131 protein-coding genes (2 of these 131 only partly in view) are annotated in these 111,584 nt (G+C 60.3%); 100 read left to right on the forward strand and 31 right to left on the reverse strand.

All coding sequences use genetic code 11. The features are described from left to right. The 6 genes from JJB74_RS14985 to JJB74_RS15010 form a co-directional block, all read right to left on the reverse strand. Positions 1–676 carry the 5' portion of a hypothetical protein gene (locus JJB74_RS14985; protein WP_200592829.1) on the reverse strand. 563 nt of this gene lie to the left of the window's left edge, so only the first 676 of its 1,239 coding nucleotides appear in the window; it begins with the start codon at positions 674–676; its stop codon lies off the left edge, out of view. Positions 677–716: 40 nt separating this feature from the next. Continuing rightward, entirely contained in the window at positions 717–977 is a 261-nt protein-coding gene (locus tag JJB74_RS14990) for a hypothetical protein (protein ID WP_200592831.1), read from the reverse strand. Positions 978–1,064: 87 nt separating this feature from the next. Beyond that, a complete protein-coding gene (locus JJB74_RS14995; RefSeq protein WP_200592833.1) occupies positions 1,065–1,352 on the reverse strand; it encodes an SWIB/MDM2 domain-containing protein in 288 nt (95 codons plus the stop codon). 93 nt (positions 1,353–1,445) lie between these two features. Next, a complete protein-coding gene (locus JJB74_RS15000; RefSeq protein ID WP_200592834.1) occupies positions 1,446–2,018 on the reverse strand; it encodes a hypothetical protein in 573 nt (190 codons plus the stop codon). A gap of 3 nt (positions 2,019–2,021) precedes the next feature. Beyond that, positions 2,022–3,314 carry a DUF6384 family protein gene (locus tag JJB74_RS33935; RefSeq protein WP_200592835.1) on the reverse strand — a complete coding sequence of 431 codons (1,293 nt, stop codon included), beginning with the start codon at positions 3,312–3,314 and terminating at the stop codon, positions 2,022–2,024. 188 nt (positions 3,315–3,502) lie between these two features. Beyond that, positions 3,503–4,369 carry an HDOD domain-containing protein gene (locus JJB74_RS15010; RefSeq protein ID WP_200592837.1) on the reverse strand — a complete coding sequence of 289 codons (867 nt, stop codon included), beginning with the start codon at positions 4,367–4,369 and terminating at the stop codon, positions 3,503–3,505. 232 nt (positions 4,370–4,601) lie between these two features. Between JJB74_RS15010 and JJB74_RS15015 the strand changes: the two genes are divergently transcribed. The 6 genes from JJB74_RS15015 (at position 4,602) to JJB74_RS15040 (ending at position 7,449) form a co-directional block, all read left to right on the forward strand. After that, positions 4,602–4,883: a helix-turn-helix domain-containing protein gene (locus JJB74_RS15015; RefSeq protein WP_200592839.1), complete on the forward strand. Its 282-nt coding sequence runs from the start codon at positions 4,602–4,604 to the stop codon at positions 4,881–4,883. Positions 4,884–4,922: 39 nt separating this feature from the next. Next, positions 4,923–5,195, forward strand: a complete 273-nt coding sequence (locus JJB74_RS15020) for a hypothetical protein (protein ID WP_200592841.1) — start codon at positions 4,923–4,925, stop codon at positions 5,193–5,195. Next, on the forward strand, positions 5,192–5,794 hold the full coding sequence (locus JJB74_RS15025; RefSeq protein WP_200592843.1) for a type II secretion system protein: 603 nt from the start codon (positions 5,192–5,194) through the stop codon (positions 5,792–5,794). Before JJB74_RS15020 ends, JJB74_RS15025 begins: the two co-directional genes overlap by 4 nt. 2 nt (positions 5,795–5,796) lie before the next feature. Beyond that, positions 5,797–6,402, forward strand: a complete 606-nt coding sequence (locus JJB74_RS15030) for a type II secretion system protein (RefSeq protein WP_200592845.1) — start codon at positions 5,797–5,799, stop codon at positions 6,400–6,402. A 14-nt stretch (positions 6,403–6,416) separates the two neighbouring features. Then, a complete protein-coding gene (locus tag JJB74_RS15035) occupies positions 6,417–7,031 on the forward strand; it encodes a type II secretion system protein (RefSeq protein WP_200592847.1) in 615 nt (204 codons plus the stop codon). A 202-nt stretch (positions 7,032–7,233) separates the two neighbouring features. After that, complete coding sequence (locus tag JJB74_RS15040) at positions 7,234–7,449, forward strand: hypothetical protein (RefSeq protein ID WP_200592849.1); 216 nt, start codon at positions 7,234–7,236, stop codon at positions 7,447–7,449. A gap of 17 nt (positions 7,450–7,466) precedes the next feature. Here the strand turns inward: JJB74_RS15040 and JJB74_RS15045 are convergent, their stop codons facing one another. The 3 genes from JJB74_RS15045 to JJB74_RS15055 form a co-directional block, all read right to left on the reverse strand. Continuing rightward, positions 7,467–7,943, reverse strand: coding sequence for a hypothetical protein (locus JJB74_RS15045; RefSeq protein WP_200592850.1), 477 nt, complete (start codon positions 7,941–7,943; stop codon positions 7,467–7,469). A 100-nt stretch (positions 7,944–8,043) separates the two neighbouring features. Next, complete coding sequence (locus JJB74_RS15050) at positions 8,044–9,093, reverse strand: tyrosine-type recombinase/integrase (RefSeq protein WP_200592852.1); 1,050 nt, start codon at positions 9,091–9,093, stop codon at positions 8,044–8,046. Between the two features lie 40 nt (positions 9,094–9,133). After that, positions 9,134–9,421: a hypothetical protein gene (locus JJB74_RS15055; protein ID WP_200592854.1), complete on the reverse strand. Its 288-nt coding sequence runs from the start codon at positions 9,419–9,421 to the stop codon at positions 9,134–9,136. Positions 9,422–9,890: 469 nt separating this feature from the next. Here JJB74_RS15055 and JJB74_RS15060 point away from each other — a divergent pair, with 469 nt between their 5' ends. The 6 genes from JJB74_RS15060 (at position 9,891) to JJB74_RS15085 (ending at position 13,861) form a co-directional block, all read left to right on the forward strand. Further along, on the forward strand, positions 9,891–10,454 hold the full coding sequence (locus JJB74_RS15060) for a GNAT family N-acetyltransferase (protein WP_200592855.1): 564 nt from the start codon (positions 9,891–9,893) through the stop codon (positions 10,452–10,454). A gap of 103 nt (positions 10,455–10,557) precedes the next feature. After that, positions 10,558–10,980, forward strand: coding sequence for a response regulator (locus tag JJB74_RS15065; RefSeq protein ID WP_200592857.1), 423 nt, complete (start codon positions 10,558–10,560; stop codon positions 10,978–10,980). Beyond that, positions 10,977–11,474, forward strand: a complete 498-nt coding sequence (locus JJB74_RS15070) for a GGDEF domain-containing protein (protein ID WP_200592859.1) — start codon at positions 10,977–10,979, stop codon at positions 11,472–11,474. Before JJB74_RS15065 ends, JJB74_RS15070 begins: the two co-directional genes overlap by 4 nt. A 276-nt stretch (positions 11,475–11,750) precedes the next feature. Then, positions 11,751–11,930, forward strand: coding sequence for a hypothetical protein (locus JJB74_RS15075; RefSeq protein WP_200592861.1), 180 nt, complete (start codon positions 11,751–11,753; stop codon positions 11,928–11,930). A 197-nt stretch (positions 11,931–12,127) separates the two neighbouring features. Further along, on the forward strand, positions 12,128–13,060 hold the full coding sequence (locus JJB74_RS15080) for a response regulator (RefSeq protein WP_200592863.1): 933 nt from the start codon (positions 12,128–12,130) through the stop codon (positions 13,058–13,060). Between the two features lie 156 nt (positions 13,061–13,216). Next, positions 13,217–13,861, forward strand: a complete 645-nt coding sequence (locus JJB74_RS15085; RefSeq protein WP_200592864.1) for a PEP-CTERM sorting domain-containing protein — start codon at positions 13,217–13,219, stop codon at positions 13,859–13,861. A 100-nt stretch (positions 13,862–13,961) separates the two neighbouring features. Here JJB74_RS15085 and JJB74_RS15090 read toward each other — a convergent pair whose 3' ends face one another. The 3 genes from JJB74_RS15090 to JJB74_RS15100 are packed head-to-tail and all read right to left on the reverse strand — an operon-like array spanning position 13,962 to position 18,200. Continuing rightward, the gene (locus tag JJB74_RS15090) at positions 13,962–14,351 is read right to left on the reverse strand and encodes a hypothetical protein (protein ID WP_200592866.1); all 390 of its coding nucleotides are present in this window, start codon (positions 14,349–14,351) and stop codon (positions 13,962–13,964) included. Between the two features lie 38 nt (positions 14,352–14,389). Next, entirely contained in the window at positions 14,390–17,461 is a 3,072-nt protein-coding gene (locus tag JJB74_RS15095) for a diguanylate cyclase domain-containing protein (protein WP_200592868.1), read from the reverse strand. A 40-nt stretch (positions 17,462–17,501) separates the two neighbouring features. Continuing rightward, entirely contained in the window at positions 17,502–18,200 is a 699-nt protein-coding gene (locus tag JJB74_RS15100; protein WP_200592870.1) for an EAL domain-containing protein, read from the reverse strand. 265 nt (positions 18,201–18,465) lie between these two features. Between JJB74_RS15100 and rnc the strand changes: the two genes are divergently transcribed. Genes rnc through JJB74_RS15115 form a run of 3 tightly spaced genes read left to right on the forward strand, consistent with a single transcriptional unit; the run spans position 18,466 to position 20,416 of the window. Continuing rightward, on the forward strand, positions 18,466–19,149 hold the full coding sequence (gene rnc, locus JJB74_RS15105) for a ribonuclease III (protein ID WP_200592871.1): 684 nt from the start codon (positions 18,466–18,468) through the stop codon (positions 19,147–19,149). An 11-nt stretch (positions 19,150–19,160) separates the two neighbouring features. Continuing rightward, entirely contained in the window at positions 19,161–19,703 is a 543-nt protein-coding gene (locus JJB74_RS15110; protein WP_200592873.1) for a D-Ala-D-Ala carboxypeptidase family metallohydrolase, read from the forward strand. Between the two features lie 17 nt (positions 19,704–19,720). Next, the gene (locus JJB74_RS15115; RefSeq protein WP_200592875.1) at positions 19,721–20,416 is read left to right on the forward strand and encodes a hypothetical protein; all 696 of its coding nucleotides are present in this window, start codon (positions 19,721–19,723) and stop codon (positions 20,414–20,416) included. A 48-nt stretch (positions 20,417–20,464) separates the two neighbouring features. Here the strand turns inward: JJB74_RS15115 and JJB74_RS15120 are convergent, their stop codons facing one another. From JJB74_RS15120 to JJB74_RS15150, 7 genes are all read right to left on the reverse strand, one after another. Next, on the reverse strand, positions 20,465–20,737 hold the full coding sequence (locus JJB74_RS15120) for a hypothetical protein (RefSeq protein ID WP_200592877.1): 273 nt from the start codon (positions 20,735–20,737) through the stop codon (positions 20,465–20,467). A gap of 198 nt (positions 20,738–20,935) precedes the next feature. After that, positions 20,936–22,156: a D-alanyl-D-alanine carboxypeptidase family protein gene (locus tag JJB74_RS15125; RefSeq protein ID WP_200593465.1), complete on the reverse strand. Its 1,221-nt coding sequence runs from the start codon at positions 22,154–22,156 to the stop codon at positions 20,936–20,938. A gap of 79 nt (positions 22,157–22,235) precedes the next feature. Beyond that, on the reverse strand, positions 22,236–23,147 hold the full coding sequence (locus JJB74_RS15130) for a recombination-associated protein RdgC (protein ID WP_200592879.1): 912 nt from the start codon (positions 23,145–23,147) through the stop codon (positions 22,236–22,238). A gap of 12 nt (positions 23,148–23,159) precedes the next feature. After that, positions 23,160–24,431: a DUF1173 family protein gene (locus tag JJB74_RS15135; RefSeq protein ID WP_200592881.1), complete on the reverse strand. Its 1,272-nt coding sequence runs from the start codon at positions 24,429–24,431 to the stop codon at positions 23,160–23,162. Between the two features lie 162 nt (positions 24,432–24,593). Then, a complete protein-coding gene (locus tag JJB74_RS15140) occupies positions 24,594–26,489 on the reverse strand; it encodes a helicase C-terminal domain-containing protein (RefSeq protein WP_200592883.1) in 1,896 nt (631 codons plus the stop codon). A gap of 270 nt (positions 26,490–26,759) precedes the next feature. Beyond that, positions 26,760–27,293 (reverse strand): hypothetical protein, encoded by a 534-nt coding sequence (locus tag JJB74_RS15145; protein WP_200592884.1) that lies wholly within the window; start codon positions 27,291–27,293, stop codon positions 26,760–26,762. Positions 27,294–27,295: 2 nt separating this feature from the next. Next, a complete protein-coding gene (locus JJB74_RS15150; protein ID WP_200592885.1) occupies positions 27,296–27,832 on the reverse strand; it encodes a hypothetical protein in 537 nt (178 codons plus the stop codon). A gap of 531 nt (positions 27,833–28,363) precedes the next feature. Between JJB74_RS15150 and JJB74_RS15155 the strand changes: the two genes are divergently transcribed. The 15 genes from JJB74_RS15155 to JJB74_RS15225 all read left to right on the forward strand — a co-directional run bounded on the left by JJB74_RS15155 (position 28,364) and on the right by JJB74_RS15225 (position 36,286). After that, positions 28,364–28,612: a hypothetical protein gene (locus tag JJB74_RS15155; protein ID WP_200592887.1), complete on the forward strand. Its 249-nt coding sequence runs from the start codon at positions 28,364–28,366 to the stop codon at positions 28,610–28,612. 317 nt (positions 28,613–28,929) lie between these two features. Continuing rightward, complete coding sequence (locus tag JJB74_RS15160; RefSeq protein ID WP_200592889.1) at positions 28,930–29,310, forward strand: hypothetical protein; 381 nt, start codon at positions 28,930–28,932, stop codon at positions 29,308–29,310. After that, positions 29,264–29,698 (forward strand): hypothetical protein, encoded by a 435-nt coding sequence (locus JJB74_RS15165; protein ID WP_200592891.1) that lies wholly within the window; start codon positions 29,264–29,266, stop codon positions 29,696–29,698. The genes JJB74_RS15160 and JJB74_RS15165 overlap by 47 nt, the downstream gene beginning before the upstream one ends. 293 nt (positions 29,699–29,991) lie before the next feature. Beyond that, positions 29,992–30,345, forward strand: coding sequence for a hypothetical protein (locus tag JJB74_RS15170; protein ID WP_200592893.1), 354 nt, complete (start codon positions 29,992–29,994; stop codon positions 30,343–30,345). 48 nt (positions 30,346–30,393) lie between these two features. Next, positions 30,394–30,648, forward strand: coding sequence for a hypothetical protein (locus JJB74_RS15175; RefSeq protein ID WP_200592895.1), 255 nt, complete (start codon positions 30,394–30,396; stop codon positions 30,646–30,648). 22 nt (positions 30,649–30,670) lie between these two features. Next, positions 30,671–30,910, forward strand: a complete 240-nt coding sequence (locus JJB74_RS15180; protein WP_200592896.1) for a hypothetical protein — start codon at positions 30,671–30,673, stop codon at positions 30,908–30,910. 118 nt (positions 30,911–31,028) lie between these two features. Next, positions 31,029–31,778: a methyltransferase gene (locus JJB74_RS15185; RefSeq protein ID WP_200592898.1), complete on the forward strand. Its 750-nt coding sequence runs from the start codon at positions 31,029–31,031 to the stop codon at positions 31,776–31,778. A 116-nt stretch (positions 31,779–31,894) separates the two neighbouring features. Next, complete coding sequence (locus tag JJB74_RS15190; RefSeq protein ID WP_200592900.1) at positions 31,895–32,212, forward strand: hypothetical protein; 318 nt, start codon at positions 31,895–31,897, stop codon at positions 32,210–32,212. Positions 32,213–32,222: 10 nt separating this feature from the next. After that, positions 32,223–32,840, forward strand: coding sequence for a hypothetical protein (locus JJB74_RS15195; protein ID WP_200592901.1), 618 nt, complete (start codon positions 32,223–32,225; stop codon positions 32,838–32,840). Between the two features lie 98 nt (positions 32,841–32,938). Then, entirely contained in the window at positions 32,939–33,199 is a 261-nt protein-coding gene (locus tag JJB74_RS15200) for a hypothetical protein (protein ID WP_200592903.1), read from the forward strand. Positions 33,200–33,201: 2 nt separating this feature from the next. After that, positions 33,202–33,708: a hypothetical protein gene (locus tag JJB74_RS33265; RefSeq protein WP_234484205.1), complete on the forward strand. Its 507-nt coding sequence runs from the start codon at positions 33,202–33,204 to the stop codon at positions 33,706–33,708. 174 nt (positions 33,709–33,882) lie between these two features. Further along, a complete protein-coding gene (locus JJB74_RS15210; protein ID WP_200592905.1) occupies positions 33,883–34,272 on the forward strand; it encodes a hypothetical protein in 390 nt (129 codons plus the stop codon). A 253-nt stretch (positions 34,273–34,525) separates the two neighbouring features. Continuing rightward, positions 34,526–34,876 carry a hypothetical protein gene (locus JJB74_RS15215; RefSeq protein WP_200592907.1) on the forward strand — a complete coding sequence of 117 codons (351 nt, stop codon included), beginning with the start codon at positions 34,526–34,528 and terminating at the stop codon, positions 34,874–34,876. Between the two features lie 68 nt (positions 34,877–34,944). Next, positions 34,945–35,655 carry a hypothetical protein gene (locus tag JJB74_RS15220; RefSeq protein ID WP_200592909.1) on the forward strand — a complete coding sequence of 237 codons (711 nt, stop codon included), beginning with the start codon at positions 34,945–34,947 and terminating at the stop codon, positions 35,653–35,655. Positions 35,656–36,013: 358 nt separating this feature from the next. Next, positions 36,014–36,286, forward strand: coding sequence for a hypothetical protein (locus JJB74_RS15225; RefSeq protein WP_200592910.1), 273 nt, complete (start codon positions 36,014–36,016; stop codon positions 36,284–36,286). 4 nt (positions 36,287–36,290) lie between these two features. Here JJB74_RS15225 and JJB74_RS15230 read toward each other — a convergent pair whose 3' ends face one another. Further along, positions 36,291–36,536, reverse strand: a complete 246-nt coding sequence (locus JJB74_RS15230) for a hypothetical protein (protein WP_200592912.1) — start codon at positions 36,534–36,536, stop codon at positions 36,291–36,293. 183 nt (positions 36,537–36,719) lie between these two features. Here JJB74_RS15230 and JJB74_RS15235 point away from each other — a divergent pair, with 183 nt between their 5' ends. The 3 genes from JJB74_RS15235 to JJB74_RS15245 all read left to right on the forward strand — a co-directional run bounded on the left by JJB74_RS15235 (position 36,720) and on the right by JJB74_RS15245 (position 39,052). Continuing rightward, positions 36,720–37,379 carry a hypothetical protein gene (locus JJB74_RS15235; RefSeq protein WP_200592914.1) on the forward strand — a complete coding sequence of 220 codons (660 nt, stop codon included), beginning with the start codon at positions 36,720–36,722 and terminating at the stop codon, positions 37,377–37,379. Positions 37,380–37,485: 106 nt separating this feature from the next. Continuing rightward, entirely contained in the window at positions 37,486–37,650 is a 165-nt protein-coding gene (locus tag JJB74_RS15240) for a hypothetical protein (RefSeq protein WP_200592916.1), read from the forward strand. A gap of 13 nt (positions 37,651–37,663) precedes the next feature. Continuing rightward, positions 37,664–39,052 carry a metallophosphoesterase family protein gene (locus JJB74_RS15245; protein WP_200592918.1) on the forward strand — a complete coding sequence of 463 codons (1,389 nt, stop codon included), beginning with the start codon at positions 37,664–37,666 and terminating at the stop codon, positions 39,050–39,052. 88 nt (positions 39,053–39,140) lie between these two features. Here the strand turns inward: JJB74_RS15245 and JJB74_RS33270 are convergent, their stop codons facing one another. Beyond that, the gene (locus JJB74_RS33270; protein ID WP_325170131.1) at positions 39,141–39,590 is read right to left on the reverse strand and encodes a pilin; all 450 of its coding nucleotides are present in this window, start codon (positions 39,588–39,590) and stop codon (positions 39,141–39,143) included. A gap of 117 nt (positions 39,591–39,707) precedes the next feature. Next, a complete protein-coding gene (locus JJB74_RS15255) occupies positions 39,708–40,145 on the reverse strand; it encodes a pilin (protein ID WP_200592920.1) in 438 nt (145 codons plus the stop codon). Between the two features lie 217 nt (positions 40,146–40,362). On the opposite strand from JJB74_RS15255, the gene JJB74_RS15260 reads away from it, so the two are divergent. The 26 genes from JJB74_RS15260 (at position 40,363) to motA (ending at position 61,666) form a co-directional block, all read left to right on the forward strand. Continuing rightward, positions 40,363–41,010, forward strand: coding sequence for a phospholipase D family nuclease (locus tag JJB74_RS15260; protein ID WP_200592922.1), 648 nt, complete (start codon positions 40,363–40,365; stop codon positions 41,008–41,010). Positions 41,011–41,200: 190 nt separating this feature from the next. After that, a complete protein-coding gene (locus tag JJB74_RS15265; protein ID WP_200592924.1) occupies positions 41,201–41,596 on the forward strand; it encodes a hypothetical protein in 396 nt (131 codons plus the stop codon). A gap of 181 nt (positions 41,597–41,777) precedes the next feature. After that, complete coding sequence (locus JJB74_RS15270) at positions 41,778–42,824, forward strand: extracellular catalytic domain type 2 short-chain-length polyhydroxyalkanoate depolymerase (RefSeq protein WP_200592926.1); 1,047 nt, start codon at positions 41,778–41,780, stop codon at positions 42,822–42,824. 300 nt (positions 42,825–43,124) lie between these two features. Next, positions 43,125–45,557, forward strand: coding sequence for an AAA family ATPase (locus JJB74_RS15275; protein ID WP_200592927.1), 2,433 nt, complete (start codon positions 43,125–43,127; stop codon positions 45,555–45,557). Between the two features lie 116 nt (positions 45,558–45,673). Next, positions 45,674–45,826 (forward strand): hypothetical protein, encoded by a 153-nt coding sequence (locus tag JJB74_RS15280; protein WP_200592929.1) that lies wholly within the window; start codon positions 45,674–45,676, stop codon positions 45,824–45,826. A 113-nt stretch (positions 45,827–45,939) separates the two neighbouring features. After that, a complete protein-coding gene (locus JJB74_RS15285; RefSeq protein ID WP_200592931.1) occupies positions 45,940–46,143 on the forward strand; it encodes a hypothetical protein in 204 nt (67 codons plus the stop codon). Between the two features lie 105 nt (positions 46,144–46,248). After that, complete coding sequence (locus tag JJB74_RS15290; protein WP_200592933.1) at positions 46,249–46,584, forward strand: hypothetical protein; 336 nt, start codon at positions 46,249–46,251, stop codon at positions 46,582–46,584. Between the two features lie 20 nt (positions 46,585–46,604). Next, positions 46,605–46,799, forward strand: coding sequence for a hypothetical protein (locus JJB74_RS15295; protein ID WP_200592935.1), 195 nt, complete (start codon positions 46,605–46,607; stop codon positions 46,797–46,799). 65 nt (positions 46,800–46,864) lie between these two features. Continuing rightward, positions 46,865–47,086 (forward strand): hypothetical protein, encoded by a 222-nt coding sequence (locus tag JJB74_RS15300; protein WP_200592937.1) that lies wholly within the window; start codon positions 46,865–46,867, stop codon positions 47,084–47,086. Between the two features lie 31 nt (positions 47,087–47,117). Continuing rightward, positions 47,118–47,567: a zinc-finger-containing protein gene (locus JJB74_RS15305; protein ID WP_200592939.1), complete on the forward strand. Its 450-nt coding sequence runs from the start codon at positions 47,118–47,120 to the stop codon at positions 47,565–47,567. Between the two features lie 117 nt (positions 47,568–47,684). Then, positions 47,685–48,215 (forward strand): hypothetical protein, encoded by a 531-nt coding sequence (locus JJB74_RS15310; RefSeq protein ID WP_200592941.1) that lies wholly within the window; start codon positions 47,685–47,687, stop codon positions 48,213–48,215. Positions 48,216–48,248: 33 nt separating this feature from the next. Further along, a complete protein-coding gene (locus JJB74_RS15315) occupies positions 48,249–48,431 on the forward strand; it encodes a hypothetical protein (protein ID WP_200592943.1) in 183 nt (60 codons plus the stop codon). Between the two features lie 137 nt (positions 48,432–48,568). Continuing rightward, a complete protein-coding gene (locus JJB74_RS15320; protein WP_200592944.1) occupies positions 48,569–48,952 on the forward strand; it encodes a hypothetical protein in 384 nt (127 codons plus the stop codon). 23 nt (positions 48,953–48,975) lie between these two features. Then, entirely contained in the window at positions 48,976–49,200 is a 225-nt protein-coding gene (locus JJB74_RS15325; protein WP_200592946.1) for a hypothetical protein, read from the forward strand. 113 nt (positions 49,201–49,313) lie between these two features. Next, complete coding sequence (locus JJB74_RS15330) at positions 49,314–49,799, forward strand: hypothetical protein (RefSeq protein ID WP_200592948.1); 486 nt, start codon at positions 49,314–49,316, stop codon at positions 49,797–49,799. Positions 49,800–49,901: 102 nt separating this feature from the next. Then, complete coding sequence (locus tag JJB74_RS15335) at positions 49,902–50,150, forward strand: hypothetical protein (RefSeq protein ID WP_234484206.1); 249 nt, start codon at positions 49,902–49,904, stop codon at positions 50,148–50,150. 93 nt (positions 50,151–50,243) lie between these two features. After that, positions 50,244–50,630, forward strand: coding sequence for a hypothetical protein (locus JJB74_RS15340; protein ID WP_200592952.1), 387 nt, complete (start codon positions 50,244–50,246; stop codon positions 50,628–50,630). Between the two features lie 131 nt (positions 50,631–50,761). Continuing rightward, positions 50,762–51,049, forward strand: a complete 288-nt coding sequence (locus tag JJB74_RS15345; protein ID WP_200592954.1) for a hypothetical protein — start codon at positions 50,762–50,764, stop codon at positions 51,047–51,049. Positions 51,050–51,130: 81 nt separating this feature from the next. Further along, positions 51,131–51,685 carry a hypothetical protein gene (locus JJB74_RS15350; RefSeq protein ID WP_200592956.1) on the forward strand — a complete coding sequence of 185 codons (555 nt, stop codon included), beginning with the start codon at positions 51,131–51,133 and terminating at the stop codon, positions 51,683–51,685. Between the two features lie 102 nt (positions 51,686–51,787). Next, positions 51,788–52,345, forward strand: a complete 558-nt coding sequence (locus tag JJB74_RS15355; RefSeq protein WP_200592958.1) for a hypothetical protein — start codon at positions 51,788–51,790, stop codon at positions 52,343–52,345. 128 nt (positions 52,346–52,473) lie between these two features. Next, entirely contained in the window at positions 52,474–54,429 is a 1,956-nt protein-coding gene (locus JJB74_RS15360) for an adenine nucleotide alpha hydrolase family protein (protein WP_200592960.1), read from the forward strand. A 74-nt stretch (positions 54,430–54,503) separates the two neighbouring features. Next, on the forward strand, positions 54,504–54,773 hold the full coding sequence (locus tag JJB74_RS15365; RefSeq protein WP_200592962.1) for a hypothetical protein: 270 nt from the start codon (positions 54,504–54,506) through the stop codon (positions 54,771–54,773). A 361-nt stretch (positions 54,774–55,134) separates the two neighbouring features. Further along, the gene (locus tag JJB74_RS15370) at positions 55,135–57,066 is read left to right on the forward strand and encodes a PcfJ domain-containing protein (protein WP_200592964.1); all 1,932 of its coding nucleotides are present in this window, start codon (positions 55,135–55,137) and stop codon (positions 57,064–57,066) included. Positions 57,067–57,935: 869 nt separating this feature from the next. Beyond that, the gene (locus tag JJB74_RS15375; RefSeq protein WP_200592966.1) at positions 57,936–58,616 is read left to right on the forward strand and encodes a hypothetical protein; all 681 of its coding nucleotides are present in this window, start codon (positions 57,936–57,938) and stop codon (positions 58,614–58,616) included. Positions 58,617–58,766: 150 nt separating this feature from the next. Beyond that, positions 58,767–60,803, forward strand: coding sequence for a type IV pilus assembly protein FimV (locus JJB74_RS15380; protein WP_200592968.1), 2,037 nt, complete (start codon positions 58,767–58,769; stop codon positions 60,801–60,803). A 2-nt stretch (positions 60,804–60,805) separates the two neighbouring features. Next, entirely contained in the window at positions 60,806–61,666 is an 861-nt protein-coding gene (motA, locus tag JJB74_RS15385) for a flagellar motor stator protein MotA (RefSeq protein ID WP_200592970.1), read from the forward strand. Between the two features lie 28 nt (positions 61,667–61,694). On the opposite strand, the gene JJB74_RS15390 is transcribed toward motA, so the two are convergent. After that, positions 61,695–62,012, reverse strand: a complete 318-nt coding sequence (locus JJB74_RS15390; RefSeq protein WP_200592972.1) for a hypothetical protein — start codon at positions 62,010–62,012, stop codon at positions 61,695–61,697. 262 nt (positions 62,013–62,274) lie between these two features. On the opposite strand from JJB74_RS15390, the gene pilV reads away from it, so the two are divergent. The 15 genes from pilV to JJB74_RS15465 all read left to right on the forward strand — a co-directional run bounded on the left by pilV (position 62,275) and on the right by JJB74_RS15465 (position 79,859). After that, positions 62,275–62,871, forward strand: coding sequence for a type IV pilus modification protein PilV (pilV, locus tag JJB74_RS15395; RefSeq protein WP_200592974.1), 597 nt, complete (start codon positions 62,275–62,277; stop codon positions 62,869–62,871). Continuing rightward, the gene (locus JJB74_RS15400; RefSeq protein ID WP_200592976.1) at positions 62,868–63,872 is read left to right on the forward strand and encodes a PilW family protein; all 1,005 of its coding nucleotides are present in this window, start codon (positions 62,868–62,870) and stop codon (positions 63,870–63,872) included. The genes pilV and JJB74_RS15400 overlap by 4 nt, the downstream gene beginning before the upstream one ends. Continuing rightward, a complete protein-coding gene (locus tag JJB74_RS15405; RefSeq protein ID WP_200592978.1) occupies positions 63,873–64,493 on the forward strand; it encodes a pilus assembly PilX family protein in 621 nt (206 codons plus the stop codon). Positions 64,494–64,496: 3 nt separating this feature from the next. Then, a complete protein-coding gene (locus tag JJB74_RS15410; protein WP_200592980.1) occupies positions 64,497–69,062 on the forward strand; it encodes a pilus assembly protein in 4,566 nt (1,521 codons plus the stop codon). Continuing rightward, positions 69,062–69,490, forward strand: coding sequence for a type IV pilin protein (locus JJB74_RS15415; RefSeq protein ID WP_325170132.1), 429 nt, complete (start codon positions 69,062–69,064; stop codon positions 69,488–69,490). Before JJB74_RS15410 ends, JJB74_RS15415 begins: the two co-directional genes overlap by 1 nt. 3 nt (positions 69,491–69,493) lie before the next feature. After that, entirely contained in the window at positions 69,494–70,060 is a 567-nt protein-coding gene (locus tag JJB74_RS15420; RefSeq protein WP_200592982.1) for a GspH/FimT family pseudopilin, read from the forward strand. 231 nt (positions 70,061–70,291) lie between these two features. Further along, positions 70,292–71,200 carry a hypothetical protein gene (locus JJB74_RS15425; protein ID WP_200592983.1) on the forward strand — a complete coding sequence of 303 codons (909 nt, stop codon included), beginning with the start codon at positions 70,292–70,294 and terminating at the stop codon, positions 71,198–71,200. A 27-nt stretch (positions 71,201–71,227) separates the two neighbouring features. Then, positions 71,228–71,818: a single-stranded DNA-binding protein gene (gene ssb, locus JJB74_RS15430; RefSeq protein ID WP_200592985.1), complete on the forward strand. Its 591-nt coding sequence runs from the start codon at positions 71,228–71,230 to the stop codon at positions 71,816–71,818. A gap of 233 nt (positions 71,819–72,051) precedes the next feature. Continuing rightward, a complete protein-coding gene (locus JJB74_RS15435; protein ID WP_200592987.1) occupies positions 72,052–73,338 on the forward strand; it encodes a DUF7146 domain-containing protein in 1,287 nt (428 codons plus the stop codon). A 304-nt stretch (positions 73,339–73,642) separates the two neighbouring features. Then, the gene (locus tag JJB74_RS15440; RefSeq protein WP_325170133.1) at positions 73,643–76,516 is read left to right on the forward strand and encodes a ribonucleoside-diphosphate reductase subunit alpha; all 2,874 of its coding nucleotides are present in this window, start codon (positions 73,643–73,645) and stop codon (positions 76,514–76,516) included. Positions 76,517–76,600: 84 nt separating this feature from the next. Continuing rightward, the gene (locus tag JJB74_RS15445; RefSeq protein ID WP_200592990.1) at positions 76,601–77,743 is read left to right on the forward strand and encodes a ribonucleotide-diphosphate reductase subunit beta; all 1,143 of its coding nucleotides are present in this window, start codon (positions 76,601–76,603) and stop codon (positions 77,741–77,743) included. Positions 77,744–78,146: 403 nt separating this feature from the next. Then, positions 78,147–78,374: a hypothetical protein gene (locus JJB74_RS15450; RefSeq protein WP_200592993.1), complete on the forward strand. Its 228-nt coding sequence runs from the start codon at positions 78,147–78,149 to the stop codon at positions 78,372–78,374. Positions 78,375–78,511: 137 nt separating this feature from the next. Continuing rightward, positions 78,512–78,931, forward strand: coding sequence for a hypothetical protein (locus JJB74_RS15455; protein ID WP_200592995.1), 420 nt, complete (start codon positions 78,512–78,514; stop codon positions 78,929–78,931). A gap of 150 nt (positions 78,932–79,081) precedes the next feature. Beyond that, complete coding sequence (locus JJB74_RS15460; protein ID WP_200592997.1) at positions 79,082–79,555, forward strand: outer membrane lipoprotein; 474 nt, start codon at positions 79,082–79,084, stop codon at positions 79,553–79,555. 61 nt (positions 79,556–79,616) lie between these two features. Continuing rightward, positions 79,617–79,859: a hypothetical protein gene (locus JJB74_RS15465; RefSeq protein ID WP_200592999.1), complete on the forward strand. Its 243-nt coding sequence runs from the start codon at positions 79,617–79,619 to the stop codon at positions 79,857–79,859. A 92-nt stretch (positions 79,860–79,951) separates the two neighbouring features. Here JJB74_RS15465 and JJB74_RS15470 read toward each other — a convergent pair whose 3' ends face one another. From JJB74_RS15470 to JJB74_RS15480, 3 genes are read right to left on the reverse strand one after another with little or no spacing between them, the layout of a single operon-like run. Then, positions 79,952–80,494, reverse strand: coding sequence for a FlhC family transcriptional regulator (locus tag JJB74_RS15470; protein WP_200593001.1), 543 nt, complete (start codon positions 80,492–80,494; stop codon positions 79,952–79,954). A 14-nt stretch (positions 80,495–80,508) separates the two neighbouring features. Then, positions 80,509–80,874, reverse strand: a complete 366-nt coding sequence (locus tag JJB74_RS15475; RefSeq protein WP_200593003.1) for a hypothetical protein — start codon at positions 80,872–80,874, stop codon at positions 80,509–80,511. Between the two features lies 1 nt (position 80,875). Next, entirely contained in the window at positions 80,876–81,952 is a 1,077-nt protein-coding gene (locus JJB74_RS15480; protein ID WP_234484207.1) for a coiled-coil domain-containing protein, read from the reverse strand. A gap of 514 nt (positions 81,953–82,466) precedes the next feature. Between JJB74_RS15480 and JJB74_RS15485 the strand changes: the two genes are divergently transcribed. The 5 genes from JJB74_RS15485 (at position 82,467) to JJB74_RS15505 (ending at position 87,899) form a co-directional block, all read left to right on the forward strand. Continuing rightward, positions 82,467–83,312, forward strand: a complete 846-nt coding sequence (locus JJB74_RS15485; RefSeq protein WP_200593006.1) for a helix-turn-helix domain-containing protein — start codon at positions 82,467–82,469, stop codon at positions 83,310–83,312. Positions 83,313–83,556: 244 nt separating this feature from the next. Continuing rightward, entirely contained in the window at positions 83,557–84,825 is a 1,269-nt protein-coding gene (locus JJB74_RS15490) for a TraI domain-containing protein (protein ID WP_200593008.1), read from the forward strand. Positions 84,826–84,838: 13 nt separating this feature from the next. Continuing rightward, a complete protein-coding gene (gene traD / locus JJB74_RS15495) occupies positions 84,839–86,734 on the forward strand; it encodes a conjugative transfer system coupling protein TraD (RefSeq protein WP_200593020.1) in 1,896 nt (631 codons plus the stop codon). Next, the gene (locus JJB74_RS15500; RefSeq protein WP_200593022.1) at positions 86,731–87,258 is read left to right on the forward strand and encodes a hypothetical protein; all 528 of its coding nucleotides are present in this window, start codon (positions 86,731–86,733) and stop codon (positions 87,256–87,258) included. The genes traD and JJB74_RS15500 overlap by 4 nt, the downstream gene beginning before the upstream one ends. Continuing rightward, positions 87,258–87,899 (forward strand): DUF4400 domain-containing protein, encoded by a 642-nt coding sequence (locus tag JJB74_RS15505; RefSeq protein WP_200593024.1) that lies wholly within the window; start codon positions 87,258–87,260, stop codon positions 87,897–87,899. The genes JJB74_RS15500 and JJB74_RS15505 overlap by 1 nt, the downstream gene beginning before the upstream one ends. On the opposite strand, the gene JJB74_RS15510 is transcribed toward JJB74_RS15505, so the two are convergent. Next, positions 87,877–88,401, reverse strand: a complete 525-nt coding sequence (locus JJB74_RS15510) for a hypothetical protein (protein WP_200593026.1) — start codon at positions 88,399–88,401, stop codon at positions 87,877–87,879. The genes JJB74_RS15505 and JJB74_RS15510 overlap by 23 nt on opposite strands. A gap of 91 nt (positions 88,402–88,492) precedes the next feature. Further along, the gene (locus tag JJB74_RS15515) at positions 88,493–89,308 is read right to left on the reverse strand and encodes a hypothetical protein (RefSeq protein WP_200593028.1); all 816 of its coding nucleotides are present in this window, start codon (positions 89,306–89,308) and stop codon (positions 88,493–88,495) included. A 117-nt stretch (positions 89,309–89,425) separates the two neighbouring features. On the opposite strand from JJB74_RS15515, the gene JJB74_RS15520 reads away from it, so the two are divergent. Continuing rightward, positions 89,426–89,692 carry a hypothetical protein gene (locus JJB74_RS15520; RefSeq protein WP_200593030.1) on the forward strand — a complete coding sequence of 89 codons (267 nt, stop codon included), beginning with the start codon at positions 89,426–89,428 and terminating at the stop codon, positions 89,690–89,692. Here JJB74_RS15520 and JJB74_RS15525 read toward each other — a convergent pair. Both JJB74_RS15525 and JJB74_RS15530 read right to left on the reverse strand, forming a co-directional pair. Continuing rightward, positions 89,646–91,634: a helicase-related protein gene (locus JJB74_RS15525; protein WP_200593032.1), complete on the reverse strand. Its 1,989-nt coding sequence runs from the start codon at positions 91,632–91,634 to the stop codon at positions 89,646–89,648. The two genes, JJB74_RS15520 and JJB74_RS15525, sit on opposite strands and share 47 nt — an antisense overlap. Before the next feature lie 4 nt (positions 91,635–91,638). Beyond that, positions 91,639–93,147 (reverse strand): AAA family ATPase, encoded by a 1,509-nt coding sequence (locus JJB74_RS15530; RefSeq protein ID WP_200593034.1) that lies wholly within the window; start codon positions 93,145–93,147, stop codon positions 91,639–91,641. Positions 93,148–93,276: 129 nt separating this feature from the next. Here JJB74_RS15530 and JJB74_RS15535 point away from each other — a divergent pair, with 129 nt between their 5' ends. The 19 genes from JJB74_RS15535 to JJB74_RS15625 all read left to right on the forward strand — a co-directional run bounded on the left by JJB74_RS15535 (position 93,277) and on the right by JJB74_RS15625 (position 109,091). Beyond that, complete coding sequence (locus JJB74_RS15535; RefSeq protein WP_200593036.1) at positions 93,277–93,825, forward strand: hypothetical protein; 549 nt, start codon at positions 93,277–93,279, stop codon at positions 93,823–93,825. 9 nt (positions 93,826–93,834) lie between these two features. After that, on the forward strand, positions 93,835–94,422 hold the full coding sequence (locus tag JJB74_RS15540; RefSeq protein ID WP_200593038.1) for a hypothetical protein: 588 nt from the start codon (positions 93,835–93,837) through the stop codon (positions 94,420–94,422). 42 nt (positions 94,423–94,464) lie between these two features. Beyond that, positions 94,465–95,442, forward strand: coding sequence for a DUF932 domain-containing protein (locus tag JJB74_RS15545; protein WP_234484208.1), 978 nt, complete (start codon positions 94,465–94,467; stop codon positions 95,440–95,442). 134 nt (positions 95,443–95,576) lie between these two features. Further along, on the forward strand, positions 95,577–95,828 hold the full coding sequence (locus JJB74_RS15550; RefSeq protein WP_200593040.1) for a hypothetical protein: 252 nt from the start codon (positions 95,577–95,579) through the stop codon (positions 95,826–95,828). A 201-nt stretch (positions 95,829–96,029) separates the two neighbouring features. Beyond that, positions 96,030–97,529, forward strand: coding sequence for a recombination directionality factor (locus tag JJB74_RS15555; protein WP_200593042.1), 1,500 nt, complete (start codon positions 96,030–96,032; stop codon positions 97,527–97,529). A 124-nt stretch (positions 97,530–97,653) separates the two neighbouring features. Then, positions 97,654–98,544, forward strand: coding sequence for a TRM11 family methyltransferase (locus JJB74_RS15560; protein WP_200593044.1), 891 nt, complete (start codon positions 97,654–97,656; stop codon positions 98,542–98,544). Between the two features lie 101 nt (positions 98,545–98,645). Next, positions 98,646–99,443 (forward strand): hypothetical protein, encoded by a 798-nt coding sequence (locus JJB74_RS15565; RefSeq protein ID WP_200593046.1) that lies wholly within the window; start codon positions 98,646–98,648, stop codon positions 99,441–99,443. Between the two features lie 208 nt (positions 99,444–99,651). Then, complete coding sequence (locus JJB74_RS15570; protein ID WP_200593048.1) at positions 99,652–99,927, forward strand: hypothetical protein; 276 nt, start codon at positions 99,652–99,654, stop codon at positions 99,925–99,927. An 88-nt stretch (positions 99,928–100,015) separates the two neighbouring features. Further along, entirely contained in the window at positions 100,016–100,657 is a 642-nt protein-coding gene (locus JJB74_RS15575; protein ID WP_200593051.1) for a hypothetical protein, read from the forward strand. 11 nt (positions 100,658–100,668) lie between these two features. After that, a complete protein-coding gene (locus JJB74_RS15580; protein ID WP_200593054.1) occupies positions 100,669–101,217 on the forward strand; it encodes a hypothetical protein in 549 nt (182 codons plus the stop codon). 291 nt (positions 101,218–101,508) lie between these two features. After that, complete coding sequence (locus JJB74_RS15585; protein WP_200593056.1) at positions 101,509–103,263, forward strand: PRTRC system ParB family protein; 1,755 nt, start codon at positions 101,509–101,511, stop codon at positions 103,261–103,263. 2 nt (positions 103,264–103,265) lie between these two features. Continuing rightward, positions 103,266–103,931, forward strand: coding sequence for a PRTRC system protein E (locus JJB74_RS15590; protein WP_200593059.1), 666 nt, complete (start codon positions 103,266–103,268; stop codon positions 103,929–103,931). A gap of 11 nt (positions 103,932–103,942) precedes the next feature. Next, the gene (locus JJB74_RS15595; RefSeq protein WP_200593062.1) at positions 103,943–104,152 is read left to right on the forward strand and encodes a PRTRC system protein C; all 210 of its coding nucleotides are present in this window, start codon (positions 103,943–103,945) and stop codon (positions 104,150–104,152) included. Positions 104,153–104,173: 21 nt separating this feature from the next. After that, positions 104,174–104,356: a hypothetical protein gene (locus tag JJB74_RS15600; protein ID WP_200593065.1), complete on the forward strand. Its 183-nt coding sequence runs from the start codon at positions 104,174–104,176 to the stop codon at positions 104,354–104,356. Between the two features lie 120 nt (positions 104,357–104,476). Beyond that, the gene (locus JJB74_RS15605) at positions 104,477–105,568 is read left to right on the forward strand and encodes a PRTRC system protein F (RefSeq protein WP_200593068.1); all 1,092 of its coding nucleotides are present in this window, start codon (positions 104,477–104,479) and stop codon (positions 105,566–105,568) included. Between the two features lie 11 nt (positions 105,569–105,579). Next, positions 105,580–106,335, forward strand: coding sequence for a PRTRC system protein B (locus JJB74_RS15610; RefSeq protein WP_200593071.1), 756 nt, complete (start codon positions 105,580–105,582; stop codon positions 106,333–106,335). Next, positions 106,328–106,930 (forward strand): PRTRC system protein A, encoded by a 603-nt coding sequence (locus tag JJB74_RS15615; RefSeq protein WP_200593074.1) that lies wholly within the window; start codon positions 106,328–106,330, stop codon positions 106,928–106,930. Before JJB74_RS15610 ends, JJB74_RS15615 begins: the two co-directional genes overlap by 8 nt. Next, positions 106,927–107,835, forward strand: coding sequence for a PRTRC system ThiF family protein (locus tag JJB74_RS15620; protein ID WP_200593077.1), 909 nt, complete (start codon positions 106,927–106,929; stop codon positions 107,833–107,835). Before JJB74_RS15615 ends, JJB74_RS15620 begins: the two co-directional genes overlap by 4 nt. A 215-nt stretch (positions 107,836–108,050) precedes the next feature. Next, positions 108,051–109,091 (forward strand): hypothetical protein, encoded by a 1,041-nt coding sequence (locus JJB74_RS15625; RefSeq protein WP_200593079.1) that lies wholly within the window; start codon positions 108,051–108,053, stop codon positions 109,089–109,091. A 64-nt stretch (positions 109,092–109,155) separates the two neighbouring features. Here the strand turns inward: JJB74_RS15625 and JJB74_RS15630 are convergent, their stop codons facing one another. Next, positions 109,156–109,425 carry a hypothetical protein gene (locus tag JJB74_RS15630; RefSeq protein ID WP_200593082.1) on the reverse strand — a complete coding sequence of 90 codons (270 nt, stop codon included), beginning with the start codon at positions 109,423–109,425 and terminating at the stop codon, positions 109,156–109,158. A gap of 471 nt (positions 109,426–109,896) precedes the next feature. Between JJB74_RS15630 and JJB74_RS15635 the strand changes: the two genes are divergently transcribed. Next, positions 109,897–111,584, forward strand: partial view of a DEAD/DEAH box helicase gene (locus JJB74_RS15635; protein WP_200593085.1) — the beginning only. 3,235 nt of this gene lie beyond the right edge of the window; 1,688 of the gene's 4,923 nt are visible here — the first part of the coding sequence; the start codon lies at positions 109,897–109,899; its stop codon lies beyond the right edge, outside the window.

The raw sequence follows: 111,584 nt of genomic DNA on the forward strand, positions 1-111,584 counted from the left end.
GTACGTGGCGCTGGTCGGCAGGCCGCTGCGCCTGCTCGAGTTCCTCTTCGAGTTCGCGCAACCGCTTGCGATTACGCCGCACGCGGGGATATCGGCACAGCAGCGCGAAAAGGTGGTCACCGAGTTTGCTGACGCCGCGCACGGCGTAGCCCGGCTCGCCGTACTGGACCGAGGCAAGGTAGCCGACGATGCGGTTCTGCTGGTCGCGCAAATCGGCATCCTGGCAGCGGGAACGTTCGGCCTCGGCCTGCGCGACGGTTTCATGGTGCGCGCGCGCTTCCTGCGACTGCCTCGCCTTCATGTCCTGGTAGTTCGCATCCAGCAGCAGGGCCCGTCGCATTTCGAGCGTGGCGCGATGCACCGCTTCGTAGATCGTGACGATTTTCCCGCGCAGCGCCGCCTCTTCTTCAGCAACGGCCGACTGCTGCGACTGGATGAATTCTTCCTCTTCGGTGCGAATCAGCAGGTGCTCGGCCGCTGCCAGCGGCAATTCGACGCCATGCTCAACCTTCAGCGTGGCGACTTTCGACAGCAGCGCGTAGAGGCTGCGTTCGATTTCATACTGGCGCTCGACGGGTGCTTGCAGCGCGGCGTCGAGCTGCTGCAACGCGGCCTCGTAATGTGCCGTATTGGCAGCGACGCTGGCGTAGACTTGCGAGGATGGCAGCACCGACATACGCGAGGATCCGGCTTGAGATTGTCAGCCTCTGGTGCCGTCAGCGCGATGCTTCTCGCACAAGCTCCCATCCAGCGGAGCCGCGGCGCATTCGCCGGATTGCCACCTTGGTAGCGGGTTTGGTGGGCGAATGAACGCTGCGCATGGTCGCCTTGCCGTTGATCTCATCCACAGCTTCAACCCGGCATTGCCGATTGCCCATGCGCTCGTCCAGATCGCGCCATACCTGTCCTACGCATACCTGAACGCCTTCTGGTGTGACGGTGGAAACGGCGAACGACAGCTTTGCGGTCTTAACCATGGAATCTCTTTCGAAGAGGGTCTGCGCCCGGTTGGCGCAGCAAAAACGGGCACCATTGCGGCGCCCGTTCTTTAGCCTGCAGCCCGATCAGCCTTTCAGGTGGCCGGACATCAGCTTGGTCATTTCGAACATCGATACTTGGTCCTTGCCGAAAATCGGGCGGAGCTTGTCGTCGGCGTTGATGTTGCGCTTGTTGGTCGGGTCTTGCAGGTTGTTCTTCTTGATGTACTCCCAGACCTTCTTGGTGACTTCAGTGCGCGGCAACGGGCTGCTGCCAATGACAGCGGCCAGTTCTTTCGACGGCGTCAGCGGCTTGTTGAATGCGGAAACGGCGCCGGCTTGCTTCGCGGCTGGTGCTTTTGCGGCTTTGGTCATACTGTACTCCCTCAGATGTTGCGTTATGAAACCGGGTTCGTCCCGGCATGATGGCGGCGCAATGCCGCCCGGTTGCTTGCCTGGTCTTGCTTCTCACGCCGGCGCGGCAGCGGCGAACTCGCCGACAGGCGCTGCGCCTTGCAAAAAGCCACCGCCACCCGAATGAGCTGCGGCCGGCATGCCTTGCTCGAGCGACGCCGCATGGCGCAGACACAAGGCTTCGATTTCCTGCATGACGCACGCGTAGTTTTCCGCGAAACGCTCGCTTTCGGGCGGCAAGCGCGTGATCATAGCAAGCAGGTCAGCAGGCGCACGGGCGGACAGGCAGTCAACCACGATGCGATGGGCGGCAAGGTAGCGATCATCACTCTCTTCGGCCAGTGGCGCGATCTGCTCGCGCACCGCTGCCAGCTGCGAGCGCACCTGCAGGCTATCGATGCCATTCGCGGCGAAGCGCGTTTTCAGGCCAGCTTCGATGTCGCGCAGCGCCGCGATCTCGTGGCGCCGCTCGTCCATGAGCATGGTTGCCTGCTGCGGCAGGTCGACCGCGTATTGCAGCAGCAGCGTGGCAAGGGTACGCACATGGCCGGCAAGACGCCGCTCGGCATGGGCGATTGCGGCCGCCAGTTCGTTCGGCGCGCGCAGCGTGGCATGAAGATGGAGCATGGGCTATTTGAACAAGAGATCAGGTTGATTGGAGGCGGCGGCGGTGTACCGGACCGTGATTGAATTGGCTGGCTTCTCGCCCAGGTTCGACAACGCGGCGATCCTGATCTGGTCCATCAACTCGAAATACTGCTGGCGCGAAATCTGAACCGCGAATTCGTGATCCAGGGCTTCGTCGCCGGTATCGGCACTGATTCCCGGCATAGGAACGGCGGCACCTGATGCATCGACGGCTTCGGCCAGCACGAAATAGTTGGTGCGCGTCGAAGCGCCATTGCCCATCGGCGTATAGGCGCGGGCAAACTCGCTGGGCTGACCGTTTTCCAGCACCATGCGCACCGTTACCGGCGTTGTGGCGAACGCGAGCAAGCCAGCAAGACGCATGACACGCCGCTGCGCCGCGACCGCATCCATGTTATCGATCGCTTCAGTCACTGCGGCGGCTTGCGCATCCACTGTTGCGCGCTCAGCATCAGGCAGCGCAAGCAATGTGAAGCCGGCCAGCGTTTCGGTGGCGCGTTCGCGCGCTGCATCAAGCGCGGCAATTTGAGCCGCATCTGTCGCAGCGTCCAGGCGTTCGACGCAATTTACCGCCGCGGCGACGCCCTTCCCGTCGGCCTCATCGATGGCGCGAGCCGCGTCACGTTCCATCGTCGCGGCATAAGCGAAGCGCGAGCGGGCCAGTTGATACGCCGGAGAGGCCTGCATGTTTTGCAGGCGCAGGTTGGCGTCGAGAAGCTTTTCGACGCCGGACAGGGTCGTGGCGAGGTGATCCAGGACCGGCGCGGCGGCGTCGAGGTGCGTTTTCGCCCGCTCCAAGTAGGGGCGGATATCGACATAGGATTCGCGGGTCAGCGACACCGGGACACCGACGATCGCATCGTGACGCACGCGCTCGATGTCCTGCGAAATGCCGATCATCATGCGGGTGGCCGAGCCAAGGGGAGAATGCTTCAGCCGGGTGTCGATTGCGGTAGCGCGCATCTCCGATTGCTGTAGCCGGGCGGCGGCATCCGACTGGCGTTGCACTGTCTGCGCGGCTTCCTTGAGCGCATTCTCGTAAGCCACCGTGTCGAAGTGGTACCACACGCCGTACGCCGACAGCGCCAGCGAGATCCCCGCTGCGCTGAAGACGACGATCCGGCGCATGCGTGCGTTCGCGTGTGGCGCTTCCCGCGAAAGCAGGCGCGCACGCTTGATATCGGATTCGTCCGGATCGGCCAGTCGCCGCGCGATGCGCGAGCGTGCAGTATTGACAGCGCCAACAGCGCGTTCGAGGCAGGCAGTGTACTTCACGCGGTCCTTCGAAAAAGCGGTGTAGATGCAGGCCCGAATTGACAGGCATGCGCTTGCCGGTACTCTCTCACGTCAGCATCGCCGCGCAAGCGGAAGAAACGATAATCACCCGATGCGCTCTGCGGAAGCGGAAACACTCACCAAATGCGACACGATTTATCGCGCAAGGCGCGTTGCACGCCCCTTTTTCAGTCCACGGCAGACAGGATTGCCCGCACTGCCTGCCGCCCTTGACTGAGAATCGCGTCGCAATCGTCTTCGTTGACACCGGCAAGCTGCCAGATTTGCGGATGCAGGCGCTTTGCGAGCGCTTCTTCCTTGACCGATCCCTGCAGCACATGCGCCAGCGCGTCGGCCAGGTGAACCAACGGAGCGAGGGAAAATGCCGCGGCGTGCTCAGGATGATGGTGAAACGCGATGGCTTCCTGCACCAGAATCGGAAAGTGCCACTGGCAAGCGATCGCGCTGCCGGCGCACGCATGGTCCACGCCGAGGGTGCGCCGTTCGACTTCAATGCCCGGCACGTTTTCCCGGCGCGCGAAGGCGCGCGCGGCGGCGTAATGTCTCGGATAGGCGCTGGCCAGCACCAGGCAGCCGATATCGTGCAGCATGCCAGCGGCGAAAGCGTGCGTGCCATCGTAGCCGGCGCGTTCGGCCAGAATCCGGCACAGCGCCGAGGTCGCAATCGCATGCCGCCAGAATGCGTCCGCGTCGATGTCGCCACCTTCGATGTGTGCGAACCGCTCGCGCACAGCGCCGCCCAATGCCAGCGTGCGCAGCATGTAAAAGCCCAGGACCTGCACCGCTTCCTCGACATTGGCCACGGCGTTGGTCTGGCTGTGGGATGCCATGTTTGCCAGCAGTAGTGTTTTCGCCAGCAATGTTGGCTCCAGCGCCATTTTTCCGGCGAGCGTCGCCATGTCGAGCTGGGCTTCGCTGCGCAGCTGGTACAGGTACAAGACGGCGGCTGGAAGCGGCGGTAGCTGCCGGATGTGCTGCGCCACCATCTCGGGAAGCGGTGCGCCGATGTCATCGGGCTCGTCGAAAAGGCTCACGGATTGTCCTCATCACAGCAGCGCGGCGCCGGGGACGCCTGAAACGCCAGCCGACCTTAGCGCCCATCCCTTTCCGCGACACAACAAAACCTGCGCGAAATCGCCGCGCATTGAGCAAAAGAAAGTTTTGCGGCGTCCCTAGAATTGGCCTTGCGGTGAAATGCGGCAGTCGTTGCCCATGCCGCGCAAGCGCCACAGCCGCACAAGGCGCAGATTCTCGGAAGACCCAGATATGGCGACGAAATCCCCTCTGCTGGCTATGCCTTCGTACGATCCGGATGCCCTGCTGAACCACGTAATGGTGCTGCTGAAGCTGCGCACCGATGCGGAGCTTGCGAAGGCACTCGGCGTGTCGCCGCCGGCGTTGAGCAAGGTCCGGCATCGCCGCATGGAAGTTGGCGCGTCGATGCTGATTCGCCTGCACGAGGCGACGGACCTGTCGATTCGGGAACTGCGCAATCGCATGGGCGACACCGCAAAACGCTATCGCATGCCGGCAGGCGGCCAGGACTGAGCGCCTTCGGGCATCGCTTAGGAAAAAGGAGACAGCACGATGAAATCGATGTACGGCTACACCAAAGAGCCGGTACCGCGCTGCGTGGACGCGCCGCACTATCTGCCCAAGCCGCTGGTGCTTTTCGGCATGGCCGTCTACTTCGCCGTGGTGAGCATTATCGCCGCGCACATATCGCCCGCCGCATCCGATGGCCGGCTTGTTCCGCGCTATGCGTCGGTGCCGGTGGTGTCGCAGCAGGCCGGTGTGTTGAATTTCACCATCGACCTGCTGAAAAAGCGGCTGTCTCGCCATTTCTGGACCCTGGCATGAAGTCAGCTCGTCGCATCCACCCACAAGGCTTCACGATGATCGAGCTGGCCGTCGTCACGGCGGTCATCGGCATCCTGCTGTGCGTGGTGGCGCCGAGCATCCGCAACAATGAAAATGCCGGCCGCGCCGCGCAGATCGAGCGCATCGCCCAATCCGCGGTCGGCAATTGGGCCACGCTCACGCAGCAGACCGGCCTGCCAACCACAGTCAACAACAGCCCGATTGCGGCCACGCCCAGCGCTACGGGTGTGACCGAAGTGCTGTTCATCGGCGCGTCCAAAGTCGCCTCGTCGTTCCAGCCGGCCTACAGCGCCTCGAGCGTACAGGCGATGACGCAGATCGTCGATAACCCGTCAGGCAGCACCTTCCGCACGGCTGGCAGCGTCAATACGACCATCACGATGGATGGCGGCGGCGGCTCGCCGGTGACCGTCACGTTCCAGAACGTCAGCAACCTGATCGCGCAGGCGATCATCAACCACACCAGTGCAGACGCGAGCCTGACCGTGGATGGGAATTCCTACACGGTTGGACCGTGGACCTATACCTGCGCCAGCGCGACGCTCACCTGTACCCTCACCTATTCCAGGCAGCTCTGACCATGAACCGCGTTCGCTCCGCGCGTGGCCGCGGCTTCACGATTTTCGAGATGGCGGTCGTGATCACAGTGCTGGGCATCATCGGCGTGGTGGTCGCGCCGATGATCGTGGGCAGCAGCACCAATGCCAAGGCAACGCAGCTGCAAAAGCTGGCCGATGACACCGCCGATCAATGGTTTTACCTTACGACTCAGGCGGGCACCGGCAGCGCGATCTCGTCGCTCCAGCCGTTCTTTACAACTGCTTCGCCCGACCTGTACGCCGAAGGCGTCGTCTACCTGGGGCGCGATTATGTCTCGCCCTCCTACGTGGGCGCGTATGACCGCAGCGGCGTGGTGCCGTTGAACCGGGCTGTCGGCTACAACGGCACCGATTTTTATGTGCTCGACGTGCCGGGGTCTACCGTGAAGATCTCTGGCGGCGGCAACAGCGCGCTGCAGGTGGCATTCACAAATATCCCGGCCGAGATCGTACTGAACCTGCTGCGCCGGCTCGATCCGCAGGCCTCGTTGACGACTGGCGCCGCAACCACAGTGGGCGACATGACCTATAACTGCGCGAGTGCGGCCGGATCCTGCGCCAGCTTGTCGTTCGCGCGGCGCCATTGAGAAGGACGCGGACTATGGCTCATTGGCGCAAAAAGGCTGCGGAAGGTTTCACGCTGATCGAACTGGCAGTCGTGACCGTCATCCTCGGCGTGCTGCTAGCCGTGCTGCGCCCGTCGATCGGCCTGACTCAATCGGCCGCGATTGCGGACCAGATGGAGCGCATTGCCGACGCCGGTACGGAAAACTGGCTCATCCTGGCCGCGGCGGCGCAGATCAATCCGGCGCAGCCGGGCGCGCTGATCGCGTCGAATTACTACATGACGGACGCGATTTTTCAGGGACTGCCAGCGATCGCGCCGGCGTATCAGGCGATCTACAAAAGCACCGACATCAAGCCGCTGAACTACCTGGCCGTGCCGATGCCGGGCGCTTCGGGTAACGGCACCTATGTGCTCAAGGCGCTGCCCAATATCCAGCTTGGAATGGGCTGGCAAGTCACCACCGGGACCATCGATTTCACGTTTTCATACACGCCGGTCGAAGTCACGCAGCTGCTGGTGGACCGGATACAGACCGGCACGACCCTGAACATGGGAAACAACATGTACTACGTCGGCCCGACGCTGTTCTACAACTGCAATTTCGTGAATTACTGCACCGTGCACATGATCCGCAAGGTGATTCAGTAGCTATTGCCTTTGCTTGAGCAAAAGCAATGCAGGGAGTGCCTGCCGTCATTGCGGTGTCAGCCTCTGGCGGTAGCGTGTATCCATTCAGCCGGGCGATTTTTGCGTTTGTCGGCTTCCTGTCACGCAGGACAATTCCTGTAGTAAAAAGGGCGATCAGCCAAAGATTTCGCGTTCGACGGGTCACTTCCCGAGGAGAAAGACAATGGCGGAATTCGTGCTTGGAAATTACGTCATCACCGCACGCAATATCCATGCTGCTCGCATGGGCTACGAAGAACTGTGCCGACGGCCGATTGATCAATGCGACCACGGCCACCTTACACTTCACGATGGATTGCACGGGATTCGTTGGAACAAGTTAAGAGGCAGCGGCGAAGCGCACGGCGTTATTGCTGCTACGAGTGCGATCGCCAGCTGATGCGTTGCTGAGGTCTGCTAAGGCTTGCGTCGAATCTCGAGCAGATCAAGAAGTGGATAGCGCTGCGAGATTCCTGCCGAGTCGTACCGCGCCCAGAGTTCGGTTTTGAAATCCACCGTGCCTTCGGGCATTCGAGATCTGTGATGCGCGTTGAGCCGGCCGTCTTCTTCGGTGGTGACGATGCACACGGTACGGCCCTGGTCCAGAATTTGTTTCAAGCCGCCTTCGTCTACAGGCCCGGCCCTGAGCAATGCGTCTACCATCAGACTGATGGGTACGACATGCTCCTTGATGGTCTTGTCACCACGCGGATTTCCATGCTCGTCCAGGAACGGGATCGCATCCTCGGTAATCCATGTATTCGACAGATTACTCAAGTAGCCGCGCCGGCCTGAATAGATTTCGACCAGCTTGTACAGGATTTCGCGCCGGGTATCTTCATGCAGCGTAGTGTCCGGCGTGTTAAGCAGCGCGACGACCTTCACATAATCCATCAGGATTTCGTCTTCGGTGCGGTGGATGCGTCGTGTAGCCACGTGGCGCCTCTTTGGAAGGGTGATTCGAACTCAATCGGTAGTCAGAGCCGGCAGATATTCACGCGGCGCTCTGGTAGTTGAGCACGATGCGCCGATAGCGTTCCATGCTGCTCACATCGAGAAAACCAAGCCAGCGTGCCACATCCGCTTCCGATTTGCCCTTTCTGAGCTGGCGCAGCGCGAACGTGTGCCGCAACTTGTACAAGCCGCCGTCATCCTTGCCGAGCTTGGCGTCTTCCATCACATCGCGGCTGGCCTCAAAGCAGCGCGTGTGCGACCACTGCGTGCCTTTCATCGTCGACGGAAACACGTAATTGCCCGGCATGCTTTGCTGCGTGCGCACTTTGAGCCAGAACGCGAGCTGGCGGCCGGCCCAATCGGCAATCGGCGTCTCCCGCGACGGCGAATTGCCGTTGCCTTCCACGGACAGCTTCCACGGCACGCCTGCCTTTTTCCCGCCGGTGGTGATCACCCCGTCCAGTTTCAGGCCGCGCACGTCGCCAGGCGAGAGGCCTGCGCCGAGCATCAGCGCCACGGCAGTCCGGTCGCGCACCGTCTTCCAGGTGAACTTTTCCGCGCTGTCCGGACGCGGCGCGCGCGTGAGGTATGAGATCAGCGAACGGGCCTGCCCTTCCTCGAGGTATTCCGGCGGCGGGTCTTTGTCGGCGGCTTCGGCGTACTGGTACTCGGGCCGTTCGCGCAGCGTCGCGGCGGCGCGGTTGGCTTCAATTCCTTCGCGCTTGGCGATGAACTGCGTGACCTTCTGGATCAGCACGAGGTAGCGGTTGGCATAGCGCGCCGTCAGATCCGGCCCGCGGGTGGTCTGCCGCGGCCGGAACGCATCGGGCCCGCTGCCGCGAATGGTCAGGAACGTTTCCAGATCCGTGACGGTGACTTCCTGCAGCGCCAGATCGCGCTCGGCGCAGAACTTCGCGAACGCATGCCACATCTCCGCATAGACATTGGCGGATTCTTCCGACAGCGGCCTTTCGCTGCGCGCCTTCGATTTCGAGGTCTGCCGGAAGGCCACCCAGTCAGCGAAATGCTGATTCAGCGATTGTTCGACGGTAGACGTGTCGGCATCAAACAGGGTCAGGTTCTTGGTCATTGAGGGTCTTGGCTGAGGTGTCGCTATGGTCGCGCGGGCATCAACGCTGCGGATTTTGCGCTGGCGCTGCGCTGACGATGCGGCAGTGTCCGGTGGCCTGCACGGCGCGGCCATCGGTATCGACGCCCTGCCCGGTCACGACGAACGTGCCATCGCTGCTGGCAACGGTGCACGGGGCATCGGCCGGGAGCGCGACGGCGGCGTGCGCGGCGCGTTCGCGCTCGGCATCCCGCACGCTTAACCCCATGCCGACGAAGACCATGGCCAGGAGCACGATGAAATAGTAAGGCCAGAAGCGGGCTTCGGCGCGACTGATGAAAGAGAGCATGGCGGCGATGGGACTGGGTAGGTAGACCGCTCCCATTATAGGGACCGCTTTTTCACCGGCAACCGTATCAGCGCCGCGCCGCATTGCGCAAAAGGGCAGGCCCCGACACATCACCCCACCTCTATTTCAGAATTAACGTCACACGCCGTTCCATGGCCGCGCCTGCCTGGCTTGCCCTCGTTTTTTCACCCGCGTAGCGGGTCACTTATTTAAAAAAAGGCGGCGAAAAAAAAAGAGGCGGCGGTCGAAAAACCACCCCCTTGGGATAACGCCCTTTGTGGCGTTACTTCGGTTTAAATTTTGCCGGTTCTCGCCCGGACCGATGATCGTTTTGCTGGCCTGAGGTGGACGGCGCATGGCCATGAATCACGGCGACTTGCATGACGTTTTTGCGCATTCTCGCGGCGCCCGCTTGCCTACAATTGAGCGGCCTTCCCTTCCTTGTCGCCGTGCCGGAGCCGCCGCCGTGATGCCCTTGATACGAACTTCCCGCCTGACGCTGCGCCCGGTCGTGGCCGGCGACGCGCCAGCCCTGCTCACCATCCACGATCACCCGACTTACCTGCGCTACGCCGGCGGCGACGCCATCGGCACCATCACCGATGCGCGGGTGCTCATCGCCTCCATGGCTCGCGACAATACCTCCGGCGCCGGCATAGCCGCGGCCATCCTGCTCAACGGCCAGACCATCGGCTTTATCGAGATGGCGCGGGTTCGCTGCGGCTTTCGTCCGTGCCGCGAGTGGTCGCTCGGCTACGGCCTGGACCGCCGCTACTGGCGCTGTGGCTACATGCGCGAGGCGCTGCATGCCATGCTGCCGTTCGCCCAAGCCCTCGGCGCGCACCGCATCCGCGCCGAGGTGCGCCCGGAAAACTATCCATCGTCGCGGCTCTTGACCGAACTCGGTTTTGAGATGGAAGGCACGCTGCGCAGCAAGGGGCACTGGGCCGGCCAGTTCCACGATCTGTGCCTTTTCGTCCTGGTCGCCGACGACAGCCAGGATAGGCCTCGGGCGCAGGCTGCAGCCGCATAGCGCGCAGCCGGTGAATCGTTCGCAATTGCGCATCGCTAACGTCCGCACGGCAACATTGCCTGACAGTAAAGTGGTTGCGTCTCCCATCCTGCGCAACCATGCCGTGAACGACTCCCAAGACATCAGTGCCGCCCGCATCCTGGTCGTCGACGACATGCAGGACAACGTCGACCTGATGATCGATGTGCTGAACTACAGCGGCTTTACTAACGTCACCGGCACGAGCGATCCGCGCGCCGTCGCACCGCTGCATGCGGCCAATGATTACGATTTGATCCTGCTGGACATCCAGATGCCGGGCATGGACGGCTTTGAAGTCATGCGCTGCCTGCGCACGGCGTTGGGCACGGATTGCCTGCCGGTGGTGGCCTGCACCGCGCACCATGATTACTTGCAGAAGGTGCTCGCCGCAGGCGCCTGCGACCTGATCAAGAAGCCGATCGATCTCGCCGACGCCAACAAGCGAATTCGACGCGCCATCGAACATCGCTATGCGCTGCGGCGCGCGCCGGGATGGACGAAATGAGCGTCGACGCCTTGACTGGCCTGGCGGATGCCGGAGCGCTTGCTCAAGCCGTCGATGCTGCGGTCGTACACGACCGCAAAGGCCGCACCGTGAGCGCCGTGCTGCGCGTGAACCTCGATGCGTTTTCCACGTTCAATGAATGGTACGGGCGGCCCTGTGGCGATGCCGTGCTCAAGGAAGTCGCCCTTCGCCTGCGCAGCACCGTCGATGCGACATGCACCGTGGCGCGACTGGCAGCCGATGATTTCGCAATCCTGATGCCGAATATGGCGCATCCCGGCGCGGTACCGGATCTCGCCAACGCCCTACTTGCGGCAGTCGCCGCCCCGATCATGATCGGTGACGTCGAATATTCCATCTTCGCGTCCGCTGGCATCGCGCTGTGCCGACTGCGCGGCGACGCCGGCGGCCAGGCGCTCGACCGCGCCGGCGCAGCGGTGGAGGCGTCCAAGTCCCGGTGCGGCAATACGCTTTCGGTGGCGCCGCTCGAGTAGCGGCAGCCTTCTCACTGCACCACGCGCAGCCGTACACGCGACATCCCCGGCAAGCCCGGCTTCCGTACAACGCATCAGAATCGCATTGCGCTGCCCGCCTTCGCGCGAGACACCCTATACGCAAATCAAATCTCGGCGTCTGCGCCGCGCATGCGCTGCAACCATCCTCCCCTGGGCACACTCGAAATGGCGCTGTATCGCATTCGGTCACTGCAGCATCGCCGCATCGGGCTGTCATGACCGGACTGTTAATCCGCGCATTCGAGGAGCACCACGATGAGTTTCTTCAATTTTCGCAAAACACCCAAGGAACTTCCGGCAAGCGAATCCGATGAAATCATTCGCCAGATCGATGAACAGCGCGAATACGAGCAGGCCAAAAGGGAAGGATTCAGCTTCGACGAACTGCTTCGAAACATCGCCGAAGACAATGCCAGGAAGGACAAAGGACGCTGACGCTGCCGACCCTGCGCGGGTTGCATACGGGGTAACAACTGCGATTCAAGTCGCAGAACGGCGCAATGGGGGCAAAGCAACTACAGCGCTTCCGTTTTCAAAAGCGTCAAATTTGACGAAAGAATCGGGAGCTTTCACGTTAGGCATCTGGCTTACAGTTCCAAAAAGCAACCGGATAACCTGTAGGCGAGAGCACAGTGATACCTGATTCAGAGATTCTGGCGGCAAGCATTCTCGTGGTCGACGATGTGCGGGATAACGTAGAAGTCATGCAGGACATGCTCGGGCATGCGGGATTCACCGCCGTGCACGGCACCACCGATCCAGGCTCGGTCGTGGCGCGGCAGGAAGCAAACGATTACGACCTGATCCTGCTGGACTTGCAGATGCCAAACATCGACGGCTTCGAGGTGCTGCGCCGGCTGCAGGCCGCGCATGATCCGGCCGCGCCTTTTCTTCCGGTTGTCGCGCTCACTGCGCACCACGACCACAAGCAGCGCATACTGGACGCCGGCGCGCGCGGCTTCATCGGCAAGCCGTGCCAGTTCCGGGATACCGTCGCCCAGGTACGCCAAGCCGTCATGTCGCACCGCGTCGCGCGCCAACTGCATCTCATGTCCGTGGCGCAGAAGGCAGCGCAAAGCAAGGATTTGCTGACCGGACTGCCGACACAGCAGGCTTTCATGGCGCATCTGGATGACGCGATAGCCTGCGGCGCTCTGGCGGGTGTGCTGCACATCGACCTCGACCGCTTTGCGCGCATCAATGTGCAGGAGGGCTGCAACCGGGGCGATGCTCTGCTGGTGGAGCTGGCCACGCGCCTGAGCCGGCTTTTCCCGAACGGCGCGTGCGTGGCAAAACTCGCAGAGGATGCATTTGCGGTGGCAATCCATGGAGCGCCCCTCGCCGAAACACTCTTCGCTGCGGCCTCTGCCATTCAACATGCCATTGTCCGGCCTTATCCGGCTTCAGGCGGCTTCCTGCATTTGACCGCCTGCGTTGGCATGGCGCTGGCTGACAGCACCAGCATCGGTACATCCCTTCTCGACCGGGCTGCTCAAGCGCTGACACAGGCCAAACGATGCGGCACGCAGCAGGCGCAGATGTTTCGCGGCCCCCTGCAGGGATAGCAACGTTCTCGCCCTAGCGCAAATTCTGTCGGGAAACTTTACAAAGCGACACAGCACATTTCATTTCATTTTTGCAATTCATTGTATTTAATAAACAATTTCTCTTAGGCACGTTAGTTGCTATTGCAATAACAACAAACTTCCTCGGAGAAAATAATGAAAAAATTGCTCGCTTCAATGTTCGCGCTTTCCCTGACTGCCATCGGCTCAAGCGCCCATGCATCGATCATCGTCTACACGACGCAGTCGAGCTTCATGTCCGCCATCTCCGCTCCGGCGACAGACACGTTTGCCGGGTTCACAGTCCAAGATGTTACGTCCTCGCCGATTACCAGGAACGTCGGGAACTATCGCTACACCGCGAGCGCGACTGGCGACTTTTTTGGAGAAGGAACGTCCAGTAATCCTTGGCTGTCCACGCAAAATGCAGGGGACACGATAACCTTCAATAGCTTCACCGGCGCGGTGAGCGCGATCGGCGGCAATTTCTTCGACACGAACTATTACGGCTCGCCCATCCTGGGCAATATCATTCTCACCGCAACGGACAGCTCGGGCTCGGTTACGCAGACCATCATCAACGCCGCGACCGATAGCTATATGGGCTTCGTGTCCAGCAATACCTTGAAGTCCTTGACCGTGACTCCGGCGTCCAGCGGTGCAGAGGTCTGGGCTACGGTGGACAATCTCACCCTGGCCAAGAAAGGCCCGTCGAGCAACGTTCCCGAGCCGACGTCGGTTGCGCTGATGGGACTGGGAATTGCCGGTCTCGCACTGGCGAGCCGAAAAAAGCAGAAGTAATCGCTGGCAAGGCAGCGCGGCACAGCCAGGCGTCCCGCAACGGGGCAATCCCGTATGGCTGTATCGCGCGATTTTGCGCTGGCAGCGAGTCTGTCCTACCCTAGCGCTTGGGCGCCGACCGCACCGCAAAGGTGGGGGACGCCTGCAACGAAGCGCCCTGCATCGTTCCCCGCTGCGCGCGCGCCTCGATGCGTGCGCTGACGATTTCCTTCAACATCCCCAGCTCGGTGGCAACAGGCAGCGGAAACCCCTGCCGCATGCCGCCCTCCTTGCCGCGATCATCGAACATCAGCGAGTCGAGATACACCGAGGCGGCGTAGCAGTCGGCCCACAGCAGCGCCATCTTGTTGACGATGCGCGCAAAGTCCGCAGCCAGCTTCGCCGGGCGCTTGTCTTCCGGCAGTTCGCCAAGCCAGCGGATCGCCTCGGGCGTCAGGTTATTTTCGCCGGCCTCGATCGGACGGCGCATGTGGGAAAAGTCGTTGTCCATGGTAGTTTCCCGGAGTGAGGAGTGGGGGATCTGGCGGCTTACCCGGCTGCCGACGGTGACGGTCCGGCGGCGGGCTTGCCGTCGACTTCCAGCAGCGCGAGCTGCCGGTTGTGCTCGGCCTGCGGCGCGACGGCCACGAGCGTGTGCGTGTCGCGTCCGCGCTGCTTGGAGCAGTACAGCGCTTCGTCGCTGACCTTGATGACGGTGTTGCGGCTAACGTCTTCGCCGTTGTAGAGCGCAATGCCGATGCTGGTGGTGACTTTCAGGCAGGCCTGCCCGAGCGTGACCGGCCTTCCCACCGCGTCGAGGATCTTCACAGCCACGTGCTCCGCATCCGCAGCCAGCGCAAGGTCTTCCATGATCACCGTGAATTCGTCGCCGCCCAGGCGGGCGACGGTATCGGTGGCGCGCACCGCCGCAGACAGGCGATTGGCAAATTCCTTCAGCAGCACATCGCCGTTGTCATGTCCAAGCGTGTCGTTGATGCTCTTGAAATGGTCGATGTCGAGGTAGCACAGCGCCATCATCGTGTGCCGACGCTGGCTGCGCGCCATGGCTTGATCCAGCCGGTCATGGAACAGGCGTCGGTTCGGCAAATCGGTCAGCGTATCGTGGTAAGCGAGGTGGCGCAGCGCCTCCTCGTGCGCCTTGCGCTCCGTGATGTCGGAGGCCAGCACATAGAATCCGGCGACGTTGCCGCTGAAGTCGAAATCAGGAATATAGGTCGTCATCGTATGCCGCGCCGCGCTGTCGTGCACATGGAGGAAGCGTTCCTCGAACTGCACATTCTGGCCGGCGAGCGCCTGCTGCGCGAACGGGTGCGCATGCTCGTAGGATGCGCCGAGCAAGTCGCGCAGCGTGTATCCGACAATTTCCGAAATCGGCTTTTCAAACCACTCTTCGTGCGTGCCGTTGGCGAAGCGCACGATCTCGCGGCGATCGACGTACCGCACCAGTGCCGGCAAGTTGTTCGTCACCGTACGCAGCATATTCTCGCTCTTGGCCAGCGCGCGCCGCGCCTCGTAGGACTCGGTCACGTCGTGCAGGATGCCGACGTAGCCGCGGTGCCCGGAAAGCATCACCTCGTTGGTGCCGAACTCGAAATGGAACTCCGAGCCGCCTTGGCGTGCTCCGCGCAGCTTGATCTTGTGGGTCTTGATCGAAGACGGAAAGTCGGGGTCCTGATAGGCCGCGAAAAATGCCCGCGCCGCGTTGCGGTGGCGCTTGGGCAGCAGTAGCGAGAAATGCTGGCCGATCAGCTGCTCCTGCGTATAGCCGAACATGCTGCAGGCAGCCGGATTGCACGATAGCAGCACACCATTCGCATCCATGGAAATGATGCCGTCGAAGACGTGGTCAACCACGGTACGGGAGCGCATTTCGCGCTCGAGGGCCAGCGCATTGGCTTCACGGGCGCGGCGCTCCGAATCGATGATGCGGCGAACCAGAGGGCGAATCAGCTTGCGCAGCACATACGCGCCGATCAGAAGCAGGCCGGCCAGCGTCATGGCCGTGCGCTCAAGCAGTGCGCGAATCGGTGCGAAGACTTCCGCAGCATCGACCTTGATGATCATGCCAAGACCGGAGTCATCGACCGGGGTGATGGCCGCGAGAACCTGCTCGTCACGGTAGTCGCGCACCATGCGCACCGCCGTCATGCCGTCGATGGCTTCTTCCACAGCGATGCGCCCGTGCCGGTTCAATGCGAGGTATTCCTGCTCCTGGCGCAGCGGCGAAGCCGGGAAACAGGTGGTGCGGCCGGAAGCCGCGCGGCCGCACAGCGCCGTGTCGGCGGAGGCGCCGGTAGCCGACAGGTCCATGAAAAAGCTCGACAGCGCGCTGAACCGGCGCTGCATCACCAGCGTTGCCACCTGGTGCTGGCTGCGGTCGTAGACCGGCGCGTCGGTTTCAATCAGAAAGCCGTTCGACCACAGCAGCCGGCTCGGCAGCTCGCTTTTCACCGGGATATCGGTGTAGGGCCGCGTGGCTGCGGCGCCCGCCTGCGCAAGGATGCGTCCGGCGCGGTCCATGACGCTGGCGCTGGTGAAGCCCTCGGCAAGCAGTGCGGCGAGCGACTGCTGCATGCGCGACTGTGCGGCGCGGTCATTTGCTCGGGCAGCCAAATCGCGCACCTGCGCCATCAGGGCCGCACGTCCGACGACATAGCGACCGTGCGACAGCGCGTCGCCGATCGTGGCCTCGACCATCTGCGCGCGCGAGGTCGCCACGCTTTGCAGCTGCCCCGATACCGACGTCTTCTGGTAGTGCAGGAACATTACGAACCCGGTCAGGCCGGCCGAGGTGCCGATAATGAGCATCAGGACGATGCCGGTGGAGACGATGCGGCTGCCCTCGCGGCTGGCGTCGCGCCGGTCGGACCAGTCGCGCACCTGGTAGCTGTAGGTCAGGCTCACCGTCAACAGCGTCACGCCGATAGCGGTAGCCAGCGCCATGCGGCTGACCCTGTACCAGCTATAGAGCAGGTTCAGGTCAAGGAAATAGCCGGCAAAGCCGACGGCGCACACGGCAAACAGCATGCCGATCGCCAAACGCAGGCGCGCGGCATGCGCCGCACCGTAGAGGGCGTCGATGCGCTGCAGCACATAGCCGATCAGGAAGAAGGCCACGCACGAGGTTGGGGCGACCTGCCCGGGTGCCGAGCCGCTACCGAGCCCGTGGCCGTGCACCAGCGGCCATCCGCGTACGAAGTCGACCGAACAGAAGTTCTGCAGGAACAAAAGCGTCGCCCAGATCAGCAGCACCGCGCCGGCGACCTTTCTGATCGCGACCGCGATGCGCCCGCAACCCAGGCAGAGCGACAGCCCGGACAGCGCCATAAGCGCCGAGACATTGGCGTTCATCAGCGCGGTGTCCGGAATCAGCCGCACCAGTGGATCGGCAGCCATGATCCAGCCGATGCCCACGGTCACGCCCAGCAGCATGGCGACGAATGCGTACAGCCGCGCAAGGATGGCGCGGCCCAACGGATACGGGAACAGCCGTGACACACCGTCGTCGACCGCGGGCCCCGGCAAGGTGGCGGGCTCGCGCAGCGCATTGCCGGAGAACCTGCCCAACGCGGAGAACACGCGGTCTAGCGAAATCGTCATAGGCTTACGCGGCGCGGTGACGGGAGGAACATCAACCGGCTTAGCCGCCGCGGCGGCGGGCTGGATCGGTGAGGTCGAAGGCCGGCACTAGGTCGTCGACATGCCAGCCCTGCACCAGATCGAAGTCGAGCTGCGTGGCGAACGACAGCATGTCGGCGGTCTCGATGCATTCGGCCACGGTGACGGTGCCATCCTGCTTCCACTGCGCCACCACCCGCTGCAGCATGTCGGCGTTTTTCTTGTGCAGCATTGCCTGATGCAGCATTGCGCCATCGACCTTGACGACAGCAATGCTTTGCAGCGCGAACGTCCTGCCTAGCCCGTCATGCCCGGCGCCGAAATCGTCCACGGCGAAACGCACGCCCAGATCGGTCAGCCGGTTGACCTTGGCTGCGATCGCATCGAATAGCTCCAGGCTCGGGATCGATTCGGAAAGCTCGAAATACACGTCGTTTTTCGTCGCCGCCGTCAGCAGCTGCTCGATCGGCGCCTGCAAGAACGCTTCATTCGACAGGTTCACGAACAGCGTAGGCAGCCCGCGCGCGGCGCTCGACAGGTACGACAGGATCATGCGGTCCACGTCGTTCCAGTCGATCACCTTCGGGCCGCGGTACAGGATTTCATAGCCGAACACGGTATTGCTGCCAATGCGCACGATGGGCTGGAATTTGTACGGCACGCCCGAGGCAACGGGCGCCGGCGCGTCAGTTGCGATATGCACTACATGGTCTCGAGACATCGCGAATTCTTCCTGTAGGTTGCTGAGGCTCCGGCCTTGCTCCTTCGCCGGCACACGTATCGGGCAGATGCAGCACCTGGCTTCAGGATTGCTTCAGGCATCCGCAGGCTACCGACTGCGAGGCCCAGCAAGGATTCTGTCAGTTGCAGTTAGGCAATTGAGGCGGAAATGGCGCGTTTTTTTCGTGCTTCTCGGCTGCGAATGCTTACCAATATCGCCGTCCACTTTGCGCATGAGCGTTCATGGCGAACGCTAAGGTAGATGCATGACTACGACGACCGTCCATCCTCTTGCCGCGCTACAGCAGGCGCTCGACTACCGGTTCCGCGACCTAGCGCTGCTTGAGCGCGCGCTGGTGCACAAGAGCTTCAGCGCCAACAACAATGAGCGCCTCGAATTCCTCGGCGACAGCGTGTTGAACATGATTGCGGCGCTGTACCTGTTTCAGAACTTTCCCGGCTCGTCCGAGGGCGACATGTCGCGCCTGCGTGCGGCCATGGTGCGCGCCGATGCGCTGGCCGATATCGCTGCCCGCATCGAGCTGCGCCGCTACCTGCGCGTGTCTGCCGGCCATTCATCGAACGCGGTCGTCAAGTCGACGCTTGCCGATGCGATGGAAGCGATCTTTGCCGCGGTGTTTCTGGATGGCGGCTTCGAGGCTGCCCGCCAGGTGATTCAGAGCCAGCTCCTCTACCTGCTCAAGAACGGCATGGTGCCGCTGCAGAAGGACTCGAAGACGCAGCTGCAGGAGATCCTGCAGCAAAGCGGACTGGCGCTACCGGCCTACCGGACCCTTAGCCACACCGATTTGCGCGGCGACGCCGAATTCCGCGTCGAATGCCGCGTCGCGCAACTCAACGTCGCGGTCATGGGCACCGGGCGCAACCGCAAGGAGGCGGAGCAGAAGGCCGCGGCCGCCGCCCTGCCCCTTTGCCGCAACCGACGCTAGGACACACTGGCATGATCGGACGGCGCGATTTCCTGAAGGCCTTCGGCGCTGGCGTAGCGCTATGCGCCGGCCGCGCCGCAGGTGCGCAGGACGCAGATGCTCCGGCTCGCGCCGAGCCGTGCGTGGTAGACATGATGCGCGGCCGCGAACGCTACCTGATCGATCTGCGCAGCGCCGAAGGATTGCGAATCGCGGCCTATCTGCTGCGCGACGTCGAGTACGGCAACCTGATCGGCACACCGGAATTCGACCTGTTGCGCTTGGCCGCGTGGGCACAGGCGTACATGGCGGCGTACGGCCGCTATACCGTGCTCGATATCCATTCGGGCTTGCGTACCCGCGAGCACAACGCGCATCTGGAAAAGGCAGCGATCAACTCACTGCATATCCCTCGCACCGGCAACCGCTTCTCCGCGATGGATGTCGACCCGTACGGCATCGACCGCGAATACTTCGGCCAGCTCGTGGCGACCACCAAGTTCGGTGGCGTGGGCTGGTATGCAACGCACGTTCACTTCGACTGTCGGGCCATTCCCGCCTACTGGCGTGCGTGATTACTCTCTGGAGCGCCATGCCCGAAGCCATGATGCCGCCATCAATCGGCCCGAGTAAGCCCATAGCCGGCGAAATCAGCAAGATCGCGACTGTCCTTGCCCAGCTCCTGCCGAGCTGCACTGAAGACATGATTTCAAATTCGGTAAGAAACGAGATCGCCACACGGATCTTCTATCGCCCGCGCTTTTTGCTTTCCCATGCCGAATGCTGGCGCTGCAAGACATCCATCCCGGTGATGGCTGTGCTGTCAGCCTGCATCAGCGTTGCGGCAGGCATCACCCATGAGTTTCGCGACGGTGGCGTGTATTTGGCCAGCGCCGAGATCGCGCCGCTGGTCCCTGTGCTCGCCGGCGAAGCACTCGCGCTGAACAGCGCCTGCTTCGGCTACATGGTGACGGATTTTCAACGTGGATTTCTGGACTGGCTGCATCGTGCGATCGAGGCCGAACCGCACATGGCCGCATCGTTCGGCGCGCTGAAGGTGGAGAAGCGGCATAGCCGCAAGGCGGGGCTGGCCTACTACGCAAACATCTGTCTGCATTGCGACGCGCAGCAGGGAGATTTCTTTCTGCAGGCAGATCCGCGTGGGCCTTTCTATCCGCCCAAGCTTGCCGCTACGCTGATCATCCCCTTGCAGGACCGCCCGTTGTTTCTGCGCTGCGGCCTGATGCCGCTGCAGGATATTGTCGACGACGCATCAAACACCAGCTGAACGACGCTGTGCCAGGCAAGCATGTTCAGCGCCGAGCCGCGTTCACGCTTACTGAACAAAGGGCTGAACGACTGCTGCCTCATGCAGCAGCCCTCGCGCTGCCAATGCCTGCTCGCCGGTCGAGCGCGCTTCCTCGGCGCTGCGCTGTCCATAACCGGCAAGCCACGCCACGCACTGCCTGCCATCGGTATAGACCGGCAGACACTGCCAACACCATTGGTCAACGAACAGAGGATGCTCGTTGACGCTGATTTCCCAAGCCATCGGCCTGTCTTCGTCGCTGAATGGAATATGCACTTTCGGCCCTGTCGGTGTATTCACCCGGCTTTGCGCAGAGCGAGTCATTGGTGGGGCAGATTTGTCGCCAAACCTGCCATTCGATCCTATCTGCGTTGTCGCGGCGTAAAAAGCAGGCGCGTCGGCGATTCTTGAGCCAGGTCATCTTTACCTCTACCGCAGCAAGCGAATACAACGGAACGTCGGTGCATACGTGAGCACCGGCGCTGCGCCACATTGCACTCAGCCGAACCGCATGCGCAGCGAGTCCCACAGGCGGGCGAAAAAGCCGGCCTGCGGCACATTTTCCAGCGCCACCACCGGGATCTCGGCGACCACCTTGCCGTCATAGCTGACTTTGGCTGTACCGATCCTGGTGCCCGCAGCGAGCGGCGCACTCAGCTTGTCCTGAAGCGTAATGTCGGTCTTGAGCTTGTTGCTGGAGCCTTTTGCAATGGTCTCAAAACGGTCCGCTGCAAAACCCGCCTTGACGGCTTTCTGCGTGCCTTTCCATACGATCGGCGTCGCAAGGACCTGTCCCTTTGCTGCAAGCTTCACATCCTCGAAATTCGCATAGCCCCAGCTCAACAGCTTCTCAGCGTCGTCCGCACGCGCTCGGGTCGATGGTGCGCCGGTGACGACAGCAATCAGACGATATTCGCCGCTTGCGCCCTGGCGCTTTGCCGACGCGATCAGGTTGTAGCCGCTTTCGCTCACGTGGCCGGTCTTCATGCCGTCGACGGTCGGGTCCGAGTACAGCAGCAGGTTGCGGTTTCCCTGCTTGATATGGTTGTAGGTGAAATCGCGGATGGCATAAATCTTGTACTCGTCCGGATAGTCATTGATCGAGCGCGCGGCGAGCACTGCAAGGTCTTCCGCTGTCGAATAGTGCTGAGCGCCGGGCAGACCCGAAGCGTTCTCAAAATGCGAGCCCTTCATGCCAAGCTCTGCGGCCTTCTTGTTCATCATCGCCGCGAACGTGTCTTCGCTGCCGCCCATGGCTTCGGCCAGTTGCACCGCCGCGTCGTTGCCGCTTTGGATAATCAGGCCATACAGCAGGTCCATGATCGACACCGGCACCTTCGGGTCAATGAACATTTTCGATGACGACTTGTCGACGCGGTATGCATTCAGCGACACGTTGACCATTTGCTCGGGCGCCAACCGCTTGTCGTGTAGCGCCCCGCAGATCAGGTAGGCCGTCATCACCTTGGTCAGTGACGCTGGAATGATCCGCTCGTTCGCGCCGGCGCCGGCCAACATGCGCCCGGTGTTCGGGTCGTACAGCACCCAGGTCTTCGCGGTGAGCGTAGGCGGCGGCAAGCTCTGCGCGATAGCATCAGAAGCCGGGGCGGCATCGGGCGCGGCCTTGCCACCATGCGGCGTGGCGCATACGGCATCGGCATAGAGGGCGGCGCTGGTCGCGGCAAGCGCCAGCGCGGTGATATGGCGTGGTGTGAGCATGGGGAGGTAGTGCAGGCAGTGAAAAAAAGGAAAGGTAGGACGTTGGATCTGCGCCGGCGGCGAGCCGGCGCGGTGGGGCTCAGGTGGCCTGCGCCTGTTTGAGTTCGCCGCCGAGCGCGGCAACAAGGTCATTGAGCAGGCGCGCAAGTTCGGACGTCATGAGCATCATGTCGGCGTCGAAGCGCTCTTCGTCGCCTTTCGTGGTGACGTCGGTGCTCTCCTTCAATACGTCGAGCGGGGCGATGCGCTTGATGCCGAGGCTTTCTGTCAGCACGAACGACACCTTGTCCGACCAGGTCAGCGCCAGGCGCGTGCACTGCTTGCCGACCTCGATGTGCCGGCGCACGTCTTCCGCTTCGAGCGCATGGCGCACGTAGCGCACGGTGGCCTTGCCCTCGCCTTTCGCGCGCAGCTCGGTATCCTGGTCGACGGTAAATCCAGACGGCGCTTCGTCGGCCAGCAGCCAGTCCGTCATTGCAACCACCGGCGAGATCGTCACCCGCAGCGTGTCCATCGGAAATGGATTGATTGCCTTGATCAGCAGGCGGATCACATCCTCAGCCCGCGACGGGCTGGGTGCGTCGATGGCGAGCCAACCGTTGGCGGGATCGATCCACACCCTTGTCATGCTCTGAATCGAGAAGGCGCGCGGCAGCAGTTCGTCGGCAACCTGCTCCTTCAACTCCTTCATCTGCTTGCGGCCCGGCTTGAACCCTTGCTGCTCTTCGAGTTCGGCCGCCTTGACCTTGGTGACCTGGTTGACGACGGAGGACGGCAACAGCTTCTTTTCCGTGGCCAGCTGCAAGAGCCATTGGCAGCCGACGGCATGCACAAGCGATCCGTTCGGCCGCGGCGCGCTCCATCCCTGCCGCTGCAATTCGACGCTTGTGCATGGGGTGAATGCCTGGGGCACGAGCGCTTCCTCGAGCTTGGCAGCGGTCATGGACCATGGCGCCGGCAGACGGTACAACTGCAGATTCTTGAACCACATTGGCATTTCCTTTCAGGTGAAAGATCCCGGCGCAGGCGCGGGCGGGCGGGTGACAGGGGGAAGCGGCGGCAGCGCATCGCCGCGGGCGGCATCCCAAGAAAGGACCGGGATCGCCTTCTCGCGATACTTCGCAAGGCGCAGCGCCTTGTTCTTCAGGTACTCATCGGTCTGCATGCCCCAGACTTCGATGACCGTGCGCGGCAGCGTGTCGAGCAAAATGAAATCAGGGCGCTGATCTTCGTCGCGGCGCATCTCGTCCGCGTGCAGCGGTTTGACGAAGGTGCGCGACTGCGCCACCAGATGGTCGGCCATCGTGATCTCGTAGCTGCTCTCGACGGGAATCATCGTCCGACTCGTTGCCATGCCGGCGATGTCGATACACTTCCACCATTCCCGACTAGCCGGCTCGATGCAGCATATAACCACGACGTTGCCATCCTGACGCTGTAGCAGGTTCTGCAATAACGCCCGCTTGGCGAGAAACTGGTGCAGCATCTGCGCGGTGACCAGAATGCGCGGCAGCCCCGCAAAGTCGCGTAGCGGGAGGAGAAACTGTGCTTTGGCCTGCTGCGCGGTCGTGGGCACCTTGAGCCGCCCGATCACGAACAGACGGCCCGGTGCGCGCGCGGCTTGTTCAAGCACCTGCGCGTTGTGTGCCAGCGCCTTGCGCCCGGATGCCTCGGCGCCGACAAGTAGGCGGTGCTCAAGCGTATTGCCGACGCGGTCGATGACAAGCGTTGAAGCCGCATGCACGAGCCGCAGCGAAGCGTTGAACCACCCGGCCTCGCGGCCGCGGTGTATGTTCAGGTTGGCGCAGCGCCAGAGCTTGAATAGCAGCGCGGTGTCGTTTGCGCGCTGGCGGTGCGATGCGGCCGGCGTGTCCTTCCCTGGGTGGCGCGGTTGTGTTGTCGCGCCCGGCTGCGCCAGGCCAAGCGGGCGGGCTAGATGCACCCGGATTCTGCCGCCGTCCAGGTCTTCGAACGCCGGCCTTGAGGCGCCGGCGTCACTATCTGCTACCTCTTCGCTGAAGAATTGGCAATCGAGTGCATGATCCAGTCCGGTCCCCTGCCAGCGCGCCAGTCCGTAATGCGCGCCCTTCGTCCCGGAACCATAGTGCTTGACCACTAGCTGGACCGGGCGGCTCGGCTCGCACAGGCATCGGGTGATGTCTTTCCTGTGCGCGAACGCCAGCGCGCTGACAAAGGCGGCGCTTTCCGGCACTTGTTGGTTGGGTGCAAAAGTATCTTTACCGACAACGATCGGATAGGTTTTCTGCGTGCTCAACTTCAGCCTCGCGGACTTATTTGGCGAAAAATTGCTATGGAAAATGAGGAAAATCGAATCACGTTTTCTACCTTTCCATCTTCTGTGTCTTCAAAATCAAAGACTTATAGATTCGGAGTTGCGACAGTCTGTCCAAGAGTCAGCCAGTTCGCGCTGCCTTTTTCAGCCGTGCGACTGGATGACTTCGGCGAACGGCGTTGAGCGCATCAGCTTCGCGCCGTAGGATTTTTCGATGATGCGCCGGTCCAGCACCCAGAAATCGCCGCCGTCGCTTTCGGTGCGGATCAAGCGGCCACTGACCTGCGCCAGCTTCGTACCGGCCATGGGCAGCATCAAGTGCGGAAACGCGTGCATGCCTTTGGCCTCCAGATATTCGACATGGGCGGCAAGAATCGGGTCTTCCATCGAGGGGAACGGCAGTTTGTCGGCAACGACAAGCGTGCAGTATTGTCCCGGCAAATCGACACCCTCGGAGATTGAATCCAGCCCGAATATCACGCTTTTCCTGCCGGCATCCACGCGGCGCTTATGTTCGGCGATCATCGCCGCCGGCGCCATGTCACCCTGCTTAATGACCAACTGACGCTCGTCCTGCGACAGGCTTTCGTAGGTCGTTTCCATTTTCGAGCGCGATGTGAAGTAGACCAGGCTGCCGATATGCTCGCCGGCGAAGACCAACTTCCTCACCATGGTAGCGACCATCATTGGATAGCCCGGCGAGTTCGCAGGCACCATGAATTTCGGCACGAACATGCGCGCGCGCGAATAGTCCAGCGGCGACGACAGCGCCAGCGTACGCGTGGTTTTCGGCATGCCGAGCGCAGCAAGCGTAGCGGCGAATTCGCCGAGCGGCGCGATGGTGGCTGAACACAGCACGACGCCGCGAGTGTGCTTCCACAGCATGTCAGCAGCAAGGGTTGCAGCGACAAACGGCGCGGCATGCACCGTGCACACGTCGTTGAAAATCTCGATCCACTTGGCCCGTGGCGCATTGTCCTTGGCGAGGAAACGTTGCAGCGCTTCGAGGCGTTCGTTAAGCTGGCCTAACACTGCGTTCGCGTTCGCCGCCAACACGACCTGCGACGCGCGCTTTGTTTGCTTCTTCGCCGCGTCGATACCTTCCTTGATCAGATCGCAGATCTCCTTGAGCGAATTTGCATATTCGTCGACCAGCCGTGCGAACACGCCCGGCACTTCCCCGAGCACGAAGCGGTGCCGTGTCTCCCCGCCTAACATCGTCTTGATGTTGCTGCGCAATGCAGCGCCGATGCCGACCATCGCGCCGACGCGAATTTTCAAAGCCGAGACGTTGATGCTGCCAAGCGCGGAAAAGATGCGCCCGGCCTCGTTGAAAATATCCTCTTCGATTGGCGCATTATGGGAGAACGCGCCAAGGCATTCGTCGTGCAGGTGGTGCGCCTCGTCCAGCAGGTAGTAGTTGTTCTCGAAATCGACTACCGGGTGTTTCTGGGCGCTGTCGCCGCCGCTGAAGGCAGCGATGGTCGACAGCAGATAACTATGGTTCGTGATGATGATGCGGGCCTTCTTCATCTGCGCCTTGACCGCCATATGCGGACAGGAAGGCGCGTCGGGGCAGCGGTCGTTCAAGCACACGTGGCGATTATTGTTGACCTTCAGCCAGATCGTCTGCGGCACCTTGAACTTCAGTGTGTCGCGCAAGCCGTCCCACTGGCCGCCGTGCCATGCATCGGCAATCTCACGCATGACTTCCTGATTGTTGTCTTCGTCCAGCAAGCTTCCCTGCTGCGTCTTCTCGGTCAGGCGCAGAGGGCAGACGTAGCGCTCGCGGCCCATGATCACCGCGCTGGTGGCGTCGATACCAAGTTCCGCGAAGATGCCCGACAGGGTTTTGAGGTCCTTGTCGGCAATCTGCGTCTGCAGGTTGGCGGTCTTGGTGGAAATGATCACGCGCTTGTCGCGCGAAGCGCCCAGTACGATGGCGGGGATCTGGTAGCCGAACGATTTGCCGGTGCCCGTGGTCGCCTGAATCACTGCATGGCCTGAAGCGGCAAGCGTCTGCGCGACACAGCGGATCATGTCCTTTTGCTGGTGACGCTCAACAAAGCTTGGAAGTCGTTTCGGAAGGAGGTGGTACGCCTGGGCGATGAGATGTGCTTCTTGTTTGGTAAGCGCAGTATCCGGTGTGGCCATGACATTTCCTCAATGAGAAATGTCATCTTCACTTGCGACTTGGGCCGCGCAAGCTCGAATCCGATCGGAAAGATGGACGCGCTCGAAAAATGTTGAGAAACCCGCCATCCTGCCGCGATGCCGTGCTGCCACGGCGCCTGCCCTTGCGCGATTTGCTTAGTCGTCGTCGGACGCGGACAGCGCCGACACGTCGCCGACATCTGGGTTGCCATGGTTGGGGATGACGGCCAGCTTGAACCGGCCATATGCATGCGTGAAGCCGGAGAAGACCTCCGCAAATTGGTGCGGCGGCAACGCGGCGTTGATCTTGTACAGCAAGCGGTCGTAGGCGCAATAGATAGCGAACAGGCGCAGCGCTTCATGGGAGCGGATTTCGACGACGCCTGCAGCATGGGGGGCGTACCGCGGCATGGCCAGATCCGCCGCGCGCTGGGTTAGTGATTCGACCACGCGGTCCAGGCGTTGGAAGCATGCCTCGATCTCGTCGCGGTAGCGGGGATTGCGGCAGCGATAGTTCATGCACGAAGTCAGCAGGTACAGGTCGCGGCTCATCATGCGGGCAATCTGCCAGGTCAAAAGGCTTGCCTTTCGCGAATCCTGCACCGTCGTGTCGACGTCCCACAATACATCGAGGCGTCGGAGCACAAGGTGGCGGGCCGGGCCCGCGAGCTCGCCGGAATCGTGCTGCATTTTCACTCCACGCCAAGTTGCGAAGCCAGCTGATCGGCGGTGCCGGCCGGCTGTCGATTATGGATGACAAGGCCTTTCAAGTCCGCGTACACCACCTCGAAGGCGCGAAACATCTGGCGCCGCTGGTCCAGGCTCATCTTTCCGTCCACCACAGCGCAAGACAGGCGCAACATGCACTGGTCCACAGTCAGAAACGCCTGATACAGCCAGTTCGCCTCGGCGCAGATGATACGGATCGGCAGCCTGCGCAACTGGCCTTCGTCGTATTTCCTTGTAATTGCCCAAGGACGGCAGTTCGCCTCGAAGGTCTCCGCGGCGAGCTGGATATCCTTCAGCATCGACCGTATATGCGGCTTTCTCCAGTCGTCGCGCGCATTAAGCGCCTTGAAGATCTTCGGTGTGAGCAGGTGGAAGTCGCGGCGCAGGATGCGGTCGCATTCCCACGAATGCAGCACGGCCTCGGTGCGGAATTCACGCGGCGCGTCGATGCTTTCTGCCTTTGAGAGATTCTTGATGACGCGGCCTTCCGCGGTCAGCAAGGTCGGATTCAGCAATTCGTCGGCCATAGCGGTCGTTATTTGTCAGAGTGGATTGCCGTCATTCTTGGGCAAAACCGACAACTTCCCGGTCAAAATGCGCGCAGAATCCGACCCGTTTTCAAAATTCGGGCGCTTGTCCTTGCGTGAGGTAACTGCAGCCCAATGCCAGCGCGAAAAAAAAGTGCCTTGCGGCTTGGCATGCCGAGTGGTTCGTGTACTATTTGTTTGCCGCCACGCGGCAGGTACACCATCCTCACCAGCAGATATCGCGACGCGCAGAAAAGGTCCTGGCCGGGTTGATACTGCAGGCTGACCCGATCTGGCAAAACATCGTGCAAATCACGCGTCTTTCCCAGAAGGAAATGAGGCAAACGTGAGTACGATTGCGATGCTGCTTCCCAACAATGGCAAGCAGCGCAAACAGAGCGCCAGCATTGCCCGCTCACCTTCCTGCGATACCCCCGTCGGCGATGCACACCAAGTTCCTGCCCTGACTAGACCACGGCAGAATAATTTCCGAGACAACGAAAAATGGAATTCCTGCTTCCGGCCAAGCCGGCTATCCGCATCGGCGAACGTGTCTATCAAACGCTCGGCTGGAAACGCCGCGATGACATCCTGCTCGATGGTGAACGAATCGGCATCATCACGCTCAGTTCCGAGGACCGCACCGGTGTGACGATTTCGATGGTGACCGGGCATTGTCATAAGGGCCGCGCGATCGACTGGTGCGTGCTGCAATCACACTGCCGCCTTCACACTCTTGAGCAGGCTGCGTAAGGTGAACGGCCAAGCCCTTCATTACGAAGCGCTACGCAACCTTCGCGACTGAATCGAAAGCACCTGTACGCATTCCGTTCCAGCCATCCTCACTCCGCCATCTACGGATGTTGTCCACTATCTTGCAATACTGGACAGCTTTCCTCCCCCCTCCGCCTAGCGGAAACGAGTAACAGGCGACACGCCTACTCCCTGAAAACATGCAGCCCGGCTAGGACCGGTCTGTATTACGAGAAAGGATAGCCATGCCTTTGCGAGAACCACTTCAACGGAATAAAGTGGCGGGGCCTCTGTCCCAGTCAACTCCGGAGAAGAACATGAAATTCGAAGACCTCATCAAGCGGCCGAAGAAGCACTTCACCTTCGCGCTGGAGCCGATCAATAGCTGTACCGGCATCTCCTACGACACGTTGCAAGCCATCGCTGAGAGCTATGGCACGTCGGAAGAGCAGGTCGTGCTACATGCCCTGTCCCAACTGGCAGAAAAGGAAATCCCGGATTTTGATCCGGATTCGCCTTTCCTTTCCGAGGAACAGTTGAAAGCCCTGCTGAAGCGTCGCCATTTCATTGACGCAGAAGCAGTCCAGAAACGTAACTCCCCATCCCTGCGCGACCACTTTTTGCAGGCATACCGGGAACAAGGAGACACAGATGGCAAGCCTGAAGACCCTGTCCCCGACAATGGGAAAAGTCCTTAAATGCTGGTGGCCGCACGATGAGCAGCCGAATCAACCGGGACCGAAATGGCGCCCGGTTTTTTTTTGGGGAACTGCTTATATCGACGGAAAAAAATTCTACGCGGTCGCCTATGGCACCACGCAGATATCGGAAAGGAAAGAAGCGAAGAACGGCGGCGACGTTTTCGTTCCGGCACAAGTCGGTGACAGTTTTCGTCGGCACGATGGACGGTATGACTTCAACGACATCAAGCTTATTCCAGCGACCGCGGAATTCTTCGTGCAAGACCGCGTCGGCGATCGGGTGGAAATGGGCGACTTCCCGTTTTCGCTTTATCCGCAGGTGCGGTTCGCAATGGAGCGGGCATCCGTTCCAAAGCGGCTGAAGGCGCTCAACGTTGTTGTCTGAGCGTATTAACACTCAGCAAGAAAGCCACGTCACCCTTCTTAGGGTGGCTGGCTTTTTCCCACGTCGAGACCCACCGCAGGCCGCCGAGCGGGTTTCTGACCTACAGCACCAGCCCAACACTGCGCGAAATTTTCGCCGCGCTTCGCGCCGATTTCTCCGTTCCCGCCCTACCGATGCAGACGCATTGTCGAACTTTAATAGTTGCGCAATGCCTCCTCGTCTTCTCCCGATTCCACTACGCCGCATCGCGGCAATAACCGGAGCAATCCGATTCTCAAGAAGGAGTACATCACATGGCCGATCGCATCACCATTCACCCGCGCCTAACCCATCAATACGTCGGCACCTACCGTCATCTCGATAAATGGGGTGCGCCGATCCGTGCGAAGAAGCTCGCCGGAAAGGTAATCCGTTCCGACGCCGAGACCGCTGACATGTCCAAAGGCTCCACGCATGTATGCCGCGTGATTGCGCCGAGCGGACTTACCGACCGCAAGGCATTCATCCGTGCGCTGGAAGATGAATTCTCCGAACACGACTGCGCCCATACCCGTGACTGCTGCGGCTGCCCCAGCTATGACGCTCGAGCACGACATATTCGCGGCCGTGAGTATCTGCTGCGCGTGCGCGTCTCATACAACTATTGATCGCCCGGCGCATATCCGCCGGCTACCAACACCAAAGGAAAGCACCACATGGATACCAAAGAAGCAAAACCTGTCGAAGGCGTCAAACGCGGCATGGCCGAAGTAATGACCGATGCGTTCGATCGCCTGGTGACCCGCGTCTATGACGAAGAAGGTGAACGCCTTTTCGATCTCCCCGGAAAAGTCTCCGCCGAACTTGTCGATTGCGTGATCGGCATCAGCGACGCATCGTTCAAGCATGGAAAGGGAGTCGGCGAGCTGTCGCTGGCATGCGATCCGCGCAGGCTGCTGCGTATCGAATGATCACAAGGAAACCGGAGAAACTATGTCCCACACTACCCCGTGGCGTAACTTCCACGTGACCGTGACCCTTGCGTACATGCTTCGTGCCAGCGATGACGATCTTTCCGAATTGCTGAGCGATCGTGAGACCGGGCACTCCGTGTCGCCTGCGGAAGCCAAGGCGCTCGCCACAGAACTGCAGGCCAGGGGTTTCACCTACCTGCCGGTGTGCGATAACGCCGGCGCAGATGGACGTTGCCAAGGGCATGACATCGAGGCCTAGCGCATCGTAGCCACATCGAAGGCAACACGCTTTCCTGAACCCGTCATCCGGGTTTGGCAAGGCAAATCGCCGATCTCCTTTTTCGTCGCCGCACCGCGGCACCCAACAAGGAGAAGTCATGAGAATCGACACGCAAGTATTGAACGTACTGAGCAACTGCACGACCGACGGCCGCTTTCTGAAGTTGCCGGGGCAGCTTGAGCGCTCGCTCTACACAAAAACCAACAAGGTGCTAGAAGCCGCAGGCGGGACCTGGAACCGCAAGGCCGCAGCGCATGTCTTCGATCAGGATGCGGCCGACGCCATGGATATCATCATCCTCACCGGCGAAGTGGCATCGTTGAAGTCGAAGGCGCAGATATTCAACTACTTCCCTTCCACGCCGCCGATTGCGAAAAGCGTCATCGTCAAGGCGCGTATCGAAGCTGGCATGGAAGTGCTGGAGCCAAGCGCAGGTCGAGGCGCGCTGGCGTTTCCTGCTGCCGACTGTGGCGCGATCGTGGACTGCGTTGAGCTTATGGACACGAACTATGCGCTGCTGCAAGGCGACGCGAGGCTACGCGACGTGCGGCAGGCGGACTTCCTGAACATGGCTCCTGAACAGCGCTATGACCGCATCGTCATGAATCCCCCGTTCGAGAAACAAGCAGACATTCACCATGTACTGCACGCTCTTGAATTCCTAAAGCCGGGCGGATCACTCGTTTCCGTCATGGCCGCCGGTGTCACCTTCCGCGACAACAGGCTCACGCAAGACTTCCGTGATCTGATCCGCAGCCGCGGTGGCGACATCGAAGCAAATCCTGAAGGCGCTTTCAAAGCTTCCGGTACGATGGTCAACACAGTGATCGTAACCATCCCGAACTAGGCCTCCCTACCATCAGAAAGCAGCACGCTTTCCTGAATCCGCAATGCGGGTTTGGCAAGGCAACCGCCGATCTCCTTTTCGTCGCCGCTTCGCGGCATCCATCAAGGAGACTCATCATGCAAGCGAACCACTTTGGAAAACGCCTCACCCGCAGCTTCATCGCGTCCGACAAGCACCTCGACGTCGACGGCTTGCCGGTGCAGGTGAGAATCATCGAACAGCGGCAACCGCGCCGTGAAGCCAAGCGCGCTATCGGGCGCGTCACCCGAGTCGTGCATGCGGTAAGCCCGCAGGGCATTTCCGACGACGCCATGCGCCAGATTCTGAACGAGCAAGTCGTCTTCGATAGCGGCAGCCGTCGCGCCAGTGCGACCGTGCACAAGGTCAAGGGTCGAGTGTGGAAAGTGATCGGCCGCGAATACCCGCAGCTGTAAGGGGAACGACATGAACCGCACCCCGAACACCGCCCTCGTCGAGGCCAGCATCTCGCGCATGCTCGACCTGATTGCACATTACGGATTGAAGCTGCTCGAAACCTATCCGAACGATCTGCTGGTGATCGACCGGGAAATTCTGCAACGCGCGGCACATCCCGGCGCAAGCATCGCCTGGATGGTCGGCGACTCGCACACCCACACGTATCCACTCGGGATACACCGCGAACTCAACCGTGGCGTCACCTACGTCACCAATCTCTGCAATACGGACCGCTTCTTCAGAATCGATTTCGGCGCGACCAAAGACAGCCTGCGCTTCACCGAGCTTGATCGCGGAGCGTTTGCGGCTCTGGCCAATGCGCCGGTGCCGTATCGCATCGAGGGCGAACGGCTCGACTTCGATCTCTTCAACGGTTCGCGGCTTGTCGGCTCATGCAAGATCATCTGCACCGACTACTTTGCGCACCGCTACAGCGTGGCAATTACGCCAGCTTCCGGCATCACGGCCACTGACTACTGTGCGCTTTACGAGTGGACCGGCGCAGCCGTATGTGACCACGGCACGCAATTCGCCAAGTGGGAGCTTAGCTGGCATGACGCCGCGGCCGATGCACTCGCGGCCTGACAAGCCTGACAAACAGCGCCAAGGAAATGCGGCGCTTTTTTCCAACCATTCGGCACCCGCGATGCGGGTACTTCCTCCATATTTCCCATCATCAAGCCATGGAACAACCGAGCAATATCTACGGCGACCTGGCGCTGCCGCCGATCGATCCGGCCGCGCTGAAAAAGGATGCCGTGGTCTTGACCCGCATCTTTTGGAACAGCAGCGTCGCGGGGGCGGAAGCAAAGGTCGTGAAGGTTAAGACCACGCCCAGCGGCGTGAGCGCCTACTGCGACTACGGCGCCAATCAATCCAACACGAGGCTGCGCAAATGGATGCCGGCCTTTGCGCTCTGCGCGAAACCAGATACGAAGGAATAGTAATGAATCTTCAACAGTACAAGGATCTCGTCGGCGAGCTGCTCGCAAAACACTATGCCCGCCTTCAGGGCGAAGCAGGCCTGACCGATATGGCGCTGCGAGCGGCAATGACAGACGGCGTGCAGGCATACGAACTCGTCAACCAACACGCCCAGGCAAAGCATCTGCGGCGTGTCGACCTTGATAGCCGTAACGCCTTCCCGCATGCGCGGCTGTCGAATGTCGACCAATACCGGGCAACGCAGCGCCTTTCGCTGAAGTCGCTGTGCACTGCTGTGCGCGACGCTTCGCAAGATGCGCCAGGCGCCCTGGTCGTGTACTCACGACAGGAGTCGCACAATGCCGGCGCCGGCTTCTGGTCGAACAGCTGCGGCTGGGTGGCGCTGCAGGATGCCACGCGCTTCACCGAGGACGAAGCTCGCTCCCGCGCGCTGCCCATGAGTGCCGGGAACGACGCGCAATGGATCGCCGCCGCTGATGCGCAGGACGCCATTGGCGTGGTGGTCTGAAACCGCATTCATCTCCAATGGGACGCCGGCATGCACGCCGGCTCTCCCCGATCTATGTAGGTCGGGTTTTTTGATGCGCGTTCCGCATCAAAAAGCCTTATCCAACGAACGCCGCAAGGCCGGGTGGGCATAGCGCGGCCGCGATGCTGCATTCCTCCATGCATAGGAAACGTGATGAACAGTGACGATCTCGACCACCATCCCACAGTGCGGTCCCTGCGACGCGACATCGCCGCCGGGGAGGCAATGGCCTGCTATACCGAGCTGATCGCGCTGGGCGGCTTCCGCCTGAAGATTGCTATCGAAATCGACTACTTCAGCCTTCCGAAGAGCTCGGCCAGGGTAAGCGTTTTCAGCCCCGCGTATCTCCAATGGAATCTGCTGGCATCGTTGCATACCTCCAGCATTCACCATCCTGGCCATCACAAGGACGATGCGCACAAGCATGATGAGCCATACCGGGACGCCGAGTTATACGAGCCGATGCGCGACGAACTGATTCAGTGGGCCGCCGACATTCTTGGTCTCGAAACGGCGACCCCCAGCCGAAGCGCAGCGCAATAGTCGCCCAGCAGCGCTGCGGCACGCCATGCGCGTGCCAGTTCGTTGCTTTCTCACCCGGTGCAGCCACTCATTCTGCAGGGCGACATGCGCGAAGTCGGCGCGCACCGGGTCCTCCCTTCCAAATCCACAGGTTGCCTCTGTCCGCACAGAAGCAAGTTGTGCCGCATTTTTTCGGTCGCCGGCATTCCGGCATCCGCTCATCACCACGCCCACGTTCGGGCGGCCAATACGCCATCTACATCACGAGGAAGCAATGCACTTCACACCACGCCAGGTCGGGGCCATCAATCTCGACCGTCCCTCCAATTCCGTCACAGGAGCCTTGACTGTCGCGGCCAGTCCGGAGCTGCTGGAAATGCTCTGGCAGGAGCTCAGTCGCAGCGGCTACATCATCCATTCCTGTGCGGGTAAAACGGCCTGGGCCACGTCGCGCATCTGTCGGGAGGAGAACTACCCGTATCAGGTGCAAGTCATCACCGATTCCTGCCAGCGAACGGTGGGTATCGTCGTGCAGCGTACCGACATGAAACTCGGCCGCATCAACCTGCCGCCGCGCCTTCGCGCTGCAATCACCGAAATCTATCCCGCGCTCCAAAAGGACTGAGCCGACCCGTGCCCAGCCGTTTCATCCCGCCGCACAAACCATTCGCAATTCATACCAGGAAAATCATCATGCAAACCGATTCCAAATCCCATGACCATGTAAGCGCCGCGCAAATCAACTCTCCGCGCCTCGGCTTTGCCGTGAGCGCGCAATACCTCGCCCACTTCAACGCGCAACAGGCGCTGTCGCCCGCTCTGCGCGCCTGTCAGATGCGCGTCGACAACGTGCTGAGCTATGCCCGCTCGTTCGTCGACGACTGGAAGGAAAACGAAGGCCAGAGCGATCCAGACTGCGACACCGCAGTGGCGTGTCTGAACGCCGCCAAACCGCTGCTGCAGCAGAATGCCGAGCTACTCCATCTGCTGGCGCGCGCGACCGCAGAGATCCGCCAGTACGACTCGCTGTATGACAAATCTACGGTCCTGCCTGCGCTCGAGGAGTTCCTGTGCCAGCCGCATCTTCAGGCGGCGTTGGGCGCCCAACCGGCGCATCAGGAAGTCTCGGGAAGGTTCATCGTCCCGGCCGACATGGAACGCGTCGCCTCGGTGATGATGTCCGATATCGTGGGCAGCTACGACACGCCCGACACGGTTGCCGAATGGAGCTGGGTCGAGCGCAATGCGTCCTTCTCGCACCGCGACAACGGCGAAAGCGGCGTCTGGGATTTCATGCTGAACCTGGCACGCCAGTTCGATGACATCCCGCAGCTACTCGCACCGGTCATCGCCGAAGCGCGCGCGGCCGGCGTGGCGTACCTGCTTTTCCACCAAGGCTGCTGAACCAGGCAATGCGCCGCTCCCGTAGTTCCGGGGGCGGCATTTTTTTCGCGGCAAACAGCTTGCATTCGGATGGCTAGTGGGGCACTATTGTCTTTGCCGCTACGCGGCAGGTTCATTCGCAAAATTCGTCGCTTCCGCGACGCCTCGCAAAGCAGTCCGGCTCAAATGGTTCACGCAATCGGTGTCGATTCGCAGAGCCATCAGGCCAGCGGCAACAGGCACCAAGTGGGCACATCGAAGTCGGTCCCACGCGCGTGTCTGCCAATTCCGTTTTCCTATCCCACAAGACAGGAAAGCTGAACATCCAGCTCTCTCCTTTTTCCAACCCCGCTACGCGGAAACGATTAGGAGATTCATCATGAAAGTTCTGAACCAAGCCACCAAAGCCGCCAATCAACGCGTGCTCACGACTCTGAACTCGAATGACAAGGAACGTTTCTCCCGTTACCCCGTGCATGAAGCGGAGTTCTGGGCGAAAGTCTTTGGAATGGCTGCCGATCGCAAAACGGCAGAAAAGGTTCTAGAGGAAATGGGCGTGCTGGAAAACGAGCCCTGCGCAGACAATGACCGGATCTATCGTTGCATTGAAACGGCCAAGCAAAAAGCGCGACGCACTCTGGCGTCGCACTAATCCATCAATGTAGTGTCAGCCCTATGGCTGTGGTGACGCGACCCTGGGCTCCCAGGGTCGTGTCTGCCGCTTGCATGGCCTGGTTGGCGAGCTTCACAAACAGTTCGACCTTTTCGGACGCCTTATCCGCACGCATCGCATCGGCCAGCGTCTTGGCCATCTCTTCCTCGCACGTCAGGCTGTTCGTGGCCTCGCTGGTGCGCTGCAACCATTCTTCGAACTGGTCCGGCGACATTTCATTCAGGTCCATCTGTTTCTCCATTTGTTGCCATGGTGTGACGGCTAGATTCTAGCGCAAGACATTGTCCGCACACGCTACGGCACACTTTCAATTTGGCCGCGATTTGCATTTTTCTTATGGAAATGCATATCCCGGAGTACCGGGTCCCCGCTTTCTTACCTGCCGTCTTGCGGCAAATTTTGGGGATCAATTATGTTTTCTACAATCGAAGCACCCAACGTTGAAGGAGCGCAGGCCGATTTTTTCAACATTAGCCTCCCGCTTTCTCCGCCGGCGCCGCGTGCGCCCACCCTCATTCCCGTAGCTGCGGTCAAACCTTCGGCAACGCGTGCTCGTACTGCGAAGCCAGCCGTCAAGCCCCAGCCCATACCAGAACCCGAGGCACCCGACGCAACGGAGGAAGACCTCCACGCCGTCTTCGCCGAAATCGACGATGAGGACAGCGCGGCATCGGGAACGTATTCGCTCGACGTGCGCTTCTCCGATGAGCCTGAGACCATCGTCGCCAAGCGCATGTTCCGCCTGCTGCTGGCGGACCTGTCCGGCACGACTTCCGGCGAGCCCGACCTGTTCGGACAAATCATCGACAGCGAGCGGGAGATACGCAAGTTCGACGCGCTGACCTGGCTCTATAACCTGAATCCGGATGGCGCGCAGATGTCGTTCGACTGGGTCTGCGATGAACTCGGCATCGACCCCGAAGCGATCCGGCGCATGACGGCTGCAAACATGCGCGCCGAGCTCAAGCGGCTGCTGCATGTCCTGTCCTGCATGGTCAGCCCGGAGCATGCAAAGAACTGCGAGTGCGAACTCGCGGAATACGTCAACCTCGCTGGCTGGAACGCGAGGTGAACCCCACGAAGCCCCTACGGGGCTTCCTTGCCTGATCGGGCGAGGAAGCCTTGCCGCCAGCAGGGCCATCTCCTTATCAACGCCGGTTCCCGGCAAGGAGACCATCATGAAATTCTTCCTGACCCTGTTCTTCCTGGGGTTGGTGTTGCTGTTCCTGCTGCCATCCGTGTTCAGCGGTTTCAACGACGACCTCAAGCAGCAACAAAACGATGAGGATGACAAGTTGACCCTCAAGGGCGACTACGTCTTCGATAAAGACTTCGATGACTGAAAGGACCCCTCACATGAAAATCGGTCATTTCAGCGATCTGCACTACTGCCCGGCCTACCTGGCGGAAGCGGATCGCTGCTTTTCTTTTGCGATTCAGGACGCCATCGCACACGGCATCGATGTCGCCATTCTTTCCGGCGATGCGACGCATCATCGCCTTGAAGTCCATTCCCCCGCACTGCGCCTTCTCGCGCAGCGCATTCAGCAGCTGGCCAATCACTGCCCGGTGCTGATTCTGCAAGGCACCTTCTCGCATGATCCCCCGGGCATGCTGCACATGCTGCAGATGATCGGCGCGCGCCATCCGATCGCCATTGCCGACCGCATCGGGCTCGTCGGCCTGACAACTGAAGGCCAATGGGTCGAACCGGCGTGCGATGCGTCGGCCGCGCTGACGCTCGCCGTGACGTGCGTGCCGACGGTGAACAAGGCCGACCTCGTGCCACTCGTTGGCGCGGAGGACGCCAGCGCCGAGATGGGCAACCAGCTCGCCGCGATCATGGCGTCGTTTGCCCCTGCGAACGACGCATATCGCGATGCCGGCGTACCGACAGTGCTGGTCAGCCACGGCACGGTCCAGGGGTCGCTCAACGAAAGCGGCGTGCCGATGGCCGGACTCGATCACGAGTTCACCATCGGCGCCCTGTATTCGGCGCACGCCAGCGCGGTCATGCTTGGGCACATCCACAAGCATCAAGTGTGGGAACGCAACTTCGCTGGCATCGAGCAGAAGATCGCCTATGCCGGTTCGCCCGGACGTTTTCACTATGGCGAAATCGGCGACAAGGTGTACCTGCTGTGGCATCTCGAAGCCAACACGGTGGACATCGAGCCCATTGTGACGCCATCGCGTGCCATGATCGATCTCGAGTTTCCCGGTGCACCCGATCTGGACGAAATCGCGTCGGTGGCTGCGCAATGTGCCAACGCCTATGTGCGGGTGCGCTGCAGCGTGGACGCGGAACATGCGCCCAACGTCGACCGCGCCGGTATTCGCCAGATCCTCGCAGCGGCCGCCGAAGTCAAGATCGAGGTCGAGGTGTTGTCCATCCAGCGCCAGCGGTGCGAAGGCATTTCCCGGCTGCCGGACCTGCACTCGCGCTTTCTGCGCTGGTGCGAAATCAGCGGCACGGCGACCGAGGGCCTTGTGGAGCGGCTGGACTTGCTCAACACGGGTGAGCCCGAGGAAATTGTCGCGAGGCTGCTGACGCAACCCGAGCCGCCATCCGCGGTGGCGTCGTCCGATCTGAGCGATCGGGTTCGCAAGGACGCCATCGATGTGGCGTCGGGGAATGACGTCGAGGTACCGGAAGAAGCGGCTCAAGCTTCTCTGTCCGCGACTGCGACGATGCATCACCAAAGTCCCGCCGCTCTGGGCGATCTGCTTGCTGATCTGATCTAAAGCGTCTTGTCGTAAGGCGTCGCAACGCCATGACATAAAAAACAGAGGCGCCATGCGCCTCTGTTTCCTCTTCCCTTCCACCGCAATATCAGCCGGGGTTGATGCCGCACTTGGCTTTGGTACAGGTGCCGCTAACGACCCAAGTGATGTTGGTCGCATTGACCGTTGGCGTCATGATCAGCGTAAAGCCTCCCACGGCCGAAGTGCCGGTTGCGGTAATCGCTGCGGTCGTGGCATCGATAGTCAGCACGCCGGCGGCATACTTCGGCGTGGGCAACGTCAGATTCAGCTTGGTGGCGCTGTCGCATTGGGTCAAATCGCCGGCGTTGTTCTGCGCGCATTCCGCGATGGCCAGCTTGACCGGATCCATCGCGACGATGTTTTCCTGCCATTTGGCGCGCGTTACATAGTCTTGGTACTGCGGGATAGCTACCGCAGCCAGGATGCCGATGATGGCGACCACGATCATCAACTCGATCAGCGTAAAACCCTGCTGTCCGCGCTGCTGTCGCGCGTTCCGGACGATTTTCATTGTCATGACAGTGATTCCCTTAAAAAAAATGCCTGTTCAAAAACGAATCGACCCGGCGTTCTCCGTGAAATTGGATAGGCCGGGTCATGGCTAAGAGCGCGTTATGTTTCAACTAGCCGGGCATCAGCCGGGGTTGATGCCGCACTTGGCTTTGGTACAGGTGCCGCTGACTACCCACGTGATGTTGGTCGCGTTGACTGTCGGGGTCATGATCAGCGTATAGCTGCCGACAGCCGAGGTGCCGGTGGCCGTGATTGCCGCGGTCGATGCAGTCAGCGCCAGCGCGCCGGAAGCATATTTCGGCGTCGGCAGCGTGACGTTGAGCTTGGTGGCGGTATCGCACTGGGTCAGATCGCCGGCGTTGTTCTGCGCGCACTCGGCGATAGCCAGCTTGATGGGCTCCATCGCGACGATGTTCTCCTGCCACTTGGCGCGGGTCACATAGTCCTGGTATTGCGGGATGGCTACCGCGGCCAGGATGCCGATGATGGCGACCACGATCATCAACTCGATCAGGGTGAAGCCCTGCTGTCCGCGCTGCTGTCGGTATACGTGTTTCATAGGTCCTCGTGAGGGTAAGTGGTTGATCTGTGCCGATTCATCTAGCCGATCCAGAATAGATCAGCTAATTGCACACGGGAAACCAAATGCTCACGAGCAATTAACGCGATTCGCTTTTCAGCAGTCGTTTTCGCGTCTCCACGGCGCGGTGTCTTCACATAAGCAGGTGCCGGATGCGGCAAGCCTGTTCCTTCCATCTTCTCAACCAGGAATTTTCATGAAAATTATCGTAAGCATTCTCTTTGCCTTGCTCGCGCCGATCAGCCATGCGCAGGCATTCTCTCTCGAAGGCTTGATGAACCAGGCGCTCGCACAAGGCGCGCGTACGCTCAACAAGACGGTCTCGCTGCGTGAACAGGGCGCCATGGCTGTCAATGCCCCGAGCGACCAGCAGATCGAAATCGCGTTCTCCCCGAATGCCGGCGCGCAGGCGCTCGTTATCAAGGCGATCCGCTCCGCGAAGTCCTCGATCCGGCTCGCCGGCTACTCGTTCACCTCCAAACCGGTTCTGACCGCGTTGATCGACGCGAAAAAACGGGGCGTGGACGTCAAGTTGGTGCTCGACTATAAAAATAATTTTGCCGAGTGCGGGCGCCGTTGCGCTGGCATGCATGCCGTCGCTGCGGCGGTGAATGCGGGCATCGACACTCGCGTGATCAGCCGCTACCCAATCTTCCATCACAAGTTCGTCGTCATCGACAACCGACACGTGCAGACCGGATCGTTCAATTATTCCGCTGCCGCCGAAAAGTCGAATGCCGAGAACGTCATCGTCATCTGGAACAACCCAGCTGTCGCCAAGACGTACACCCAGCAGTGGGATCGTCACTGGGCAGAAGCGCAGTCTGCGCCGATGTCCTACTGATCCATGTTTTCACCAAGCCCCGCAAGGGGCTTTCTTCTGGCGCTTCGCGGCGCAAGAAGAAAGCCTACTCAAACTGCCCGTCACGCAGAAACGGGCGCAGTTGGCCTGCGCATTCACCGCCCTATCGCACGTCCTCGCGTCGTATGCTCAATGCCGCAGCACCGCCATACAGACGAATGTGGAGTAGACGATGAGACTGAGCGTAGACATCCCCAACGGCCCACCTACAGCAGCACAGGTCCGCATGGCCAGGCGCGCAATACTGCGCCAGCTCGTTACGGTCATCCTGATCTTCCCGATAGCCATTGCAGGAATCGCCATGAGCGCCAGCATCTGCACTGCGCCGGCATATATCGCCGTTCTCATCGGAAGCGTCATGTACCTGCTCTATCTGACCAACGACGGTCAATGGCTCCTTTTCAGCTACGTCACGCCGCAGCAGGCTGCGATGCTGACGGCATGGGAAGAAAGTAATGCAGCGATCGCGCGCTACTGCGCCCGGCTGCGCTTTCAGGGTCGTGCGCCGACCGACTGCGAATACCGCGCGATGCTCCGCTTCCTGCGTAGCGCGCAAAAACCCGCATAACGGACCATCGGTCCCCGGCAGGACTCTGCCTCCGGACATTGCGCAAAGCACCCTCCCGATCCGTTGGACGGTTGAGATCGAAGCGGGTACAAGGGATACAAACAATAAGCCGGAGGGAGCATCGGGGCAGATCCCGATGCGCGTAGGCAGGCAGTCATCCCCCAACGCACGAGGAGACAACATGCAGAACACGAAGCGCGGTACCGCACGCACCTTGGCAACGCTGGCGACAGCGATATCGCTGGCCTCTCTCGCAATGACCGCTGAAGCTGCTGCGCCAGCACTTCAGGGGTACGGCGCAACAAGCCCAGTTGTGGCCGGCATTTCATCCGGCGGCTACATGGCCGTGCAGATGCAGGTCGCCTATTCCGCGACCTTCAAGGGCGCGGCGGTGTTCGCCGGCGGCCCGTACTACTGCGCGCAGGACAACGCATCGACGGCCACCACAACCTGCGAAAAGAACAGCCCGGCGATTCCCCTGTCTACGCTCGAAGCCGACACGAACCAGTGGGCGCTCAATGGCTGGATTGACCCGACCGCAAACATCGGTGCGCAGAACGTCTACATGTACTCGGGCAAGAACGACACCACGGTCTACCAGAGCGTGATGAATGTCCTGTTCTCGTACGAAACGAACTACATGAAAAGCGGGAACGTTACCTACAACAGCGGCACCAGCGCAGGCCACGGCTGGGTCACCTGGAAAACAGGGACCGGCATCAACTCGTGCAGCACCACTGCGTCGCCCTACCTTAACAACTGCGGCAACGATCCCGAATTCGATCTGCTCAACAAGCTGTACGGCACCGTCACCGCCAGGGCATCATCCACGACCGGACAGATGCTGCAGTTCGACCAAACCGCTTTTGTACCCAACGGGAATGCGGCCTACTACAGCTTGGACAACACGGGATATGTCTACGTGCCGAGCTACTGTGCGTCCAACTCCGGTTGCAAGGTGGTCGTTGCGATGCACGGCTGCAAGCAAAGCTACAGCGCCATCGGCAATGCGTTCATTACGAACAGCGGCCTGAACGAGTATGCGGATACCAATCAGCTTATCGTCATCTATCCGCAGACCATCGCGTCGTCGTATTCCACGTCCTACAATCCGAACGGCTGCTGGGACTGGTGGGGCTATACCGGAACGAATTACCCGATCAAGGGCGGCGTGCAGCCATCGTTCATCAAGGCCATCGTCGACAAGGTAAGCAGCGCTCATTACTGACGTTCTCGTTCGGTATTACGCTGAGCGCAGGGCGGCGCCACCGTAGGCTGCCCTGCCCGGCCGACCCTTCGTTTCGTCGCCGTTGCCCACCGCGCCACGCGCCAGCCGTTGCGGGATGGCGCCGGTATCGTCAACGGCTTTGCGCAACCTTGAAATTGCGCTATGCTCAGTTGTCGCTACGCGGCAGGTTCACCCAAAATCTCAAGGTTTTCCAGTGCAGCACGCATCGGAAAGCCGAAAGCGGAATGCGGTTTCGGCCTCTCCTTTTTCACATCGCCGCCACGCGGCAAGGAGAGATAAATGGAACCGAACATACTGACCCTGGAAGGATTCAAGGGCATTCGTGCCGGCCGGGGAAAGGACGCCATCACCGTCGATCTCGACGCACTGGTCCCGCAAGACGCCAGAATCGTGGCCATCACCGGCCCCAACGGCAGCGGCAAGACCACGATCCTGGACAACCTGCATCCGTATCGCACGATGCCTTCGCACAGCAGCACGCTGACCGTTGGCGGCTTTTCGTACTGGGACCACATCCACGGCAACGCCGCCAAGAAGGAACTGGAATGGACGAACGGCGGTCGCCGCTATCGTCAAACGCTGGTCTTCCGCAGGACCAACACCACCCAGAAAACCAGCGCCTACCTGCATGTTCTGAGCGAGGCCTCGGGAGAATGGGAGCCGGTCGAGCTGAAGGACGGCACCAAGTCCGACGGCAGCACCGCCAGCTACGACCGTTGTATCGAATCGATCCTCGGGCCGTCGGAGTCGTTTTTCACATCCCACTTCGCGGCACAGGGGCGCAAGCCGCTTTCCGGCTACACCGCTTCGGAGATCAAGGCGCTGCTGGCGTCGATCCTGAACTATGCCGACTTGCAGGAAAAATCGGCCAAGGCGAGATTGGTTGCCAATATCCTCAAGCTCAAGCTCGACGAACTGCAGGGCACGATCGGGCAGTCCCGTGGTGCGCAAGCCGACGCCGATGAGGTCAAGGCGCAGATCGCTGCGCTCGATGAGGCGCTCGCGGGCCGAGCCGAGGTCGAACAGCAGCATCAGGCAGCCATCGACGGCGCGCGCAAGGCACTGGCGCTCATCGAGGCGCGACGCGATGCGCAAGCCGCAGATGAGCAACAGCGGCACGATCTGAACGAGCAACTCCGGCAGATCGCCGCCGACGCGGAACACTCGCGCAGCCAGATCCAGGCGCAGCACCAGAAGGATGTGCAAGCCGTCGGCGAAGCGCGCACCCGCGCACAGGAGGAGCTGGAGCGAGAAAAAGCGAAGCAGCCCTTGCTCGAAGCCGAAATCAAGCGCCTGACCGAGCTTGTCGGTCGCGCCGCTGAAATCGAGGCGGCAATCGCGGCAGCACCCAACCTGCGCGCGGTGGTCGATGAGCAGGACCGGCTGATCGAGGCGTCACAAAGCCGGCTTGAAACGCTGCGTCCGGTGCGCGAAGCCGTCAGCAAGGATACGGCGGGCGCGTCGAGCCTGACGACGGCCGGAATGGCGAAGGCCGAGCAGCTGGCGTCGCTGAAGGAAACGGCCGGATTGATTGGCCGCGTTCCATGCCGGGGATCGACGATGCAGGGGGCGTGCCCCTTGCTGGCCAATGCCAACGCGGCAGAGGCGAAGATCGTTCCCCAGGCGCGTGAGCTTCAGGACAAGCGCGACGAACTGCGCACGGTGCATGCCCGTATCAAGGCAAACACCGCGTTGCTGGAAGAAGCGCAGGCGCTGGAGCAGTCGGTACGTGGCGCGCACGCCGAGCGGAAGAAAGCCGCCGACATGCTGGACAGGAATGGACAGCTTTGTGCGATGGCGCCGCTTCTGGACGATGCGCGGGCAAGACTGCCGCAGCTGAAACAAGCCGGGGAAGCGTTCCAGTCGCTGGCGGCCAAGCACGGCGAACAGGCCAGGCAGTTCGATGCGCATGTCGTGGAGCTTGAGCAAACGCGCCAGCGCGCGCTAGATCAGGTCGACGCGCAACGGGCACAGCGCGCTGCGCTTGTCGCAGAACGCATCGCCAAGCTGGCGGCGCCCATCACGGATGCGCAGATCGCCGCGGCCCGCAGGGATGTGGATACTGCAATTGCGGCGCTCAACGCGGCGCAGATCGCAACGCAGGCCAGTCGTGACAAGCGCAACGAAGCCTGTGCGCGCCTGTCCGGGTTGCAGGCATTGATCGCCGGCATGCAGGAGACGGTGGCCAAGGCGGAGCGTATCGGCAACGAGATCGCCAAATGGCGGTTGGTCGAGCACGGCTGCGGCAACAACGGCCTGATTGCACTCTCAATCGACGATGCCGGCCCGGCGATTGCGGCCCATTGCAACGCGCTTCTGCGCGCCTGCTACGGTCCGCGCTTCACGGTGAGTTTCGACACACAGGAGGAAACCAAGAAAGGCAATCTGAAAGAGACCTTCGATATCCGTGTCTGGGATGGTGAAGTCGGCGAGGAAAAATCGCTGACCAACATGTCGCCGGGAGAAAGGGTCTGGATCAACGATTGCCTGGCGCGGTCCATCGCGCTGTATGAATCCGAGTCCTCGGGCAGGAGCATCCAAACCCTGTTCACCGACGAAACGGACGGTCCTCTGGATCCGGAACGCAAGCGCCAGTTCATGCGGATGAAGCGTGCTCTTCTCGAACACGGGAATTGCCGGGAGTTCTTTATCTCCCACACGCCGGATCTGCAGGAAATGGCGGACTACTGCCTGGACGTCACAACGCTCTGACAGTACGAAAAGGCCGCAAGGCCTTTTCAATGCCTTCACAGGCAACGAAAAGGTGGTATCGACACCTGTCTTCCACAGACGCCGTTGCAACGGCAACTTTTTTCGGGAGGCACAGCATGCAGTATGTCGAAATCAATCTCGATGGCGTGAATGTTGTCAAGCGCTGTCCGATCTTCAAGAAGGGCGATGGCACGCCCGACTACGCCGAAATCCGCAGGCACTTCATCGAAATGGGGTACGCGGTCGGCACTTACCTGCGCATCTGCTGAATGCGCAGACGCTCCCTGAAAGCTACATCGCTTTCCTGATCCCTTCCGGGATTGGCAAGGCCAACTGTCGCCTGTTCCCTTGACGACGCCGGACACCGGCATAGGAGAACGCCATGCAAGACAACACCACCCACAAGATGCCGAAATCCAAGCGCGGCGCAGTCCGCCAGTACAACGCGCTCGTCACCAGGTTCTACCGAGAACTGGATGGTGGCTGCACGTTCGGTATCGACTGGCCAACGGCACGTAGTTTCTTCCCCAAGGAATGCGCGCACATCGACGCCATGCGCTCGGCTTTCGCAGCCCTGCCCGATTGACAGCGCGAATGCGCTTTTCTGAACCCGCGACGGGTTCGGAAAAGGCCGACAACGCCTTTTGCTCCTTTTCAACGCCGCTATAGCGGCATCTACTGGAGCCTCACCATGGATTTCGTCGAAATCGGACCCACCCCGTCCGAAGAAAATTGCGAGCAATGCGGCACCGCGACCTACTGTCCGAGCCGCGCCAGGACCGAATGCGCCGTCTTTGCCAACCAGATCCGCCGCCACTACGGCGAACCACCGGAAGGCGCAAGCATCAGGACCAAGGGCAACCGCTGCGACGCCGGCACCTACTACGAGGTCGCCATCGACTACAGCGACGCCGCCGGCTGCGACTATGCGTTCTCGGTCGAAGGCGATACGAAGGGCGCACTGGTGCGCTGGGACGCCGAGGCACTCAACGAACTGCGCACGCACGGCCTGCTGGCTGCGGCCTGATGCAATCACGGAGAGCTGCCATGTCGACCGTCAATCTGCCCCTGCCCTGCCGCCGCGCCATCCAGCAATGGGAATGCCGCGGCGCACGTACCCTGGACCGCCTCGAGGACCTGGTCGCCCAATGCGCCAGCGAAGCGGGTCAGGAAAACCAAACTCTGGAACTGCAGCGCCTCACGCGAAAAAGCGTGCCGAACTGGAAGATCCAGCAATCCTGACCCAAGCACGACCCGCCCTCTTACCGCGGCGGGCCGCATTCCAAGACATCGAAGGAGAAAACACCATGATTACGTCACGCCGTGTTCGCTTTGGGAACCTGCTGACTGAAGCAAGCCGCCAGTCGACCGATTGGCTTATCGCGTCCCTTCAGGACAAGACGCACAACAACGGCTATTTCTCGCCGCTTGCCCGCCTGGCATGCCTGCGCGTGCTCATGTTCCGTATCCAGAACGGCATGTGCTATCTCGAAAAGAAGCGCTTCGTGCGCCGCGAGTTCGGGATCTGAAAGCCTTCCACCTTCATGCAAGAGACCTACCATGAACAAGGAAATCACTCCGTGGAATCCATGTCAGCGCGCCATCGCCCGGGTGCTGAATCCGCTACCCGCACCGAAGCGCTGTCCTGACTGCGGCGCCAAGGTCGAGATCGTCAACCATACGGCCATTTACGGAAAAGCCTACAGCGAATGGCCATGGGCATACCGGTGCACCGCGACATGGAAGTGCGACAGTCGCGTCGGCATGCATCCGCAGACCAACATCCCACTGGGTGCTCTCGCCAACCGCGAAACCCGCGCAGCGCGCATGCAGGCCAAGGATGCATTCAACCCGCTGTGGCAAAGCAAACGGATGACCCGAAGCGAAGCGTATGCCTGGCTTGCCAAGCAACTCTCGATCGCCAAGGTCGAGTCTTGCCACATCGGCTGGTTCGATGTGAAAACCTGCCAGCGCGTCGTGAAGGTATGCCGCGCCTATAAACCGATCTAGCCGTGCGCTGACATCTGCACATTTTTCTGAACCCTTGATTCAAGGGGTTCGGAAAGGTTGCCCAAGCGACCCTCCTGTTTTCACTCACCGCCGTAGAGACGGCACTCAGGAGAAACCATGACGAACAACATAACCGCCCTGCTCGCGCAGGTCGCCGCATTGGCCGCATACGCCCGCAGCAACGGCTACACCGATGCCGGCACGTCCCCGCCAGACGGCCTCGAAACCAAGCTACACGAAGCGTTTGCCGATCTCGAAAAGCGCAACAGCACACTGCAGGCAAGCATTGCGGCGGGAAAGGCACTGCTGGTCGCGGAAATGGACCGTGGCAACCAACGCACCGAACTGGCAATGCAGCTTCGCGATGAACTGGCGCAGGTCCGTGAATCAGCGCCGAAGAGCATCAAGCCGATACAGGAGTCGTGGACCATGTTCGATGAAAACCAGGACGGCAACGCGAAGACTCCCGGCTTTCAACGCAGCGGATTTGAACTCGTGCTGCTCGCGGAAGCCTACGCTACGCAAATCTGCGCCGATTCCCGGTTCACGCCGCGCAAGGTGTACATCGTCGACGCGACCGACCTAGATCCTTCGCACGTTGACACCAGCGCGACGTACAAGGTGCCGGATACGGCGACGGCTTTCTGAGCCGCGCACGATGCGATTATGAGGAGAGACCACATGACATTCGCTATCAAGGTGCGCGGCCCCGGCAAGACGGGCGCAACACTCTCGCAGGAACAGTTCGATGGGTGCGAGGACATCCTCGTCAAGCTGATGAACCAGGAACTGTCGGTGAAGGCTGCCGATGCGGCGATTGCCGTCAAATGCGAAGAGGTTGGCCTGCCGCTGCAGTTCGCGTAACGCCATCCGAGCGCCTTTCTGAACTCCTTTCCGGGAGTTCGGTGAGGTCTGTACAAACCCTGCCCGTTTTTTTGCGCCGCTACGCGGCATAACCGGCAGGCATTCGTGCCACATGCCATCTCCAAGGAGACAGCAACATGGACAAGTATCTCGAAAAGCAGCAGCGGCTCGCGGCGCTGAAGGGCTGGAGCAACGTCACGATTCTCGACGGCCAGATCGCATCGGTCGCCGTCAGTGGCGAAATCTCGTACCCGCCAATTCCGCGCTGGGTATTCGACAACGCCGCGGCACTGCACCTGATGGTCGAGCATAAACTCAACCCGATGCGTGTTGACGATACGCGGCCGTTCTTCGTTGTCGACGGCATATACGGCGCTTCGCTGGCAATCGTCTTCTTCGACGAACACGGCAACGATGCATATGCAGCCCTGCGCTATGCGCTGGTGTGCGCGGCGATCCGGCAATTGGAGATCGCGCGCATCGTCCTCGCGGCCACGCAGCCACCGGCACTTGCCGCGTGACGCCGACGCTTGCGGAGGCAACTATGCATCAGTACAAGCCGCAGGACAGGGTCAAGCTGCGCGAATCGATACGGGAGTCGTCGGAGTACAGCTCCCGGGAAAGTCTGTACGGCGCCAAGGGAGACGTGGTCGTGGTGCGTTCGGTGAGCGCCGCGCAATACCGCTACCCGATCGAGGTCGCGCATGCAGAAGCCGACGGCGATCCGTTTTTTGTCGCCGCCGAGGAAATCGAGCCGCTCGCACGGTAGCGGCGCGACCTGACAATCACCACCGCGCTTTTTCGAGCCCCGCAAGGGGTTCGGAAAAGGCCGTGACGCCATGCCTCTTTCTTAAGCCGGACACCGGCAAAACAGGAGGCAACATGGAGCTATATGCCGATACTGCGGTGAATGAATACCGGCCCTTGCTGATCGGGCCCATCACCAGCGCTTTTGACGATCTGGAAGAGGAATTCAGTCCTGCCGCCATCGCCGCGCAACGTGCCAGAAGGCATGCCAAGGCAACGTCCAGTCGTGTCACGCGCACGGAAGATCCGCCGTCATGGCGCTTCATCCATGTGCCCAAGCGCGACGAAGCCGAAGCCGAGGCGCTTGGCGCGAAGTTTCATAAGCGCGCCCGCCTGTGGTACATCCCGAAAAAACTCGCGCGGCACCGGTTCCGCTGGGACGATGCGTTCGTGCCCGAGGCAATGATGCAAAGTCTCGTGGAGTTCGAGCAAGCGCGGCGCGCACTGGTACGGCGGGCGCTGCGCGTAACAGCGCGGTCGGCAGCAGGAGCCGCACCGCTGGCCGAAGAAATCCCGATCCCGGCGCCAGCGCCAAGCCCGCAGCTCGGGCTGTGGGACTGAGTCCATCAAGCCGCCAGGCTTTTCTGAACCTCTTGCAGGTTCGGAAAAGGCATCCAATGCCCATGCTCCTTCACCACGCCGGACACCGGCACCACAGGAGCCATGATGAAAACTGCCATCCAGAAGATCAGCGATACCGAATACCGCCACACCGCCCGCGGCGCCGAAATGACATTGAAGCATGAGCGCGGCCAATGGGCGATGTACGTCGTCAACGCTGTCGTGCGCGCTTACCGACGCGGTTACGCCATCCCGAAATACTTCGACTCGCTCGAACAAGTCGAACAGACCTACAAGACCTGGCGCGGCATTACCGCGTTAGTCGCAGCGCAGCATCCCGCCGCGTACTGAATCAGAAAGTATTTCCGGACCGATTTGCGGTTCGGAAATGCCATTACAGGCGCAGTCTTTTATCACGCCGTTCCACGGCAAGGAGACTGGACAATGAACCTGAAATCCGCGATGACTGCCTTTGGCATGGTCTTCGGCAGAAAGCTGCATACGCACGCTTATGCGTCGGCGAACAAAAAAAGCAGCCATGCCACGCCGCATAACCGGATTGGCGGATTGCTCATGGTGTACCGCTGCAACACGCACACGGACACGCGCACCTGCCAATGCGGTATGCGCTTCACGCCCGATACCGGGGTCTGGCCGCATGGCGTGGAAAGCGGCGAGCCGATCTGCATGGCCTGCGACCGCGCGGCCTTCGACATCACCACCGAAGACCGCTTGGCGCGCGCTGCTGCGCAAGCCGAGTTCCACTACAACATTCCGCAAGAGATATCGATGCAAGTCGTCACGGCACTGCGCGCCAAGCGCGGCCTGTGAACTGAAAAGGCACCGTTCGCCATATCTGCATAACGGACCTTTCCGAACCCGTCCCCGGGTTTGGAAAGACGACACGCTCTCCCGGCTTTTCAACGCCGCATCGCGGCAGGGAGACCATCATGTGCTTCGGCATGTCCATCCGTACGTGCAATCCGCTTATCCGCCAAAGCGATGCCCTGCGCATTCGCCAGGCCGTCAACAATCTCGCCATCCCTACCGACTGTGGCCGCTGCGGCTGCCGCTTCACGCCGAAGGTGGGAATGATCGCTGTGGTGGCCGCAAGCAACCGCGCCGCATGCGATGACTGCGCCACCGGCGCAGTCGATGTGACTTCGCAAGAACAGCAAAAGCAAAACGCCATCGATCTGGAACGCTTCGACCGCCTCTACGGTCGCGTGCCGCTACGCCACGCCGCGTAGCGCCGGCTTCCATCCGATGCAACTGCGCGCACATCTGTTGCGACGGCGCGCTTCACAACTTCCATTCCCAAGGATTCAATCATGAAAACACTGGCCTACATGTTCATTGCAAACGTCACCGCGCTTGCCGTCATCATCAGCTACGTTTGCGGCAGCGGATCGCACGACGCCATGGTGTGCGTCGCCGTCGCGATTTCGGTGTGCGCGCTCGTTGACCTGTTCTATAAGGAAGCCACCGCGTTCTTGTGTCGGAACGCATGGCAAACCGCCACCTTCAACTGCGATGCAATCGTCGCTCAGCTCGAGTACCTGTACTACGCCAAGGGCTACCAGAACCAGGGCATGTTCTGCGCCGATGACGTGGCCAGCGCATTCAGCGTGGCACGCATCGCTGCGGCGCAGGCGCTCGGACATCTTCTGGCAAGCGGCCGGATCGAGCTTCGCCTCGACGCTCCGCGCCTTTCCTATGTGCTGCCGGCCGCCCGCCAGCTGCAGTTGATCGAGGAACATGACCTTGCCCGCGTCTGGGCATTCATGGAAACGATGCTGCAGTCGGAAGGCAACGCTGCCGCCGCAGAAGTGCACCGGGTTTCCCGCGTGTTGAGCAAGCACGAAGCCGCTGTTCGGTTCGCCTGACATCGCCGTCTGCGCCTTCCTGGACCCTTCACGGGGTCTGGGAAGGCCACAGATGCAACCCGGTCCTTCAATCGCTGCCTAACCGATAAAGGAGAGTTCAAAATGAACCGTATTGCGACGCTCGTGATGTTCGCAGTGGGCATGGCCGCAGCGGCGGGATGTTATGCCGCGGCACAAACCCCGCTGGTGCCTGATTTCCTGCAACCGTTCATCGAAGGAGCCGGCATCGCCATCCTGCTTACCGCAGGCGTAGTGGCCAGTGCCCTTGCCGCAAGGTACTGGCTGATCCGGCGCAAGCCGCCAACCGGCTTTGCGGCGGCGATCATGGTGGAAGCCGACAGACTGTACCGCGATCACGGCTATCTTGCGCAGGGCCGCTTTTGCGCCGAGTACATGGCCACGCATTTCAAGGTATCTACCGATATCGCGAAAACCGCGCTGCAACGCCTGGCGCGTACCGGCTGGCTGATCTCGTCGCGGCAATCCTGGGGCATGTCGTATGTGCTTCCGGTTCGCCGGCGCCGCAGTCTGTATGTGACCTTCGCGCTGGCTTCGGAATGGGCCAGCGCCGCAGGTTCCGAGTACGCCAAACCCGACGCCGCGCACGGCAATGCCGCCCGGCCGCAAGCCATCGGCGTTCATCCGACCGCCGGCCATTGAAACAGCAGAATACGAAGCGCCGCCTTGTGCGGCGGCTTCCTGCCTGAACCCGGCATACGGGCTTGGCAAGGCAGCCTTACCGCCTTCTCCTTTCATCATGCCGCCTCGCGGCCAGAAGGAGAAACCTGATGCAAACCGACAACCGTACTTACCCGCTATTTTTTGAGCCGGCCGCAGCGCACCATGCTTCGCTGCCCGAACCAACGCTTTACTCCGTATCGCCCAACCAGCTTGCCGAGCAGGTCATCGCTCACATCAACTGCCTGATCGAGGAAGGGCATTGCGTCGTCTTCCCGGTGAGCGGCGGCAAGGATTCCAGCGCCACGATGATCTGCGGCCTGGAAGCCATCCGCCGCGCACGCTACGCCAATGTCCGGCAGGCCCATCACTGGATCATGACGTCGGACACGAAAACGGAAAACGGCTCAGTGCGCCAGCAGCTCCTGCGCATGTTCGACGAAGTGCAGGCCTACATCAAAAAGCACGATTTGCCGGTGTCGATCCTGACCGTGGAGCCGTCGCTTCCCGACCAGTTCGTCGTCGCTACGCTCGGGCGCGGCAGTCTTGCCCGCACCCCGCAAAACTCCGTCAAGGATGGCAAGGCCAAGCGCCCGTGTTCGGAATCGTGGAAGGCGATACCGCAGGAGCGCGCACAAAAGAAGATCGCGCAGGAAAGCGCACTTCTGGGCTTCCGCGAACCGGTGGCAGCACTTGGAACGCGCCTGGATGAATCGATCTCGAGGGGTACCCGCATGACGGAGCGCGGGGACAATGCGCTCACGCCAGTGCGCAACAAGCGCGGCATGCTGACGTATGCGCCGATTGCGGACTGGACGGTGGACGATGTCTGGACGCTGCTCACGCAATTCATGGATGAGAACGACAATCCGTTCCCGCCGGCGGTCTCGGCCTACACGGTGCGGTTGCTCGATCAGCTCTACAAGGATGGCAACGATGGTACCTGCGGCGTGGTGTTCGGCGACGGCGGCTATCGCAAGCCGTGCTCCGCGCGCTTCGGCTGCTGGAACTGTCTGATGGTGGGCGAACGCGACCCGAGCATGGAAAGCATGGTCAAAGAGTCGCGCCATGCCCACATGGCTGGCTTGAATCGTCTGCGCAACTACATCGCTGCCATTCAAAACGACCTGACCCGGCGTGAACTGATCGGGCGCACCCGCTCCGCGGCCGGCTACCTGGCCGTGCGCGCCGATGTGCTGAACTTTCAGACACGCATGGAGTTGCTGAAGATGATGCTCACACTCGACGTGCTGGAAGAGGAGCGCGCAGAAGCAATGTTTGAGGCGATTGCCTGTGGCGAGATCGAGGCCACCGAGGAAAACCGCATGCTGGCAGAGGTACAGTTCGAAATCCTAAGCTTCTCCCAGCTGGTGGCAATCGACTGGTTCATGTCGATGCACCCGTACTGCCCGCATGCCATGCCGGCGATATCCGCATGGTACGAGGTGCACAAGTTGGGTCGCCGCGTCATGGTGCCGGAAACACCGCCAACAATACCGAAGCAGCCAGTTGAAATGCATGGCTGGTTCAAGGTCGGCAATTACGACGACCAGGTGCCGACGTGGGGGTTGTACAGCCACGAAGTCGAACGCTGGAACGCCTACCGCCATCCGGACCGGGTGTCGGCATACGCGCAGGCCGGCGAAGGCGTGAAGACGGTCTACTTCGAAGAAGAGGACCAGATGAAGGTCGACGCCGAGCAAGCCTGCATGTACGTGACCTGCATGTTCGACTTTCAGATGTACCAGGAAGTGCAGGGACTCGATGCCATCGAAGGCGCCCGGTTCTGGATCAACGAAACGATCCTGAAGCCGGCCACGGGAATGATGGGCAGGTATCAGCACATGGCGGTGCGCGGACAGTATTTCGCGCATCTCGCTCGGAAGCTGAATCTTTCTCCGGCCGACATGGACGCCTACATCATCAAGAACGCAATCAGCGACGCGCAGCACGACCTGCTGCTGGATTCCGCCGACATGCCCCTGTTCGACAACGGCGTTTCGCCGGCGACTGACGACGGCGACGAAGAAGAACGGGAATTCAATCTCGCTGAATTGCTCATGTAACACCACACCAACCTTGCGGAGCGTCCGTGGCCATCCGGCTGCGGCGCCCGCCCCTTTTTTCAGAGAACCAACCAATGAACACACCGCAAAGCAACTCCATCCAGTTCGACCAGCCCATCGGCCATAGCGTCGGCGGCTTCACTGTCGGCCATCAGGCCACGATGAGCAGCAGCAAAGCACAGGGCACCATCACCGGGCTCAAGCACGAGAACGGGCAGCTGATCGTGTCGCTGTTCTTCGCGCAGCCGCAGCCGGTGGATGCACCGCAGGGCGCACTGTGCCACTACTTCCATCTGAACTGGCGCAACATCACATCAACCTGGCGGCCGGCTGCCGCTGCCTGACCATTCTCTTCCCATCAACCTTTTCTGATCCCTGCAAAGGGATCGGCAAAGCGTCCCGGATTTTTCCCTGCCGCGCCCCCGCGTGCGCGACCCGGAAGGCGCCTGATCACAGGCGAAAGTTTTATACACACAAAAATCAGCAGGCGCATTTTCCCCATGCCGATAGGAGTCTGTCGATCGAACTGAACATCTCCACACCGTCTTTCTGAATCTCTGCAGCGGGGTTCGGATAGGCATTCCGCCCGTTTCAAGTGCCGTGCGACGGCAGTTGAAGAACGCCTGGCCCGCCATTCCGGCGACCGGCATAAATCACAAGCCAACTGCGAGCGCGAACGCGCCCGCCTGAAACGGAGCACCATCAATGAAACAACTCGAACTACATGAAGACATGGGCCCGGCAATCATTGCGCGGCTCAGGGAAATCACGGATCTGCCCGACGAAGGCTATGTCGCAGGTCAAGCGGTATCGTCCGCGGTGCTGGAATTCTTCGGCTGCGACTGGGGCATTTCCTACAATGACGTCGACCTTTTCCGTGTCGCTACCAAGGAGGAACGTGCCGCCCGTCAAGCGCTGGTCGAAGCCGAAGAACAGCGCCGCGAGAAACACTATGAAGCGGGGACCGAATATCGCTACCGGCCGCCAAACAACCTGTGCACCTTCACGCGGCCGTCCTATCACTTTTCCGCGTACGGCGAGCTGCGCCTGTCCTGCAACACGAGGTACTCGGTGCTCACGACCTACCGCAGCGGCATGCTCAATACGGTGGCATGTTCGGGACTGGAGCGCGGCGTCGGTCACCTGCTCGATACGTTCGATCTGAACAATGTGCAAGTCGGCGTCGACCTGAAAGAAGGCAAGCTCGTGTGGACCCCGGCATTTGCGCGGTTCCTGAAGACCCGCCAATTGCAGATCGTCACGCTGCACACGCCATTCCACTCGGTGATCCGGTTTTTCCGCAAGCTCAAGGAACTGGCCGGCGTCTGCGGCGATCGGCAGAGCGCCGCAGAGCTCGTCATCGCGGCCTTCGAGAAGATCCGGCAGCGCAAACCGAAAGCGCCGACCGTCGTCAGCACCTACAACCTGCGCTGGAAGTTCGGAGAAATCTACCGGGCGAAGTTTGAAAGCGTGGCCGAAGAACTGGCGCCGTATTTCGGCTTGGTGGAAACCAAGCTGCGGGAATATTCGATCTATACCTTGCAGCCGCGGATTGCGGCCCCGGAAAATCTGCTCGCTACAGTGCGGGCGTGGGACCGTGACATCGTCCATCGCCTGCCGCTCGTGGCGAACGTCCTGCGTGGGATGCAGCGCAGCGGCGCGCGCGCGGCTACCGATTTCCTGATCAAAGGTGCCGGCCCTGCGCTCGAACAGTGCTGGCTGGCGTTGGGTCAGGGTTTCGAAGGCAACGTCTTGGTCGAAGACGTCAAGCGCATCAACAAGACTCTCAAGAAGCATCCCTTCCTGCTGGACCATTTCATTGGCCTAACGCTGGATCAGCAACAGCAGGCAATTACGATTCTGCGGGACGAATCGCAGTGGCGCGGCCTCTGGGTGTACGGCGTCGTGGAACGTGCGCAGGAATGGTCATGGGATAAGGACGACGTGCAGACGCAGCTTGACGCTGCAGAAATCAGGCTGGGGCAGGTTCTCAAAACTCCGCTTCTGCCGACAATGATGATCGGCGGCTTCGAGATCAGGGAGCTGACAACCGGACGCGATCTGTACACCGAAGGGGCCGAGTTGCACCACTGTGTCGCTGGATATGCCGAAGCTATCGAAGCCGGAAGCTGCGCAATATTTGCGGTGCGGCGCGGCGCCCAGGCCAAAACCTGGATGACGCTGGAACTGCACCGTCGTCCCGGGCGGTGGGGCATCGTACAGTTTAAGGGCCTGCAGAACCGGTTTGCGACTGACGAAGAAGCAGCCATTGCGGAGCGCTTTACCAGCTACTACAACGTAGCCTTCTATTTCGGGAGAACTGCGCTGTCGCTGATCCAGTGGATGCCGAATCACCGGCACGCCAAGGCGATCGCATGGTGTTCGCAGCAGGCGAAATGGCTGGACAAGAAGGCAATCGCACAAGAACTATCCTCGTGGAAGCGGAGAATCGCGGACAGGATGGCGCAGTCGCTGGACTTGCCTTCGTATATCGTGGACAGCAACTGGAGTCACCTTCATCCCCGCTGCGCAAGGTATTGGGCGCACGCCGGCAAGATACTGATTCGCCGCACGCCGCTTGGCAAATACCTTCCAAAACTTCCCGAGCCAATGGAGGATTTTGATATTCCTTTTTGACAACCCCATAACAAATAAGCAATACAAATATACATAAATGCCGCCACAACGATTTCGCGCATTCTTGAATACCGCCCCACTCGGGCGGTATTTTTACTTATTAAGTTATTTTCAATCGCATTTATTATAGCGAAAAAGATTTTATTTCGATTTTAACAATTTCGCAAATCTTTTAGAAAGCCTAAAAAGTTTGTCGACCCAGAAAAACTTTTAAGACCCTGTTTGGACCTCCAAAATTCCGCATAGCCATGATCTAGCAGTAAAGAATTTTTATTCTTGAGACAAAGCCCTCTCTGACAAAAAACGTAAAATGTAAAATCAGATGCCTCAATCACAAAATCCCTGCACGACAAATGCGGATTTTAAGATGAAATATGGAATCGAAGTTCTCTCCAAAAGCCTCGGCCGTATCCACTGTTAAAACGTTTTAACAGTGGATACGGCCGAGGCTATCCTTGCTCGTAAGAGTCCATCAAACCTTTTCTGATGCACACTCATGAACGTTTTTACAAAGGAACTCGCGTACGCGCGATTCCACGCAGAAGGCTGTTTTAACGTTGAAACAGTAGAGACATCAAGAAGTCGCCGGCGGTTTCATCGCTGAAACTCGCTCCGGCACAGTGTCAGCCTGGAGCGCACGGCAACATGAGAGACGTAACGGTTTTAATAAAAAATATAAAAATTTATTCGCAAATATTTTTTTATATTTTTTACTTTAGCACTGATATTTACCTTCAGTTTTTTTGCAACAATTACATATATTACGCATATTTGCCGCCAGGAATCTGCATAAGAAATCTTTTGAAAGGCTCTTGTTTTCTCCTTTGAATTGGAGCTAACATTCGCCTCCCACAGAAATGGAGGTTTCTATGAACAACAACACGATTGGAAACGCGATTTTGATGCTCCGTGACTTGCCACTTCAATTCCGGATCATGGTTGGCATCGTCCTCATTGGCTTCGTTGCGCAGATCATTCACCCGCACCCGCTCATCGTCGTCGCGGTTGATTTTTGCGCAATCAACGTTGCAATCAGATACCGAGGTAAAGATCCGCGATGCCTTCCCATCCTTTGGTTAATGACTTTGTTTTGCGCGGTCACCTTGGTCAGGTGGGGAACTCCGACCGACCATACAACCGAGATAATGCATTGGCATATGGGACGAATACATTTCGTCGTTATCTTCGGCTTCGTTATCGCTCTTTGGGCGAACTACAAATTCCCAAGTGAACTGTTATTCAAACATGCCGGTAAAGCAATATTCATCGGAATGGCCTTTGTGTTCATTGCCTCATTGCCCATCGTGCAAAAGCTGGACCATCCGGAGCAGATAGAAAGCGTGTCGTGCGAGAAAGTTTCTCAAGGCACCACTGGGCCACTCTGCTTTCACCCCATCTTGCCGACAGAACATGTCTATCCGGCGGAAAGTCGGTACGACGACGCATTACTCAGTCTCGCAGCGGGCATTCTGATTGCAGTGCTACTTTCGGCACGAGATGTAACGTTTAAAGCGACTGCATCGGGAGGTAGGGCACAAGCCAATCCATGAAGCGGGGACTTTTTTGAAGGATGCCGGCGTCTCGCCGCCATCCGTTTCCCCCCTGAAAACCAGCAGGATTCGCCGGAAGTCGAGCACAGCAACGGGCTATATTGCTTCGACGACACAACGCCGACCGCGCCAGCGATGCGAACCCTGCACATGACAAAGCCGACTCAGGTATTCCCCCCGCTCCCGATGCGCGCGGCTCTGCTGTCGGCACTGGCCGCCTGGTCCGCATCCGCGCTCGCCATCGGCTTGGGTCCGATCTCGGTACAGTCCTCGCTCTCGCAGCCGCTAGAGGCCAGCGTCCCGGTGATTTCCGCAACCCCTGCGGATATTGCGACCGGATGCCTGAAGGCTCGCGCCGAGGACCTCGAAGGCATTCCGATGGCGCAGATCGCCGCCTATGCCGCGCAAGACGGCAACGCGGCGGCCATCGTTCTGAGCAGCGAACGCGCAATCAACGAACCCGGATTTCGCCTAGAGGTGCGCGTGGGCTGCCACGAGGTTACCAGCCGCACCTACGACGTGCTGCTCGATCCCGCCGGGACAGCAGGCGCCGCTTCCGCAGCCACACGCCGCCGCCTGCGGCGCTATGCCCCGGATACGACTTCGGTCCTGCCTGTTCCGAACCTGACCGACATGCAAAGGCCGCATCCGCTTGCCGCCAAGCCGGCGCCCGAGCCGCGCAGCGTGCTGAAAGTGGCGGCGCCGGAAACGATCGAGGAAAAGCTCAAGGGCGCGGACCTGGTCAAGCCGGACTGGAATCTTCGAGTCGACACGATCCTGTCGCTGTCGGATAAGTCCCGGGGCGCGGAACAGATGCCGATGTGGCGCAGGATGCAGGCGCGTCTGGCCGCGGTGCTGCGCAACGAAGACCCTTATGAGGATCTGTCCAAGCAGTTGGACGATGCGCGCCGCGCCGCTGTCGACGGAAAGAAGCAGGCCGCGCAGTTGCGGGCGCAGGCGCTATCGGACAAGTCCGCGCTGCAGTCGCAAATCGACGCCATGTATTCGCCCGCGTGGATTGCCGGCCTTGGCGGCGTGTCGATCGTGCTTGCCGCCGCATTGAGCGCGCTCGCCTATCGTCGGCGGCGCTCGTTGAAACCGCCAAAAGCCGCGCAGCCCTGGCATCACACCACGGAACCGTATTTCTCTGCTGCCGCGCCGGCTGCGGCCGAAGTCGCGTCTGCCGCGGCTGCTGTTCCCGATTTCAGCAGCGCCGCGCAGGATGCGCCTACGCCCGCCTACGCCGCGCGCAGCGACGCGGATCTGGACCGGCAGGCGATCGATTATGCGGCAAGCCTGAATGCGGAAATGGCGCAGTCGGCTGCCGACGTCGCGCGGGTGTTGTTGGAAGCGGAACATGCAATGCTGGACCAGAACCCCGCGCAGGCAATCTCCGATCTGGAACGGTATTGCCGCGCTACGCAGATGTCGCCGGCGCCAGCACTCTACCTGCTGGAGCTTTACCGGGCGGAGAATCAGGAAAGCGCCTACGCGAACCTGCGTGAACACATCAAGGCGATGTTCCATGTCGATACGCCCGATTGGTCAACCGACTGGATGCAGGACACGCGCACCATCGCGTCGTTCCCCGAAATCGAACAGTCCATCCATGCGCTCGCGGCAAACCCCGAGCTTCTGCCCTTTCTGCAGGGCCTGCTGCTGGTCGTCGACAACCGTTTCGACTTTTTCGTGTATCGCGATATCGTCCAGCGCATCATGCTGGCCATTGCCCCGCCAGCGCAACATGCGTCCCCGCACACCGCGGAAGCGGCGCCAGCCGAAGAACCTGCTCTTCACATGGTGGCAACGCAAATCGCGGCCACTGCTGTTGAAGACACGCCGGCGTCCCCGGTTACTTCGGAGGTCGAACACGCACCTGAAAAATCCGCCCCGCCGCCCACGGACACCCCGCCCGAGCATTCGAACGCGACGATCATTCCCTTTACCCATGACGCCGGAGCGCGTTCAGCGTCGTCCGTTTCGAACGTCGACGGTGCTGCGACGCGTGGCGAGCTGTTGAGCCTGGCCGAACTGGGGCTGCCAGAGGAAGCGCAGACACCCAAGCCAGCAGCGCCAAGCGCTGCGTCCGCCGAACCGACCGCGCCGGCGACGTTGGACTTTCCGCTTGATCTTCCCGATCTCGAATTCCCCAGCCGCTCGGCTGCGTCGTCCACACCGTCGCGCTGATCGTGCTAGTCCTTCTCGGATATGCAGTTGTCCTCGCGTCAGTGTTTGGCGGCTTTGCCCTCGCCGGCGGGCATCTCGCCGCTCTATGGCAGCCGCTGGAGGTGCTGATGATCGGCGGCGCGGCAATAGGCGCGTTCTTCGTCGGCAACGATATGAAATCGGTCAAGGCAACCCTCAAGGCGCTGCCCTCGGTGCTGAAGGGCTCGCGCTACACCAAGGCGCTCTACCTTGAACTTCTGCTGCTGCTTTCGGACTTGCTGAACAAGATCCGCAAGGACGGCCTGATGGCTATCGAGGGCGATGTGGAAGCGCCGGCAGAGAGCACGATCTTCACCAAATACCCGAACATCATGGCCGACCATCACATCATCGAATTCATGGCCGACTATCTGCGGCTGATGGTGTCGGGGAACATGGATGCGTTCCAGTTCGAAAACCTGATGGACAATGAAATCGAGACCCATCACCACGAAGGCGAAGTCCCGGCGCACTGCATTTCCAAGCTCGGCGATGGCCTTCCCGCGTTCGGCATTGTCGCCGCGGTGATGGGGGTGGTGCACACGATGGAGTCGGTGGGCTTGCCGCCGCAGGAGCTGGGTATCCTGATCGCGCATGCGCTGGTGGGCACCTTCCTCGGCATCCTGCTTGCCTACGGCTTCATCGGCCCGCTGTCGGGACTGCTCGAGCAAAAGCTGCACGAGTCGACCAAGATGTACCACTGTGTCAAGGTGACGCTGATGGCGAGCCTGAACGGCTGCCCTCCCCAGGTCGCCATCGAGTTCGGCCGCAAGGTGCTGTACTCGACCGAGCGGCCCTCCTTCACCGAGCTTGAAGATCACATCCAGCAGGCCAAGACGAAGTAACCGGTTATGCGCAACCGTGCGCTATCGGTCAGCCCTCTTCGCGCGCCAGGTGCTTGCGAAACGATGCGATCTCTTCGTCGACCTCGGCCAGCAAAGCGGCAACGTTGCCATGGAAAGTGAATTCCGATTCATCCCGGCGCTTGTCCTGATCGCGCAGACGGTTGTCCACGGCGAGGCGCACCTTGATCGGCGCGGTCGGCGAATTCTGAGAAACGCGCAGGATCCGGTTGCTGTGTGCGGGAGCGCCAAGCCAGAACGAATAGCCCTTGCCCTCTGTGGGGAGCGGGTCTGCGTGTAGCTCATGACGGTGGCTCAGGATCGCGGCTTTGATGTCGTCGAGGCGCATGATGACTAGGTAGTGTCCAAAAAACAATATTTTAGACGATGCGGGGCCGGCAGGGGCCGCGCCTGTGGGACCCGGCGTGACGCAGCCAGCGCCGAATCCTCACCAAATCTGCTGCGACTTCGGCATTTCCTATTAGCAATGACGGCCTAAAATTTTTGGGCAATACGGCGAACCTGAAGCGCAAGCGCCGGCAACGCCACAGCGCGATGCCTGTGCGCCGTCGCAGCGGGGCCAATCAGCGCATCCCTCACGCCGAACTCATATGCCCTGCTCCGATATCGTTCTTCGTTACGCCAAGCCCGCCCGCGCCGGCGGCTTCTCGATGCTCGAAGTGCTGATTGCCATCATCGTGCTCACCGTCGGATTGCTCGGCGGCGCCGCGCTGCAGGCAAGCGCGATGGCGTCGAACCGCGATGCGCGCATCGCTTCGGCGGCAGTACTGTACGCGCGCGAAATCGGCGAGATGATGCGCGGCAACAAGACTGTCGCACTCAAGACCAGCGCAGCAAGCAACCCCTATCTCATCGATTCCGGCAGTGCCGCGCCGGTAGCCAGCGCCGACTGCTTCCAGTCGGCCTGCACCAGCCCGTCCGATCTGGCGTCCTGGCAGATGGCGGACTGGTATGGCCGCGTGACGAACGATCTGCCCGGCGCCCGAGTGCTCGTGTGCTACGACAGCGCGCCCTATGATGCCTCCGGCACACCGCAATGGCCCTGCACCAACAGCGGCGGCGTGGCGGTCGTCAAGATCGGCTGGACACGCCGCACCACGGATTCGGGCGCGTCCACCGCGACCGCTTTCGACCGCGCTACGACGCCGGCGCTTGTCGTGCCGATCACCGCCGGGAGTACGCAATGAGCGCCGCGCAAAATCGCGCGCGTCAGGCCGGCGTGACGCTGATCGAATTGATGGTGGCAATGGCGATCAGTCTGCTCATCGTGCTAATCGCGGCCTCCGCCGTGGTGGCTTCCAAGCAGGGGTTCATGACGGTCGACGCCGGCGCGCAACTGCGCGACAACACTCGCTTCGCCGTCGATCTGGTGCAGCAGGTCTCGGTGCAGGCCGGCTATCTGGACGTCGCCTTTGCCACAGCCGCTGCCTCGCCCAACGCGCCGGCGTCAACCATCGATGCGCCGATCACAGGCTTCAATAATGCCCTCGTGCCCGCCAACGGCAGTGACCCGATTTCCGGTCTGGCTTCGAACAGCCGCACTGCGGCCGCGGGTGGCTGCAGCGATGCGGCCGATACCGCCTGCGCCAACGGCAGCGATGTGCTGGTCCTGCGCTACCAGAGCGCCGAAGGGCTTGCCGGATCCGGCCAGTCGGACCAGACGATGATCAACTGCGCCGGCGTGCCGCAGACGGCTGCGCCAGCGACCGCGCAGACGCGCATCGTCAGCATCTTCCATGTCGCCCGTACCGAAGGCGGTGAGCCATCCCTGATGTGTACGACACAGGACGCCAGTGGCAACTGGACTACCGAGCCAGTCGTGCGTGGCGTCGAAGGATTTCAGGTGCTCTATGGCGTGGACGCCGTCACCGCGAATGCCGCGCCGACCGGTACGCCGGATTCGGTCACGGACACCTACCTGCGCGCCGATCAGATCGTCGTACCGGGCGACGCCGCGGCGACGAATGCGAACTGGCGCCGCGTGCGCAGCCTGCGCATCGGCCTTCTGGTGCGCGGCCCGCGCAATAGCGTGCAGGACCGCGCCGGCGCGATGCAGCCCTACTACGTGCTCGGTCAGGCAGCGTCCAGCACCGGCGACACCGGCGCGATCTTCACGCCTTCCGACGACGGACGTCTGCGCCAGGTGGCGACGACGACGATCCATCTGCGCAATCCGCAAGGGGGCTGAATGCAACGTATCCATTTCCCTTGCCGCAAGCCGCCCGCACCCGGCCATCAGGAAGGCATGGCGCTGCTCGTGGTGCTGCTGCTGTTGGTCGTGGTGATGATCCTTGGCCTGTCGAGCTCGCAGATTGCCCTTTTGTCCGAGCGCAGCGCCCGAGGCGACCGGGATTACCAGATTGCGTGGCAGTCGGCCGAGGCGGCGCTCGTCGATGCGCAGTTCGACATCGAAGGCCCCGGCACGGCGCAGCGTGCAGCCGTCTTCGCGCCGAATAACCTGCTCGACTTCATTGATGGATGCGGCGCGGCCAGCGAGCCGGTGCGCCGCGGTCTTTGCCTGCCCTCGGCCATCGGCAAGCCGGTGTGGCTCACCGTCGACCTCGCCGATTTGCACGCGCCGGTAACGCAGTTCGGCGACTTCACCCAGCGCGCCTTCGATGCCGGCAGCGCCGGGCTCAAGCCGGCCTACAAGCCGCGCTACATCATCGAAGCCGTACCCGACACCCAACTTTTTTCCGATAAGAGCATCGGCGCTGATAAGCGTTTCGTCTACCGCGTGACCGCACTTGGCTTCGGCCCGCGCGACACCGTTCAGGCAGTGGTGCAAATGATCTTTCGAAAGGATTAGCCGATGGGCAAACCCACATCACTGACGGCAAAGCTGGGCAGCACCTGGGGCATCGTGCGCAGACATCCGGCACGGGCGATCGCCGCGCTTCTGGCTCCTGCCGGTACCGCAGCGCTCATTGCTCTCGGCGCACCGACGCCGCCGGCGATCCCGCCTGTGAATCTTTCCAGCACCCCTCTGTTTGCGAAAGGCCAGCAGGTCAAACCGACCGTCACGCTGGCGTTGTCGGTGGAATTCCCAACCGTTGGCCTTGAATACCTCGGCACTCCGAACAGTACGCTCGATGACGGCTATGCGCCCGCGAACGAATACTTCGGTTACTACGACGCTGACAGCTGCTACTCCTATCTGAACGATCCATCGCCAGACAAACGGCGTTTCGTACGCATGGGAGCAGCGACGAACCATACCTGCGGCGGTATAGGATTCAGCGGAAACTTCATGAACTGGGCCAGCAGCAGCGGCATCGACCTGCTTCGCCTTGGCCTTTCGGGCGGCGATCGGATCGTGGACACGTCTTCCCTGACCGTGCTTCAGCGTGCGGTGCTTCCAACATGGTTCTTCAATAGCGCATGGGCGCCGGCCAAGAAACTATCTGCATCGCTGGCCACGGGCGCGGTCCCGAACAATTTGCTGCAGGGGTTTACCGGCGACGTCTATGTATCGAATTGTCTCAACCGCATTCATTTCGGCACCGATATCAACTCAACGAACTGCTTCACGCCTGCGCAAAATTCGAATCTTGGTACTGCGGTAGGCGAAGGCAGCGCCTATGGTCCGCTCACCAGCTACAGCGGGAACCTGCCGGCCGATTTGCAAGGGCCGTGCGGCGGGGAAGGCAGCACATGTAACTTCATGGGTACGATGCAGGTCTTTTACGGATCGGATACCCGGTGGAATGTCCTTAGCGCAGTCAATGGGGTGGAATGCAACAACTTCGTCATGGGCGATCCAGCGTGGGGCGCGGCGAAGTACTGCTACCTCCGGCCAGACCCAAGCGGTTGGCAACCGCCGGTATTTAGCCCCGTCACGCTCTATAACGGAGCGCTACCCTCCGACTTCCAGTACTGCAGCGATCAGTACAGCAACTGCAATTATTCCGGCGCCATGCAGGTGGCATTCGGCTCCGGCAATAACTGGGTCTTCACTTCAGCAGTCAATTCGCTGCCCTGCACCTACCGGCTGCTGGGTGATCCAGCGCCTGGCGCATCGAAGAGCTGCTATGTACGTCCCGATCCGACTGGATGGTCGCCCAACACGCCGACGGCGCTCACCTCTGACGCCTTTTTCTACTCGCGGATGCAGGTTTGCGACAGCAATGCGTCCGGAGCGCTTACCGACCCGCGCACCAGTTATTGCGACCGCTATCCAAGCGGCTACTACAAACCCATCGGCGCGCTGCAGCGCTATAGCGACAAGGTTCGTGTCGCCGCGTTTGGCTACCTCATGGACAACCAAATCCCGCGCTACGGCGGCGTGCTGCGCGCGCCAATGACCTACGTGGGACCGACAGCCTATGACAGCTACGGCAACCCAATCGCCGGCCTGAATCCGAAGTCGGAATGGGACCCGGCAACAGGTATCTTCACAGTGAACCCGGAAGGTGCCGCGGAGAATCTCAGCGGGGTAATCAATTACCTCAACCAGTTTGGCAGGACCGGACCCTGTGACTCCTGCTACAAGATGTTCGATCCGATCACGGAGCTGTACTACGAGGCGGTGCGCTATTTGCAGGGCCTGCAACCCACCCCGGCGGCTACGGATGGCATGACGGATTGGATGAAAGCCGGCTTCCCCGTCTATACGAGCTGGACTGATCCGCATGCGGATGGCAGCAATACCGCCGACTATTCTTGCGTAAGAAACAGCATCATCACCGTCGGCGACGACAATACCCATGACGACAAGTCGATTCCCGGCAACACATCCTGGCTCAATGAAAGCGAGTTTGCGCGCCCCGCGAACCCGTCCGGTAACGAACCGGACTTTCACTTCTGGACTCAAGTTGTGGGCGGCTTCGAATCCAATAATGCTGTCAGCTATCCGGACAACAACGGCACGATCCAGACCACGGTTAATCCCGGACCGTATATCAACGGCGGATTGTGGGGAATGGAAAATCAGGAAGTGCCGAAGTGGGTCGCAACTACTGAGACCACGGCGGGCTACTTCATGGCCGGCATTGCTTACTGGGCCAATACACACGATATCCGTGGCAGCCAATGGAGCCAGACCGACAAGCAGCGTCCCGGCATGCGCATCACCAGCTATTTCCTCGATGCCAACGAGTACAACGCACAAAGCGACCCGAATTCCCGCCACAACAACCAGCAATTTCTGGCGGCCAAATACGGCGGCTTCATCGACCAGTCCGGCATTGGCAACCCGTTTTATTCGTCCAACGGCACTGCGGACAATTCGCCCTGGATGAGCCCATATGCTGCCGGAGAAGCGCGCACCTATTTCCTCGCTTCGGGCGGCAGGCGGGTGGTGACATCGATTGATCAGATATTCAATGCCATCATCGTGCAGGCCAACAGCATCGCCGGCGGCGCGATCACCGGGCAGCGACTGACTTCGGGCGGCGCGATCTACGAGGCGCAGTTCGATTCCACTTCCTGGAGCGGAGACGTCATCGCCTTTCCCGTCACCGTCAACGGCGACAACACTGTGACGGTCAGCGGCTTGGCTGGCGCACAATGGACCGCCGCCACACAGTTGGATGCGGCCGACTTCACGACGCGCAAGATCGCCGTCGGCAAAGTCGCGTCGGGTTCGTCGCCGGCGGCCACCGACTTCAGTTGGGGCAATATCGAATCGACTCTTGCCGACCAATTGAACCGCCCGAGCCCCACCGCTTCGCCGGATGGCTTGGGCCAGCAGCGGCTCAATTTCCTGCGCGGCGATCGCTCACTTGAAAGCACGCAGTTCAGGAAGCGCGCCAGCCGGCTGGGCGACATCCTCAACTCGGGCGTCGTGTACGAGGGAGCGCCGTCCACCGCCATCGGCGCGGCAGACTACCTCGCGTTCTATAACGCCAACGCGAACCGGACACCGGCGGTGTACGTCGGCGCAAACGACGGCATGCTCCATGCGTTCAATGCGGCAACCGGCGCGGAACTGTTTGGCTACATCCCGAGTTGGATGGGGCCGAACCTCTCGGCGCTGACAAGCCAGCAGTACACCAGCGGGAACCATCAGAGCTATGTGGATGCCACGCCGGTCACGGGCGAGGCCCTTGTGGGCAGCAACTGGAAGACGGTCCTTGTCGGCGGCACCGGTGCCGGCGGCCAAGGCGTGTATGCGCTTGATGTGACCGACCCCACGGCATTCGACAGCACGCACGTTCTGTGGGAATTCACCGACCGCGACGACGCCGATATCGGCAACATCGTCGGCCGGCCGCAAATCCTGAAGGTGCGCGTCAGTGCGCCCGGCGCCACGCCACAGTACAAATGGTTCGCAGTCGTGGCCAGCGGCGTGGACAACTATGTCAACGACGGCAATTTCAGCGCTACCGGCAACCCTGCCCTGTTCCTGCTGGACCTGTCCAAGCCCGCATCGTCATCCTGGGCGCTTGGAAGCAACTACTACAAGGTGTCGCTGCCGGTCGATCCGACGCTTGCGACAAGCCTGGCTACCGGCGCGATCAATTTCACCGCTGATGGCGGCGCAGCCGGCGAAGTCGCGCATCTGTATATCGGCGATCTCCACGGACGCATGTGGAAGCTGAACTTCACCCGTGTGGGCGCGTCCGGCTTCACGATGAACACGCTGACCGCCTTCAGCACCGCGTATGACGGCAGCGGGAATCCGACCGGCACGCCGCTGCCGCTGTATATCGCGCAGGACAACTCCGCGCAGAGCGCGGTCCAGCCGATAACGGCCGCGCCGGCGCTGCTCGTCGGTCCGAACCGCAGCACCATCGTTGCCTTTGGCACGGGCAAGTACCTTGAGGACAGCGACAATTCACTATCCCCGACGCCGCAGCAGCAGACGGTCTATGCGCTGTACGACGACGGCAGCACCACCGCGGACAGCCTCTCGGGGCCAGCCATCATCAGCGGGCGCAAGCGGCTCGCGCAAGCATCCATCAGTGGCACCGCGGTCACCATCCCGGCATTTACGTGGGGCCGCGCCATGTCCGACACCGATACCCTGCGCTCCGGCTGGTTCCTCGACTTTACGCAGGCCGGCGAGCGACAGGTCAGCGATTTGCGCACCGGCGGCGGCGACGTACTGTTCGCCTCGGCCGTGCCACCGGGAGCGCAAGGCGACGTGTGCGGGCGCGGCAGCGGAAACATCTACGACATCAACTTGGCCACGAACAGCGGCACGGCATTCCGCTCGCATGTCGGCATGCCGACTACCCCGTTCATGCCAGAAGCAGGCCCAACAACGACCACGGTGTCGGACAGCACCGGGCGGCGCATGACGGTTGGCACCCGCCAGGTCATCGTGCAGGGCGCATCCGGTGTGCAAACCGCCCAGACCCGCACATTCCAGTATCCGACCGGCCGTCTGAGCTGGCGGCAGATCAACAACTACCGAGCACTGAGGAACCAGTAATGGCTATGCGACGCAACAAGGGCTTTACCCTGATCGAACTGACGATCGTGGTGGCGGTGATCGGCATTCTGGCCGCAATCGCAATGCCGGCCTACACGAAATGGGTCATGAAGGGAAAGCGCGCGGAGGGGCGCACTGCCCTGCTGGATCTGCTGCAGCAGCAGGAACGCTACATGACCCAGCACAATGCATACCTTGCGTTTAGCGCCGGGCAGAGCGGCGTGCCGTTCAAGACCTTTTCGGGTTCGTCCGCCACCAACGCGTCCTACCTGCTCGCCGCGCAGGCCTGCAGCGGCACCACGATCGCAGAATGCGTGCAGCTCACCGCGGTGCCACAGCGCCCCGATCCGGATGTCGACACGATCTCGATCACCAGTACTGGCCAGAAAACCTGCACCGGCACGAGCCAGGCCGACTGCTGGAGGTAAGCCATGCGCATCAGGACCTCGGGCTTTACGCTAATCGAACTGCTTGTCGCCGTCGCCGTGCTCGGCGTGATGTCTGCCGTAGCCGCGCCAAGTTTCATGAGCTACCGGCATAACGCGGAGCTGGGTGCGGCAGCCAACGACTTCTTGAGCGCGCTGGCGGCGGCCAAGTCGGAAAGCGTGGTCAACAGCACGCATGCGCTTGTTGTGCCTGCCGATGGCGCGAACTGGTCTTCCGGCTGGATCGCGTTCGCCGACAAGAATTACAACGGCACTTTCGATGCGGGCGATCGCAAGCTGCTTTCCGGCCCCGCCTTCCCTGCCTATCTCGCAATCAGCGGCACCGGCACAGCGGGCGGCACCGCGCCGTATGTGCTGTTCGACGCACTTGGCTATTCGCGCGACGCCGCCGGTGGCTTTGCCAGCAGCACGATCCAGATTGCCCGCAACGATATCGGCACGGCGCCAAGCTATACGGCGATGCGGCGCGTCAAGGCCAACTACTCCGGCCGCATCCGCTCCTGCAAGCCCGCAGCAGATCCCGATCCCGATTGCGATAGCAGCGGCCTGTAGGAACGCCTCCTGCCGCCCTCGCCAGCGGCGCGCATGGCAGGGCCGGCAAGAAAATAGTTGTTCAGGGGATCAAACGGCAGTAATATTCCTATGCCGCTACGCGGCAGCGTCACGATCTTCAGCACCCCCACACGTCTCACAGCGTTTTCTTGTAGCCCCTTACAGGAAAGCCTGTCTCAAGGCTTGCTCCAGTTTTCCTCGCCATTTCCATGGCACCCTGGAGAAGTTGTTATGTCCACGACCAGATTAGAACGCACTGCGATGCATTTCGCAGACACGTTCGATACCGCTGAAATTTCTGGCCGGGCGACGTACCAGACCACGGGAACCGAAATCGAGGAAACGCGTAACGCGGGACCTCCATCTTCGGATTCACGTAGTCACGGTCCCTCTGCGGTTCCCAATCAGTCCACGGCAATGCCGGTGGCTGACAAGGTCCACAGTCAGGTGTTTGGTACGGTGAAAGTCTGCTTTTACCAGTACAACAGCCGTCGCATCATCCGCGCCATCGCACGAAAGAACGGCATCGCGAAGGAGCGCATTTTTACTCCCGAGATCGCCAGAGCGCGCTGTGTTGTCTTCGACATGCTCAGCGCAATCGATTGGGTCAAGGAAGTCGGGTTTCGAGATGTCGAGCCGATGGATTCCTTTGCCCTGCCATCCCTTGTGGCTGCATACGCCCCGCCGTCACCGCGTGAAGCGCCGCCTCCGGCAGCGCCAGCACCGCGGCCACGGCCGCAACAGCGGGCAGCGCCACCACCGCCTGAACGTCCCCCCGATCAGGCGCCGCGAGCCCCGGCAGCAGCACCGCCCGAGTCCTCGCCGAAACACTCCCCATCGCCAACCGCAACACGGTCAGAACCGGTGGAAGGCACGATCTCCTTCCTCGGCAAGACCACCCGCCCTGCATGGCAGGGCAAGCCCGGCTACACCACGTTCGCCATCAAGGTGAAAAGGCCCAGTGGATACGAAAAGGAGTTCCTGGGAGAGCACCTAGCCGAACTCGCAAAGCTTCACCGCCTGCGTAACGGCATGCCGATCAGGATTCAACTGCTAGGCAAGAGACACTTCACCGTCGAAGTCAGAGACGGTGAATTCGAAACCCGCTACATGAACGAATACTCGATCACCGTTCTGTAGCCACCCCACCCATTTTGGAGAATCACCATGTCTGGAACCGTCAACAAAGTTACGCTCATAGGCTACCTGGGCCGCGACCCGGATACCCGCGCAATGACAAGCGGCGACACCGCAACCAACATCGCGCTGGCAACGACCGATACCTGGAAGGACAAGGCCACCGGCGAGAAGCGCGAGCAGACCGAATGGCATCGTGTGGCGTTCTACGGCAAGCTTGCCGAAATCGCCGACAAGTACCTGCGCAAAGGTTCGCTGGTCTACATCGAAGGCAGCCTGCGCACCCGCAAGTACACGGACAAGGATGGCGTCGAGAAGTACGTCGTCGAAATCCGCGCTGATGACATGCGCATGCTGGGTGCCCGCAACACCGGCGGCCAACAAGGCGGCGACGACAGCTATGGCCAGCAGGAAGACAGCCAGCAGTATTCGACGCAGCTGCAGCGTCCGGCGCAAGGGACGCAGCAGCGCTCGCAGCAGCAGCGCACTGCACCGGCCCCGCAACAGCGTCCCGCGCCGAACACCAACCGTGCCCCGGCGCCACGTCAAGCCCCGCAGCAGGAGCCGGCGCTGGCCGGGGGCTACACCTCGGACGATCCGGACGGGGACATCCCGTTCTAGGTCCGTTAAAAATCAATGACTTATCACGCATAAGATCGCGCGCTAGTCATTGATTTCAATCCTTTCACCCAACCCAACGTTCGCCCCCTTCGGGGGGCGGCGTTTTTCTTCGATCACTCCCCGATGTACGGGTTTTCGTCATGCGCGCGCGGCTCGCATGACGAAAGCCTCGCCTGCTGTCGCGAGCGCCTGAGCTTCTTTTGTTAGCGCCGGTTTCCCGGCAAGGAGGCAAGATGGAAGCAAAATACAATCAGCAGCAGGACAGAAAAAGGGACGACAACGAACGGCTCGACTTCACGTCGTTCGACTGGTACAGCGTGCTGCCCCAGTTCGGCGTCGATCCGCGCTACCTCACCAAAAAGCACGGCCCCTGCCCGCTTTGCGCAATCAATGGCGCAGGCGGCAAAGCCGGCACGAACAAGGACCGCTTCAGGTTCGACAACAAGTTCTTGATGGGGAATTACTGGTGCCAGACATGCGGCCCCGGCAATGCGTGGAACCTGATGCTGGCCTGCTCTGGCTTGCCCGAATCCGAAATCATGGATCGCCTGCGCAAGATCAAGGGCTTTCAGCCGGTGGACTCTGTCGCCCGCCCTGTCGCTCCTGTTCGCGTCGATGCGGAATTGACAGAGAAAGAAGTCGCGCAGAACCGAAAGCGGCTAAAGCAGGCCGAGTCCGGCGCGCGCGCCATCAAGCCAGGCGACCCGGTGTGGCAATACCTGTCCAAGCGGGTACCGGGCGGCGATCTGCGCCGACTGTCCCCGTATATCCGCTTCAATCCCTCGATGGAGTTCTACGAGGACGAAGTGGTCAAGGTAGGGCCGGATCGGTACGACACCAAGTCAGTATGCCGAGGCCGCTTTCCGGTGATGCTCGCCAAGGTCATCGACAGCGAGCGCAAAGGCGTGACGATGCATCGCACTTACCTGACCCCTCAGGGCGAGAAGGCGCCATTTGAGATGGTCAAAAAGCAGATGGCAGGAATTCGCAAGCTCAAGGGCGAAGCCATTCCCGTATGCGAGACGCCGGGCAGCCGTGTGTTGGGTGTGTGCGAAGGCATCGAGACGGCATGGGCCGTGGCAACCGCCTACCGCTACAGCATCAATGTCTGGGCCCTCCTGAACTGCGTCAACCTGAGCGTTGCGGACATACCGGACGGGAAATTCGACAAGGTCATCATATTTGCCGACCACGATAAAATCGATCCTGTGACCGGCCACCGACCCGGCGAGCACCGCGCCGCGATGCTCAAGGAAAAGCTCGAGGCCCGTGGCATTGCCTGCGAAATCCGCAAGCCACCCAAGGAAGGCACCGACTTTGCCGACGAATGGATGGCGTTCTACCTCGCCCGCAAGGCGACGCGCCCTTACATCGAACAGCAGGCCAAAGGAAGCGATGCCGACCGCAGGCAGGAGCAATCATCCCGTCCCGCATCGGCCGCGCCGCCAATAGCGGAAAACCCGCGACGGTCCTACCCGGCTCCCAACAGCGCCCGGGAAACCCATTCCAGATATCGCTGAGGCCGACTTGTCGTCTTCCGTGAAATGCTGGCAAACGTAGCTGCCGATTGCACCCGCACCGGCAGTCCGATCGTGAAACCATATAACCGAGTCTGCACCCACGCTTCTCGCGTGGGCGGCAGGCCGCCGCAAAGCAGTCCGTCTTCATTGCCACACCGGCCCCACCCGCGGCAGAAGTCCATCAGGCGCACCACCGCAAGGATGTTTCTCAAAGCGACCGCTTTGGAAAGCCTCTTTGGCTGGAGTGATTTTTCGCTGCCGAGCAATCGGCACAGGAACCAGGGCGACGCACTTCGCGCCGCTCGTGAACCGAAACGACAAGGCAAGCCATCTGGCGTGCCGCAACCAACACCCAACGAGGAAAATCATGAATCTCGCCGAAATCAACGAACTGATGAAACAACGTCTTGTCCTGAAGCGCGACGGCAATGCCGTGCCCTTCACCGCCGACAAGATCCGCGCCGCGATCACGGTGGCCTTCCTGAAAAACGAAAAGGGCGAGCCCTGGACGTCGGGCAAGACCGCCCTCTCGCAGGCCGAACATGAAACCGTGGACGGCCTGACCGTTCAGGTCTGCGCCGCACTGTCGCGCAAGAACGATGCGACGCTGCACATCGAAGACATTCAGGACCAGGTGGAACTGGCGCTGATGCGCTCCGGCGAGCACGATGTCGCCCGCGCCTATGTGCTGTACCGCGAAAAGCAAAAGCAGAAGCGCCAACCGGCAGTCGTTGCGCCCGAAGGCATTCCCGAGATCCTGCTCAACACCGGCGTGCCGCTCGACTATGCATTCGTCAAGCGCCTGGTCGACCTTGCTTGCGTCGGTCTGCCGTCCGCCGATGCCGACGCCGTCGTGCGCGAGGCCTACAAGAACGTCTACAACGGCGTGCCGATGGCCGAAGTGCTCAAGAGCCTCCTGCTGGCCAGCCGCACGATGATGGAAAAGGATCCGGACTACGACAAAGTCACTGCCCGCCTGCTGCTGCATACGGTCAGAACCGAAGTCTTCGGCCTTGAAGTCACGCAGGACGAAGCGCAGCAAGCGTACGAGAAGGCATTCGCGCTGCTGATTCACAAGGGCATCGCCGCGGGGCGCATTGCTCCTTTCATGGCCGAGTTCGATCTGGACCGGCTGGCGAAGGCGCTGGTGGCGGAACGCGACCTGCAGTACGGCTACATCGGCCTGCAGACGCTGTATGACCGCTACTTCTTGCACCACGATGGAGTCCGCTTCGAGCTGCCGCAAAGTTTCCTGATGCGCGTGGCAATGGGGCTGGCATCCAAGGAAGTCCATCGCGAAGAGCGGGCCATCGAGTTCTATAACCTGCTGTCGTCCTTCGACTTCATGAGCAGCACCCCGACGCTGTTCAATTCCGGCACGCCGCGCCCGCAACTGTCGTCGTGCTTCTTGACGACGGTATCCGACGACCTCGAAGGCATCTACGATTCGATCAAGGACAATGCCCTGCTGGCCAAGTTCTCCGGCGGCCTGGGCAACGACTGGACCCCAGTGCGCGCGCTCGGCTCGCACATCAGGGGCACCAACGGCAATTCGCAAGGTGTCGTGCCGTTCCTGAAAGTGGTCAACGACACCGCTGTGGCAGTCAACCAGGGTGGAAAAAGGGCCGGGGCGGTTTGCTCGTACCTGGAAACCTGGCATCTGGACATCGAGGAGTTTCTCGACCTACGCAAGAACACGGGCGACGACCGCCGCCGCACCCACGACATGAATACGGCGAACTGGATTCCCGACCTGTTCATGAAGCGGGTGATGGAAAAAGGCGAGTGGACGCTGTTCACGCCGTCCGAGGTGCCGGACCTGCATGACCTGTACGGCCGCAAGTTCGAAGCCGCGTATGAAGCCTATGAAGCCAAGGCCGAGCGCGGTGAGATCCGGTTGTTCAAGAAGGTTCAGGCACTCGACCTGTGGCGCAAGATGCTTTCCATGATCTTCGAAACGGGCCATCCCTGGATCACGTTCAAGGACCCCTGCAACATTCGTTCCCCGCAGCAGCACGCGGGCGTCGTGCATAGTTCCAACCTGTGCACGGAAATCACCCTCAACACCAGTTCGGACGAAATCGCGGTCTGCAATCTGGGTTCGGTCAACCTTCCCGCCCACATCAAGGACGGCCGGCTCGACCTCGTCAAACTGCGCAAAACCGTGAGCACGGCCATGCGCATGCTCGACAACGTCATCGACATCAACTACTACGGCGTCGACAAGGCGCGCAACAGCAACATGCGGCATCGGCCGGTGGCTCTCGGCATGATGGGCTTTCACGAGTTCCTATACGCATTGCGCGTGCCCTACGCTTCGGAAGAAGCGGTGCGGCTCGCCGATGAGACGGCTGAGGCGGTGTGCTACTACGCCTACCTCGCCTCAACGGAACTGGCGGAAGAGCGTGGACGGTACGAGTCGTATGCCGGTTCGCTGTGGGATCTCGGCATCCTGCCGATTGATTCCATCGCAATGCTCGCAAACCAGCGTGACGAAGGCCATCTGCAGCTCGACACCAAGAGCTACGGCGGCATGGATTGGGAACTCGTGCGTGCACGCATCCGCTGGCACGGGATGCGCAATTCCAACTGCGTAGCGATCGCTCCGACGGCAACGATTTCCAACATCGTTGGCGTGTCGGCTTCGATCGACCCGACCTACCAGCAGCTGTACGTGAAGAGCAACATGAGTGGTGAGTTCACGGACATCAATGCGTACCTGGTGCGCGACCTGAAAGAGCGCGGTCTGTGGGACGAAGTGATGGTTTCGGATCTGAAGTATTTCGACGGCAGCCTCGCGAAAATCGAGCGTGTGCCGGCGGATCTGAAGCTGCTCTACGCCACCGCGTTCGAGATCGAGCCGCATTGGCTGATCGAGGCCGCGGCACGGCGCCAGAAATGGATTGACCAGGCGCAGTCGCTCAACATCTACATGGCGGGTGCGTCGGGCAAGAAGCTGGACGAAACCTACAAACTGGCATGGCTGCGCGGCCTCAAGACCACGTATTACCTGCGCACCATCGGCGCCACGCATTCAGAGAAATCGACCTCGCGCCCCGGCACGCTCAATGCAGTCGCACCCGCGATCGCAACGCCCGTTGCAGAGGAAGCCGCAGGACCGGTGTGCACGCTGCGCCCCGGCGATGACGGATTTTCCGCATGTGATGCATGTCAGTGAATCAACTATTCGTTACAATTCAACTTAACCATTAAGAGAGCCGCGCCCTTCGGGGTGCGGCGCTACCCAACAAGGAGCAACATCATGCAAGCGAATACCCTCTCGTGGGACGACGACGCCGCTTCCCTTCCTTCCGGCCAAGCCGCTGCACCCGCCATCAGTACGATTGTCGCCGCTGCGGTACCGTCGCCGGCAGCGGCCAACAGCGAACGTCGTGTCAACGCAGCCGACAAACGCATCATCAATGGCGCCACCGACGTCAACCAGCTCGTACCTTTCAAGTATAAGTGGGCATGGGACAAGTACCTCGCCGGCTGCGCCAATCACTGGATGCCGCAGGAAATCAACATGCAGCGCGACATCGAGCTCTGGAAGAACCCGAACGGCCTGACGGATGATGAGCGTCGCCTCGTCAAACGCAACCTCGGCTTTTTCGTCACCGCCGATTCACTGGCGGCCAACAACATCGTGCTGGGCACCTACCGGCATATCACCGCGCCGGAATGCCGCCAGTACCTGCTGCGCCAGGCGTTCGAGGAAGCGATCCACACGCATGCGTATCAGTACATCGTGGAGTCGCTGGGGCTGGATGAAAGCGAAATCTTCAATGCGTACCATGAGGTCGCGTCAATCCGAGACAAAGATGAATTCCTTATCCCGTTCATCGATACGCTGACCGATCCGGCCTTCACGACCGGAACCGTGGAAAACGATCAGAAGCTGTTGAAGTCATTGATCGTGTTCGCGTGCCTGATGGAAGGCCTGTTCTTCTATGTCGGCTTTACGCAGATCCTCGCGCTGGGCCGGCAGAACAAGATGATGGGCGCGGCGGAGCAATATCAGTACATCCTGCGCGACGAATCGATGCACTGCAATTTCGGCATCGACCTCATCAACACGGTCAAGCTGGAAAATCCGCACCTGTGGTCCAACGAGTTCAAGGAGGAAATCAAAGCCCTGTTTCATCGGGCCGTCGAACTCGAGTATCGCTATGCGGAAGACACCATGCCACGCGGCGTGCTGGGCCTGAATGCTCCGATGTTCAAAGGCTACCTGCGCTTCATCGCAAACCGCCGCGCGCAGCAGATCGGTCTCGATACCATGTTTGCGCAGGAGGAAAACCCCTTCCCCTGGATGAGCGAAATGATCGATCTGAAGAAGGAGCGAAACTTTTTCGAAACACGCGTCATCGAGTACCAAACGGGTGGAAGTCTGAACTGGGACTGAAAAAAATAAAGTGTGAGATTCGACCTGTTCGAAATCACATGCTTGGCCAGCAAGGCGTCAATCCCGAAGAAAAGTATGTAATGCCCTCGCTCCTCCCGCACTGCGGGAGGAGTTTTTTTTTGGGGCGCGCATATCGCGCCACTGCCACGTGGCTCTATCCGAGAAAAACTTCTTGTTGGCTGCAACATGAAAGTTTATAGTTCTAGGTGCCGCTACGCGGCAGGTTCACCCGCAAAGCACCACCCTCCCTGCAATCTTATAGAGAGTCATACCAGCGAAATCTTATCTCCCGCTGGCATGCCAAGACACTCTGTCGTCTTTCCCGTACCCGTACCGGAAAGCCGTCACACCAACGGTCTCCGTTTTCGAACGCCGCTACGCGGCATCTATGGAGACGCTTGAAATGCAAACCGAAACCAACGCACGGAGCATAGGCGCAGCTGCTGCAGCAACTTTCGCGGCTTTCTTCATCTGCGGTCTGCTCCAGTCCTTCGGCTTCACGCCGAAGATGCAATCGATCGGCACCTTCGTATCGTTCCTCGTTTGGTATGGCATGGTCCATACCGCGACGATGGCTGTACAGAAGCGCCGTCTGGCTCATGCGCATGTGCGCGTGGCCAGAGCAAGATAGTCCGTTCCGGCGTTGCGTATGCAGCGTCGGATCCCCTCCAAATCGACATGCTTTACCCGACGCTGTGGCGCCCGGTAAGGCTGAAACAGCCTTCTTCCTCTTTTCAACCACCGCTACGCGGTAAAGAGGAGCTCGTTATGAAAAGCCAACAGTCGCAAAATCACGGCCTGATGTACTACGTGGCGTATGGTTTTCTGTTCATCCCAATCACGGTTTGCACTGCAGGTCCGAGACTGGTATGGATGGCTGGCTATACGCTGATGAAGTGGCTGGGCATTGCGCTGTACATGACATGGAAGCACACGATCTGGAGCTTGCTGCGCTTGACCGTCAGTAAAATCGTCATCCCGGCGATCAAGCATGGCGCGACCGGTTCTCTGCAAGCGATCAAGGCTTTCGGCCCTGTCAGTCTGAAAGCTGCAAGCGATATCGGAAGCTCTACCAAGCAACGCTTCGTCCGCAAGGAAGTAGTGTTGCCCACGCCGTCGATTTTCCAAGGTGGCAGCGTGGCACGCGCTCGTGATTTCGACCTCGGCGCACTTAACAAGCAGTTCTGATCTGTAACGATGCACCCATGATCCTCGGCTTCGTGCCGGGGATCATTCCTCAATTCATGCCGTCTTGCCCATGCCCCACATCGGCAAGCCGAGCTTCGGCGCCTCCTTTTATCCCACCCGCTCAGCGGAAAAACGTAAAGGAGATCCACCATGAAAACCATCGTCACCATCGCCCTGGCACTTGTCGTATCCGTTCTGACTGGCTGCGCCGGAATGCCGATGATGAACGCGCAAAACGCAAACCCGAATGTCTATGGCCGCAATCAGGCAATGGCAGCGGGCTACGTCATCGAAGGCACCGTCGTTCAGGTCCGTCATGTCACGATCGCAGGATCGGGCAGCGGGCAGACCTACGGCGCCATTGCAGGCGGCGCAGCTGGTCTCTGGCTGGGTCGCAATACGTCCGGCGCTGTTCGCGCGCTGACCACGATCGCCGGCGCATTTGGCGGTTCTGAAGTCGGCCGCCGCGTCACCGCGTCGCAAGGCGAAGAAATCATCGTGCGCTTGGTCGACGGCACGAACAAAGTGATCGTGCAGGAACCCGGCGCGATCAATGCACAAGTTGGCGAACGTGTTGCAGTGCTGATCAACGGCAGCCAAACGCGCATCGTCAGCCGCATGTAGACCTCGCCCCGCCTGCTCCCTCTCCAGGGACGGCGGGGCTTTTTTATTTGTCGGGGTAGAAATGGCGAAGAAAACTATTGAGCAAGCAGAGCGCGCATTCGAGGACAGCGTGCGCGATTCGTTTTTGCGGGACCGAGAACTCAGGGCGTTGCAGACAGCAGCGCAAGAGGCGCTGGCGGCGTTGTATGCGCGTCAGGATGAACTTGTCAGGCAGGCCAAGGCAGAGCAGTACATCACGGGTTCGACGAATCTTGAGGATTGGCTCGCGTCGATCCGGATGCGCGTCGAGCTTCCGCGGCTTTAGTTTGCCCAAGAAAGCGCGGCGAGGACCGGGGCGCCGGAACGAAAAAAAACCTCCCGACACATCGAGAGGTTTTCGGACCGCAAGGAACGGGCTTATTTGTCGCAGCCGCAGTCATAGCTGACGTGGTGCGCCGCGACCAAGTGCGGCACCCGGCAGCGCCGACACGACATGATCTTCAAGTTGTCGTGATCGAAGGTGGTCGCAGCGCCGGTCGTAATTTGGCGCCAATTGCGCTCGAATCCCTTGCCGATCAACAGGTGCAAACGCTCGCCGGTCAGTTCATTGTCGGTGTCAGCGACCTGAGCGCCAAGCACTTGCCGGTACAGCTTATAAGCCAGCAGGAAGGCAATTCCGTTGGGATTGGGATGACGGCCTTCCCACGCATTGCGGTACATGACGTACCAGAGGCAGAGAGCCGCGCCGTGCATGCGTCGGGTTTTGCTTTGCAAGAACCATTGATGGTAGGTTGGCGTCTGGCCGCTGGACGACTGCTTGCCGGTGACGCGGCGGAAAGTCTCCCGGGAGTCGGCGGGTTTCGTGCCGGCGACCTCGGAGATAGTGACTGCGCGCATTCCCATGCCGGCAAGCGCCTGGCCGATTGCGAGTTTGGCTGCGTAGACATCGCTGGTTTTCATCACTGCTCTCCCGGTTAGACCTGTTTGAGGGGTAAGGCATTTCCGAATGCGCGCATCACGATCGGAAAAAGTTTGTCTTGGCTGTAGCCGCCTGCGGCGACCAAGTCGGCGACCGCCGACACCATCTCGTGCCGCAGTTCGAAGATCGGCACGCCGGTTTGAAACAGCGGCAGCATCTTGAGCTTGGGGATGTTGCTGAATTGCTGGAGCATTTCCGCATCCACGCCGAACAGCGCCGGACCGAGCGGATCATTACTGGCGGCGATTGCGCGAACCGCTTCCCATACCGCCTGATTGGCCTTCTCGATCAGATTGCGGGTAGCTGCCTGCGTGTCGAGCGCGAACTGCGAAGCCTGCGATGTGTTGATAGGGCTGCCCATGTCACGCTCCTTGGAGTTGTTCGCCGGCGATCGTCAGCGCCTTGCCAAGTGCATGGATGGCGGCCTTGATTTCGGGGTCGGATTCGGTCAGAGAAGCCAGCAACGGGCGGGGAAACATCATCAGCAGCTCTTCAACCCGCTCCTGCAGCCTTTCGAAGGTGTCGGCGCCGGCGCGCTTGGCTTCGAGGCGCGAACGAACCTGCTCTTCCTGCTGGATAACTGCCTGCAGTTCATCCGACTTGCGACGCAACTCATCGCCCTTGTCGCGCAATTTGCGGTTGATGTCTTCGACTGCTTCCTGGACGCTTGTGTATCCCGCAGGCGGGACTTCCTTTTCGACGATGGTCTCAGTCGGCTTGACAGACTTGAGCCGGTCTTCCAGCGCCGCATATTCTTCAGCTAACGCGTCTTTCTCCGCGCGGAGATTCACTAAGCTCTCGGCCTGGCTCTCCGCCTGCAACCGCAACCGGGCGGTGTCAGATTGGTGCCTCTCTTCGGCGTCGCGCGCACGACGCCGTTCGAGGTCGAGCTCGGCGTTGAGCGCCGCGACGCTGGTATCGCTTTCCTTTTTACGCTGCTCGAGCAAGTCGCGCACCATTGCTTCAGTCACTTTGCCGGTCTTCGACATTTCACGGAGCTGGTCGACCACTTCGGTATCGGTGTCGTCGGCGAGCATCAACAGCGCAGACTTGGAAAAGTTCTGGATCTGGCCCGGATGGAACTTGCCATCGGCTTCGCTGAAATGCGCATCCAGCACGCGGTGTATCTTGAACATGCGCTCAACGCGCTTGCGATTCAGGCCGAAGGTCTCATCGGCAAACTTATAGAAGCGCTCCTTGCCGAGGATGTCCAACATGATTTGCAGGTTTTCGGCCATCACATACATATTCGCGGTGATTGCCTGATTGGCCTGCGCAACCATGTGCGCTGCGGTGATGAGCGACCCATACTGGTCTGGCGTGAGGTCCGACAGGTTAATCGATGAGGTGTTGATTGCTTCGCGATGCCGCCGGATGACGGTTCCGTCACGGGACAACAGTTCAGTGTTCTGCGTGTCGAGTGCGAGTGATGCGGACATGGAAATTCTCCAATGGGTTGTAGACTCGTTGGAAGAATTGGGCTACGGGCGCTTGCCGTGCAGACCAATTCTCCTACTGGTACCTCGATTGACAGAGAGAAACGTTTAATTCGCGCTTCCTTCTACTCATTGCTCTGGCGCTATCCATTCTTTGTGTCGCGTTTTCGTCTGCCTGCTGGTCCCTGTTTCAAGTTTTTCTACGAGCGCTCCCGGCCGCACATACATCAACTCGCCGTTCTTCCTATGGGCAACATATCGAACTCTTGCTGCCTGGGGCCGGACAGTCACCCCAATTGCTCTGTTTTTCCCGTCCGCTTTCGGCAAGTATTCTCCATTTTTCGTCTTGTGGCAACGTTGTTTCGCATTAATGTGCGTTTTTTTATCCACGAAAAGACGCGATCCCGCTCCTAAAATGACTAGTTGCTAACTCTTTCTAAAAACGATTGCTCGGTTAGCGCCTTTCTTTTTGGCGCACGGTAAAATGTCGCTTCGTCTGGGAAAACTTTTAGAGAGCATGAACATGGCCGACATTCAAAAAACCAAGAATCCGATCACGGAAAACATCCGTGCCTTGATGCTGAAAAAGGGCGTGCCGAAAAAAGAACATTCCCGCGAAGTCGCGCGCATCCTTGGTCTCTCGGTCAGTCAGGCTTATAAGAAGTTCTCCGGGATGGCAGACTGGTCAATGGCGCAAATCCGCTGTATCGAAAAGGAATATGGGCAGCGTATCGGCGAACAAAGCGATTCGCCCGACGATCTCCGGTCCCAGACCGTGGACGTCACGCTGTACATGGGTTCGGAAGAAGTGCCTGCCTTCGCGGTGATCGGCCCGCTGGCGCTGTCGCGCCAACCCAAGGAATTCGTCGCCGTCGGCGGCGCTGGCAACTGGAAGGTCATGCGTGCGGAAGCCGTGCCGCCGGCCGAAGCGTTCTACTCGATCAAGTTCTTGGAGATCGAACTGCCGGAAGCCCGCCATTTTTCCGTGGCCATTCTGGACGACGATCGCGCGATGGCCGATACCATCGCAGAGTTTCTCAATGCCAGCGGCACATACGAGGCGACGGCGTTCTATTCCCTCGATTCGCTCGACAAGGCGCTTGAGGATGAGCAGTACGACGCATACATACTCGACTGGAAAATCGGAAGCAAGACTTCGGAATCGCTTATCCAGAAGATCCGCGTTGGCGCCAATTCGGACGCGACCGTGTATCTGCTGACCGGACAGGTCGACACCGACCGCGAAGACGACATCGTGCGAATCCAGCGTGCCTACAAGGCGCATTATTTGGAGAAGCCAGTTCGCATGAAAATGCTGGCGGTGCAGATCGCCATGGATCTGGAAGCGCCGAAGGCCGGTTGAGGCGTTTGAGTTAAATTTGAGATGGATACGTGGGAAATATGCATCTAATTTTCCGCGTTACCATGTACGCTATGCGCAAAATCAATGACTTAGCGCCGTAGCTTCTGGACAGTCTGTCCAAGATTCGTGCGCAGATGCGTAATGCTGCCGTGAATCGCACGGCGGATGTCGTCCCATCAAATCCTCACGGTTTTCCCCTTCCATTCAGGTTTGTCCAGGCAGTCCCATTGGACAAACTTGATTCATGGACGACTTTCTTCAGCCCGTTTCCCCCGCTTCGCTATTTGCGTCTTCCGCGCAGCAGATCGATGAAATCCGTACTGCCGCGGGATTCACCAAGGCGCAGTTCGATGCCGCCTTCATGCCACTACTGCACGAGTACGCATGCCAGGTGCAGCAGCTTCCCTTGTCGACAAAGGTCTATCGTGAACCGGGTGGCGCATGGTCTTTTGGCCTGTTCGTATCGGTGCTCACGCTGCGGGTTTCCGCCACACGCATGTTCTTTCCCACGCTGGATTCGACACAGCGCCGAACGCTCGAAGTGCAAGCTCGCTTCGCCGCGTTCGCCGCCGGCCTCGCTTCGGGCGTCGCCGTACTCGCGCAGAATGTCGCGCTGTCGAGCCGCGATGGCGGATACCACCCTCTCTCGGCGACCGGCAGTCTGCGTGACTGGCTTGCCGCCGCGCGCGAGCCCAGATTCGCGTGGACCACCAACGAACCCCCTCTAAGCCCGACGGAATGCGCCGCTGTTGCCGCGCGCTTCATTCCCGGTAGGCTCGTGCAGGTATTCGACATGCGCATCGTTCGCATGATTTACAACGCGATCTATCCGCAGGCGGCACCGAACGCGCTGGAAACGACACTGGGCCGGGTAGTACGAGAATCAATCGACGCGTGTGCGAATTACTATCTCGAGAAGGCGGAGGCGACGTACGACAAGCAACAGCAACAGATTGCCTTGCCCACGGCGACCGAAGCGAACCGGCTCGCAAGCGATATGGCAGAGGAGGCATCGGGCGAGATCGTAGCCAACCCTCTAGACGCGCCGGACGCACTGCCCGCACCGCCTGCACCTACAGCTTCATCTGCGCCAGCTGCGCCGGCCACGCCGGCCACGCCGCATCCGGGCGACGCTGCTTCAGGCGGGAGCGCCTTTCTGGCCAAGCATAACCTGAAGCTCAAATCGGCCCTGACTGCTGCGCCTGTGCCCGAGGAACAAAGCGCCCCTGCGCTCACGCATGAAGCGCTGCTCGCCGCAGCCGACCCGGCGCTGCAGGACTGGTTCCGCGCGCTTCGCACCCATGAGAAATTCGACCGCTTAGCGCAGCAGCTGAAAATGACTGAAGACGGCATCGAGGTACCGAGCTCGCTCATCGGCAGTTTGGGACTGAACCTGACCACTGTGCTGACATTGATGGAAGCGGCGGGGATGATCGTGCGGCGCGGTAAGGGAGGTCAGCACGTCTATCTACACACCGCGTTGCAGCCGCTCTTTTTCGACAACGACGCCTGACTCGGAGAGCGCCATGCCCCGCACCTATAACGACCTGTTCCGCCCGGCTTTCGAGACCCCGGCGTGCGCCGGATGGGCGCTGTCCTGTATCGGCCTGGCGGCAACGAATCCACCTTTCTGGCCCCTGTTTGCCGTCGGGTCACTTGGCATGGCCGCGCTGCGCGCCAAGGAAGCCATGGAGCTATACCGCTTCCGCGCATCGATTTCCTCATACCCGGTCGAGGTCCTGCCCAGCCGGGACATGATCCAAATTGCTCGGCGCCATTACGAAGCGCCGCCAGCCGACAAGCAGGCCTTTTTTCTAGGACGCGGCTTTCGCTGGACGCAGCAGCATGCAGAGACGGCGCGCACGATAATGTGGCGCGATCCGGGCGAGCTGCCGACGCTTCCGAAATGGATGCCCAATGCAGTCAAGGCGCGCATCATCCCGAAAAATGCGAAGGCGTTGAAGGAGGAATTCGACGACAACATGATCGGCGTGCGCTGGATCCATGGTCTGGAACCGGAAGAGCAGGAGCTACGTCTGCCGATCGCCGCCTTGCCCGGCCATACCCTTGTGGTCGGCACCACCCGGGCCGGCAAGACCCGTTTATACGAACTGCTCACGACCCAAATCGTTCACCGCGGCAACGTCCTTATCATCCTCGACCCGAAAGGCGACCGGGATTGGGAAAACCGGGTGCGACTGGAGTGCAAGCGCGCCGGTAGGCGCTTCCTCTACTTCCATCCGGCGCATCCCGAGAAGTCCATCCGTATCAATCCCCTGGCGAACTGGAACACACTATCCGAACCTGCAACTCGCATTGGCCAGCTGATCGATGCCGAAGGCACTTTCGCCGCATTTGCATGGAAGACGCTGTTTCGCGTCATGCGCGGCATCATGGCAGACGGCGAGCGCCCGACGATTAAGTCCGCGAAGGAGTATGTACAGCAGGGCATCGAGGAAATGCTCGAGCGGTTGGTGCGCAAGGCGCTGTATGCGCGGGAGGGTGCGAAGTGGGAAAACGATCTGCAAAACTATCAGCAGGCTGCCAAGCCGGCGGGAAAGAAAGGCGCGGCGCCCGCCAACCCTGCTGAAGACCGCTTAAACATGATGATCGCCAAATTCCAGCACCTTGGAATCCAGGATGAGACGATCAGCTCGCTGGTGGCGATGCACAACCACTCCAAAGAGCATTACTCCAAGATGATTCAGGTGCTCGAGCCGATCCTTGAGATGCTCGGCTCCGACGAATTGGGCAAAATGCTCTCCCCGGATCCGCTGGACCTGTCTGACACCCGCCCAATCTATGACACAACGAAGATCATCGAAGAGGACGCGGTGCTGTATGTGGGGCTGGATTCACTTTCGAACAAGACGATAGGCAGCGCGATCGGCTCGATCTTTCTGGCCGACTTCGCGTCGGTGGCCGGCGCGATCTATAACTTCCGCGAGAAGAAGGACATCTACCTCATCGTCGACGAAGCCGCCGAGGTGATGAACGAACAGGCGATCCAGATTCTCAACAAGGGCGGCGGCGCCGGCATCAAAGCATTCATCGCCACGCAGACCATTGCCGACTTCGACGCAGTTTTTGGCGCGGCCGCGCGAACAAAGCAGGCCTTAGGCAACCTGAACAATGTCATCTGCCTTCGCGTCAAAGATCCGGAAATGGCGAAGTGGATCGCCGAGAGCTTCGGCAAGACTAGCGCACGCAACGTCAGCACATCGCAGTCGACCGGCTCGGGCTCCAGCGCGGCCTTCCTCGAATTCAGCGGATCGACGTCGCGCTCTATGTCCGAAACCGAAATTCCGTTTGTTGCACCGGACCTGCTGACGCGCCTGCCGGCGCTACAGTATTTCGCATTCCTGGCAGGAAGTACGCTCTACAAGGGCCGCTTGCCGGTACTTAGTGAGGAGGCGGCATGAAGCCAATGACCCATGAAAAACGCCTGCTGCGCGACCTCGCGCGCGATGCTCACCTGCTGCCGCAACTGCTGCGCATCTGGCGTACCCATCCGCTGCTGCAGCAGATTTCGTGCCGCATGGCAGAGTACATCAGTCTGTATCCGCAGGACGGTGACGGCCATCCGCTGATGCAAACGGCGTTGATCGGTGCGATCTCGGAATACGAGCGTTGCTGCCGGCAGACCGACAGCACGGCCGCGTGTGACGCTTATACCCGAGCGCTCATTGGCACGGCGGAACAGGTGTTCTCGCAAGAGATCTGCGCAGATATCGAGAATGGCACGGTGCGGTGGATGCCGCTGGAGGAATCGGCGACTGCGTTCCTGCAGAAGCATCCGAACGCCACGGTGCATGTGATGCGCTGCCCGCGCTGGCTTTCCCGACGCATGGCGATCTGCGCGATCATCCTGCAGACAGTGCCACATGCCTTGCTGGACGCGATCGCCAGCGACACGATCTTCGATGAACTCTGCGGGACCGCATAATGGCTATCCATCCGGCGGGCATCAAGAACTCGCACACATCGCAACTGGTGTTCTGGACGCTGTTCCTGCCGCTGCTCACGCTCATCTTCCTGCCGCTCTTTCATGTGAGCCCGGACATCGACCCCGCCGAAATCGAGATGGTGCAGCGCGCCGGCGTGCAAATCGATGCGGTCTCGGAAAAAACGCAGGATCAGTTTAAGCGGTGGTTCATCGATACCGGCGCAATGCAAGTCAGCACCGGCTTCTTTCAGGGCAGCGGCGACTATACCGGGCGCACCCAGCTGGTGAGCAACCTTAGCGCCATGGCAAGCGACTGGATGAGAAGCGTATGGGGATTAATCTACAAGTACCTATGGCGGTTGCACGCGCTCGCCTATGTCTATGTCGCGGCAATCACAGCGGTATGCTTGCCAGCACTGGTGGACGGCATCTGCGTGCGTGCGCGAAAGCGATATCAGTTTCAGGCGTCGAATCCGCTTGTCTTCAACGTCTCCACGCACACTGCGGTCATGGTGATCGGCTTGCTTGTCTATATCCCGCTGATCCCATTCGCGCTCACTCCGGTGCCGGTAGCTGCCTTCATGGGATTTCTCGGGCTTGCGCTGTGGTGGGCAGCAGCTAATTTCCAGACCGGGGTTTAGCGAGGCTGTCGAGCACGCGTTTACGACGTACGGCCTGCGCAACGGCCTCATTCCACGTCAACCGCGCATTCGTCTGCGCTTCGATCATGGCGGCTTGAGCGGCAAGCGCCGGCTCACCGTACAACGTTATAAGCTCGGGCATGCCATCTTCAGCCGCGTCGACATGCTCGGATATCGACACCGCACCTGGCTGGAGCGTGGCTTCTTCCCGCGCCACCACCTGCCCGCGCATCCGCGGCCATTGCACGTAAATGCAGGCGCCGGCAAGCAGCATTATGGACGCCGCGATAATGACGCTTTCAGGTGCTGCGAGCTTGCGAGCCACCTGCATGGCGACGACTCCCGGCAGAATGCATATGGCCAGGCGAAGCGCAACTTGATTGTCCATCCGATAAAGCAGGCGCAGCAGCGGTTCGCGGAATTTGTTCATCATGGTCCTCAGTGCAATTTCAAAAATGAAGTGCCAGCATTTCGGCTGGCCTGAGCCGAGTCGGGCGAGCATCTAGGATTGTGCCGAACGCGATCCCGCAATCTTTGGAAATCCTGTACTGAAAGCCGTAGGAATAATCGCAACGTACCGCACTCGACACCTGTTACTCGTCTTCTTTCCGTCCTTGTGTGATCTGTGCAAGCGCCGCTGCAGACCGCTTGACGCTTTGCTTTCTGCGGTCGACTACGTTTTCAAGATCGGTTAGGCGCGGGTCGGTCGTGAAATTGATTTTCCGAAGGATCTGCGCGGCGCGGGAAGCGCTATGTACACCATGCGTCCCCGCACTAACAATCATCTCGACGACATCGGCTCTGCCGCTTAACAAGTCTGTCGCGAATCTAACCATGAGCACGTCAACAATCCGGTTAAGCGACAGGCCCGTGGCCTCGCGAAGAGCCTGTGCCATTTCCAACGTCTCCGGCTTAAGTCGGGCCGACAGGAACGTGAGACGTTGCTTCGTCCAGACGACACCCCACTCTTCTGCCGAAATTTCACGATATCTGCCATACAGCCTGGAGAGCTTTTTCGCATCCAGATTAGGAATAACCTTCTTTGCAACGAGATCGAATTCATTTCGCGTACAGGGGCAAGTTCCGTAGCGCGCACGTACGGCCTCGGCAAGCACGTTCATGATGCCGTGCCGCCTTTTGGAAGGCACTACCGCATCCAACCCGCGCCCAGGCGTAGCGCGCTCCTCGGCTTGTACCTCACGAAATCGACCGTAGAAATGCCGTGCCATTTTATTGCCGGGATGAAGCCGCTCGAAAATTTCCGAAAATTGATCGAGTCCGACCGGATGCGTTCCGAACTTCTCGAGCATGCTTTTTAGCATTGTGCGCACCTGCGTGCGACTTAACGCCCGTTTTGGCACATCGTTCGCGGATGCGTCGCTTGCTTGCCCCTCATTTTGTTTGGTCATAGTTTTCCGCACGAATCGACCTCCTCGAATGGCGACGAAAATCCGCAAGCATTGAACCTGGCGAATTGCGCTACGGGCGCGACCATATTGCATTCCCTGTCGATGAACGAGGTCGCAATGCAAACCCGCAAATTGTCCGGCATGATTCTGTTCCTTGAAGTTGCACTCATAGCTGGCGTTGTTCTTGGCCTGATGGCTGCGGGCGGGTATTTCGAGCCGAAATACGCCTGCATGCTCTCCCGTTCGCAGGAGTCCAACGTCGCCTCGGTGGTTGCCTTGGTACTGATCGCCGGCAGCCTCGCCGGCTTGTCTCCGCTTAACCGCGCGCGCAAGGCAGTCATCGCTGCCTCACAAAGTCTTGCGGGGTCAGCTGGGTCAGCTTGAACGTCGTTTCCGTCACGCCTGTCTGCAACTCGCCCGCGACTTCACCGAAGCCGCGCAGCTTCAAATCTTCTTCGGCCAGCTTGAATCCATTGTTGATGTTCTTAACGATCGTCAGGCGCTGCAACTGCTTCTTGTTAAGCGCCTTCTTGGTGTACATGACGAAGTCGCAATGACCGCCATCGCGTGCTCCCCGTCCGCGGATCTGGTGAAGCTGGAACATCGATAGCCGATCAGGATCGTTGACAACGACCAGTCGCACGCCCGGTGTATCCACACCGACCTCGACTGCCGTGGTCGACATCAGGATCGGCATTGCGCCTTCATGAAATGACTGCAACTGCGCCGCCGCTTCTTCGGCGCGCATCTGGCCGTGCACGAGCGCGACCTTGCCGGGGAAATGCTGCTGCACTTCAGCGTAGGCAACCGTCACGGCGCGCGCGTCTTCCGCCTTGACTTTCGGCTTGCCCTTATCCTTCTTTCCCTTGCCGCCCTTCTTCGGCGCGACGTTTTCGGTGGCCGATACATCGCTCGCAGCTTCCGGTTTCGGCTTGGCCTGATTCACCGACGCATAGACCAGCAGGACCTTCTTTCCGGCGGCAAGCGCGGCACGCATCAGGTCGACCACGATGCTGCGCTTGCTCGCGTCCAGCAGATGCGAGCGTATCTGCCGCGACACCGGCGGGGTCGGGATATTGGCGAGCACACAATCGCCGTAGAGCGCCGAGGCCATTGTCTGCGGGATTGGCGTTGCCGTCGCTTCAAGAAGATGGGTATGGGCAGAGAGCATCTGCAGGCGCTGGCTCTTGGAGAACTTGTGCTGCTCATCGACTACGACCAGGGCCATTTCCGGCCGGTCCTTCGCATGCAGCAGTGCGGTGGTGCCAATCCATACCAGCGCGTCCTCCGGACCCTCGACGATACCTTCGCCCAGATAGCGGCAGGACAGGCCCGGGAAGCGGCGGGTGACGTTGCCGTAGATCTGGCGGGCGACTGCGCCACGCGGCGCCATGATGGCACTACGCATGCCCAGCTTGGCGAAACCAGCGACGATGCATAGGAACGGCAGTGTTTTTCCCGAACCGACGTCGCCATTGATCAGCACCCATTCAGGCTTCGTGCCGGACAGCGCCGGAACAGCCAGTTTCAGGGCCGCGAGCTGTCCAGGGCTCAATTGCTCGGGCTGCGACTGCGCCGCATCCCATACCGCCCGGCGCAGACCGGGCTGCGCGTCAATGACCGCTGTCTCCTGCCGGTTCATTCGGCTGGCCAGCCGCACCTCGTAGACGCACAGACGGCGCGCAATATCCAGTGCCGCACGCGCCTGGCTCATGTCGGCCGGCGCATGGATCGCCAGGAACAGGTCTTTCGTGTCTCCCCAATGTCGCTGCACCATCGCGTCAAGCTGCGGATGCTCCTGCGCCAGCCATTGCGCTGCTCCTCTCACCGCTTGCGTATCCATGGCCGCTGACTGCGCAGCCATCATCACGCGCTCGCCGGCGACCTTTCCGGATACGCCCTTATAATCCGCCCTTGGCTCGGCACGGCAGGTTTCGCGCACCGGATCGGACAACGACAGGCCGGAGTCGGGGAAATAGCGCACCTTGCAGTGAATCGTAAGCACGTCGCCCGGCTCGACGCGCTTCCAGTCGGAGATACTGAACGACTCGCACGGCAATTCGTAGGTGCCGTCGGACAGCACCATCGAAATGATCTGCGGGAACGGGCTGCCCGTTGGCTTGCGGTCGCGTGTCAGGCCTTGCACGCTCACCACGCGGCCACGCACAAGTGCCGTGCCGCCACGCCCCTCTAGTTCGGCAAAATCCGTAACAAGGCGGGAAAGGTCGGTGTACTGATGCGGCAGCAGGTACAGCGCCTGCCACGGCTCGGTCACGCCAAGCTCCGGCACCAGCACGAATTCGGGGGTCAAGTCATTGGGTTTCATACATTCAGGTTACCGCGGCAAGGAACTCGCGCAACTGCGTATTGATCTCCAAATTCATCACTGGTCGGGTGACGGACACGTACAGCAAATTAACTTCCTGCTCGTCGAGTGACTGCGGCTCGATGCGGCCATCTTCGTCCGTCAGATCGAGGAAATCGTTATCCAGCTCCACACGGGGCAGCGTCATCCCCTTGGATTGATGCGCCGTGGTCAGCGTCAGCGCCGCCTCCTGACTGCCCGCTGCTCTCTCAAGGCGCGATAGCGCGTCGATGAGGCGTGGCAGACGGTCGCCATACTCACCTACGGTACGCACCATGAGGCGCGCATCCGCGTCCGAGGTGTCTTCGGCGTACTGCTCGAACTGGCCCCAGGTGCGAAAGCCGCGCAAGAAAGCATCGCGCACGCGGTCATCCTCGCTGCAACGCAGGTAGTAGGCATCGAGCATCCTGGCGAATGGATAGCGCCGACTGCCGCCGACAAAGGCGACCGGCTGATTGTTCTCGACCGCCTGCACCGCGCGCCGGAACACGCCGGCCTTGGTCCGGCACAGGACATAGCGCGGGCCCTGGAACCGGCCGACTTCGGTATCGAAGCCAGCGCCTACAACTGCACGGCTCGCGCCCTTGCACCCGGCGAGAATGCTATTGGCGATATCGGCCACGCGCGGGCCGAAGCGAAAACTGTCCGATAGATCAAAGCTGCGGTCTGCCGGGATGGCCAACGCGTTCACACACGCACGGAAGCGGTAGATCGATTGATTCGGGTCACCCACGAGATAAATCGGACAATCCTGCGCCAGCACGATGGCCAGCATCACCGGATTGATGTCCTGCCCTTCATCCAACAGAATCAGCCCATAGGGCAGTTTCGGGCGACTCAGATGGAAGAGTTTCAGGTAGCCGTCGTGCACCATGCCCACGTCCATCGAGCGCGGATTGCACATTTTCGACCACAGATCCCGCGCCAGGACCGCAACCCGCTTAAGATATGGCTCGTCGCCAGCCACAGTGCGGTCGGGCGCAATGGCGCGCACCGGGAAGTCGATCAAATCGGATGCGCAGTAGGCCATCAGGCAGTCGACCACATCCCGACCCAAACGGAAATCATCGTCCAGGCCAAGTACGCGCATGACATCGGTTACCCGCAACGCGTCGGTGAGCTTCTTCCAGTAGCGCGCACCGAATCGGGCGTAGGCCATCTTGTGGAAGGTCATGCAGGTGACGTTCGGCGGAAATCGTTGTGCAGTCTCCGCTGCCATCGACGTGTTGTAGACCAGATAGAGGATGTTCAAGTCGCCGTGGCGCTGCGCCTTTTGTTCGAGCGTGTGGGTCTTACCCGTGCCGGCGCCGGCATTGACGATGGTGAGGTGCGCGTCGAGCGCGGAATCGATGATCGGCTGCTGCTGGCTTGAGTTCATGATTTCCCGTCGCGAGAAAATGGATCGGGATAACGTAACAATAAAATTTCGTTGCGCAACGGATTTTCCGCGAAAAACGGGATAGAATCCGCTCACGCGGGTAAAAAAAGCAACTTTTTACCCGAACGCATCAAGGTTTTACCGTAGTGCCGCTCCGCGGCAGGTTCACCATCCGACGCAGGTCTTGCCTGCGCATCAAAAGCATCTCTCCCGCTTTCCTGATGCATGCGCATCAAGAAAGCCAGTTCCTGGCTCGTCTTCTTTGTTCGCCGGTCCCCGGCAAAAGGAGAACGTATGCCGCACCCTCAAACCGTGCTGTTGCCCTGTCCTTCCGTGGGCCACAGGGCATTTGAAAAATCCCTGAAGTCCATCCGTATCGAAGACACCGATACGCCGCAGCAAATCACGAAGTTCGTCCGACCGACGCTATGCCTGACCGATACGCTCGGCGCAGGCTACCTCGAAGGCGAGCTGCAACGCACGGACCTGACCGCCGCTTTGGGAATGTTTCATTACCCGAAGTTCATCGAGCGCTGCTTCGCCGCGCACCGCGAATTGTTCACGGTCGCGCAATGCCGGATCTATCAATTCCAGACGATCCCGGCGAAGTCAGGCGTGCCATTCGTGTTCGGACTGTTCATCACCGACGATCAGCACAATTTGGTCGACTTCTGCGTCGACACCCAGCAGCGCGAAAAGCGCCGCGGTGTCCTGCTGCGCCTGATTCGCGCCGTGTGCACGCCCACTTCGGTCAACCGCAAACTCTCACACTGAAAGAAAACCATGCGTAACAACAACAAACCGCGCCCCCAGGCGCGCGGAGGCAACTTCGCCGTTCCCGATCACACTTTTATCGACGCCCGTTGCGACTTCATCGACATGCAACCGCTGGGGAATTTCGACTGTGGCGCATCGAGCATGCCGCCATGGGCACCCGATCCCGGCTGCGAGGATGTCCCGTACCAGGATGTCCCGGCGCTCCCCGCTCCGGACCACCACGCTGCCCTCGATGTTGCCGGATCGCCGCTTCTGGAAGAGCGCCGTCCAATCAGCGTCGTGCAGTTCCAGACCGCGCCGACGGAAAACGACTTCGTGACCGTCGCAATGGCGCGATCGATTGTCGGCAACCGCGAGGTCTGCCTGGTGAGCGAACGCTCATTCGGCCAGCACAGCCGCTACGCCATCCACATCATCGGCGTGCAGGACCGCAGCAAGCACGTCACTCCGATCACCGAGCGCCGCGACGATGCCGAGGTCGCACTTGACCTGGACTTCGCCAAGGTCGCATTCGAAGAAACCGTCAAACGGGAATTCGCCGCTTCCAAGCTCTCAAGCGGCAAGGAAGTCCCGACATTCATCCGGCTGCTGTAACGCGGCCGACAAACGAACATCAATCTCGAAAAGGAAATCATCATGGCTCACGAACTCACCCTGCGCGCCAACGGCTTTGCGGAAATGGCTTATGTCGGCGCTGTGCCCTGGCACGGACTCGGCCAGCAACTCACCGAGCACGCAACCATCGAAGAATGGCAGATCGCCGCTGGCCTGAACTGGCGCATCATGCGCTCGCCGGTCAACTTCTTCGGCAATGCGCAGATGCATACCTGGGACAAACAGGAAGTGCTGTACCGCAGCGACACGCTGGCGCCGCTGCATATCGTCGCCAACGGCTACAACATCGTGCAACCCGCCGACGTGCTCGAGTTCTTCCGCGACCTCGTGGCCGACCAGGGCTATACGATCGAAACCGCTGGAACGTTGAAGGGCGGCCGCCGCATCTGGGCGCTGGCCCGCACAAACCTCGATGGCGAAGTGGTCGATGGCGACACCATCAAAACCTACCTGCTGCTCGTCACGAGCTGCGACCAGAAGCTGTGCACCATCGTGCGTTTCACCTCGGTGCGCGTGGTCTGCAACAACACGCTGCAAATGGCCCTGTACATGGATGGCGACAACGCCGGCCAGATCAAGGTCCGTCATAGCGTGGAATTCAATGCCGACGCAGTCAAGGCCGGGCTCGGCCTGAACGCGAAGGCGGTCTACGACAACTTCCTCAACCGCATGCGCGCGCTGGCAGAAGTTTCCCTGTCCGGCGACATGGCAGCCGAAATCATCGAAAACCTGTTCGAAGACGAAGGCGTCACCGGCGGCGTCAAAGGCGTGCGCAGCTCCCGCGGCTTCAAGTCCGTCATGGATTTGTTCAATGGCGGCGGCAAGGGTTCGCTGATCGAAGGCGTAGCCGGCACCGGTTGGGGCCTGCTCAACGCGGTTACCGAGTTCACCGACTTCCATGCGAAGGCGGCCAACAACGACAACCGCCTGACCAGCGCGTGGTTCGGCGCAGGTTTGCAACGCAAGGACAAGATTCTCGATTTGGTGGAGAACTTCTGATCCTGCCGATTCGCTCCAGCGAATCAGGAAACCCTACGGGGTTTTCTTGTGCCGAGCGCACAGGAAAGCCACCCGGCCCAAGCGCCGCCTCGTCACTGGGGTCGCGCGATTGATTCGACCACCACGGAGGCGCCATGGTCTCGCTGATCGTCCTCAGAAAGGGGTTTCACTACCCGCCAGAATTCCGGGAGCGGGTACGGCAGTTCAACAACAGTCTCGTCAACGACAATGCCCGCTTCATTGCAGACCTGATCAAGTCCACCCCCGGCATGCGACTGCACCATTTCGATGTCGACGGCCCGGCAGCCAGCGAGAGCGAACAGCACGATGCGCTTAAAGCCGAGCGAGACGCGCTGCACCAGCAAAGCCTTGGCCTGGCCGCGTAGACCGGCAATCCATCTGAAGGGAGCGCGTAGCGCGCTCCTTCCCTTTCCCACAACCGGTCCGACGGCAGCGTTCTGGTCATGCCAGAACGGTGCCCTCCCGGCACATGGTCTTCTTGCGCCCTGAACAGGGCAAAGACGATTGGCAGGCATGTTGCCCGCCTCTACCACCTACACGGCGAACGCCGTACAGGGAAAATCATCATGACCATGAAAATGTCCATTCTGTCGCAACGTACCGCTCAAGGCGGCCAGCAGAAAGCCGGCGGCAAGATCCGCCCCGGCATCAAAGTCCTGACCCGCAAGGCGATGGAAGACAAGCGCGCTGTCGCGATCTACGACAGGGGCGTGGCGGCACAAACGAAGTTTTCGGACATCGAAAAGCAGATTACGGAAGTCACGGGTATGAAAAACCCGATGTACCCGCGCAACACGCCGTACTTCAGCGTGGCGGCATCCGACTTCGGCATGCCGGAACTGGCAGCAATCATCGTCGAGAAGTATGGCGAACCGCGCGACAACGATCCGGTGAAAAGGCTGTACCGCTTCCCGGTGGTGTTTCACTCCGACGATCTGGGCGAAATCTATCCGAACGAATTTCGCCGCTACGGTGGCGAACCCGGCTACGAGTCGCATTACGGCGACGACGGCCAGCGGTACTGCCGCTATCTGCCGGAAGTCACGCGGCAGATGATCGAAGACCAGAAGATGCGCCGCATCAAGCGCGCGCCGCGCCGCGAGAAGGTTATTCGCGGGCTGTGCGATCCGTACACCTGCCCGGAATATCTGCAGGGGCAGTGCAAGTTCCGTGGCAAGCTGCAGTTCTACATCCCGGGCATTCCGACAACGGTGCCGCTGGTGATGGAGACCACTTCGGAGATTGCAGCCGAAGCGATCTACGCGGACCTGGAACGCATCCACAAGGTGTTCGGCGGCATTCCGCGCACGAACCCGAACAAGCCGGGCAAGCCAATTTTCTACATCACCAAGGTGCGCGAAACGCGGACCTACTTTGATGAAGACGGCAAGAAGAAAACCGGCGAGCAGTGGGTGCCGAAGCTGCAGGCCGATATCGACCTGGGTACGCTCTTGCAGGATGCGAGCATTCCGCAGCTTTCGCATACAGCGCCGGTAGCATGGCTCGCTGCACCGAAGGCCATGCCGGATGCGGCAATGCTGCCGCCAGCGGCCGCGATGCCGGAGACGGGTAATGCCGATGGCGAAGTTGTCGTCGGCGAGGCCGGTGTGGATGCAGCTGCACAGGAGCATGGCGAAGGCGAAGCGCAGTCCATGGATATCGACGGCATGCTGTCGAACCTGTCGGACCTGGTTGCCAGCGCGGGTGTCGAAGACGAAGTGGCTTTCAGCTATTTCGATTTGAAGCTGGGCGCGTCGTGGGATAAGAACCCCGAGACCGTCACGCAAGCCATCGGCATCATGAACGCGATGGCGAAACGAAACGTGGTCGGCCTCGCGTCGATCATGGGCATCAGCGTTTTGATCAACAGCCTTGGCGTGAGCGAAGAAGACTTCAAGAAGTACGCTCGCATCAAGTTCGGCCAAGGCTACTCGCGCGACGTCAAGCTGCTCGGCGCCGTACTGGAAAACCTGACCGAACTGTCCGCAAGCGGCAAGGAAAGCGCGCTTGCGTTCATCAAGGCCGAGATCCTTAACGGCCAGGCCTCCGCTCCCGCGGCAGCCTGATCATTGATGTTTTAGCCACCCTGCAGTATGCAGGGGGCTTTTTGATGCCAGCACCAGCATCAAAAAGCCTTCACAGCACCTCCTTTGCAACCGCCGCAATGCGGCAATTCACTGGAGAACAACCATGAGCATTCTTTCGTATCCGCAGCGCGGTCCGTGGGGTAGCGCGAGCTGGAGAGGCAATATGTCCGGGCACGTGTATCAGGACCTCTTCCGGCAACTGAAGCCGCGCCTGTTCGTCGATCCGATGATGGGTTCTGGCTCGAGCATCGAAGCCGCCCGTGAAATGGGTATCGACGCGGTGGGCCTCGACCTTCATGCGGGATTCAACATCCTGCGCGACTCGATTCTGGCCGCAGTGGGCAAGCATGCCGACGTGGTGTGCTCGCACCCGCCGTACGGTGGCCAGATCAAGTATTCCGGTCCCGGTGGCATGTGGGGCGATATCGCGCACCCCGACGACCTGTCGCATTGCATCGACGACGCTGATTTCAACGAGAAGATGCAGATCGCGCTGTTGAACCAACGCGAGGCGACACGGCCCGGCGGCCACTATGCGGTGATCATCGGCGACTGGCGGCGCGACGGGAAATATTCTTCTTACCAGGCCGAGTGCATTGCCCGCATGCCGGCAGACGAACTTGTCAGCGTGCTGATCAAGCAGCAGCACAACACGAGCTCGTCCCGCAAAGCTTACGGCACGATGAAATATCCTTTCATCACGCACGAATACATCCTCGTGTGGTGCCGCAGGCAGAAGAGCACGTTTCTGCTGCTGGCGACGCTGGCGCGGGAGCAGTCGCAGCGGCTGCGCGGCACATGGCGCGCGATCATTCGCAATGTCGTCATGACGCTGGGCGGCAAGGCCGACCTGAAATCCATTTACGCGGCAGTGGCCAACGGTTGCCCCGAGCGGCTGAAGGCAAACCCGAGCTGGAAAGATAAGGTGCGGCAGGTGCTCAATTCTTCCGGTGAGTACGTGTCCGAGGCGCGCGGCATCTGGGCGCTGGCCTGAACGAAACCATCCTGCTTTTCTGATCCCCCGCCGGGGATCGGCAAGGCTTGCAGCCCGACTCCTTTCTCAACCCCGCTACGCGGCAAAGACAGGAGCCCTCCATGACCAGCATCTATTCCTACGACATCGAAAACATCAGCCAAGGCGAATTCGCCTTGCGCGCCAACGGCACACCGATCGGCCGCATTGCCGGTGGCAACGGGCACTGGAAAGCCGAAGTCGACAGCCCGAAGATCAATCCGATCGAAGCGAAGTCGCTTTGCGCTGACATGATTCTCGGACTGGCGCACAGCGGCGCGGACAGCATCCGCACACAGATGGCCGCGATCATCGAAGCACACCCGATGCGGCGCGATGCGAAGCAGGACTTCTATATCGAGGATTCCCGTTTCCTTGCCAAGTGGGCCGGCGCGACGAACCTGATCTGGATCGTCACGAACAATGCGACCCATCTTCACCCGCTGGACTTTCCAAACAGCGCGGACGAAATCAGCGATGCGCTCGATCGGCTGTTCCCGGAGGACGATGCACCGCAGGCAACGCTGTACCTGCTGGACTTCACCACAAACCGCGTCTCGGAAATCAGCGTCGAGGCAGTGCGCTCGCTGCTGTTCTATACGCCGAAATACGAACTGGAACAGGCAACGGTCAAGCGTCACGGACGAAGCCTCGCCACAATCGTCACCCGCCCGTCTCACCGGACGGGATACGGCCATGCACAGTTGTGCCATGTAACGGTGGAATGCGAGAGCGAACCGGATGCGGCCGATGTGGTCGTGCTCAGTGCGCTCGCGTTCATCTTCCCGCGCCGGTACGAAGGCAACCGCTACGCGGCGCCGGAGTCTATCGAGGTGCGGAACGCTACCAGCATTCTGTATCGCTGGAAGTCGTCCATCTAAAAGCCGATACGCCGCCGACCCTCTGGTTGGCGGCGTCTCCCGCATTCCGGGCGCTTTACGGCGAACACAAGCAAGCCAGCGATCTCGCAACGCTTCTGCATGCAAGCCATGCGAAAGCCCTACCACGGTCCCGATTTACAACGCCGCTCCGCGGCTTCATTGACCACACGATGCGGTGCAGCCTACGCTGTATCCGCAAGGAAAAATCATGGACCTCTCAGAAATCGGCCACTTGGGCCTGCTTGAAGAAGCCGAACCGCCCTTTGGCGCATACCGCTACCGCATCGGGCCGCAGAATCCGATGGCACGCTATGGCGTGTGCGAAGTCTGCTGCCGTCCGGTGCAAGCCCTGTATTTCCAGGCCGAAGAACGCTACTTCTCCCGCGAAGAAGGCTGGACCGGATATCACTGCTCGCGGCTGTACGGCCACGACAAATGCCTGCGCGCCATGCGCAAGCCAGCCCGCGAAGACCGGGCGCTCTAACTCACCGCCCGAGCCGCCACACCTACCATTTTCCATGTCGGGAAGTCCTTCCCGACAGGGTTGGCTTTCCGCGAAACAGGAGCCGACCATGCAAGACACTACCCATCCCATCAACGAGGTCGCCCGTATCGTCGTCGTGATTCCGGGTTCCTACCACCGCCATCGCCACATGGTGATCGTGCGCGACGCTGGCGCCGGCCTGTGCGTCATCGGCCAGGAGCCAACGTCCTATCCCTTCAACAGCGGCGAGTGCGCCGTCGGAACCATGTGCAGCTACCGCGCAGCGCTGACCGTGCGCGGCAGGCTGCTTCTGAACGGGGAACGCGTCACGCCCGAGTATTACCTGCGGACCTGGCGCGCAGTCGTACCCACCAGTCCCGAAGATCTGCGGCAGCGCCACGGCGTCGAGGCGTTCGCCCGCATCGCCGTCAACCTCGCTGCCGAGCGTGCAAAGAGCTGGCGCCACACCGAGGAAGGCAGTCGCGTGCATAACCTCGACAGCTTTTTCGCCACCTATCCGCTCGACGACGCCGGCATCGTGACCGTCCCGCTCGATACCGTGAAGGCCTTCGCCGACCTCGAGACCTGGCGCAGCAACTGCGCCCGGGAGACTGGCGGCAACTACCTCGCGCTATCCCCGGTGACGTTTCTCGCAAGCGACGTCGACACTGCCGGCGAGGCGCGCGGCGCGTCCTGCACCTACGCCTATCAGCAAGCAGAACTCATCTGAGGAATTTCAACATGAGCCATCACATCGAATACCGCTATCTGGCGGTACGCATTCCCGGCAAGGATCTCGCCGACAACATGGACCGCTTCTTTGTCTGCATCGAATGCGGCGACAGCAACGAATACGAGGGCCCCGGCCACGGCGCACGCCGCGCGCGCCGGTGGAGCGTCAAGATGCTCGGCACGCTCGAAGACATTCTCGAACAGGCTTGCTACTACGCGGTGGCATGCGAAACCGAAAGCATGCGCCCGCTGGCGCGGGACTGTACCGCCGAAGCTTACATCCGGCGTATCCGCTCGTTGGTGGATAGCGCCCGTGTCACGGACGGGTCCGTGTACGCCACGCCGATTGCGCTCAGCTACGAATGCGCCGTCGGCAGCGACGACGATATCCTGTTGCAGGGAAAAGGGGTGTCCCGCGAAGTGGATGGAAATGTCCGCTATGCCTTCCTCAGCACGGATGGCACCACAGACTACCGTACGTTCTTCGAGGTGTATCCCCTGCTAGGCAGGCGGCACCAGCATGCGTGGTGCTTCGCAAAATGCCGCGGCCAGCGGTAGAGGTGGCTGCGACTGAACCAACCGCAATATCAAGGCACAGCGCCGCGGGGAAATCCCTGCGGCCGCTGGCGCCACCGTCCACACAAAAGAGTTCCGCATCGTAATTTTTTGCGGTATATTGCTTTTGCCGCTACGCGGCAGCGTCACGAATTTTCTCCTCCGAAATCTGTGGATCGACTCTGTGAGCACTCGCCTGCTTCCGAAGTCGTTTTTCCCATGCGTCTTTGACGCACCTACGCAAGCCACAACAGACAAGCACCCAACGGGTGCTTTTTTCTTTGGAGAAAAGAAATGACCGAAGCAATCCTCGAACGGCCGGTATCCGCTCAATCCGAACAGCCCAAGCAAGCGCAGCAAGCTGAGCAAGCAACCTTCCTTCCCCTGTCGTCGCTGCGCGTCAAGCCGGGCCACAACCCGCGCACCTACTTCGACGCCAAGGCGCAGGCAGATTTCGTCGAAGACATCCGCGAAAACGGCATCCTGCAGTCGATCCTGGTGCGTCCGGTCGAAGACCACTACCAGATCGTTGCCGGCGAGCGCCGCTACCGTGCCGCTCTCGAAGCGCATGGACCGGAATATCAGGTCCCGGCGCTGATCCGCCAGATGACCGACGAACAGGCCGATCTGTTCGCGCTCATGGAAAACCTCCAGCGCGAAGGCATGTCCCCGATCGAGGAAGCCGCTCAGGCCGCCAAGATCCTCGGACGGCTCAAAGGCGACCGCGAGGAAGCCGCACGGCTACTGAAATGGTCGCTGCCTGTCCTCAACAGCCGCCTGGCGCTGCTGCAGTGCTCGGACGCGGTGCGTACCGCCCTGAACGAGCGCAAGCTGAAGTTGGGTCATGCCGAGCTGCTTGCCGCCCTTGCCAAGCCCAAGCAGGACATCCTGCTGCCGAAGATCCTGCAGCACAACATCAGCGTGCAGATCCTGAAGGCGGAAATCGACAAGGCTGCCTGCAAGCTCGATGCAGCCGTGTTCGACAAAACCGATTGCGCCGGATGCCCGCACAATTCCAGCGTTCAGGGCACGATGTTTTCGGAGGCGATCTCCGGGGGCCACTGCACGAACAAGGAATGCTACGGCGAGAAGACCGAGGCCAAAATCAATCAGGTCGCGGAAGGCCTGAAAGATGACTACCCGACGATCCGCATCGTGCGCGTTGGCGACAACGAAACGCGCACGAAGCTGGAAGCAGCGGGTAACAAGGGCGTCGGCGAGGAACAGGCGCAAGCCTGCCGCGCCTGTGCCAACTTCGGCGCCGCGGTGTCCGCGTTGCCGGGTTCGGAGTCGCAGGTGTTCCATAGCCAGTGCTTCGACACCGCCTGCAACAGCAAGAAGATTGCCACGCGCATCAAGGGCGAGCAGGAAGCCGAAGCGGCCACCAAGGCGCAACAGGCAATCGCCCAGGCCGGCGCTCAACCCGCCGCGCAGGGTGCAACCACGGCAACGCCCGCAACAGCCAGCGCAAAGCCGGCTGAAAAGGCAGTCACTTCGGTTTCGGAAACGGACCGCGTGAAGGCCTATCGCGAGAACGTGTGGCGTGTGGCCATGACGAAAGAGATCGCCAACGAACCCGTTCTGTCGCGGCAATACCTGATCGCGCTGTGCATGAATGGCTGCGCGCGTAATATTAGCGACACCAAGCTGAAAACGGTCTTCGGCAAGATGACGAAGACCGATGCGACGAAGTATGACCTTGGCGAACAGGTCAAGTCGGTGCAGGAGCAGGAAGCGCAGGTGCAACAGGGCCTGCTGACCATGCTGGCGGCAACGGCAATGGAAGCGCTGGAGCTGCACAAGCTCAAGCAGCTGGCGACGTTCCACCAGCTCGACCTCACCAAGCACTGGAAGCTCGACAAGGAGCTTCTCGATATTCTGACGAAGTCGGAGATCAAGGTGCTGGCTACCGAGGTCGGCCTCGATAAGGCCGCTGGCGACAAGTTCAACAAGTTGTTCAGCGAGAAGAAGGATGATCTGATCAAGGCGCTGCTTGCGGTGGAAGGCTTCAACTATTCCGCCGTCATCCCGAAAGTCATGCAGTACTGACGTTGACGCTCCCCTGGCAACAGGGGGGCGGCTTTTTACCGCGATCATCATGGTTCACCCATGCCACCGGCATAGGCGAGCTGTTCCCCGACGCTCCGATGTTTCTCAACGCCGCACAGCGGCACCAATCGGAGACCTTCACAATGTTTTCAGCACTCAAAGAACTGCTCGGCGACTGCGGCGAGCTCAAACTGATCCTGAAGGCGGATGGCGACAAGATGAAAGTCTTCGTCTGCCCGCCCGCTGCAGCCGCCGGCAAAGGCGTCGAAGCCGCCCTGTCGCGCACCCTGCCCCTCATCGCCACACCCGAGGAACTCGATGCCGGCTTCGTGGGCGCCGTGGCCAGCTTCCGAGCCAGCCGCAAATCGCTCGCGGAACAGGTCGAGGCAACGTCGACGATCCTCAAGGCAGCAGAGAAGGACCAGGCCAAGAAGGCAACGCGCCCGGCCGCTAAGTCTGTGAAAGGCGCAAGCAGCAAGCCGGACATCGATGTCCCGCTTCCGGCCAACGCCACGGATGATGACCATGGCGACGACGATACATCTTCGGACGACGATGCAGACGCTTCCAATGGCGCGGCATCCGGTTCCGCAACCGTCACGCTGCCCGCATCGTCCGAACCCACCTCAAACGAACAAGCCGGCTTTGATCTCGGCGCTCTGCTCTAAAGGAGACAATCATGGCAATCGAAGTGATGCAACTCAACCGCACCTTTTCTTTCAACGGCGTGGACCTGCCCGACCCTGGCCAGGAGTTCACGCCGGAAGAGGTCAAGGAAGTTTACGCAAACCAGTATCCCGATCTGCTTACCGCAGTCATCGACGGCCCGAAAATCGTCGGCGACAAGGAAGCCTATACCTTCGTGCGCAACGTCGGCACCAAGGGATAGCAAATGGAAAGGGAAAAGCTGATGGCAGTTTTGGACGGCAAGTTGCCGGCCAAGACCTTCGCCGGCAGAAACGTCACGATGGTGGTGTACGACAACGGCGAAATGAAGCAGATCGCCAGCGTCATCCAACGCCTGGCCGCCAAGCCGATCAAGAGGCAGCGGCCCCTGCAAATCCGATCAAGCATGCTGCCGCCCTGCTTCTAGGCGCTTGCTGACTTACCACAACCCCTTCGGGGGTTGTCTCATGTTTGCGAGCATGAGACAGCCCACCCCGCTCCTTGGTTTATGTACCCGCTACGCGGAAACCATCCACAGGAGTGCATCATGCAAACAGCTATCGCCGATCGGCCATCAGGCCAACTCGGCTTTCAACTTCCCTCGCTGCACATCGACATTCCCGTTCGTACCGTTTTGATCGAGCCGGCGTTTCAGGACGCCGATCCGATGGCCAAGGCGCTTGTTGAACTGGGCGTCATCGACCCGGAAACGATCAGCGACAGCGCCGAAACGCCCCGCGACGTTCTGAAGCAGGGTTTAGCAGCATGGATTGAGAAGCGCATCGGCAGACTGGAGCGCCTCCATTTAACGTTCGGCATCCGGTCGCCCGGACAAGCGAACCTTTTTGTGGACACGCTGCAGGACGCCGACTGCAAACTGGAGTACACCCGCCCCGTGCTGTGCATCGGACAAACGGGTGAAGAGCATCCCTACCTGATCGATGAAGCCGCGGAACTGCTTGAAACGTGTCACGCCGGCTTGTTCAGCGTCATCTGGAAGACCGTTTACGCCGCCCAAGCGCCAACGGTACCGGTGCGCACCCCGGAAGAGTTCTTCTGCCACTTTTGCCATAACTGGTACGAGTGCGACGAAAGCGAGCTCGAAACGCCCGAGGGCGTCGAGCAGGCCCTCGAATCGCTGAAGGAGCGTTTTGAAGACGCGATCGAGAAGGACTACTACCCGGAAAATGCGCGGCGGGTATTCGGAATGGATTATCTGCGCCGAACGAACAGCATGGCTGAGGATGCGCTAAGCGATGAGGAGATCCTGTCTCGCGCCTATGCGACCGGAAACGCCTATGCATGCAAGGTAATCGACGCTGCGGCCCGCCTGCGGGAGAGCATCGATGCCGCCGATGCCGTCGAAGCAAGTCTGCCTGACATGACGGATATCCATGGCGGCTGGCCTGTTCATCAAGGCTCGACGCTGGTTTTCCAGGACCACGAGTTCACCTGGCAGATCCTCGACGACGAAATCGAGATGGCTTACCAAGCCGGCGACAACACTGACCTGATGGGACTGCGCGAGTTGCCTGCCGACCGCGAAGCCCTGAACACATTCTTCACCAAGCTCGATATCGCCCTGGTCGTTCTGCGGCGCTTCGACGCGCTTCTCAAACTTATTTCCCAACCACACTGAAGGAGACTGCCATGCAATTCGACTTGGAAGACGGCGCCGTTGATGCGACCCTCACCCGCGCAATCCTGCTTTACGAAACCAAAGCCAACTACGCGCAGTCAGCCACCACGGTGCTCGCGACAGTTCATGATGTTGCTGATGTTGGCACCGCGGCACGGCCGAACGTGCAGATCATGCCGGGCTTGCCGATCACGAAGGACGCGCTGGTTCATGCGCTCGGTACCATGGCCGAGGAATACCTGGTCTGTACCGACCTGCTGCCCGAGCGCCTGCTAGGGTTCTCGCCCAAGCACCTGTTCTGGTGGCGGCCTGCTGGCAAATCACGCGTCTTTTTCCGCTGCAAGGAACTGGGCCAGCGCGCGGCGATCGTGCCGCATCCGCCACTGGCGTTCATCGTGTCAGGCAACGCCTGGTACGTTTTCGCTCTCGCGGAAAACAAGCGCCCCACGCTGGAAACGGAGCTGTTTCATGCCCCGTATTTCAATGTGTACGACACCGGCAGCATCTGCATCGGATCGGCGAACATCCCCGACAAACTGCAGCCGGGGACTCTCCCGCTGTGGGAATCGGCGTTCTTCGATTCCGAGTTCACCCATGTCAACGGCTCGGTGCGCAAGGTCGCGCATGAACGCGGCGAATACGCGTTCTGGAAAGAGATGCTCGACGGCGCCTACGACGAATTTCCAACCGATCTGCTCGTGCCGCAGAAGAAGACCGTCAAAAATCTTCTGGACGCGGTTGCGGCACGAGGAGGCGCACGTGGATAAGCGAGACGTGGCAATGCAGGCGTCGATGCCCTCCATGATGGTGCCGCGCTATGGAAAGCTTCAAGCGGCCGAGACTTTCGGCGAGCGCTTGTTGATCGCATCCAACGGCGTGTTCCTTGAGGTGAACCGCGTCTGGGCCCGGTTTATCCGTCGCGTTTCCTCGTCCATCGCCACGCCGCTTCCCTACGGGGAGCAGCAGTCGACGACGGAATGGAAGATCGAAGGAATACCGAAGCATCTGCTGCGGCAGTTCAACGACATGGCGCGTGCGCAGTCACACCGGGAAATCGGCGGCTGCATCATCTGGAATGAAAAAACCGGCTACCGCCTGTCTCCCGTAATCACCCTTGAATCCAGTGGTGCGCATCTGCGCTACCAGCCTCCGCCAATGGAAGCCGGTGACCATCTGATCATTGACTGCCATTCGCACGCGCGTTTCGGCGCCTGCTTTTCCAAAACAGACGATGCGGACGACGCATGGAGCGTGAAGCTGGCCTATGTCGTGGGCAACTGCGACCGGCAAGAGCAAAGCGTAGCCATGCGCCTGTGCATCAAGGGCATTTTCGAAACAACCCAACTTGAGGAGAAATCATGAAAGTCATTCACAAAATCGATCCAAACTTGCTTCGGCGTAGTGTCAACGTGACCGTGGTCGGCGCCGGCGGAACAGGCTCTGCCCTGCTGCCGCGTCTCATGCAACTGCACCATGCGTTGATCGCGCTTGGGCATCCCGGTGGTCTGGATGTCTGCGTCTATGACGGTGACACCGTTTCCGAAGCCAACATCGGCCGCCAAGGGTTCTTCCCGAGCGACGTCGGCCAATACAAGGCTACCGTGCTCGTGAACCGGCTCAATATGTGCTGGGGAACGCAATGGGAAGCCTATCCCCAACGCATCAACAAGTCCGACCGCATCCGCACCGACATCATCATCGGCTGTGTGGACACGCGGAAGGCGCGCGCGGCAATCCTGGGATGCGTGGCCAACGCGCATGTCTATTACCTCGACTGCGGCAATGGTCAGAACTCCGGCCAAGTCGTCATCGGGGAAATCGGCGGGCCCAGCACGATGAAACGCTGCGATCGTCTGCCGTCAGTGGCGGACCTGTTTCCCGAGGCGGTAAATCCCGATCTGGACGCAACCGACGACGCACCGAGCTGCTCGGTCGCAGAAGCTCTCGAAAAGCAAAGCCTGGTCGTGAACATGGCCATGGCGACCGCAGCCTTCAACCTGCTGTGGACGCTATTCCGTGAAGGCGGCCTTAACTACTCGGGCCAGTTCATCAACCTGAAAACTGGCATGACCGCACCGATCCGGATGGATACGGCGGTCTGGGAACGCTTGGGATACAAAGCGCCCGTGCCGAAGCAGCGTGTGCGCAGGAAGGTGCTGAAGGTGGCTGAAGTAGGTACAGCCCCGGAAGGCGCCGGGCCGACTGAAGCCGCTGTCACAAATGAAGATGCAGTCCCAGCACCAGAAGAAATGGCGCTGGCTGCTTGAAGATATGCCGAAGTCCGTAAGGGCTTCGGCTTTTTTTATTTGAGCCTTCAACTGGCTTGTAGGATTACTCGAAAATCGTGCACAATCCCCACGAAATTACGTCCGAGAAATAGACGCTATCAGGGGCATTTTGATCATGCGCAGGTCTCCAATCTATTCTCGCCTCGTCTTCCCAAAGCCCTCGGGACAGGGTTCTACTTTAGAAATACTTAAAAATGATGATGCAACCGGAACACGAAGATCCAAGCAAGGAAGTTCGAACGATAATTCAGAAAGATAATAGTGGCAAAATCTTAATCACAACGGTTTCGAGTAAACCGGAAGATTGGACTTGGAACGGAATAAAAGAATTTGGAAAGAATTTTAAAGAGGGTATCGCGTATTTGATTAGGAACGCGAAAGGACATATTGAGGTAAAAAAGAAATTAAAAACCACATTGGAAAATAAGGTACTCACTGACGCGGTACTCAAGCATGTCGGAATAGACCCCACAAAAATTACGCCCAACTTATGGACATCTCTACCACCCGAAGTGGCTGACGCGGTTAAAAAGATTTTCGCTGAGTCATGTGATAATGCCAAGAATCAGGTGGTTACCTCGAGTGAAGGAAAGCTCTGCGGTACGATTTTCAATCGTAGCGGCGAAATTAAATCGGGGGGGTGGACCATCAGGTATGGCAACGTTGAATTCTCATCAGTCGCAAAAGAAAAGCCCACGGGAACAGACATAGCAATTTTGCTTCATGTAACCGATGAATATGGCGCTGCCTCTATCAAAACAATTTGGCTTCAAGCCAAAAAGGATGTGTCGGGGAAGACCCCTCTATCAGATCTTAAAGATTTGAAGGGGCAGTTCGATGATATGCGGAAGATTACAAGCGAATCTTTTCCATTGATTATCACCCCAAGAAATGTGTATGTACCAGAGGATCTTTCGGGTAACGCGATACATGAATTTCCAGATTTTATGGCTGACACTGTGCGATGCAAGCATGGCGATCAGACAAGAGAAATGTATGCAGAATCCATTGATAGAAAGACGATATTCGAAGTCGCGATAAAAAAAGGGACGCCTGCACCGAAATCCAAAAAGCACAAAGCGCCGGCAGTCAAAAAAACGGCTGCGAAAAAAGTGGCTTCCAAGGCAGCCGCTGCCAAAAAGCCCAGCACTAATGAGGCGGCTGCAAAAAAAACGGCAGCAAAGAAAACCGCTGCAACCAAAACGGCAGAAGGAAAATCTGTGCCTAAAAAATAAGGACAATTATGTGCGTATTCGCGCATGTCGAGCTAGGCACCCTTCCTCTGCGGAAGGGCGAGGCTCAAACATTGCGTGTTCCTCGCGCTGCGGCCTGCAGGAGCTTCAGGTTCAGCACAAAGTTCTTGAGCACCACCTTTGTGAGCGTGGAAACAATGACGTAGTCGCGCTGCTTCGGCTCAATGGGGAGGATACCCCTCTCGTAATGTTCCAGCACTGATGATGTGATGAGCGCCATGGCCTGCTCTTCATCGACATCGAGCATTCCCCAATCGATCGGGTCGGCTATGTCGATCTCCCTGACCATGTCTGCTACCACCTTCGGATTCAACATTCTCGTCCCCTGCCTCTGAACTCCATTCCGCGCAGATAGCGGCATGGACGCATCGTAGCCCGGTCCATACCAGCCGATTGCGGCGAAAGCACAGCATTAGTGATAGGCAAATGCTTCCTCGGGGAAAGGTTTGCTGCTATATTGACCAGTGCCGCCACGCGGCAGATCCAACCGCAATCATCTGCAGTCCTGCGCGCCTGAGCCGGGATTCGCCAGCAATCAATACTCCTTCGCACGTCCCGGCCGGCGCTCGCTCTCAGCCGCCGCTACTTCCGACATCCGCTCGCCCTTTCGAATAGCCGCTTGCTGTTCCGAACGGTTTCATCACGCACCTACGGTGCATGTTCGACAAATGCCTCCCGCTACACGCGAGAGCCATTGCCATTCGACTCCAACCAGCAATTTCCGAAGGGACCGCTTCTATCCCTTCGGGGTAGCTGCGCGCCCGACGGATTCTCGAAAGGAAATCCCATGCGAGCAGCAGTGCAAAACCCATTCGGCGAACTCGTCCAAGCCCAACTGAGCTTTCTGTTCGATGACGACGCCCCTGTGGCGCCGGTTATCCCGTTTCCCAAAAAGCCTGCAGTCGAAGCGGTGCAGACCGTCATCGCCCCGCCCAAACCCGCGCCCGAGATCGTGCGCAACTACTTCCAGCTTCACAACCAGCTCGACAACCTCGGCTCCAACGAAGCTAAGGCTGAGCACAACATCCGCGCCATTACCCTGCTGAAGTCCCTGAAGGAAGAAAAGCGCACCCCGACCGAAACGGAAATGGATGTTCTGGTCCGCTACACCGGCTTTGGCGGCATTCCCCATGTCTTCGTCGAAGGTGACGAATGCAAGATGCCCAAGCAACGCGACTCCCTGAAGGCGCTCCTGACCGACAAGGAATGGAGCGAGGCGCGCGCCAGCACGCTTAACGCGCACTTCACGCCGACCGAGGTCATCGACTTCGTGTGGAAGTCCATCGCCAAGATGGGTTTCGAAGGCGGCAAGATCCTCGAGCCTGCGGTCGGCACCGGCAACTTCATCGGCCGCATGCCGCTGGAGATGCGCAAGAAGAGCGAAGTCGCCATGGTCGAGCCCAACAGCGTTGCCGCCGGCATCGCCAAGGCGCTCTATCCGGAAGCGATGTGCCTGGTTGACGGCATCGAGAAATCAGCCTTCGTCCCCGGCAGCTTCGACTTGGTAGTGTCGAATGTGCCTTTCGGTGACTACCGGGTCTACGACAAGGACCTGGACCGCCTGAAGTTCATGATCCATGACTACTTCTTCGCCAAGGCGCTGACCCTGGTGCGTGCAGGCGGCCTGATCGCCTTTATCACCACTCACGGCACGCTCGACAAGCGAACCGCGAACGTGCGCAAGTACATCGCGGACAAGGCAGAGATGGTAGGTGCATTCCGTCTCGCCTCCGGCGCATTCCACGCCATGGCGAACACGGAGGTCGTTGCCGACATCATCCTGCTGCGCAAGCTGAACGTCGGCGAGCAACAGCCGGAAACGGACTGGACCGAGATCAGTTATGACTCGCGGGCCACCCAGTCGTACAACTACTACTTCCAGCAGCGGCCGAATCATGTCGCAGGCCGCATCACTTCAACCAGCAACCGGTTCGGCGGCACTTCCCTCGCCGTCAAGCCAACCGAAAGGAGTTTTTCAGAGCATGCCCGCATCTGGCTTGACGCCATCCCTGCCGGCATTTACAAGCCCGACACGCGCAAGCGTTCGGTTTATCGCAACGCCAGCAGTAACACGCTGGAAGAGACCACGTCGCTGCCGATCGGCTCGTTCGTGATCGACCAGGGCGAGATCAAGGTCACCGTCAGCAGTTCGATGGCGGAACCCAAGATTGGCCTTGGTGCGAAAGTCACACAGCGCATCACCGGCATGATTGCGATTCGCGACACCGTGCGCGAGCTGCTCCGTGCAGACCGCATGAAAGCGGATTCGTCCATGCTGCGTCGCCAGCTGAACCACCTGTACGACAACTTCGTGCGCCAGCACGGCTATCTCAGCGACCGGGCTAACCGCCTGGTGTTCAGGGACGATCCGTCGTTCCCGCTGATCCTCTCGCTCGAATATTTCGACGATGAGGACGCCGACAAGCCGGTGCGCAAGGCCGATATCTTCGAGAAATGCACGGTGTCCCATCGGGA

Origin of the sequence: Noviherbaspirillum pedocola (assembly GCF_016632335.1) — a bacterium.
Lineage (GTDB): Bacteria > Pseudomonadota > Gammaproteobacteria > Burkholderiales > Burkholderiaceae_D > Noviherbaspirillum_A > Noviherbaspirillum_A pedocola.

Coding starts and splice junctions, on each gene's coding strand:
- JJB74_RS14990 (WP_200592831.1), bottom strand. CDS start 977: ATGGTTAAGACCGCAAAGCTGTCGTTCGCCGTTTCCACCGTCACACCA.
- JJB74_RS14995 (WP_200592833.1), bottom strand. CDS start 1,352: ATGACCAAAGCCGCAAAAGCACCAGCCGCGAAGCAAGCCGGCGCCGTT.
- JJB74_RS15000 (WP_200592834.1), bottom strand. CDS start 2,018: ATGCTCCATCTTCATGCCACGCTGCGCGCGCCGAACGAACTGGCGGCC.
- JJB74_RS15015 (WP_200592839.1), top strand. CDS start 4,602: ATGGCGACGAAATCCCCTCTGCTGGCTATGCCTTCGTACGATCCGGAT.
- JJB74_RS15020 (WP_200592841.1), top strand. CDS start 4,923: ATGAAATCGATGTACGGCTACACCAAAGAGCCGGTACCGCGCTGCGTG.
- JJB74_RS15025 (WP_200592843.1), top strand. CDS start 5,192: ATGAAGTCAGCTCGTCGCATCCACCCACAAGGCTTCACGATGATCGAG.
- JJB74_RS15030 (WP_200592845.1), top strand. CDS start 5,797: ATGAACCGCGTTCGCTCCGCGCGTGGCCGCGGCTTCACGATTTTCGAG.
- JJB74_RS15035 (WP_200592847.1), top strand. CDS start 6,417: ATGGCTCATTGGCGCAAAAAGGCTGCGGAAGGTTTCACGCTGATCGAA.
- JJB74_RS15040 (WP_200592849.1), top strand. CDS start 7,234: ATGGCGGAATTCGTGCTTGGAAATTACGTCATCACCGCACGCAATATC.
- JJB74_RS15045 (WP_200592850.1), bottom strand. CDS start 7,943: ATGGATTATGTGAAGGTCGTCGCGCTGCTTAACACGCCGGACACTACG.
- JJB74_RS15050 (WP_200592852.1), bottom strand. CDS start 9,093: ATGACCAAGAACCTGACCCTGTTTGATGCCGACACGTCTACCGTCGAA.
- JJB74_RS15055 (WP_200592854.1), bottom strand. CDS start 9,421: ATGCTCTCTTTCATCAGTCGCGCCGAAGCCCGCTTCTGGCCTTACTAT.
- JJB74_RS15060 (WP_200592855.1), top strand. CDS start 9,891: ATGCCCTTGATACGAACTTCCCGCCTGACGCTGCGCCCGGTCGTGGCC.
- JJB74_RS15070 (WP_200592859.1), top strand. CDS start 10,977: ATGAGCGTCGACGCCTTGACTGGCCTGGCGGATGCCGGAGCGCTTGCT.
- JJB74_RS15075 (WP_200592861.1), top strand. CDS start 11,751: ATGAGTTTCTTCAATTTTCGCAAAACACCCAAGGAACTTCCGGCAAGC.
- JJB74_RS15085 (WP_200592864.1), top strand. CDS start 13,217: ATGAAAAAATTGCTCGCTTCAATGTTCGCGCTTTCCCTGACTGCCATC.
- JJB74_RS15090 (WP_200592866.1), bottom strand. CDS start 14,351: ATGGACAACGACTTTTCCCACATGCGCCGTCCGATCGAGGCCGGCGAA.
- JJB74_RS15095 (WP_200592868.1), bottom strand. CDS start 17,461: ATGACGATTTCGCTAGACCGCGTGTTCTCCGCGTTGGGCAGGTTCTCC.
- JJB74_RS15100 (WP_200592870.1), bottom strand. CDS start 18,200: ATGTCTCGAGACCATGTAGTGCATATCGCAACTGACGCGCCGGCGCCC.
- rnc (WP_200592871.1), top strand. CDS start 18,466: ATGACTACGACGACCGTCCATCCTCTTGCCGCGCTACAGCAGGCGCTC.
- JJB74_RS15110 (WP_200592873.1), top strand. CDS start 19,161: ATGATCGGACGGCGCGATTTCCTGAAGGCCTTCGGCGCTGGCGTAGCG.
- JJB74_RS15115 (WP_200592875.1), top strand. CDS start 19,721: ATGCCCGAAGCCATGATGCCGCCATCAATCGGCCCGAGTAAGCCCATA.
- JJB74_RS15125 (WP_200593465.1), bottom strand. CDS start 22,156: ATGCTCACACCACGCCATATCACCGCGCTGGCGCTTGCCGCGACCAGC.
- JJB74_RS15130 (WP_200592879.1), bottom strand. CDS start 23,147: ATGTGGTTCAAGAATCTGCAGTTGTACCGTCTGCCGGCGCCATGGTCC.
- JJB74_RS15140 (WP_200592883.1), bottom strand. CDS start 26,489: ATGATCCGCTGTGTCGCGCAGACGCTTGCCGCTTCAGGCCATGCAGTG.
- JJB74_RS15145 (WP_200592884.1), bottom strand. CDS start 27,293: ATGCAGCACGATTCCGGCGAGCTCGCGGGCCCGGCCCGCCACCTTGTG.
- JJB74_RS15155 (WP_200592887.1), top strand. CDS start 28,364: ATGGAATTCCTGCTTCCGGCCAAGCCGGCTATCCGCATCGGCGAACGT.
- JJB74_RS15160 (WP_200592889.1), top strand. CDS start 28,930: ATGAAATTCGAAGACCTCATCAAGCGGCCGAAGAAGCACTTCACCTTC.
- JJB74_RS15165 (WP_200592891.1), top strand. CDS start 29,264: ATGGCAAGCCTGAAGACCCTGTCCCCGACAATGGGAAAAGTCCTTAAA.
- JJB74_RS15170 (WP_200592893.1), top strand. CDS start 29,992: ATGGCCGATCGCATCACCATTCACCCGCGCCTAACCCATCAATACGTC.
- JJB74_RS15175 (WP_200592895.1), top strand. CDS start 30,394: ATGGATACCAAAGAAGCAAAACCTGTCGAAGGCGTCAAACGCGGCATG.
- JJB74_RS15180 (WP_200592896.1), top strand. CDS start 30,671: ATGTCCCACACTACCCCGTGGCGTAACTTCCACGTGACCGTGACCCTT.
- JJB74_RS15185 (WP_200592898.1), top strand. CDS start 31,029: ATGAGAATCGACACGCAAGTATTGAACGTACTGAGCAACTGCACGACC.
- JJB74_RS15190 (WP_200592900.1), top strand. CDS start 31,895: ATGCAAGCGAACCACTTTGGAAAACGCCTCACCCGCAGCTTCATCGCG.
- JJB74_RS15195 (WP_200592901.1), top strand. CDS start 32,223: ATGAACCGCACCCCGAACACCGCCCTCGTCGAGGCCAGCATCTCGCGC.
- JJB74_RS15200 (WP_200592903.1), top strand. CDS start 32,939: ATGGAACAACCGAGCAATATCTACGGCGACCTGGCGCTGCCGCCGATC.
- JJB74_RS33265 (WP_234484205.1), top strand. CDS start 33,202: ATGAATCTTCAACAGTACAAGGATCTCGTCGGCGAGCTGCTCGCAAAA.
- JJB74_RS15210 (WP_200592905.1), top strand. CDS start 33,883: ATGAACAGTGACGATCTCGACCACCATCCCACAGTGCGGTCCCTGCGA.
- JJB74_RS15215 (WP_200592907.1), top strand. CDS start 34,526: ATGCACTTCACACCACGCCAGGTCGGGGCCATCAATCTCGACCGTCCC.
- JJB74_RS15220 (WP_200592909.1), top strand. CDS start 34,945: ATGCAAACCGATTCCAAATCCCATGACCATGTAAGCGCCGCGCAAATC.
- JJB74_RS15225 (WP_200592910.1), top strand. CDS start 36,014: ATGAAAGTTCTGAACCAAGCCACCAAAGCCGCCAATCAACGCGTGCTC.
- JJB74_RS15230 (WP_200592912.1), bottom strand. CDS start 36,536: ATGGACCTGAATGAAATGTCGCCGGACCAGTTCGAAGAATGGTTGCAG.
- JJB74_RS15235 (WP_200592914.1), top strand. CDS start 36,720: ATGTTTTCTACAATCGAAGCACCCAACGTTGAAGGAGCGCAGGCCGAT.
- JJB74_RS15240 (WP_200592916.1), top strand. CDS start 37,486: ATGAAATTCTTCCTGACCCTGTTCTTCCTGGGGTTGGTGTTGCTGTTC.
- JJB74_RS15245 (WP_200592918.1), top strand. CDS start 37,664: ATGAAAATCGGTCATTTCAGCGATCTGCACTACTGCCCGGCCTACCTG.
- JJB74_RS33270 (WP_325170131.1), bottom strand. CDS start 39,590: ATGACAATGAAAATCGTCCGGAACGCGCGACAGCAGCGCGGACAGCAG.
- JJB74_RS15255 (WP_200592920.1), bottom strand. CDS start 40,145: ATGAAACACGTATACCGACAGCAGCGCGGACAGCAGGGCTTCACCCTG.
- JJB74_RS15260 (WP_200592922.1), top strand. CDS start 40,363: ATGAAAATTATCGTAAGCATTCTCTTTGCCTTGCTCGCGCCGATCAGC.
- JJB74_RS15265 (WP_200592924.1), top strand. CDS start 41,201: ATGAGACTGAGCGTAGACATCCCCAACGGCCCACCTACAGCAGCACAG.
- JJB74_RS15270 (WP_200592926.1), top strand. CDS start 41,778: ATGCAGAACACGAAGCGCGGTACCGCACGCACCTTGGCAACGCTGGCG.
- JJB74_RS15275 (WP_200592927.1), top strand. CDS start 43,125: ATGGAACCGAACATACTGACCCTGGAAGGATTCAAGGGCATTCGTGCC.
- JJB74_RS15280 (WP_200592929.1), top strand. CDS start 45,674: ATGCAGTATGTCGAAATCAATCTCGATGGCGTGAATGTTGTCAAGCGC.
- JJB74_RS15285 (WP_200592931.1), top strand. CDS start 45,940: ATGCAAGACAACACCACCCACAAGATGCCGAAATCCAAGCGCGGCGCA.
- JJB74_RS15290 (WP_200592933.1), top strand. CDS start 46,249: ATGGATTTCGTCGAAATCGGACCCACCCCGTCCGAAGAAAATTGCGAG.
- JJB74_RS15295 (WP_200592935.1), top strand. CDS start 46,605: ATGTCGACCGTCAATCTGCCCCTGCCCTGCCGCCGCGCCATCCAGCAA.
- JJB74_RS15300 (WP_200592937.1), top strand. CDS start 46,865: ATGATTACGTCACGCCGTGTTCGCTTTGGGAACCTGCTGACTGAAGCA.
- JJB74_RS15305 (WP_200592939.1), top strand. CDS start 47,118: ATGAACAAGGAAATCACTCCGTGGAATCCATGTCAGCGCGCCATCGCC.
- JJB74_RS15310 (WP_200592941.1), top strand. CDS start 47,685: ATGACGAACAACATAACCGCCCTGCTCGCGCAGGTCGCCGCATTGGCC.
- JJB74_RS15315 (WP_200592943.1), top strand. CDS start 48,249: ATGACATTCGCTATCAAGGTGCGCGGCCCCGGCAAGACGGGCGCAACA.
- JJB74_RS15320 (WP_200592944.1), top strand. CDS start 48,569: ATGGACAAGTATCTCGAAAAGCAGCAGCGGCTCGCGGCGCTGAAGGGC.
- JJB74_RS15325 (WP_200592946.1), top strand. CDS start 48,976: ATGCATCAGTACAAGCCGCAGGACAGGGTCAAGCTGCGCGAATCGATA.
- JJB74_RS15330 (WP_200592948.1), top strand. CDS start 49,314: ATGGAGCTATATGCCGATACTGCGGTGAATGAATACCGGCCCTTGCTG.
- JJB74_RS15335 (WP_234484206.1), top strand. CDS start 49,902: ATGATGAAAACTGCCATCCAGAAGATCAGCGATACCGAATACCGCCAC.
- JJB74_RS15340 (WP_200592952.1), top strand. CDS start 50,244: ATGAACCTGAAATCCGCGATGACTGCCTTTGGCATGGTCTTCGGCAGA.
- JJB74_RS15345 (WP_200592954.1), top strand. CDS start 50,762: ATGTCCATCCGTACGTGCAATCCGCTTATCCGCCAAAGCGATGCCCTG.
- JJB74_RS15350 (WP_200592956.1), top strand. CDS start 51,131: ATGAAAACACTGGCCTACATGTTCATTGCAAACGTCACCGCGCTTGCC.
- JJB74_RS15355 (WP_200592958.1), top strand. CDS start 51,788: ATGAACCGTATTGCGACGCTCGTGATGTTCGCAGTGGGCATGGCCGCA.
- JJB74_RS15360 (WP_200592960.1), top strand. CDS start 52,474: ATGCAAACCGACAACCGTACTTACCCGCTATTTTTTGAGCCGGCCGCA.
- JJB74_RS15365 (WP_200592962.1), top strand. CDS start 54,504: ATGAACACACCGCAAAGCAACTCCATCCAGTTCGACCAGCCCATCGGC.
- JJB74_RS15370 (WP_200592964.1), top strand. CDS start 55,135: ATGAAACAACTCGAACTACATGAAGACATGGGCCCGGCAATCATTGCG.
- JJB74_RS15375 (WP_200592966.1), top strand. CDS start 57,936: ATGAACAACAACACGATTGGAAACGCGATTTTGATGCTCCGTGACTTG.
- JJB74_RS15380 (WP_200592968.1), top strand. CDS start 58,767: ATGACAAAGCCGACTCAGGTATTCCCCCCGCTCCCGATGCGCGCGGCT.
- JJB74_RS15390 (WP_200592972.1), bottom strand. CDS start 62,012: ATGCGCCTCGACGACATCAAAGCCGCGATCCTGAGCCACCGTCATGAG.
- pilV (WP_200592974.1), top strand. CDS start 62,275: ATGCCCTGCTCCGATATCGTTCTTCGTTACGCCAAGCCCGCCCGCGCC.
- JJB74_RS15400 (WP_200592976.1), top strand. CDS start 62,868: ATGAGCGCCGCGCAAAATCGCGCGCGTCAGGCCGGCGTGACGCTGATC.
- JJB74_RS15405 (WP_200592978.1), top strand. CDS start 63,873: ATGCAACGTATCCATTTCCCTTGCCGCAAGCCGCCCGCACCCGGCCAT.
- JJB74_RS15410 (WP_200592980.1), top strand. CDS start 64,497: ATGGGCAAACCCACATCACTGACGGCAAAGCTGGGCAGCACCTGGGGC.
- JJB74_RS15415 (WP_325170132.1), top strand. CDS start 69,062: ATGGCTATGCGACGCAACAAGGGCTTTACCCTGATCGAACTGACGATC.
- JJB74_RS15420 (WP_200592982.1), top strand. CDS start 69,494: ATGCGCATCAGGACCTCGGGCTTTACGCTAATCGAACTGCTTGTCGCC.
- JJB74_RS15425 (WP_200592983.1), top strand. CDS start 70,292: ATGTCCACGACCAGATTAGAACGCACTGCGATGCATTTCGCAGACACG.
- ssb (WP_200592985.1), top strand. CDS start 71,228: ATGTCTGGAACCGTCAACAAAGTTACGCTCATAGGCTACCTGGGCCGC.
- JJB74_RS15435 (WP_200592987.1), top strand. CDS start 72,052: ATGGAAGCAAAATACAATCAGCAGCAGGACAGAAAAAGGGACGACAAC.
- JJB74_RS15445 (WP_200592990.1), top strand. CDS start 76,601: ATGCAAGCGAATACCCTCTCGTGGGACGACGACGCCGCTTCCCTTCCT.
- JJB74_RS15450 (WP_200592993.1), top strand. CDS start 78,147: ATGCAAACCGAAACCAACGCACGGAGCATAGGCGCAGCTGCTGCAGCA.
- JJB74_RS15455 (WP_200592995.1), top strand. CDS start 78,512: ATGAAAAGCCAACAGTCGCAAAATCACGGCCTGATGTACTACGTGGCG.
- JJB74_RS15460 (WP_200592997.1), top strand. CDS start 79,082: ATGAAAACCATCGTCACCATCGCCCTGGCACTTGTCGTATCCGTTCTG.
- JJB74_RS15465 (WP_200592999.1), top strand. CDS start 79,617: ATGGCGAAGAAAACTATTGAGCAAGCAGAGCGCGCATTCGAGGACAGC.
- JJB74_RS15470 (WP_200593001.1), bottom strand. CDS start 80,494: ATGAAAACCAGCGATGTCTACGCAGCCAAACTCGCAATCGGCCAGGCG.
- JJB74_RS15475 (WP_200593003.1), bottom strand. CDS start 80,874: ATGGGCAGCCCTATCAACACATCGCAGGCTTCGCAGTTCGCGCTCGAC.
- JJB74_RS15480 (WP_234484207.1), bottom strand. CDS start 81,952: ATGTCCGCATCACTCGCACTCGACACGCAGAACACTGAACTGTTGTCC.
- JJB74_RS15485 (WP_200593006.1), top strand. CDS start 82,467: ATGAACATGGCCGACATTCAAAAAACCAAGAATCCGATCACGGAAAAC.
- JJB74_RS15490 (WP_200593008.1), top strand. CDS start 83,557: ATGGACGACTTTCTTCAGCCCGTTTCCCCCGCTTCGCTATTTGCGTCT.
- traD (WP_200593020.1), top strand. CDS start 84,839: ATGCCCCGCACCTATAACGACCTGTTCCGCCCGGCTTTCGAGACCCCG.
- JJB74_RS15500 (WP_200593022.1), top strand. CDS start 86,731: ATGAAGCCAATGACCCATGAAAAACGCCTGCTGCGCGACCTCGCGCGC.
- JJB74_RS15505 (WP_200593024.1), top strand. CDS start 87,258: ATGGCTATCCATCCGGCGGGCATCAAGAACTCGCACACATCGCAACTG.
- JJB74_RS15510 (WP_200593026.1), bottom strand. CDS start 88,401: ATGCTCGCCCGACTCGGCTCAGGCCAGCCGAAATGCTGGCACTTCATT.
- JJB74_RS15515 (WP_200593028.1), bottom strand. CDS start 89,308: ATGACCAAACAAAATGAGGGGCAAGCAAGCGACGCATCCGCGAACGAT.
- JJB74_RS15520 (WP_200593030.1), top strand. CDS start 89,426: ATGCAAACCCGCAAATTGTCCGGCATGATTCTGTTCCTTGAAGTTGCA.
- JJB74_RS15525 (WP_200593032.1), bottom strand. CDS start 91,634: ATGAAACCCAATGACTTGACCCCCGAATTCGTGCTGGTGCCGGAGCTT.
- JJB74_RS15535 (WP_200593036.1), top strand. CDS start 93,277: ATGCGCATCAAGAAAGCCAGTTCCTGGCTCGTCTTCTTTGTTCGCCGG.
- JJB74_RS15540 (WP_200593038.1), top strand. CDS start 93,835: ATGCGTAACAACAACAAACCGCGCCCCCAGGCGCGCGGAGGCAACTTC.
- JJB74_RS15545 (WP_234484208.1), top strand. CDS start 94,465: ATGGCTCACGAACTCACCCTGCGCGCCAACGGCTTTGCGGAAATGGCT.
- JJB74_RS15550 (WP_200593040.1), top strand. CDS start 95,577: ATGGTCTCGCTGATCGTCCTCAGAAAGGGGTTTCACTACCCGCCAGAA.
- JJB74_RS15555 (WP_200593042.1), top strand. CDS start 96,030: ATGACCATGAAAATGTCCATTCTGTCGCAACGTACCGCTCAAGGCGGC.
- JJB74_RS15560 (WP_200593044.1), top strand. CDS start 97,654: ATGAGCATTCTTTCGTATCCGCAGCGCGGTCCGTGGGGTAGCGCGAGC.
- JJB74_RS15565 (WP_200593046.1), top strand. CDS start 98,646: ATGACCAGCATCTATTCCTACGACATCGAAAACATCAGCCAAGGCGAA.
- JJB74_RS15570 (WP_200593048.1), top strand. CDS start 99,652: ATGGACCTCTCAGAAATCGGCCACTTGGGCCTGCTTGAAGAAGCCGAA.
- JJB74_RS15575 (WP_200593051.1), top strand. CDS start 100,016: ATGCAAGACACTACCCATCCCATCAACGAGGTCGCCCGTATCGTCGTC.
- JJB74_RS15580 (WP_200593054.1), top strand. CDS start 100,669: ATGAGCCATCACATCGAATACCGCTATCTGGCGGTACGCATTCCCGGC.
- JJB74_RS15585 (WP_200593056.1), top strand. CDS start 101,509: ATGACCGAAGCAATCCTCGAACGGCCGGTATCCGCTCAATCCGAACAG.
- JJB74_RS15595 (WP_200593062.1), top strand. CDS start 103,943: ATGGCAATCGAAGTGATGCAACTCAACCGCACCTTTTCTTTCAACGGC.
- JJB74_RS15600 (WP_200593065.1), top strand. CDS start 104,174: ATGGCAGTTTTGGACGGCAAGTTGCCGGCCAAGACCTTCGCCGGCAGA.
- JJB74_RS15605 (WP_200593068.1), top strand. CDS start 104,477: ATGCAAACAGCTATCGCCGATCGGCCATCAGGCCAACTCGGCTTTCAA.
- JJB74_RS15610 (WP_200593071.1), top strand. CDS start 105,580: ATGCAATTCGACTTGGAAGACGGCGCCGTTGATGCGACCCTCACCCGC.
- JJB74_RS15620 (WP_200593077.1), top strand. CDS start 106,927: ATGAAAGTCATTCACAAAATCGATCCAAACTTGCTTCGGCGTAGTGTC.
- JJB74_RS15625 (WP_200593079.1), top strand. CDS start 108,051: ATGATGATGCAACCGGAACACGAAGATCCAAGCAAGGAAGTTCGAACG.
- JJB74_RS15630 (WP_200593082.1), bottom strand. CDS start 109,425: ATGTTGAATCCGAAGGTGGTAGCAGACATGGTCAGGGAGATCGACATA.